General features: G+C 58.0%; 100 protein-coding genes and 1 riboswitch (2 of these 101 cut by a window edge). Of the genes, 54 read left to right on the top strand and 46 right to left on the bottom strand.

Translation table 11 applies throughout. The features are described 5' to 3' along the window. The 9 genes from ACZZ0G_RS24495 to gspG all read right to left on the bottom strand — a co-directional run. Positions 1-439 carry the 5' portion of a substrate-binding domain-containing protein gene (locus ACZZ0G_RS24495; protein ID WP_463557860.1) on the bottom strand. The gene continues 674 nt to the left of window position 1, outside the view, so 439 of the gene's 1,113 nt are visible here — the first part of the coding sequence; the start codon lies at positions 437-439; its stop codon lies beyond the left edge, outside the window. Positions 440-535: 96 nt separating this feature from the next. Then, complete coding sequence (locus ACZZ0G_RS24490) at positions 536-1,645, bottom strand: substrate-binding domain-containing protein (RefSeq protein ID WP_463557859.1); 1,110 nt, start codon at positions 1,643-1,645, stop codon at positions 536-538. Between the two features lie 487 nt (positions 1,646-2,132). Further along, positions 2,133-3,344 (bottom strand): type II secretion system inner membrane protein GspF, encoded by a 1,212-nt coding sequence (gene gspF / locus ACZZ0G_RS24485; RefSeq protein ID WP_463557858.1) that lies wholly within the window; start codon positions 3,342-3,344, stop codon positions 2,133-2,135. Next, positions 3,344-4,750, bottom strand: coding sequence for a type II secretion system ATPase GspE (gspE, locus tag ACZZ0G_RS24480; RefSeq protein WP_463557857.1), 1,407 nt, complete (start codon positions 4,748-4,750; stop codon positions 3,344-3,346). Before gspE ends, gspF begins: the two co-directional genes overlap by 1 nt. Positions 4,751-4,901: 151 nt before the next feature. Further along, positions 4,902-7,271 carry a type II secretion system secretin GspD gene (gspD, locus tag ACZZ0G_RS24475; RefSeq protein ID WP_463557856.1) on the bottom strand — a complete coding sequence of 790 codons (2,370 nt, stop codon included), beginning with the start codon at positions 7,269-7,271 and terminating at the stop codon, positions 4,902-4,904. Beyond that, complete coding sequence (gene gspM, locus ACZZ0G_RS24470) at positions 7,268-7,813, bottom strand: type II secretion system protein GspM (protein ID WP_463557855.1); 546 nt, start codon at positions 7,811-7,813, stop codon at positions 7,268-7,270. Before gspM ends, gspD begins: the two co-directional genes overlap by 4 nt. Continuing rightward, positions 7,806-8,984, bottom strand: a complete 1,179-nt coding sequence (gene gspL, locus ACZZ0G_RS24465) for a type II secretion system protein GspL (RefSeq protein ID WP_463557854.1) — start codon at positions 8,982-8,984, stop codon at positions 7,806-7,808. The genes gspM and gspL overlap by 8 nt, the downstream gene beginning before the upstream one ends. Beyond that, entirely contained in the window at positions 8,981-9,940 is a 960-nt protein-coding gene (gspK, locus tag ACZZ0G_RS24460; RefSeq protein WP_463557853.1) for a type II secretion system minor pseudopilin GspK, read from the bottom strand. Before gspK ends, gspL begins: the two co-directional genes overlap by 4 nt. Positions 9,941-9,948: 8 nt before the next feature. After that, entirely contained in the window at positions 9,949-10,407 is a 459-nt protein-coding gene (gspG, locus tag ACZZ0G_RS24455; protein ID WP_038368790.1) for a type II secretion system major pseudopilin GspG, read from the bottom strand. Positions 10,408-10,554: 147 nt separating this feature from the next. Between gspG and gspI the strand changes: the two genes are divergently transcribed. After that, complete coding sequence (gene gspI / locus ACZZ0G_RS24450) at positions 10,555-10,941, top strand: type II secretion system minor pseudopilin GspI (RefSeq protein WP_463557852.1); 387 nt, start codon at positions 10,555-10,557, stop codon at positions 10,939-10,941. Positions 10,942-11,676: 735 nt separating this feature from the next. Here the strand turns inward: gspI and ACZZ0G_RS24445 are convergent. The 3 genes from ACZZ0G_RS24445 to ACZZ0G_RS24435 all read right to left on the bottom strand — a co-directional run bounded on the left by ACZZ0G_RS24445 (position 11,677) and on the right by ACZZ0G_RS24435 (position 14,960). Continuing rightward, on the bottom strand, positions 11,677-12,891 hold the full coding sequence (locus ACZZ0G_RS24445; protein ID WP_463557851.1) for an MFS transporter: 1,215 nt from the start codon (positions 12,889-12,891) through the stop codon (positions 11,677-11,679). 19 nt (positions 12,892-12,910) lie between these two features. Continuing rightward, positions 12,911-13,798, bottom strand: a complete 888-nt coding sequence (locus ACZZ0G_RS24440; RefSeq protein ID WP_463557850.1) for a diiron oxygenase — start codon at positions 13,796-13,798, stop codon at positions 12,911-12,913. A 64-nt stretch (positions 13,799-13,862) separates the two neighbouring features. Beyond that, positions 13,863-14,960 carry a SagB/ThcOx family dehydrogenase gene (locus ACZZ0G_RS24435; RefSeq protein WP_463557849.1) on the bottom strand — a complete coding sequence of 366 codons (1,098 nt, stop codon included), beginning with the start codon at positions 14,958-14,960 and terminating at the stop codon, positions 13,863-13,865. A gap of 750 nt (positions 14,961-15,710) precedes the next feature. Between ACZZ0G_RS24435 and ACZZ0G_RS24430 the strand changes: the two genes are divergently transcribed. Continuing rightward, a complete protein-coding gene (locus tag ACZZ0G_RS24430; RefSeq protein WP_463557848.1) occupies positions 15,711-16,820 on the top strand; it encodes a hypothetical protein in 1,110 nt (369 codons plus the stop codon). Between the two features lie 3 nt (positions 16,821-16,823). Beyond that, the gene (locus ACZZ0G_RS24425) at positions 16,824-17,393 is read left to right on the top strand and encodes a LemA family protein (RefSeq protein ID WP_463557847.1); all 570 of its coding nucleotides are present in this window, start codon (positions 16,824-16,826) and stop codon (positions 17,391-17,393) included. Between the two features lie 270 nt (positions 17,394-17,663). Here ACZZ0G_RS24425 and ACZZ0G_RS24420 read toward each other — a convergent pair whose 3' ends face one another. From ACZZ0G_RS24420 to ACZZ0G_RS24400, 5 genes are all read right to left on the bottom strand, one after another. Continuing rightward, positions 17,664-18,023: a DUF6124 family protein gene (locus ACZZ0G_RS24420; protein WP_463557846.1), complete on the bottom strand. Its 360-nt coding sequence runs from the start codon at positions 18,021-18,023 to the stop codon at positions 17,664-17,666. A 470-nt stretch (positions 18,024-18,493) separates the two neighbouring features. After that, entirely contained in the window at positions 18,494-18,781 is a 288-nt protein-coding gene (locus ACZZ0G_RS24415) for a hypothetical protein (protein ID WP_463557845.1), read from the bottom strand. Positions 18,782-18,841: 60 nt separating this feature from the next. After that, positions 18,842-19,549 carry a hypothetical protein gene (locus tag ACZZ0G_RS24410; RefSeq protein WP_463557844.1) on the bottom strand — a complete coding sequence of 236 codons (708 nt, stop codon included), beginning with the start codon at positions 19,547-19,549 and terminating at the stop codon, positions 18,842-18,844. Positions 19,550-19,691: 142 nt separating this feature from the next. Beyond that, positions 19,692-20,108: a hypothetical protein gene (locus ACZZ0G_RS24405; RefSeq protein ID WP_463557843.1), complete on the bottom strand. Its 417-nt coding sequence runs from the start codon at positions 20,106-20,108 to the stop codon at positions 19,692-19,694. Beyond that, positions 20,108-22,762: a lysozyme family protein gene (locus tag ACZZ0G_RS24400; protein ID WP_463557842.1), complete on the bottom strand. Its 2,655-nt coding sequence runs from the start codon at positions 22,760-22,762 to the stop codon at positions 20,108-20,110. The genes ACZZ0G_RS24405 and ACZZ0G_RS24400 overlap by 1 nt, the downstream gene beginning before the upstream one ends. Before the next feature lie 245 nt (positions 22,763-23,007). Here ACZZ0G_RS24400 and ACZZ0G_RS24395 point away from each other — a divergent pair, with 245 nt between their 5' ends. Next, a complete protein-coding gene (locus tag ACZZ0G_RS24395) occupies positions 23,008-23,289 on the top strand; it encodes a hypothetical protein (RefSeq protein ID WP_463557841.1) in 282 nt (93 codons plus the stop codon). Between the two features lie 265 nt (positions 23,290-23,554). Here ACZZ0G_RS24395 and ACZZ0G_RS24390 read toward each other — a convergent pair whose 3' ends face one another. Next, positions 23,555-23,914, bottom strand: a complete 360-nt coding sequence (locus ACZZ0G_RS24390; protein ID WP_463557840.1) for a DUF6124 family protein — start codon at positions 23,912-23,914, stop codon at positions 23,555-23,557. A 682-nt stretch (positions 23,915-24,596) separates the two neighbouring features. On the opposite strand from ACZZ0G_RS24390, the gene ACZZ0G_RS24385 reads away from it, so the two are divergent. From ACZZ0G_RS24385 to ACZZ0G_RS24370, 4 genes are read left to right on the top strand one after another with little or no spacing between them, the layout of a single operon-like run. Next, a complete protein-coding gene (locus ACZZ0G_RS24385) occupies positions 24,597-25,094 on the top strand; it encodes a PAAR domain-containing protein (RefSeq protein ID WP_034155639.1) in 498 nt (165 codons plus the stop codon). 2 nt (positions 25,095-25,096) lie between these two features. After that, entirely contained in the window at positions 25,097-25,234 is a 138-nt protein-coding gene (locus tag ACZZ0G_RS24380) for a hypothetical protein (protein ID WP_463557839.1), read from the top strand. Beyond that, positions 25,227-25,850, top strand: a complete 624-nt coding sequence (locus ACZZ0G_RS24375) for a lysozyme family protein (RefSeq protein WP_463557838.1) — start codon at positions 25,227-25,229, stop codon at positions 25,848-25,850. Before ACZZ0G_RS24380 ends, ACZZ0G_RS24375 begins: the two co-directional genes overlap by 8 nt. Further along, the gene (locus ACZZ0G_RS24370; RefSeq protein ID WP_463557837.1) at positions 25,847-26,188 is read left to right on the top strand and encodes a hypothetical protein; all 342 of its coding nucleotides are present in this window, start codon (positions 25,847-25,849) and stop codon (positions 26,186-26,188) included. Before ACZZ0G_RS24375 ends, ACZZ0G_RS24370 begins: the two co-directional genes overlap by 4 nt. Positions 26,189-26,439: 251 nt before the next feature. On the opposite strand, the gene ACZZ0G_RS24365 is transcribed toward ACZZ0G_RS24370, so the two are convergent. Next, positions 26,440-26,799, bottom strand: coding sequence for a DUF6124 family protein (locus ACZZ0G_RS24365; RefSeq protein WP_463557836.1), 360 nt, complete (start codon positions 26,797-26,799; stop codon positions 26,440-26,442). A 571-nt stretch (positions 26,800-27,370) separates the two neighbouring features. On the opposite strand from ACZZ0G_RS24365, the gene ACZZ0G_RS24360 reads away from it, so the two are divergent. Continuing rightward, the gene (locus ACZZ0G_RS24360; protein ID WP_463557835.1) at positions 27,371-28,966 is read left to right on the top strand and encodes a DUF6119 family protein; all 1,596 of its coding nucleotides are present in this window, start codon (positions 27,371-27,373) and stop codon (positions 28,964-28,966) included. 201 nt (positions 28,967-29,167) lie between these two features. On the opposite strand, the gene ACZZ0G_RS24355 is transcribed toward ACZZ0G_RS24360, so the two are convergent. Next, complete coding sequence (locus tag ACZZ0G_RS24355) at positions 29,168-32,119, bottom strand: KAP family NTPase (protein ID WP_463557834.1); 2,952 nt, start codon at positions 32,117-32,119, stop codon at positions 29,168-29,170. A 474-nt stretch (positions 32,120-32,593) separates the two neighbouring features. Next, positions 32,594-33,025: a type II secretion system protein N gene (locus ACZZ0G_RS24350; protein ID WP_463557833.1), complete on the bottom strand. Its 432-nt coding sequence runs from the start codon at positions 33,023-33,025 to the stop codon at positions 32,594-32,596. Positions 33,026-33,145: 120 nt separating this feature from the next. Here ACZZ0G_RS24350 and gspH point away from each other — a divergent pair, with 120 nt between their 5' ends. Both gspH and ACZZ0G_RS24340 read left to right on the top strand, forming a co-directional pair. Then, positions 33,146-33,592, top strand: coding sequence for a type II secretion system minor pseudopilin GspH (gspH, locus tag ACZZ0G_RS24345; RefSeq protein ID WP_038369315.1), 447 nt, complete (start codon positions 33,146-33,148; stop codon positions 33,590-33,592). Beyond that, positions 33,589-34,197: a prepilin-type N-terminal cleavage/methylation domain-containing protein gene (locus ACZZ0G_RS24340; RefSeq protein ID WP_463557832.1), complete on the top strand. Its 609-nt coding sequence runs from the start codon at positions 33,589-33,591 to the stop codon at positions 34,195-34,197. Before gspH ends, ACZZ0G_RS24340 begins: the two co-directional genes overlap by 4 nt. A 207-nt stretch (positions 34,198-34,404) precedes the next feature. Here the strand turns inward: ACZZ0G_RS24340 and ACZZ0G_RS24335 are convergent, their stop codons facing one another. The 3 genes from ACZZ0G_RS24335 to ACZZ0G_RS24325 are packed head-to-tail and all read right to left on the bottom strand — an operon-like array spanning position 34,405 to position 36,588. Further along, entirely contained in the window at positions 34,405-35,343 is a 939-nt protein-coding gene (locus tag ACZZ0G_RS24335; protein WP_463557831.1) for a FecR family protein, read from the bottom strand. Between the two features lie 31 nt (positions 35,344-35,374). Next, on the bottom strand, positions 35,375-35,926 hold the full coding sequence (locus ACZZ0G_RS24330; protein ID WP_463557830.1) for an RNA polymerase sigma factor: 552 nt from the start codon (positions 35,924-35,926) through the stop codon (positions 35,375-35,377). Then, the gene (locus ACZZ0G_RS24325; RefSeq protein ID WP_463557829.1) at positions 35,923-36,588 is read right to left on the bottom strand and encodes a secretin and TonB N-terminal domain-containing protein; all 666 of its coding nucleotides are present in this window, start codon (positions 36,586-36,588) and stop codon (positions 35,923-35,925) included. The genes ACZZ0G_RS24330 and ACZZ0G_RS24325 overlap by 4 nt, the downstream gene beginning before the upstream one ends. A gap of 207 nt (positions 36,589-36,795) precedes the next feature. On the opposite strand from ACZZ0G_RS24325, the gene ACZZ0G_RS24320 reads away from it, so the two are divergent. After that, complete coding sequence (locus ACZZ0G_RS24320; protein ID WP_134173621.1) at positions 36,796-37,110, top strand: hypothetical protein; 315 nt, start codon at positions 36,796-36,798, stop codon at positions 37,108-37,110. Positions 37,111-37,374: 264 nt separating this feature from the next. On the opposite strand, the gene ACZZ0G_RS24315 is transcribed toward ACZZ0G_RS24320, so the two are convergent. After that, positions 37,375-37,815, bottom strand: a complete 441-nt coding sequence (locus ACZZ0G_RS24315) for a carboxymuconolactone decarboxylase family protein (RefSeq protein ID WP_463557828.1) — start codon at positions 37,813-37,815, stop codon at positions 37,375-37,377. Positions 37,816-38,125: 310 nt separating this feature from the next. On the opposite strand from ACZZ0G_RS24315, the gene pdxR reads away from it, so the two are divergent. The 4 genes from pdxR (at position 38,126) to ACZZ0G_RS24295 (ending at position 41,551) form a co-directional block, all read left to right on the top strand. Next, positions 38,126-39,559, top strand: coding sequence for a MocR-like pyridoxine biosynthesis transcription factor PdxR (gene pdxR, locus ACZZ0G_RS24310; protein ID WP_463557827.1), 1,434 nt, complete (start codon positions 38,126-38,128; stop codon positions 39,557-39,559). A gap of 123 nt (positions 39,560-39,682) precedes the next feature. Then, the gene (locus ACZZ0G_RS24305; protein WP_016984406.1) at positions 39,683-39,976 is read left to right on the top strand and encodes a putative quinol monooxygenase; all 294 of its coding nucleotides are present in this window, start codon (positions 39,683-39,685) and stop codon (positions 39,974-39,976) included. Positions 39,977-40,215: 239 nt separating this feature from the next. After that, positions 40,216-40,620, top strand: coding sequence for a cupin domain-containing protein (locus tag ACZZ0G_RS24300; protein WP_463557826.1), 405 nt, complete (start codon positions 40,216-40,218; stop codon positions 40,618-40,620). Positions 40,621-40,837: 217 nt separating this feature from the next. Next, on the top strand, positions 40,838-41,551 hold the full coding sequence (locus ACZZ0G_RS24295; RefSeq protein WP_463557825.1) for an ATPase: 714 nt from the start codon (positions 40,838-40,840) through the stop codon (positions 41,549-41,551). 165 nt (positions 41,552-41,716) lie between these two features. Here ACZZ0G_RS24295 and ACZZ0G_RS24290 read toward each other — a convergent pair whose 3' ends face one another. Continuing rightward, entirely contained in the window at positions 41,717-46,612 is a 4,896-nt protein-coding gene (locus ACZZ0G_RS24290; RefSeq protein ID WP_463557824.1) for an NAD-glutamate dehydrogenase, read from the bottom strand. 844 nt (positions 46,613-47,456) lie between these two features. On the opposite strand from ACZZ0G_RS24290, the gene ACZZ0G_RS24285 reads away from it, so the two are divergent. The 13 genes from ACZZ0G_RS24285 to ACZZ0G_RS24225 all read left to right on the top strand — a co-directional run bounded on the left by ACZZ0G_RS24285 (position 47,457) and on the right by ACZZ0G_RS24225 (position 67,270). Beyond that, entirely contained in the window at positions 47,457-48,650 is a 1,194-nt protein-coding gene (locus tag ACZZ0G_RS24285; RefSeq protein ID WP_463557823.1) for a colicin-like pore-forming protein, read from the top strand. Positions 48,651-49,392: 742 nt separating this feature from the next. Further along, positions 49,393-49,746 (top strand): hypothetical protein, encoded by a 354-nt coding sequence (locus ACZZ0G_RS24280; RefSeq protein ID WP_463558887.1) that lies wholly within the window; start codon positions 49,393-49,395, stop codon positions 49,744-49,746. A gap of 271 nt (positions 49,747-50,017) precedes the next feature. Next, entirely contained in the window at positions 50,018-50,977 is a 960-nt protein-coding gene (locus tag ACZZ0G_RS24275; RefSeq protein ID WP_007913915.1) for an AAA family ATPase, read from the top strand. Between the two features lie 5 nt (positions 50,978-50,982). Beyond that, entirely contained in the window at positions 50,983-51,927 is a 945-nt protein-coding gene (locus ACZZ0G_RS24270) for a DUF58 domain-containing protein (protein WP_463557822.1), read from the top strand. Then, positions 51,924-52,421 carry a DUF4381 domain-containing protein gene (locus tag ACZZ0G_RS24265; RefSeq protein WP_095050116.1) on the top strand — a complete coding sequence of 166 codons (498 nt, stop codon included), beginning with the start codon at positions 51,924-51,926 and terminating at the stop codon, positions 52,419-52,421. The genes ACZZ0G_RS24270 and ACZZ0G_RS24265 overlap by 4 nt, the downstream gene beginning before the upstream one ends. After that, positions 52,414-53,493, top strand: a complete 1,080-nt coding sequence (locus tag ACZZ0G_RS24260) for a vWA domain-containing protein (RefSeq protein WP_463557821.1) — start codon at positions 52,414-52,416, stop codon at positions 53,491-53,493. The genes ACZZ0G_RS24265 and ACZZ0G_RS24260 overlap by 8 nt, the downstream gene beginning before the upstream one ends. After that, a complete protein-coding gene (locus ACZZ0G_RS24255) occupies positions 53,490-55,226 on the top strand; it encodes a vWA domain-containing protein (RefSeq protein ID WP_463557820.1) in 1,737 nt (578 codons plus the stop codon). The genes ACZZ0G_RS24260 and ACZZ0G_RS24255 overlap by 4 nt, the downstream gene beginning before the upstream one ends. Continuing rightward, a complete protein-coding gene (locus ACZZ0G_RS24250; protein WP_463557819.1) occupies positions 55,223-56,860 on the top strand; it encodes a BatD family protein in 1,638 nt (545 codons plus the stop codon). Before ACZZ0G_RS24255 ends, ACZZ0G_RS24250 begins: the two co-directional genes overlap by 4 nt. A gap of 140 nt (positions 56,861-57,000) precedes the next feature. After that, entirely contained in the window at positions 57,001-60,597 is a 3,597-nt protein-coding gene (locus tag ACZZ0G_RS24245) for a toxin VasX (protein WP_463557818.1), read from the top strand. Beyond that, positions 60,587-61,717 carry a hypothetical protein gene (locus ACZZ0G_RS24240; protein ID WP_463557817.1) on the top strand — a complete coding sequence of 377 codons (1,131 nt, stop codon included), beginning with the start codon at positions 60,587-60,589 and terminating at the stop codon, positions 61,715-61,717. Before ACZZ0G_RS24245 ends, ACZZ0G_RS24240 begins: the two co-directional genes overlap by 11 nt. Positions 61,718-61,794: 77 nt before the next feature. Further along, on the top strand, positions 61,795-63,039 hold the full coding sequence (locus tag ACZZ0G_RS24235) for an exonuclease SbcCD subunit D C-terminal domain-containing protein (RefSeq protein WP_463557816.1): 1,245 nt from the start codon (positions 61,795-61,797) through the stop codon (positions 63,037-63,039). Continuing rightward, positions 63,036-66,677 carry an SbcC/MukB-like Walker B domain-containing protein gene (locus ACZZ0G_RS24230; RefSeq protein WP_463557815.1) on the top strand — a complete coding sequence of 1,214 codons (3,642 nt, stop codon included), beginning with the start codon at positions 63,036-63,038 and terminating at the stop codon, positions 66,675-66,677. The genes ACZZ0G_RS24235 and ACZZ0G_RS24230 overlap by 4 nt, the downstream gene beginning before the upstream one ends. Beyond that, a complete protein-coding gene (locus ACZZ0G_RS24225) occupies positions 66,674-67,270 on the top strand; it encodes a glutathione S-transferase (RefSeq protein ID WP_463557814.1) in 597 nt (198 codons plus the stop codon). Before ACZZ0G_RS24230 ends, ACZZ0G_RS24225 begins: the two co-directional genes overlap by 4 nt. A 138-nt stretch (positions 67,271-67,408) precedes the next feature. On the opposite strand, the gene ACZZ0G_RS24220 is transcribed toward ACZZ0G_RS24225, so the two are convergent. From ACZZ0G_RS24220 to ACZZ0G_RS24185, 8 genes are all read right to left on the bottom strand, one after another. After that, positions 67,409-67,666 (bottom strand): hypothetical protein, encoded by a 258-nt coding sequence (locus tag ACZZ0G_RS24220; RefSeq protein WP_463557813.1) that lies wholly within the window; start codon positions 67,664-67,666, stop codon positions 67,409-67,411. Beyond that, complete coding sequence (locus ACZZ0G_RS24215) at positions 67,663-67,875, bottom strand: hypothetical protein (protein WP_463396636.1); 213 nt, start codon at positions 67,873-67,875, stop codon at positions 67,663-67,665. Before ACZZ0G_RS24215 ends, ACZZ0G_RS24220 begins: the two co-directional genes overlap by 4 nt. Before the next feature lie 353 nt (positions 67,876-68,228). Then, the gene (locus ACZZ0G_RS24210; protein ID WP_007917967.1) at positions 68,229-68,408 is read right to left on the bottom strand and encodes a hypothetical protein; all 180 of its coding nucleotides are present in this window, start codon (positions 68,406-68,408) and stop codon (positions 68,229-68,231) included. Positions 68,409-68,564: 156 nt separating this feature from the next. Beyond that, the gene (locus ACZZ0G_RS24205; RefSeq protein ID WP_463557812.1) at positions 68,565-69,740 is read right to left on the bottom strand and encodes a lactonase family protein; all 1,176 of its coding nucleotides are present in this window, start codon (positions 69,738-69,740) and stop codon (positions 68,565-68,567) included. Then, positions 69,727-70,038: a DUF5629 family protein gene (locus tag ACZZ0G_RS24200; RefSeq protein ID WP_008088034.1), complete on the bottom strand. Its 312-nt coding sequence runs from the start codon at positions 70,036-70,038 to the stop codon at positions 69,727-69,729. The genes ACZZ0G_RS24205 and ACZZ0G_RS24200 overlap by 14 nt, the downstream gene beginning before the upstream one ends. Positions 70,039-70,217: 179 nt before the next feature. Beyond that, entirely contained in the window at positions 70,218-71,798 is a 1,581-nt protein-coding gene (locus ACZZ0G_RS24195; protein ID WP_463557811.1) for an aldehyde dehydrogenase (NADP(+)), read from the bottom strand. 9 nt (positions 71,799-71,807) lie between these two features. After that, on the bottom strand, positions 71,808-72,800 hold the full coding sequence (araD1, locus tag ACZZ0G_RS24190) for an AraD1 family protein (protein WP_463557810.1): 993 nt from the start codon (positions 72,798-72,800) through the stop codon (positions 71,808-71,810). A 146-nt stretch (positions 72,801-72,946) separates the two neighbouring features. Then, positions 72,947-74,269, bottom strand: a complete 1,323-nt coding sequence (locus ACZZ0G_RS24185) for an MFS transporter (protein ID WP_093437814.1) — start codon at positions 74,267-74,269, stop codon at positions 72,947-72,949. Between the two features lie 193 nt (positions 74,270-74,462). Between ACZZ0G_RS24185 and ACZZ0G_RS24180 the strand changes: the two genes are divergently transcribed. Both ACZZ0G_RS24180 and ACZZ0G_RS24175 read left to right on the top strand, forming a co-directional pair. Beyond that, positions 74,463-76,199, top strand: a complete 1,737-nt coding sequence (locus tag ACZZ0G_RS24180; protein WP_463557809.1) for an IlvD/Edd family dehydratase — start codon at positions 74,463-74,465, stop codon at positions 76,197-76,199. Positions 76,200-76,386: 187 nt separating this feature from the next. Further along, positions 76,387-77,106: a FadR/GntR family transcriptional regulator gene (locus ACZZ0G_RS24175; protein WP_463557808.1), complete on the top strand. Its 720-nt coding sequence runs from the start codon at positions 76,387-76,389 to the stop codon at positions 77,104-77,106. A gap of 262 nt (positions 77,107-77,368) precedes the next feature. Here the strand turns inward: ACZZ0G_RS24175 and ACZZ0G_RS24170 are convergent, their stop codons facing one another. After that, positions 77,369-79,753: an efflux RND transporter permease subunit gene (locus tag ACZZ0G_RS24170; RefSeq protein WP_463557807.1), complete on the bottom strand. Its 2,385-nt coding sequence runs from the start codon at positions 79,751-79,753 to the stop codon at positions 77,369-77,371. Beyond that, entirely contained in the window at positions 79,750-80,793 is a 1,044-nt protein-coding gene (locus tag ACZZ0G_RS24165) for a WD40/YVTN/BNR-like repeat-containing protein (RefSeq protein WP_463557806.1), read from the bottom strand. Before ACZZ0G_RS24165 ends, ACZZ0G_RS24170 begins: the two co-directional genes overlap by 4 nt. Before the next feature lie 450 nt (positions 80,794-81,243). Here ACZZ0G_RS24165 and ACZZ0G_RS24160 point away from each other — a divergent pair, with 450 nt between their 5' ends. From ACZZ0G_RS24160 to ACZZ0G_RS24130, 7 genes are all read left to right on the top strand, one after another. Beyond that, entirely contained in the window at positions 81,244-81,834 is a 591-nt protein-coding gene (locus ACZZ0G_RS24160) for an amino acid synthesis family protein (RefSeq protein WP_007917992.1), read from the top strand. Positions 81,835-81,865: 31 nt separating this feature from the next. Continuing rightward, positions 81,866-82,699 carry an alpha/beta fold hydrolase gene (locus ACZZ0G_RS24155; RefSeq protein WP_463557805.1) on the top strand — a complete coding sequence of 278 codons (834 nt, stop codon included), beginning with the start codon at positions 81,866-81,868 and terminating at the stop codon, positions 82,697-82,699. After that, entirely contained in the window at positions 82,696-84,177 is a 1,482-nt protein-coding gene (locus ACZZ0G_RS24150) for an aldehyde dehydrogenase (RefSeq protein WP_105705041.1), read from the top strand. The genes ACZZ0G_RS24155 and ACZZ0G_RS24150 overlap by 4 nt, the downstream gene beginning before the upstream one ends. Before the next feature lie 12 nt (positions 84,178-84,189). After that, a complete protein-coding gene (locus tag ACZZ0G_RS24145) occupies positions 84,190-84,675 on the top strand; it encodes a flavin reductase family protein (protein WP_016984497.1) in 486 nt (161 codons plus the stop codon). A gap of 131 nt (positions 84,676-84,806) precedes the next feature. Next, on the top strand, positions 84,807-85,211 hold the full coding sequence (locus ACZZ0G_RS24140) for a carboxymuconolactone decarboxylase family protein (protein ID WP_463557804.1): 405 nt from the start codon (positions 84,807-84,809) through the stop codon (positions 85,209-85,211). 42 nt (positions 85,212-85,253) lie between these two features. Next, positions 85,254-86,006 (top strand): GntR family transcriptional regulator, encoded by a 753-nt coding sequence (locus tag ACZZ0G_RS24135; protein ID WP_463557803.1) that lies wholly within the window; start codon positions 85,254-85,256, stop codon positions 86,004-86,006. A gap of 1 nt (position 86,007) precedes the next feature. After that, positions 86,008-86,571, top strand: a complete 564-nt coding sequence (locus ACZZ0G_RS24130) for an NUDIX hydrolase (protein ID WP_463557802.1) — start codon at positions 86,008-86,010, stop codon at positions 86,569-86,571. 143 nt (positions 86,572-86,714) lie between these two features. Here the strand turns inward: ACZZ0G_RS24130 and ACZZ0G_RS24125 are convergent, their stop codons facing one another. Next, positions 86,715-87,011: a DUF1330 domain-containing protein gene (locus tag ACZZ0G_RS24125; protein ID WP_463557801.1), complete on the bottom strand. Its 297-nt coding sequence runs from the start codon at positions 87,009-87,011 to the stop codon at positions 86,715-86,717. A gap of 68 nt (positions 87,012-87,079) precedes the next feature. On the opposite strand from ACZZ0G_RS24125, the gene ribBA reads away from it, so the two are divergent. The 5 genes from ribBA to ACZZ0G_RS24100 all read left to right on the top strand — a co-directional run bounded on the left by ribBA (position 87,080) and on the right by ACZZ0G_RS24100 (position 92,563). Beyond that, positions 87,080-88,189 (top strand): bifunctional 3,4-dihydroxy-2-butanone-4-phosphate synthase/GTP cyclohydrolase II, encoded by a 1,110-nt coding sequence (gene ribBA / locus ACZZ0G_RS24120; RefSeq protein WP_463557800.1) that lies wholly within the window; start codon positions 87,080-87,082, stop codon positions 88,187-88,189. A gap of 417 nt (positions 88,190-88,606) precedes the next feature. Beyond that, complete coding sequence (locus tag ACZZ0G_RS24115) at positions 88,607-89,632, top strand: ABC transporter substrate-binding protein (protein ID WP_463557799.1); 1,026 nt, start codon at positions 88,607-88,609, stop codon at positions 89,630-89,632. Beyond that, positions 89,629-90,576 (top strand): ABC transporter permease, encoded by a 948-nt coding sequence (locus ACZZ0G_RS24110; RefSeq protein WP_463558886.1) that lies wholly within the window; start codon positions 89,629-89,631, stop codon positions 90,574-90,576. The genes ACZZ0G_RS24115 and ACZZ0G_RS24110 overlap by 4 nt, the downstream gene beginning before the upstream one ends. Positions 90,577-90,582: 6 nt before the next feature. Beyond that, positions 90,583-91,392, top strand: coding sequence for an ABC transporter permease (locus ACZZ0G_RS24105; protein ID WP_007918021.1), 810 nt, complete (start codon positions 90,583-90,585; stop codon positions 91,390-91,392). Positions 91,393-91,408: 16 nt separating this feature from the next. Continuing rightward, complete coding sequence (locus tag ACZZ0G_RS24100; protein WP_463557798.1) at positions 91,409-92,563, top strand: ABC transporter ATP-binding protein; 1,155 nt, start codon at positions 91,409-91,411, stop codon at positions 92,561-92,563. 317 nt (positions 92,564-92,880) lie between these two features. On the opposite strand, the gene map is transcribed toward ACZZ0G_RS24100, so the two are convergent. Both map and ACZZ0G_RS24090 read right to left on the bottom strand, forming a co-directional pair. Beyond that, positions 92,881-93,672 carry a type I methionyl aminopeptidase gene (map, locus tag ACZZ0G_RS24095; protein ID WP_463557797.1) on the bottom strand — a complete coding sequence of 264 codons (792 nt, stop codon included), beginning with the start codon at positions 93,670-93,672 and terminating at the stop codon, positions 92,881-92,883. Next, entirely contained in the window at positions 93,669-93,896 is a 228-nt protein-coding gene (locus tag ACZZ0G_RS24090) for a ParD-like family protein (protein ID WP_007918027.1), read from the bottom strand. The genes map and ACZZ0G_RS24090 overlap by 4 nt, the downstream gene beginning before the upstream one ends. Before the next feature lie 399 nt (positions 93,897-94,295). Here ACZZ0G_RS24090 and ACZZ0G_RS24085 point away from each other — a divergent pair, with 399 nt between their 5' ends. The 4 genes from ACZZ0G_RS24085 (at position 94,296) to ACZZ0G_RS24070 (ending at position 98,402) form a co-directional block, all read left to right on the top strand. After that, entirely contained in the window at positions 94,296-95,231 is a 936-nt protein-coding gene (locus ACZZ0G_RS24085) for a Ppx/GppA phosphatase family protein (protein WP_463557796.1), read from the top strand. A 42-nt stretch (positions 95,232-95,273) separates the two neighbouring features. Beyond that, a riboswitch (cobalamin riboswitch) is annotated at positions 95,274-95,468 on the top strand. Positions 95,469-95,614: 146 nt separating this feature from the next. Further along, positions 95,615-96,628 carry an ABC transporter substrate-binding protein gene (locus tag ACZZ0G_RS24080; protein WP_463557795.1) on the top strand — a complete coding sequence of 338 codons (1,014 nt, stop codon included), beginning with the start codon at positions 95,615-95,617 and terminating at the stop codon, positions 96,626-96,628. Between the two features lie 8 nt (positions 96,629-96,636). Beyond that, on the top strand, positions 96,637-97,641 hold the full coding sequence (locus ACZZ0G_RS24075; protein WP_463558885.1) for a FecCD family ABC transporter permease: 1,005 nt from the start codon (positions 96,637-96,639) through the stop codon (positions 97,639-97,641). After that, positions 97,638-98,402 (top strand): ABC transporter ATP-binding protein, encoded by a 765-nt coding sequence (locus ACZZ0G_RS24070; protein ID WP_463557794.1) that lies wholly within the window; start codon positions 97,638-97,640, stop codon positions 98,400-98,402. Before ACZZ0G_RS24075 ends, ACZZ0G_RS24070 begins: the two co-directional genes overlap by 4 nt. Here the strand turns inward: ACZZ0G_RS24070 and ACZZ0G_RS24065 are convergent. Both ACZZ0G_RS24065 and metE read right to left on the bottom strand, forming a co-directional pair. Next, positions 98,341-98,892, bottom strand: coding sequence for a GNAT family N-acetyltransferase (locus tag ACZZ0G_RS24065; protein ID WP_463557793.1), 552 nt, complete (start codon positions 98,890-98,892; stop codon positions 98,341-98,343). The two genes, ACZZ0G_RS24070 and ACZZ0G_RS24065, sit on opposite strands and share 62 nt — an antisense overlap. A gap of 194 nt (positions 98,893-99,086) precedes the next feature. Further along, a complete protein-coding gene (gene metE / locus ACZZ0G_RS24060) occupies positions 99,087-101,375 on the bottom strand; it encodes a 5-methyltetrahydropteroyltriglutamate--homocysteine S-methyltransferase (RefSeq protein WP_463557792.1) in 2,289 nt (762 codons plus the stop codon). Positions 101,376-101,786: 411 nt separating this feature from the next. Between metE and ACZZ0G_RS24055 the strand changes: the two genes are divergently transcribed. The 4 genes from ACZZ0G_RS24055 to yecR all read left to right on the top strand — a co-directional run bounded on the left by ACZZ0G_RS24055 (position 101,787) and on the right by yecR (position 106,112). Next, the gene (locus tag ACZZ0G_RS24055) at positions 101,787-103,163 is read left to right on the top strand and encodes a pyridoxal-phosphate dependent enzyme (protein WP_127926881.1); all 1,377 of its coding nucleotides are present in this window, start codon (positions 101,787-101,789) and stop codon (positions 103,161-103,163) included. Next, positions 103,160-104,332 (top strand): cystathionine gamma-synthase, encoded by a 1,173-nt coding sequence (locus tag ACZZ0G_RS24050; protein ID WP_463396660.1) that lies wholly within the window; start codon positions 103,160-103,162, stop codon positions 104,330-104,332. The genes ACZZ0G_RS24055 and ACZZ0G_RS24050 overlap by 4 nt, the downstream gene beginning before the upstream one ends. A gap of 552 nt (positions 104,333-104,884) precedes the next feature. Next, the gene (locus ACZZ0G_RS24045) at positions 104,885-105,610 is read left to right on the top strand and encodes a hypothetical protein (protein ID WP_463557791.1); all 726 of its coding nucleotides are present in this window, start codon (positions 104,885-104,887) and stop codon (positions 105,608-105,610) included. Between the two features lie 193 nt (positions 105,611-105,803). Then, the gene (yecR, locus tag ACZZ0G_RS24040) at positions 105,804-106,112 is read left to right on the top strand and encodes a YecR family lipoprotein (RefSeq protein ID WP_242206137.1); all 309 of its coding nucleotides are present in this window, start codon (positions 105,804-105,806) and stop codon (positions 106,110-106,112) included. A gap of 99 nt (positions 106,113-106,211) precedes the next feature. Here yecR and ACZZ0G_RS24035 read toward each other — a convergent pair whose 3' ends face one another. Further along, positions 106,212-107,828 (bottom strand): ATP-binding response regulator, encoded by a 1,617-nt coding sequence (locus tag ACZZ0G_RS24035; protein ID WP_463557790.1) that lies wholly within the window; start codon positions 107,826-107,828, stop codon positions 106,212-106,214. Between the two features lie 114 nt (positions 107,829-107,942). On the opposite strand from ACZZ0G_RS24035, the gene ACZZ0G_RS24030 reads away from it, so the two are divergent. Beyond that, a complete protein-coding gene (locus ACZZ0G_RS24030) occupies positions 107,943-108,548 on the top strand; it encodes a LuxR C-terminal-related transcriptional regulator (protein WP_463557789.1) in 606 nt (201 codons plus the stop codon). Here the strand turns inward: ACZZ0G_RS24030 and ACZZ0G_RS24025 are convergent. From ACZZ0G_RS24025 to ACZZ0G_RS24010, 4 genes are all read right to left on the bottom strand, one after another. Continuing rightward, positions 108,486-108,923, bottom strand: coding sequence for a fe2+ zn2+ uptake regulation protein (locus tag ACZZ0G_RS24025; RefSeq protein ID WP_463557788.1), 438 nt, complete (start codon positions 108,921-108,923; stop codon positions 108,486-108,488). The two genes, ACZZ0G_RS24030 and ACZZ0G_RS24025, sit on opposite strands and share 63 nt — an antisense overlap. Positions 108,924-109,050: 127 nt before the next feature. Beyond that, entirely contained in the window at positions 109,051-111,267 is a 2,217-nt protein-coding gene (locus ACZZ0G_RS24020) for a TonB-dependent receptor (RefSeq protein ID WP_463557787.1), read from the bottom strand. A gap of 110 nt (positions 111,268-111,377) precedes the next feature. Next, positions 111,378-111,815: a transcriptional regulator gene (locus tag ACZZ0G_RS24015; RefSeq protein WP_463557786.1), complete on the bottom strand. Its 438-nt coding sequence runs from the start codon at positions 111,813-111,815 to the stop codon at positions 111,378-111,380. Then, a complete protein-coding gene (locus ACZZ0G_RS24010; RefSeq protein WP_463557785.1) occupies positions 111,805-112,695 on the bottom strand; it encodes an HpcH/HpaI aldolase/citrate lyase family protein in 891 nt (296 codons plus the stop codon). The genes ACZZ0G_RS24015 and ACZZ0G_RS24010 overlap by 11 nt, the downstream gene beginning before the upstream one ends. A 613-nt stretch (positions 112,696-113,308) precedes the next feature. Between ACZZ0G_RS24010 and ACZZ0G_RS24005 the strand changes: the two genes are divergently transcribed. Beyond that, complete coding sequence (locus ACZZ0G_RS24005; RefSeq protein WP_463557784.1) at positions 113,309-114,703, top strand: Y4yA family PLP-dependent enzyme; 1,395 nt, start codon at positions 113,309-113,311, stop codon at positions 114,701-114,703. Positions 114,704-114,717: 14 nt separating this feature from the next. Then, a protein-coding gene (locus ACZZ0G_RS24000) for a PLP-dependent cysteine synthase family protein (protein ID WP_463557783.1) crosses the window boundary here: on the top strand, positions 114,718-115,343 show its 5' portion. Its footprint extends 418 nt past the window's final position; only the first 626 of its 1,044 coding nucleotides appear in the window; its start codon is at positions 114,718-114,720; its stop codon lies beyond the right edge, outside the window.

The following is a 115,343-nucleotide window of genomic DNA, read 5'->3' as shown; positions in this document are numbered from 1 at the left end:
GATAGCCCCACGTTGTGACCTCACCCGACAGCGCACTGCACAACTGGCTGCTCGTCAGATTGAGATTGCTGATACCGCTTTTCTTATAGGACACGACGATGGCGGTGCTGACGGATGGCAGCTGAATCAGCGGACCATAACTGGCGTAAAAAGCGCTGTTGTATTGGCTGATTTCGCTTGCCGTCAGGATCGAATCGCTGCCAGTGAAATGCACGGTGCCTGTAGTGCCGAACGGCGCAGCATTGTTGCTTAAAAACGCCGCTTTGCCTGCCCCGCTGCCAACAGCGGCGTAGCTGAAACTGGCCGGCAGAATGCTGTCGGCCGAACCCTTGTACAGCGCGGCAGGCAAGGTCGCCCCGCCACCGGTCACCGCCAACGCGTGGCCCGACATCAACGCCGCCGCAGACAGCAGCGCAACCCTTCCAATTCGTTTGAACATGTCCAATCTCCTTATCGAATTCCCCGTAAACCGGGAGGCAAAAAAAATGGCAACCCCGAAGGGCTGCCATTCGTGTTGCGGTGTGAATCGGGCGCCTTACAAAGGACGACCGATGGTGTTGCAGACGCTGGTGTTGTTGATGTTCAGGTTGTAACCGGTGGCGTTGGAAACGAAAGTTTCATACACCTTGGTTTTCCAGGCCGATGGCACGGTGACGAAACCGTGGTTTTTGATCGCCAGGTCGTTGTTGGTGGTGTTGTAGTGAGTGGTCAGGAAGGCCTTCACGTCGTTGGCCACGGCTGCATCCTTGTAGCACTGACCGACGATGAGGTTGGTGTAGGCAGCCAGTTTGTAACCGATGGCCGGGTTAGCCACCACTGGCGACCAGCGAGTCGGGTCAGCAGCCAAAGCAGCGGTCGCCGGTGGAGTCACCGAAGCCAGTGCCAGGGCAACGTTGGCCGAAGTCGGCTGTACGTTGTTGATGCGCGAAACCAAGGCGTTGCTGGTGGCGTCTACGCCGTCCGGACCGACATAACCGAGCGAACCATCAACGGCGGCAACAGTAGGCGCAACATCAGCGGTGCTGGCAACGCCGACCCAGTTCGCAGGCAAGGTCGAACCGGCAGGACGTGCGTTGACGAACGTCGAGTTGGTGGTGAACTTGGTTGGGCACACAGCGTTCAGGTGACGGGTGAGGATTTCCGAAGTGCCGCTGGAAACGTTGCGATAAACGATGCGGATCGGCGTGGTGTCAGCCGTGCCCAGCAGGCCGCCCCAAGTGGTCACGGTGCCCGAGAAGGCGTTGCACAGTTGCGCGCTGGTCAGGTTCAGAGCGGTCTGGCCGGATTTTTTGTAAGGGATGGCAACCGAAGTGGCCACCGAAGGCAACTGGATCAGCGGGCCGTACGAAGCACCGAAAGCGCTGTTGTAGGTGCTGATGTCCGAAGCGCTGAGTACCGAGTCGCTACCGGCAAAGTGCACGGTGCCGGTGGCGCCGAAGCCAGTGGCAACGTTGGTCAGGAAAGCCGTCTTGCCGGCGCCGCTACCCACAGCCGCGTAGCTGAAGTTGGCTGGCAGGATGCTGTCGGCAGAACCTTTGTACAGAGCGGCAGGCAGAGTTGCACCACCACCGGTAACGGCCATGGCTTGAGCGGAAGCCAGAGCGGCGACGGTCAGGGATGCTGCGATCAGAGTGCGCTTGAACATGAAGAATCTCCTTTTCAACTAGGTTGTGAACACAGGTTTTCGGGTGACTTGCATGACACTGGGAGGACTCACCGGGGCCCTCGCTAGCGTTGGCCTTGGTTAAGTCGCACTGAGAAATTCGCAGTTTCCGGTGACAGATAAAGGAAAAAACCTCGGGAGCTGCGCGGTGTTTCTGAAGGGATTTTCTCGGGTGTTTGTCGGGTGTAGCGCAGGGTCTGGATCGGGGGTTTGGCGGAATCGGGCTGAAGGCGTTGGCGGGTGGTTGCAGATGACAGAAAGGAGAACCCGAGGATGGTTCTTTTGAGGGTCGGGTGATGCCAGTGGTTTGGAAAAAAATCTGGATTATTTATTGCCCCGACTGATCTCTTCGCGAGCAAGCTCGCTCCCACAGGGATTGATGTTGTTAATGCAATTTACTTCACACCACACAACCCTGTGGGAGCGAGCTTGCTCGCGAAGGGGCCCGATCAGACACCCTCAAAACCGGCTACTGGACCAATTGGTTGATCTCAATGATCGGCAACAGCACCGCCATCACAATCACCAGCACCACCCCGCCCATGACTACAATCATCAGCGGTTCAAGCAGCGCGGTCATGCCCATCGCTCGCCGTTCGATATCACGCGACAAGGTCTGCGCAGCGCGCTCAAGCATCGGCGGCAGCGACCCGGTTTTCTCGCCACTGGCAATCAAGTGAATCAGCACTGGCGGAAACACATTCTCCACGCGCAACGCTGCCGCCAGATTCACGCCCTCACGCACCTTGGCCGTGGCCTCAGTGACACTCAAACTCAAGCGGTCGTTGGACAAGGTCTGCCGCGCCGCCTCCAGCGCGCGCAACAACGGCACCCCGGCGCCGCCGAGAATCGCCAGCGTCGAAGCAAAACGAGCGGTGTTCAGGCCGAGGATGAATCGCCCGAACAACGGCAACTTCAGCACCCGATGATGCCAACTCAAACGTGCCGCCGGATTGCGCAGGTACAGACGCCAGCTCCAGAACGCGCCAGCCATGATCGCTGCGCACAACCAGCCCCACGCCCTTATGAAATCACTGGCGTTGAGCATCGCCAGGGTCAACCCCGGCAAATCCTGCCGCGCCTGGGAAAACGCGCTGACCACCTGCGGCACCACATAACTGAGCAGGAAAATCACGATGCCGATCGACACCAGCCCGACCACGCCCGGATAGATAAACGCGGTGAGAATCTTGCCGCGCAGGTTGTTGCGTTCTTCGATGTAGTCGGCGAGGCGTTCCATGACCTGCGCCAGATCGCCAGACTCTTCACCCGCCGCAATCAACGCGCGATAGATCTCGGGAAAGTCTCGCGGTCGTGCGGCGAGGGATTCCGCCAGACGCATGCCGCTGCGCACATCCGCACGCACGGCACTGAGGGTGTGGGCGATGTGCTTTTTCTCGGCCTGCTCAACCGTGGCACTCAACGCGGCTTCCAACGGCAGGCTGGCCCCGAGCAGGCTCGCCAATTGCCGCGTGGCCCAAGCCAGATCGTTGTCCGAGAGTTTGGCGCTGAACAGTCCACCGCCACCGTGACTGGCGACATTGCTTTCCTTGTGCACCGACAACGCGGTCAAACCGCGCCCGCTTAATGTTGTGAACGCGGCGCTTTGGCTGTCCGCCTCAAGGTGCCCGGATTCAATCTTGCCGGTCGCGTCGGCAGCTTCAAAACGATAGCGATTCATCAGGCGTCCCGTGTCACACGCAAGATTTCTTCAGGCGCGGTGGCTCCGCTGCGGATCCAGCGCTCACCGTCCTCGCGCAAGCTGAACATCCCGGCTTTGGCGGCGGATGCGCGCAAGGCCTGCTCCCCTGCCCCTTGGTGAATCAGGGTGCGGATGTCGTCGTCGATACAGAACAATTCATGGATGCCGGTGCGGCCGCTGTAACCGGTTTGATTGCAGTTTGCACAACCGACCGGGCGCCAGGTGCCGGGCGCGGTGGGGTCTTCTTCCTTGCATTGATTGCACAGCCGCCGCACTAGTCGCTGCGCCAAAACCCCGAGCATCGACGAGGCCAGCAGAAACGGCTCGACGCCCATGTCGATCAAGCGGTTGACCGCCGACACCGCGTCGTTGGTGTGCAGCGTCGCCAGCACCAGATGCCCGGTCAGCGAGGCCTGCACGGCGATTTGTGCGGTTTCGAGATCGCGGATTTCGCCGATCATGATGATGTCCGGGTCTTGCCGCAGGATCGCCCGTAGCGCCAAGGCAAAGGTCATGTCGATCTTGGCGTTGACCTGAATCTGACTGATCCCCGGCAAGTCGTATTCCACCGGATCTTCAACGGTGAGAATGTTGCTGGTACTCGCATCCAGCCGCGCCAGCGCCGCGTACAGGCTGGTGGTTTTGCCGCTGCCAGTCGGGCCGGTGACCAGGACAATGCCGTGGGGTTGGCGGATCAGCTGATCGAGTTTGGCCAACACCTGCGCGTCCATGCCCAGCGTTTCCAGATGCAGACGCCCGGCCTGTTTGTCGAGCAAGCGCATCACCACGCGTTCACCGTGTCCGGTCGGTACCGTTGAAACACGAATGTCGATCGGCCGCCCGGCCACGCGCAGGGCGATGCGACCGTCCTGCGGCAGGCGTTTTTCGGCGATGTCGAGTTGCGCCATGATCTTGATCCGCGACACCAGCGCACCGTGCAGAGCCTTGCGCGGTGAGACCACATCCCGCAGCGTACCGTCGACGCGGTAGCGCACCACTGAATGGGTTTCGAACGGTTCGATGTGGATGTCGCTGGCCTCGTCGCGCGCGGCTTGCGTGAGCAAGGCGTTGATCATGCGGATCACCGGCGCGCCGTCCTGAGTGTCGAGCAGGTCGGTGATTTCCGGCATGTCTTGCATCAGGCGATCGAGGTCGACTTCGTTTTCTGCTGCGCCGACCACTGCCGCTGCGCTGCCGGTGTCGGCGTAAGCGCTGGCGAGCAAGCCATCCAGCTCATCATCGCGCACGCGCTGTATCGTGGTCGCGCCGAACTGCCGCCGCGCCTCGCTGATCGACCAGCCCGGCGTCGACGGGCACACCGTCAGCACGCCATCGCACAACAGAATGCGCTGCGCCTTTGCCCAAGCGTAAGGCAGCGCACTCACTTCAAGCCCTCCCCAATCCCTGTAGGAGCTGCCGAAGGCTGCGATCTTTTGATCTTTGGTCGTTGGGATCCGTCGAAGAGCAGGATCAAAAGATCGCAGCCTTCGGCAGCTCCTACACGTCGGTTTTCCAGATCAAGGAGCGATGTCGGCGTCATTGGATCGGCACCGCTTTGATGGTTGCGCGTGGGCCGGAGCTCGGTAACACCGCCGGCACACCCTGCGCCGCCGTCGGCAACTGTGGCGCCTGCATGTCCGGCATCGCCCAGCTGCGTTCCGGCTGCAAACCGCCCTGCGCGCGGCGCATAAAGTCGTAGCGATTAAGCGTGATGCTGCGCCCCGCTTCGCTGTCACGGATGATGTACGGGCGCAGGAACACCATCAGGTTGGTCTTGGTAATCGCCCGGCGTTCGTTGCGAAACAGCGCGCCGATTCCTGGAATCGTCGATAACCACGGCACCGCGTCGTTGCTCTGGCTGTAACCGTCCTGCAGCAACCCGCCGAGCACCATGATCTGCCCGTCGTCGAGAAGAATGCTGGTGTCGATCGCGCGTTTGTTGGTGACGATCCCCGCAGAATTGGCACTGGCCGAAGCCCGCTCATCAATGCTGCTGACTTCCTGATAGATATCGAGCTTGACCGTACCGCCCTCGGAAATCTGCGGGCGCACATTGAGCTTCAAGCCGACCTCTTCACGGGTCACGGTCTGGAACGGGTTATTGCTGGTGCCGCCGCCCCCAGTGACATAGCTGCCGCTGACAAACGGAATAGTCTGGCCCACAAAAATACTCGCCGCCTCGTTGTCGAGGGTCAGCAGGTTCGGCGTCGACAACACGTTGGTGCCGCCCTTGCTCTTCAACGCCCGAGCCAGCACTTTCAGATCAAGAATCTTGCCGATCCCGGGAATGTCGACAGTGCCGTTGACGTAGCCCAGGTTCAAACCTTGCGGCAGCACGTCGATGCTGGTCTTGCCGTTGGTGTTGAGTCCCGAACCGCCCAAATTGGCGCCGCCGATCACGCCTTTGCCGCCGAGATTGCCGGTCTGCCATTGCACGCCGAACTCGCTGGCATCGTCCTCGCCGACTTCGACGATCAGGCTTTCGATCACCACTTGCGCGCGGCGCTGGTCGAGCAGATCGATGACTTCGCGCAAGTTGCGATATAACGGTTCCGGCGCGGAAATCAGCAAAGTGTTGGTGGTGGCGTCGGCCTGAATGGTCACGCCGCCGGCACTGAAGGCGACGTTCTGCTCACTGCTTTGTGTGCCGCCACTAGCGGTTGCGCTGCCACTGCTGCCCTGCGCATAACTGCCGCCCGCGCTGCCGCTGCTATTAGTCGATGTGGTGCCACTGGTTTGCGTACCGCTCTGGCCGTTCTGCCCAGCGCCACCAGTGCTTGCACCCATCGCACTGAGCACCGAACGCGCACTGTCGCTGGTGCCGCTGTCACTCTCACCGGTGAGCAAACCGCGCAAGGCCTGCGCCAGTTTCGCCGCTTGCGCGTTACGCAGATAAACCACATGCAGATTGCTCGGATTGCTCTGCGCGTTATCCAGTTTGTAAATCAGATTACGCGCCAACTCCGTGCGCTCCGGACTGCCAGCGCGAATGATGATGGTGTTGGAACGCGGATCACCAATTACCGCAATTTTCTGCGTCGGATCATTGCCCGGCGCATCGAGCAGATCAGCCACCATTGGCGCGATGTCAGCGGCGATGCCGTTCTGAATCTGCACCACATCGGTATCAATCGCGCTCGGCGAATCAATGCTCGCAATCAACTGCGCAACACGGGTCAGGTTCTCCGCGTAATCGGTGATAACGATGGTGTTGTTGCCCGGATAGGCGTTGATCGGATTGTTCGGCGACACGATCGGCCGCAGCACCGGAATCAGGTTCACCGCATTCTCGTATTGCAGACGAAACGTGCGCGTGAGCATGCCGTTGCCGGCCGGTTTGTCGGCGCTGTAAATCGGCCCGCCGAGCAACTTCGCATCCGCCTCCGGCACCACCTGCGCCACACCGCCAACATCGACCACACTGAAACCCTGCATGCGCAACGCCGCCAACAACATGTCGTAAGCCCGCCGCGCCGGCACCTGACCTTCCGAGACCAGCGTCAACGTGCCCTTCACCCGAGGGTCGACCAAAAACTGCTGCCCGGTGGAACGCGCCAACGCCCGCACCACCGCTTGAATATCGGCGTCGACAAAATTCAGCGTCACCGGCTGATCACCCAAAGGATTGCTCGGCAAGGCAATGCCCGACGCCGCCGCACCACTGCGCGCACTCTTGCTGATGTTGTGCAATTGCTTCGGCGCCGGTCGCGCCTGCGCTTGTGCGCGCTCGCGGTCGAGCACCGCGTCGCCGCTACGCTGGGTGTTGGCCAGCGGCCGGCCCAGTTCACTGTCGACCAGCAACGGCGGCTGATTCTGCGGCGTGGTGCTGGTGTTACTGCACGCGCTCAACGCCATCAGCAACATCGGCAACGCCAGACGTGCCGGTTTGGATCCTGACCCCTTCATGAAGCTTCCTTAGCGCCCAGCGCCTGATCCATGCGAACGGTGCCTGACAAAGTGCCGGCAGTGACTTCGGTCGAGGGGTTGTCTGCGCGTTGCAAACGGGCCTCGACCACTTGCAGAGAGAGTTGTGCCGGGTTGCTCAGCAGCCAGTCGAGCACGGCGTCGGCCGGTGCTGCGTCGAAGGTCAACTGCCAGGCGCCCTGTGCCTCCTGTAATTGGTAATGACCCGCCAAGCCACCGGCCTGAAGGGTTTGCTCCAGCGACTGCGCCACGCTCTGCCCGTCCGGTCGCACGCTGACTTCACGCAACAGCACTTCCAGCGCTTCGGTCTGGGCGCGCAGCTTTGGCGTTTCGGTTTGCCAATAGGCGATTTTCTTCAGCGGCGGCTGGATCAGCGCCACCCACAACAGCAGGCCGATCAGCGCTATGGCCATGCCGCCTACCATGCGTTTTTCACGCAGGGCCAACGGCTGCCAACGCGCCTGCAACTGGGCGTTAAAGCGTTGCCACTTGGCGCGGTACAGCGCGAGCGAGGCCTTATTCATCTTCTTCTGCTCCGCCGCTGTCATCGCTGTCGCTTGGGCTGGCTTCAGTGGCCGGACGCAACGTCCATCCCTCGTCGTCTGCCGTCACGCTGATACCGGCCTGGGCCAAGGTGCTTTGCCACTCCTGATCATTGCCGCCGCGACGGGCTTCACTCAGCAGACTCAGTTGCAAGGTGCCGTCGACAAACGCCAGCCGCTCGACACTGCCGGCCATCGACGGCATGCCGCTGCCCGCCTGCAACACCAGCCGATTGAACGTCTGCGCCGGATCATCCGCCGCGCCCTTCTGCCGCGCCGCCAGTTGCTGACGGGCCTGTTGCAACGGGTTGAGAATCACCGGCAACTCGGGGAATGCCTGCTTTACCCGCAGGTTCATTTGCATTTTCAACCGTTGGCCCTGCCCGGCTTCGCGAGCGGCATACAGATTCAAACCGATCACCCACACCGCCACGGCCAACGCCGACAAGCCAATGGCTCGACCCCAACCGCGATGCTCGATTTTTTGTTGCTGGACTGCGCCATGCAATCCCCAACCCGGTAGCGGCCCAGTCCAACGCTGCGCATCCGCCATCGGCAGTTCAGCACCCGGCGGCGGTTGCTCACCGACCCAGTGCAAAGTGACGCCCGGTTCCCAAACCACACCGTCGAGTCCGTCATCGAACAACGGCTGCACCCGCGCCGCTTGCACGCTATCGCGCAGCAACAAATGCCCGTCCTGCACGCACGCGACGGTGCCGGGCAGCACCGGCAACCGATACGGCGCTGGGTAGAGACCGCGCAGGTTCAGCCCAGCGCTTTTGAGCAACTGGCCAAAATGCAACAAGTGCTGCCGAGGCGCCCAGGCGATCTGCACCTGCCCGGCCTCGTCCCGCGAACTGTGCGCGATGTGCATCTCACTGCTGTCGCCCAGCATCAACGCCTGCGCCGCACATTGCACCGCCGCAACAATCTTGTTGGCGGGCAGCGGCGGCAAATCTAGACTCGCCAACAGGCTGTCAGCCGGGTGCAGAAAACACACCAGCGGCGGCAGTTTCGACTGCTGACTCAACTGGCTCAGACTGTGGCGTTCTTCGCGCGTGACCTGGCCCTGACGATCCAGCCACGCGCAGTGCAATTCACTCTGCAGATCCAGTTCCGCCAAGGGCGGCAACGCCACTTTCAACTGGCTCATACGCCCACCCGCGACCAGATCACCTGCGGCAAGCGGTCCTGGCTGCGATGCAGCAACGCCTCAAGACTGACCCGCCGCTGATCACGCCGCGCCTCGCCGCGCAGGCGAAACCAATCACTGGTGATGCCGACCTTGACGCTGGTCAGCTCTAGTTGCGGCATGCGCAAACGGTTAACGAAATCGCCACGGTTGATAAACCAGCGCCCGGCATCGCGCTCGGCGATCAGCGCATTCGCGCGCTCCAGCGACAGCCCCGGCACATACGCGGCCAAGACCGGCGCGGTGGCAGTGTTGCCATTGAGCCAAGTGGTCGCGGGAATCACCGTCAGGTACGGCGCCAGTTTGCCGATCACCGCCTCATTCACACCGTCGACACTGCGCAAATCATCGATGCTGCGCAGCATCGGCAACGTCGGCTTCTGCGGTTTGTGTGAAGCGTTGGGCGAGGTGGCGCGACCACTGTCGAAACCACTTTTCGGCGCCTCGGCAATCTGCGCATTCAGCAGTCGCGGGTAGGACGCGATCACCCGCTGACTGATGCGCTGACTCAACCCGGCACTGACCCCGATCAACTCGCACAAGCGCTGAAACGCCGCGACCTGCGCCTCATCGACCCGCTCGTTGGCCACCAGATTGCGCAGGTTGAACTTGCCCTGCTCATCCTCCAGTCGCCCCTCAAAACCTTGCGCGGAGAGCCGCTGCGCCCACGGCTGATCGAGCCGGGTCAGCGGATCGCGCTGACGTGCATCCCAGAGCAATTGACGGCTGATCTCCAACCCGCCCAGCACCAGCCAACGCCCCTGCACGCGCTGCTGATCCGCCTCCAGCGCCCGGGTCGACACGCTCTGGCGCGTCAACATGCCCGCCGCAATCACCGCCACCACAGCCGCAATCAACAACGCGCTGATAATCGCCATGCCCTGTTGCTTCGCCCCCTCAGGCGAGCGGCTGTTCATGGCCGGCCTTACAACTGCCAGGAACCGATATCGGCATTTACGCCGTCGCCGTCAGGCTGACCGTCGGCACCGAGGGAAAAGATGTCGATCTCACCATTGGCGCCGGGGTTGAGGTACTGATAAGGACGCCCCCACGGATCGTTCGGCAAGCGCTCCAGGTACGAGCGCCAATTGCTGTTCTTCGCATCCGCCGGCCGCTCCACCAACACCTTCAGCCCTTGGTTCATGCTCGGATAAGTGCCGTGATCGAGGCGATACAACTTCAACGCCTGCATCAACCCACCAATATCCTGCTTCGCCGCCGTCGCCCGCGCCTGATCCGGCCGGTCGAGCACCTTGGGCACCACCATCGCCGCGAGAATCCCCAGAATCACCACGACCACCATGATCTCGATCAGGGTAAAACCCTGCTGCCCACGCGGCGTGCGCATCGGTTGCTGAAGCGATTTGAAAGGTGCGATATCCATCTCGACATTCCCTGGCTTGATTCGATTCGACGCGCAGTGTTGCAAGAAGATATGTCAGTGATGTTGAAAATCCTCGGGTGTTTTCGTCGTCAAGCTTTCAAGGACGCGGGTTAGCGTCGAGGGCTGGGTTTTGGTTTTGGGCCACTTATGCGTGCGCGTTCGCGGGAAGAAGGTTTCACGTTGATTGAGGTGCTGGTGGCGCTGGCGATTATTGCCGTGGCGATGTCGGCGGCTGTGCGCGTGGCGGGGTTGATGACGCAGAGTAGCGGGGTTTTGCGGGATCGGTCGGTGGCGATGATTGCGGCGCAGAGTCGAATGGCAGAGTTGCGGTTGGAAGGCAAGTTGCCGATGGGTATAAAAGCTCAGGATTGTGATCAGGGGCGGTTGTTGTTGCGGTGTGAGCAAGTGATTGGTGCGGCGGAGAATGGGCGGTTGCTCAAGGTTGGGATTCGGGTGTTTGACCGGAGTCAGGATGCGCCGCCGTTGGCCAGGCTTGAGACCTTGTTGTCACGAACGGAAAGCCCCTCACCCTAGCCCTCTCCCGGAGGTAGAGGGGACCGATTCGGGGATGTTCTGAAGCTTCACCGACTTGAACGTCTTTCATTGAATCCACAATTGCCAAGCTCGCAAACCCAAATCGAAGAGCCTTCACCAAAGCCATAATCACCCAGATCTTCCAGGTCAATGTACCCCGCAACACACCTCGGTCGGCCCCCTCTCCCTCCGGGAGAGGGCTGGGGTGAGGGCCGCTTCTAATCACGAATTCCCCAGAATCACCAAAGCCATAATCACCAAGATCTTTCAGGTCAATGTACCCCGCAAGACACCTCGGTCAGCCCCCTCGCCCTCCGGGAGAGGGCTGGGGTGAGGGCCGCTAACTACTTGCGAATTCCCCAGAATCACCAAAGCCATAATCACCAAGATCTTCCAGGTCAATGTGCCCTGCAAGACACCTCGGTCGGCCCCCTCTCCCTCCGGGAGAGGGCTGGGGTGAGGGCCGCTAACTACTTGCGAATTCCCCAGAATCACCAAAGCCATAATCACCAAGATCTTCCAGGTCAATGTGCCCCGCAAGACACCTCGGTCGGCCCCCTCTCCCTCCGGGAGAGGGCTGGGGTGAGGGCCGCTAACTACTTGCGAATTCCCCAGAATCACCAAAGCCATAATCGCCAAGATCTTCCAGGTCAATGTACCCCGCAACACACCTCGGTCGGCCCCCTCTCCCTCCGGGAGAGGGCTGGGGTGAGGGCCAGGGTTTCCAGCTAGCGGTCACTTGGCAGCAACGCTCTCAAGCGCCGTGCCCTCAGCGACGCCCCATTTGTTGAAACCATAGCCAAGTACCGTTGCGATCAAAATGAAGACGGACAGGCTCGCCAGCGGAGGAAAGGGTGCGACGGCGAGCAGCACGCTGACGACGCCAGCCGTCACGAACATGAGGGTGCCGCCCGCCGCCGACGAGGCCCCCGCTTTCTCGCTGAACATCTCCATGGCCCTGGAGGCGGCTGCGGGTCTGACCAGTGTCGTTCCTAGCGTACAGATGATCATCGGGATGGCCACTGTGGCGATGGAGAGTTGGAACTGAATCAACCCCACCATGATCAGGCCGGACAGCCCGGAGATAGCCAATCCCACCTTGATTTGAGTGTCGATCGTCAGTGTTCTGGATAACCGGGTAGCCAATAACCCGCCCACCACATAGGCGCCTCCGTAGGCCAGTAGCACAAATGAGTACGTCAACGAGGACACCCGGAGCGTTTCGAGAAAGATGATGGGAGAAATAGCAATGAATCCAAAATGACAGGAAAAGGCCATAGCCGATGTCATCCACGAATACACGAAAGGTTTAAAGCTGAAGATATCCGCATAACGCTTGAGAATTTCCAGCTTTTGCGATCGCGACGTGAGCGACTGATCCGGTAATTTGGGAAAAAACCACAGTGTTTGCCCCAGCAAGATCACAGCCAGGACAGCAAACACGTAGAAACTCCCCTGCCAATTCAGGGCGTACTGCAGATACGTCCCAAACAACGGCGAGAAGGAAATACAAATTCCGCTTAACGACAGCATGTAAATGCGAATCCGCTGTCGATCTTCAGCCGTGAAGACATCCTGAACAATCGCTTGCGCCAACACAAAGCATCCGCATCCTGCGCCCTGCACGACTCGCGCCAAGGCAAACTGCACTTGCGTGCTCGACAGCAGGCAGCCAGTAATACCCAGGAGCGATACCACTAAGCCGAGTTTGAGCATGATAGGTCGGCCATACTTGTCGGACAGCGGCCCTACAACGATTTGCGAGATCGAGAACCCCACCGCAAATGTCGCCACAAAGTATGTGACTTCATTGACCTTCATTCCAAACGCATCCGCCAGAGCCGGATAAGACGGCAGTAATACATCGAGCGGGAATACGCCAAGTGCAACCATGACCGACAGCAGGAAAAGTGCAGAGGCCTTTGAAGGCGATTTGAGTTTAACGTTCACCGTAGTCTCCCTTTGGCTGTCATTCGATAAGCCCTGCCTCGGCAAAGCGCTTCACGTTCATCGGTTCTTTGAAAAAACCACTGCGTTTCATCGCCGTTATCGTTGCGGTACATCCAGCTCTGGCCCTGGCACGATGAGGCGCGTTGCCTTGCTGCCTTTCATGGATAACCTGCGCACTGGCGGCATCAACGCCCACCAGCTTCAAGTTTTCGTACAACCACGTTTCATGCAGCCTGAAAAATTCGAAGATGGCTTTAACGATAAAGTCCGCCATGAATGTTTTCTGAGCGTCCGAAGCACCCTGCCAAACAATGGTAAAAAGATGTGAAAAATAAAGTGAGTGTTTGAGTTCATCCTCAAGATGATCACGCAGCATTCGGTAGACGGGCGTATAAACCGTTGACTTGGAGATCTTCAGGAATTCTTTGGTAATCACAGTTTCAGAAACAAACCCAACAACAAACCAGGCTAATTCGGTATGGGCAGGCTCTACCGAGTTAACAAGCGCCCGGATGTTCTGCACGCGTTCCGAGGCAATTTCCCGATTGGCAATTCCGTAAATAGCGCTGACTTGATTGGCGACATCTGCCGACATCACTGCATGGTAGGCCTCATCGGCATATAACTTGAGTCCTGTGAGTTTCAACGCTGGAGACAAACCCAAACCGATTCGATCATGAGCAATGGTTGTGATCGAGCGATTGACAATGCGGGTCTCTAACTCAGTGGTGTAGTCGAGGAACATCACCAGATATCTTGCCAATATCGCCTGCCGGACTGCGTCTCCATGGCAATGAACAGCCTCGTCAGCCAACCAGGGAGTTGCCGTCGGCACAAACCAGTCTTTGTGCTGTTCGCCGCCCTGCGCCCAACCCGACAGGTCATAGGCGTTAGGCCGCGTGCGCACGGTGGCGGCCTCGTTTCAGTCCGAGAAGACCATCAACGCATCGTTGTCGATTGAGCACTCTTGCTTAATCATTTTCTCGTGCGCCTCCGCTGGCATGCAGCGCTTCCAAAGCCACCGGCATGTCCCTGCCGGTGCTAACCCCGGCACCGACAAACAACAAAGGAGCTGACTGATGGGAATCGCCCAGAAACGGCTCCAGACAAGCCTCATCAATAGCGGCAGAGACCCACGTCCCAAGGCCCAGTGCAGTTGAAACAAGCTGCACGGTCTGGGAAATATGACCGGCGTCCAGCAGCGCGACACGGTAGGCCCTTGAGTGCGGATACTTCCACCATAGCCGGTCAAACTGGCACGTCAGAAAAATACCGAACGGAATATCTTCCGCGAAAAATTGGCCGTTGAGTGCATGACCCAAACTGAAATCGTCATCGGTTTTTATGGATTCCAACTGGTGTTCGACAGGATTGTAGTAATAAAACCCACGCGGGATCTGCGCGACATTGTTGATGTAAACATATCCCTCAATGGCATTGAGTCCGCCACCTGATGGGCTACTTCTGCGATGGCGAAGTTCATCGGGACACAGCAGACTGGTCGCAAGACTGCGGGAAGGAAGATACGCCAGCGAATAATAAAGGATCGACTCTATCTGTTGCTTCGTGAGCGCCACAGGAAGGAACTCCCTGACGCTGCGCCGCTTTAACAAAGTACTTTGCAAGTCAAAATTCTGAGTAGTGACCGGTTGTGTTAGAGCTATACATTGCCCTTTATCTTTATCCTGACTCTCATGCCTTAACCTCGGCACAGGAACAGTAAAGGCTTCGTCACATGCCGATTGGTAGGCTATCGCCCATTCATCGACACTTTCTGGTCGCGACGCATAGTCGATCTTGCTGGTACCAACGTGAAAGATGCGGGAAAGATCATCCCAGCCCCAGTCCATTGCGGGAAATCCGCTCTCTGACACTACTCCGGCGGCCAGCAATTCCTGGTCGATCGAATCTTGTGTATCCGGCTCTTCGTCCGGGTTTTGGCTGAGATGCAGTAAACGACAAAGATACTGAGGAGAGATGGAATATTGCTTGTGTGCCTGGTAGTCCCATAGCACCAATTGCTTATTCTTGATCAGAAAAAAAATATTATCACTAATAAAGGATGGCACTTCTCTCGTCCTTGAGACTGGCAAAAACAAAAAGCCCGGAAGAACTTCTTCCGGGCCCTGACATCACTTGACGGTGGTTTTAACCGGACCTGCTGCTTGAGTCCAGTTAGCCAGGGTTTTCGATTCGAGATTAATAACGGTCATGACATTCTCCTTATCTTCAATGAAGCCGAACCATTCGGCGAAGTGAGATTTAAACAAATAAAAACAACTGTCAAGAATGAAAACCAAAAAAACTTTATGTGCTTAACTTGGTGCGCAACTGTTATACAACCGCACCGTGATAGTGCCGCGAAAGTCTCCGATTCCGGCCAGTTCACCATTGTCTGACAATTTAAGTGCGCCATTGCAGCGCACACTTGCAAAGCATATGAATTGCCCTGAATTTCACAAACGCCGCTCAGCCTGAACTGACACCAACCAAATGACAGAAAGGCGTGCGGTTGGATTGCGTCCTTATCATCGGTCGGCGAGGTAACTGCCATGACAACGCTCGGCGCAGGGACGGGGAAAACAGGCTATTGCCTGTCGAATGCTCGACCATTTCCAGAAGCGCGTATCCGCCACAAGCGGTCAGCGCATGAGAATGGTATCGTCCACTCCTTTTCAATATTTCTGACAGATTATGAATAGAGCCAAATCCTCAATCCGGACCATTGTTTCCGCACCAGGCATCCCTGAATCCGATGTGAGACGCCATCGCTATGCTTTTGTGAGTCTTCGACCTTGCTCTCGCTGAAGGATGTCTACATGCCCAACGCATCGCAGAACGCGCGACTCACTGAGTTGCTGACGATGAGCGAAGCCAGTATTGACAGGGCTGAAACCAACGCCGACCTCCTGAACGTGATCCATGAGTTCGCCTTGTACAACGGCCCGCTCGAATTCGATCGCACACGCGCATGGTGGTGTTTCGGCACCGGCCTGTTATTGCTTGCGATCGCTGTGGTCCTTTATTGGATTGGGAACATCCATAGCGTCGCTCTGTTCTTTTACCGGTTGGAAATTGATCCCGACTCGTTCGGCATGAGTACTGGTTTTCTCGGCATCGTGATTGCCGTTTGGAGTCTGGCATGGATGAAATCCAAATCTGATCGGTTGCCGTCGCTCAGTAAAAGAATTGCTCGACTGTCATCCTACTTCCACAACGGACTGACTTTCCTGAGAGAAGACTCGGCCGCAACCCTCAAGGGGCTGGACACGGAATTTGGTGATTACCGCCGGGGCGACTACAGCCGCAAGTTGGTCGAGTCGATACAGGGTGAATTTACCGGCACGTTGCGCAGCCTCCCTTTCACGTACCGCCAGTTGCACTATGTCAACCGACGCGAGGTGCATACCACGGTTACCGACGAAAAGGGCAATACCAAAACCGAGACTCGAGTGGTTTATGACCACTACGATCGCTACAGTTTGGTCATCGACTTTCCATGGGTCACCGGAATATCGGTCAGATCGGATCACCACTCACAGAACGACTATTCGCACCCCATGGACACGGCTTCTCCGGATTTCAATAAAGCGTTCCGTTTGACCGGTCGCAGCGAGATGCTTTGTGCGAAATTCATCAAGCCTTCGACGGTGCTCCACTTGCTGAAGCTGTTCGACATCCTTGATCGTCCAAACCTGGAGTTCTCCGACAGTGGAGAGCTCTGCCTCAGTTTTGAAAGCAGCGACCTGTTCGCGTACGGAGCTCAGTATTCGCTGGCTTCGCCCAACAATTTTTACGAAGAAATTTCTGCCGGTATCGAACTGCCGCGTCTGATGTCAGCGCTCCAATGGAGCCATGCACTCAGTGAGCTGCACGATGACAACTTTACCTTTACCGCCACGCCCCCAAAACAACGCCAAGAGAAGTAAGCCATGGACATTGCACTCATCCTCTCCGCTGTTATCGCTGTCGTCATAATCGTAGCGGGCTTCAGCATCTACAACGGCATTATCGGGGGACACAACCGAGTACAACGTGCCTGGTCGGACGTCCTCGTTTACGAACGCCAGAAGACCAAAGTTCTCGACCAGCTGCAAAAAGTTCTCGCAGATTTCATGGTCTACGAGTCCAGCCTCCTGGAAAAGATCACCGGCCTGCGCAGCGCGGTCAACGCCCTGCCTGCGGGCGCCAATGGCGATGCCCTCACGACCGTTGAAACCGCCACCCGGGAGCTGATGGGTGGCTTGCGCATCGCTTTTGAAGCGTACCCTGACCTGAAAGCATCAGAAGCGGCAAACAACATGATGCGTGAAATTGCCGAACAACAAGAGAACGTCGGCGCAGCCATCACCATCTACAACCGCAACGTCGAACTGTTCAACAACGCCATCGAGATGTTCCCCGGCTCGGTCGTCAATGGCTTGTTCAACAAGAAAACTCGCGTTACGCCATTCACCGATACCGAAGCTTCACAGAGTTTCTCTTACACCCCGAATATCTAACCTGCGTTAAGCATCGAACCATCACCCGTGAGGGTGGTGGTCGATCACCTGCCTTCTTGAATAGATTCGCCGCTGATTTTTCCAGGCGCAATGCCGAAAGCAACAACAAACCAAATGAAAACGCCGCAGGAAAGTAACCGACCCGCTCCCACACGTTTCAGCGTCGTACACAACATCTGCAATCAGCACAAAACCCTGTGGGAGCGAGCCTGCTCGCGAAGACGCCAGAACGGATACCCGGTCAATCACCAGGTGATCCCGGCACCCGCATCACTCCGGCAATTGCAAATTATCCAGCGCCCGATTCACCGCCAACTCTCCGAGCATGATCAACTGCGCAATCCCCGCCAGCGCATGGCGCTGCGATGCCGGCAACAGGCTGGAGACGTTCTGGGCGATGGTTTTGGCCGAAGCGAGTGTTGCACTGGCATCGACCAGCAGTTCTTCGGTTTTATTGTCCGCCGTCACGGCGTACATCCCACGGTTTTTACGTGGGGGCGGCGCGGAACCGGGTGGACAGAGGTAATGGTCGAGCGCGCGGTCGGCGGCTTCGTGGAGTTTTTTGGAATCGATGGATTTGTAGGGAGACGTGCAGTTAGATTCGGGCGGATTGGGTGTTGGTTTGATCATGGTAAAGCTCCTTGATGACTGGAGCCGCCACCGTTCGCGGTCAAACAAACAGGGTGGCAGCTGTACGCGGGTTGACCGACCGGACATCAAGGAATCCGGCACACCCGAAGGTGTCCCACGCACAGCCACCGCGACATGATTTCAGACAATGCCTGAACACGTGCAGAACGCTGGCGCGCCTTGATATTGGGCGGACGGTCAAATCCGATCACTGATTCGTCAGCGACCGGACCACAATAGAATCCGCCCCCAAGGCGCACAAGCCGGCGAATTCTGGCGTAGCTGTAGGCAAAGGCGCAAGGATAGGTAGCCTGCGAGAGTGTTTGGAGATGTCTTTTTAAACGTTGGTGTTTATCGGAATCCTCATTGCGTCTCGGATCCCACGACAGAACCGTCCCCTGCCCCAACAGACGAAAGAAAATGGCCGAGATTGCCAGTCGTAACTGACAACCTCGGCCATATAAACAGTTCTATTTCTTCCAGCACATATCGACGTCATCCTGAGTACTCAGGTCTGTATCAATACCCAACCGGTACCAGCAATAATCAATAATCCACCCCCGCTCCTCCGCCGTCAGGCGCTCTACCTTCCTTATCTCTCCATCATTGGCGTGGATGTTGTAGAACTTCATCTGAAACGTGGGGTGCTTCTTGATGAAGACGATCGTCTCGATGTCTCCGTCCTCAAGAGCTTCGTAGTAACCGACGTAAAGCATGGTGCCAATGGCGACGATCGCTGCGATTAAAAGCTTATTCATTACTATCACACCAGCTAATTCTAAAATCTTCTACCGCCACTGTGCACATTTAGCTATAGCCTATTTCGCTGGCCTATCCTTTGCTGCAACGAGAACATCAAAAGCTTTCTCATACATACTAAGTGGAGTTTTCCCAAATGTAACAGAGGAAGGTGAAAGTATTTGGAAAATGCTAACAAATTTATCTGGATCGTCATTTGCCGCTAACAACGCGCTCGCCTGTGAATCGTATAATTCCGCGAGCTGAGAGTAGTACCTTATGAACGAAACACCCGTTTGGAAAAGAAGAATTGAAATAGCTATAGCACCAAACGTAAATGCCATAGAAGATATTGCATCCGTCCAGCCCGCCTGCCTATCTTGTACTAATGCCTGCTTAGCATAAGCCGTTTGCGCACGTTCATAAAAAGAAACCAATCGCTCTAACTCACGCATGTAAGCAGAACGTTCATCGAAAGTAAAATTTTTGCTGCTGACTTCTTCCCCATCCATACCCCTACCCATTTCCACGAGACTATCGGGATAAATTTTTTCGAGAAGATCGCTAGACTTCCGTAAGAAAATCCCAGGATCGCGAATTGCATTGGAAGATATTTTTTCGCCGAGCAGTCGATAGGAGAAGTCACCGAGTTGACTTGACGTGTAAACCGCCCCAACAGAAAAACTGATTAAACATATTAGGCCAACAGCGATATAAAACCTCGAACTCCTTGCACGCCGAGCCCTTCGCCTTAAGTCTTCAATTGCCGCACTATAATTCAAAGCCAATACCTATTCCAGAAATATATTTACACACCGACAAACACCCAAAAACAAACTCCAAAGAGAATGATTTATCTTAAAAAACAAATCATCCCCTATATTTATTTCTCCATAATCAGTGGCTGATTATACTGCGGTTTTTTTCAGTTCATGGCGCTATCGTTTCACAAACAAGATCCTGAGGCGCGCCATCCTTAAATGGAACAGTACATTTTTTTAAAAACTCAGGTGCTGGCTCAAGTGGCATTATCTCAAACAAGAACGTCAGCTTCTCTTCTTGAAATTCTCCTTTTTTCAATTCGACTTGGGTGTATCCGTCGAGAAAGCTTTTGCCGTCAATGGAGCATAGCTCTTTTTCCTTAACTATTTTCCCATTCCCCCCGGGCAAGAGCGATTGCACCCGTATGCACGGGGAATCGAATGTCCTCAAATACCTGACGATATATTTACCTATTTTCCCTGCATCTGCTTGGTAGACCCGTTTGTAGTCAAACTCAGCCGCTGTCGCAGATGAAAGACAGGCCAGTCCAAAAACCGTGTACGCTGCCAGACGTAAAATACGCATTAATTACTCTCCAAGTAACTTTTTCTTTCGGCGAACCTATTTGGTGGCACACCTACCCAATTACTATGCTTCGACATTTCTACTTTTATTTTCGCCAGATCATTATCAGTAAAAGGCCTTTGAATGAATTTTCTGGATTCAACGTGATAGTCTCCTCGATATCGAAGATCTACAATGACGTCTTGAATTTTTTTATTAACACCTTCCCATTGCAAGGCACCATATTTCTCTACGTTGCTGGTTGTGCCCGAAATCCTAAAAATATCTTTTTTCATGAATTCATAAACAGATATGAATAACATATATTGTTGCTTTCTTGTTATTACATGTTTTCTGATTTCTTGGCTCGCATTATCTAAATATGTTTTTGCGGCTTGACCATGCAAGCCTTTCGCCCCAACCAACCACGACAAGAGAGGTTCTTTTACTCCGGCATTAATTAAGTCCGCCCTTGGATCAGCCTGTTGACCCAAGTCGTATCCTCGACCAATCGTCACGCCTGACACACCTTCTGGCCAGTGCACGACTCGGCTAAAATATCGATGAGCAGGATGTCCAGCATCTTCAAAGTCGTTCCCCTCGACATTGAATGTTAGTTGTCCGTAAGGCACCTTCAGCCATTTCAAATCATTATCATCGGTCGGAAATGTAAAGTTCCCGAGCAATCCCATTAGATGAAAGTGCCATGCTTTCCCATCAGTCGATAAGCCAGCGTTTTTCCACCACGACAACTTTTCGATTCTTTTTTTCTCATTCACCCAGTTTTGATTCGGCTGTGATGGCGAATGGTTGAGCAGAGGGTCAAGCTCGTCCCATTTTTCAGCGTTCCAAAACCACTCACTTTCATAACGTGTCATGAGTTGTGATATTGATTGAGCATGCCAGAGTTTAGCTAATGCAGAGTGAATCTCTTCTACACTAAATTTATTATCCTTGTTAGTATCTACGATATCGTAAAGCCTTTGCTTGACTGGGCCGTTATCTGCTTGGCTAATTTTGGCACGATAGTTTTCTCGTTCTTCGTTACTGAGTAAGCCTCGTGTATCCAGAAGATGGGCAAGATGCTCAACCGGCTTCCCGCTCTCCTCGATGAATTCAAAACCCTCCCACTCCCAAGGACTATGACGAGTAGTAATCAAGTCCTGCTCACCAAGCCAGCCATTGATCGGATGACCTTCTGCGTCTTCGAGTAAGTTGTCCAAGCGCCACCAGCGAATAGTTTGGGCCGGCGTGCTCGCGGGAAAGGTTTTAGTATCTGACAACTTATAGGTTGCAGGCAGATCCTCAAGAACCCGCTGAGGAATTATAAGATCGGCTCCAACAACTGCCCCTTCCTGACATATATCAGGTGGGTTTCGGGCATTAATACCGTCGTTATGCTTAATCAGCCGACTCGCACCCATGTGGATTTTTAGTAGTGTTTTTTGTGTCTCAGCCAAAGCTTTTGCATGATTTCGACTTTTAGCGATAAACGTTGGTACGTCATCACAGCTAAAAATCTCTAAATGCAGGAGCGACTTTGATTCACTGTCAGTGACGTTTTGATAAGGTCCTAAATGTCCGACTACTTCCCCCGCCTTGACTTTGTAAGGTTCTGGCAAAAGATGAAAAGAATCAGTAACCGGCTTGCTTGGCTGTGCTTGCAAGGCACTAATGGCTACGTAACCATGAATATTTTTGGCACTGTCAGCTGTAAGCGGGAAGGTATCTACGCCCTCGGTGAGACTGCTGATTTTCCGAAGATCTCCGCTGCCGTCTTCCAGAGTGAGCTTCACCCCTAAAGGCAAGACGCCTGTTATCGAGTTTTTTTGTTTCCCCTTTGAGGTTTTATAGACGTTCAACCCTTTCCCAGGCAGCAACCCCGTATTCAAATCATTGGACCGTACGGACACTAAATAGGTGTCGGGACCAGCAGCCTCAAGCTCTCCGGTGTAAACCCATGCCTCACTAATCGTTTGGGGAATGGAGTTCCCTTCAAGCACGGCGCTCAGCTTCTTCCATTTTTCATTGGGGGCGGCCGCTGACTCCGCGGTTCTGATTTTTGCACCTTTGGGCAATATGGCATTTTTGACGCTGTGGGCAGCAGTTCCGGGGGCTCCAGCCCTAGTGTTCAACCCGAGGAAATTATCGGCAGATTTCTCTGCTTTTGGGCTATAGGTCAACGGCCCAAAAAGAGCTGGAGGCAGAGGCGCATCGTGTTTCTGGTAGCCAGCCCAGTCAAGCAAGTGCATGTAGAGGCTGTAAAAAATCAGCTCTCCAACTGGTGGTGCGTTCTCATCTTGATCACTATTTTGGCTCGGTATCTCGAGTCGGTGCCGGATAAGTACGAGTCCTGTGGAATACGGGGCTTGTACAACACGCATATGCTCACCGAAATACTCTGTGACGGGGGCAGTCTCGTCGACTCGATATGCGATTACCTCTCCGTCTGCGATGCAGCGCACTGAGGATTGATCGAGGACATCTCCCGTTCCTCCATCAAAATGAATTCCACCATGCCATGAACCATTAGTACCCATCGGGTAGAACCCGCCGTGGGCCTTCGCCAATGCTTCATAGTATTGCTTGGGATCCTGTGCCTCGACGTGCTGGTTACCTGCTCGCTTTAGCTTGAACGGATATGCCCAGTGTTCGACCTTGCTTTGCTTTTCCATAACTTACTCTTGCTTTCCATTTCCTTTGGTCCGCTCGGTTTTGTATCAAGCTGTTTTGACCGTGACATTTGTGAGGGGCGCCGATAGTAAAGGCATTGGGAAACCCTGAATACCCCTCGTCAAACCATGCTCCCCCGACTTAATCGTATAGGATTCTCTTTCGCTGGCGATGCGCGGGGATTATGAGAAGCCAGGCAGAAGAAATCACCATCGTCGAGCTAAAAAGCGGCTATAGGAACGATCAAATGAAGGCTTCGACCCTCGCATTTTTCGCACTTTATTGCATGGGTATCAGCGCAACGTTTGCCGATGCCTCACAGGCGCTAAACGACCAGCGAGGGCCAGCAGGCATCGTCGTCGGTGAGCGTTTGGTTGCGGTCAAGTCCAAGCTAGTCAAACAAGGATGGAAACCGACGCTGATGCATAGCAACGACGGCTATGAATACAGCGGCGTGGAGAAGGAGCTGGCTACACACAAGTTCTTCGAACTGGATACCTGCTCGTTTGATAGCTCGCGCTGCATCTAGTACTACGCGAAGAAAGGAACTTGCCTACGCGTCGATATCATTGGAGAGCAATTCAATGACATGACGGTGACGCGATGGACCCGCGAATGTCCCGAGGCGCCCCAATAACCACCCGAAGACGACGCGGTAATAATCAACTGCTCCCACAGGTTTCAGCGTCGTACACAACATCTGCAGTCAGCATAAAACCCTGTGGGAGCGAGCTTGCTCGCGAAAGCGCCAGAATGAACACCCGATCAATCACCAGGTGATCCCGGCACCCGCATCACTCCGGCAATTGCAAATTATCCAACGCCCGATTCACCGCCAACTCCCCGAGCATGATCAGTTGCGCAATCCCCGCCAGCGCGTGGCGCTGCGATGCCGGCAACAGGCTGGAGACGTTCTGGGCGATGGTTTTGGCCGAAACGAGTGTTGCACTGGCATCGACCAGCAGTTCTTCGGTTTTGTTGTCCGCCGTCACGGCGTACATCCCACGGTTTTTACGTGGGGGCGGCGTGGAACCGGGTGGACAGAGGTAATGGTCGAGCGCGCGGTCGGCGGCTTCGTGGAGTTTTTTTGAGTCGATGGATTCGTAGGGGGAAACCGAGGCGGTTTCGGGCGGGTTGGGTGTTGGTTTGATCATGGTAAAGCTCCTATTAGAGTGGAGCCGCCATAACTGTCGCTAAACAGAAAGGTGGCGGCTGTACGCAGGTTAGCGAACCGGTTATAGGCACCCGGCAGACCCAAGGGTCTCCCGCATACAGCCACCATAGCGGAGTCGCAGACATTGAATCTGCGACAAAGCATGGAACGCTGATGCACCTAATACAAAAAGTCGAGTCGCTAAACCCGATCGCTGAATCATCAGCGACCGCACCACAATAGAACTCGCCCCCAAGGCGCACAAGCCGGCGGATTCTGGCGTAGCTGTAGGCAAAGGCGCAAGGATATGTAGCCTGAGAGAGTGTCTGGAGATGTCTTTTTAAACATTGGCGTTTATCGAGCCTTATCGCATCCCAATTTTTAAAATCGATCCTGTCACGTGTTGCCAGAGATCACCCGAGCCTGCCACCCCCGCATTGCGACTGCACCCAACAGTCAATCATTAATTTGTAAGTAATTATTGAGCGCTAAGCCTGCCTCGGGCATGCTGCGCGCAGCACATTTACATGGACAGTAAAACTTTATGCACCCCTCCCAGGACATGCCCATTCTTCTCGCGTACACGCTGGACATCCCCGCATTATTTTGGCAGTCGATATCCCCCGCCCCTTATCGACTCCATTCAGGTCAAGAAAAACTGAAACTTTGAAAAGGAACATTTCATGAGTGGCAAACCTGCTGCGCGAGTGACAGATCCAACCAATTGCCCGCTCCCCGGGCATGGCACAAACCCTATTGTCAGCGGCTCGCCCAATGTAAATTTCGACGGCCTTGCCGCCGCTCGAATGACCGACAAATCCGCCTGCGGTAGCCCAATCACGGGCGCCGTCAGCGCTACGGTTTTCATCAATGGGCTGAACGCTGCGACCAAAGACAGTACCGGTGGCCACGGCAACGTGGTTATCGGCGGATCCGGCACGGTCATTATCGGCGACACCGTCGTATCAGCGCCTTTCAGCGGTCTGACGTCGATGCCCGTGCACTTCAGCGACAAGTTCAGGCTTATTGATGACGAGTCAGGAGAGCCGCTAGCTAATCTTGATTACGCCATTCAGCGAGCTGACGGCAGCATTGAGCACGGTGTCAGCGATTCAATGGGGTATACGCACGTAATTAGCTCGCACCTCGCCGAAACGATCCAACTGTTTTTGGAGGATTGAAAATGGATGTAGATAAAACTCAAGAAAACTACCGTGTACAAGGCTCCATGGCCAAAAATATAAACTTCTTTATTTCCACTCTCCAAAACCGCCGCCAGCCGAGCGTCAAAGAAAATAACGGAAGTTTTCTTCATGGCTGAAGTCATTAGCAAAAACGGCCGAAAAATGTCATCTGTAGCTACCAGAACGGTGACGCCTGTCAAAGACTCCAGCCCTAAAGCTGTATCCGTAGACGCAAAGCAACAAAAGAGGCGTGCCGAGAATGCGGAGTTCTTAAAGAATAAAAATGTGAAGGCCTTTCTGGATACGTTGGCAAAAGTCGAGGGTGGCGATTATCACGCGAAATTCGGATATGGTTGGGCAGCTGGCTGGAAATCTGGGAAGTGGACATTCAGTGATGAGTCGACTCACCCAGGACCAGGTTATGGCGGTTCAACTACAGCTTCTGGAAGGTACCAAATCACGAAAGCCACCTGGTCGGAACTCTCCATCAAAGCAATGGGGCTATCTGACTTCAGCCCCGGAACGCAGGACTTGATTGCCGTTGAACTCCTGCGCAACGTGAGTGCCATCGAACCGCTGATCGGTGGCGACTTAAAAACTGCAGTTGGGAAAGCATCAAAAAAATGGGAAGCGTTGCCGATGGGGCCGGGGTTGGCAAATCGACCAATCAATGGAAAGCCTTCCGGCCAACCTTATACTGAGTACGACGAAGTAGAAAAAATATATAAAGGCTTTGGTGGTACTGTTAAATGAAACTAAAAATATTAGCCATCAGCCTTTTATGTTGCGTCAGTTTATTTTCTAGCGCAGCAGACGTTCCTATCAAAGAGGGAATGCCATTTTCGAAAGCCCGAAAAGCGTTGATTAAAAATGGCTGGAAACCGAATCCGTCCTACTCAGGTGAGTTCGGGGTTGAAAACGTCATCCAAAGAGAAGGCTTCAATGAAATCGAGTCTTGCACGGAGGGCGTCCGTTTCTGCAGCTTCAACTACATCAAGAACGGAGCTTGTTTAGGTGTAGGAACTATCGGCGAAGAAGTCAAAGACATGAAAGTTTATTCCTGGAACTTCAAATGCCCTGAAAAGGATTGAAACCAGAAATCGACAACAAAGTGATAACAAAGGGGACTGATTTATTTTATGGAAATAAATCAGTCCCTTTTTTTTGCTCGATAACACATCAAAACGGCACAGGACAGTAGCCGACCGCTCCCACAGGTTCAAGCACCGAACACGATATCCGTGACCAACACAAAACCCTGTGGGAGCCAGCCTGCTGGCGATAGCGGAATATCAGGCAACAGAAACAGCGCATGTGCCATCGCTGCCAGCCCTACTCCGCATCACCCCGGCAATTGCAGATTATCCAACGCCCGATTCACCGCCAACTCTCCGAGCATGATCAGCTGCGCAATCCCCGCCAGCGCCTGGCGCTGCGATGCCGGCAACAGACTGGCAACGTTCTGCGCGAGGGTTTTGGCCGAAGCGAGTGTTTCACTGGCATCGACCAGCAATTCTTCGGTTTTGTTGTCCGCCGTCACGGCGTACATCCCACGGTTTTTACGTGGGGGCGGCGTGGAACCGGGCGGACAGAGGTAATGGTCGAGCGCGCGGTCGGCGGCTTCGTGGAGTTTTTTGGAATCGATGGATTCGTAGGGGGAAACCGAGGCGGTTTCTGGCGGGTTGGGTGTTGGTTTGATCATGAGTGAATCTCCAAATCATAGAAAAGGAGCCATCATCTTTCGCTACCAAACGAAGGGGTGGTGGCCATACGAAGGTTGGTAGACCGGTGACTTGGAGAACCGGCGCGCCCGAAGACGCCCTGCGCATGGCCACCATAAATACACAGCCCCAAAAAAGGCCTGTATCGGGTGACGCTATGCGCCAAGTCTAGCCGGGCTACCAAACCCGATCGCTGATTCGTCAGCGACCGGACCACAATAGAACCCGCCCCCAAGGCGCACAAGCCGGCGGATTCTGGCGTAGCTGTAGGCAAAGGCGCAAGGATGTGTAGCCTGGGAGAGTGTTTGGAGATGTCTTTTTAAACGTTGGTGTTTATCGAGGCATCACTGCGTCACATCCCTACATCTACAAGTGAAGTTCAGGCAACACTGGGTCAATGGCGGAAAAAAATGCCATCCATGTCTATCCTAAAGCGATGCGATTTTGCAACCAATCGACAAAGTCGACCAAACTGTCCCGGATCGAGTTGCGCGAGTTTTTGCGGGATGGGATTTTGACTGTGCTCGCGCCCAGCGCCCAAAGGGACTTGCCATGAATAACACCTACAATATCTATAAGGTCAAGCACTCCAAGCTCGCTCAGCTAATAGAAAAAATAGCCGGCGTTGGGCTTCACCAGCAGAAAACCCACATCTCAAATGGCTATTCGATGACTTTCTATTTCTCCGAGAAGGTAAAGGGGAATGACATTTGGTGGTGGGATACTTACAAAGATTTTTTCAATGACGATGTCGTGAAACCGACCAATACCTTCCATTTTGGGATGTTGCTGAGTCACCACATTGAAAAACCAGAACAAATCTACGCGGTGAGCCTAGGAAAAGCTCATTTTTATCTTTCCAAGTTAATTCAGTACGATTTCGGAATCGATCTGGCCGTGCGCATGGCGGATGAAAACACTATCTTGCTTAAAAAAAGTCGCTATTTTACGGGGACTAAAAGACAGGACGTATCCTCCTACCAACGTTTCCAACCCAATGGCTATGAGCCCGGCGAGTCGGTCGATCATCTAAAGCTCAGAGCATCGGATAGAGAATTGTGGGGTGAGCGCAACATCATTTTTGCTGACTCTATCCAGATGGATATGGATCGCAATCCACTTGATCTTTCAGAAATATTTGATCGTATAGAGGCCGGTCTGAAAGGTGAAGAAATTATCCGCCTTCCAAAGCTGGAAGCTGTTGCCGATGAGTTGCGTGACGAACTTGATGAACTACTGTTCACGTCCCTAAAAAATCGACAGGGCGATGTTCAAATTGACGAGTTCCAAGTATATGGAGTCGCTATTTGTTTTAGCTTCCATGATTACGACTATCGTCTCTCCGCTAAGAAATCCGGCGATGCAGGAGTGCACCGCAAACATATCGGCAACTCTTTGACAGTTGATAAAATCAGCGACTTCCTCAGTGAACATGAGGACATTGACGATATTAACTCTGTAAGCGTCCAGTTTAAGAGCGGTGATCACGGGGTATTCACACAGGATCTAAAAGAAATACTTGACCTACCGATTGCTTACGACGGCTATCACTATTTTTTAAGGAATGGTGATTGGTATAAATTCAACCAGACGTTCATGGATTATTTAAAGCACTCGTTAGATACAATCGAGACCATTTTAATGGAACCACTCGATGAGGCAGACTACATACATTGGCGCGATGAAAAGCAACGTAAGATTGATGCCGATGAGCCTGTCGATGACAAGCTTATCTATCGCGAATCTTACTTCAATAAAAAACAATGTGCAGAGCAAGGATATACGCTTCTAGATCGACAACTCACACAACTACAGTCGTTGGAGAGAGGTAAGAAGAAATACCGTATAGAGGTAGCCGACCTTTTTAAGGATAGGGAGATCATATCAGTCAAGATATCGGAAACTAGCCCCGAGCTAATTTACAATATTGAACAGTCACGCGACGCCGTTGAGCTCATCAAGCGAGGTGCAATTGATTTTGATCAAGAGTTCGACGCAGCAGCAATCTGGTTTGTGTTTGAAAACGAGATCCAGCGAATTACTGAGTTCAATTCAATACAATTTCTGCTCGCCGTCGAGTCGTGGCAAAAAATGGTTAGAAGCTTCGGCCTCACACCGAGAATCTATATCTCTAAGCATAATAAGTGAGCTTACCTATTTTCTTGATAAACCCACTGCGCATGAAAACGTTAAAATCTGGAAGGCTATGCGCTTATTGTTCCACTACACCATTCTTCAAAAATAAATCAAAGGGGACTGATTTATTTCTCAGGAAATAGATCCGTTCCTGAAGGATCTAAATATCCACCTCAGACAAGTCAATAAAACTGCATTAAACATTTGACTGATTTATTTGCCCACATCGTCGATCACAGGCTCTTCGGCAAACTCGTCCAATACAGAAAAAACTCCATCCAAGTCCTCTTTATAGGAGGCAGTGTAGGCAGATGTGAATACAGATCGACTTTCGACCTCTTTAACTTTTTTACGGATTAGATCTCGATACTGGAGCCAGTATTGGCGCATTTCTTTCGGATCAAACCCAGCTAAGAGTCCTCCTTTCGTAGCAACATAACCCGCTTCTTCCGAACCAGTGAAGAAAGAATTACTCAAATTAGCCAAGCAGTGACCGACAAAATGAAAAATATTATCTTCGTCAACATCTGGATTGAAGCAAAATTCAAATACGTATTTATTCATCAAACTTGCAATGCCCGCAGCATCCTTTTTGCCAACCATATCGTAATAACCGCACCCTACCCCCTTCCCGTGCGGAAGCTCTGAATTAATAAGCTGGTAGATTACAAACGACTTCAAATCGCAACGCTCCGACAAAATCCTTCTACTGAGTGATTCTTCATCTGTGGAAGTAGCCACATCACCAATAGATTGAGCTTCACCGAGAAAATCCTCAGAGGGAGTAATGTCGACTGCTTTGAAAAAATTCTCTTTTGCATCAATGTAATTGGATTTAAATAGAGCAAAAACTTCTTGAGAGAGTTTTCTCATACCCATTAGTGCAAGTTTCTCCACCGAACCGTTTGTAGGCGCATTTGGATCCTGATTTATTATTAGAGCTGAGTGAAGATTATATACCTGCCCCTGCCGATCAGCGCAGCACTGAAGCCTGAACAACATCAAATCATTCCATCCTAAAACCCCACGACTGCCCCCAACAAGTTGCTGTAACAAGCCCTTACCCACGTAAGTGTGCTCGCCAAAAATTCGCCATGCAATTTCAACGATGTTTTCCGGTGAATTGTCTATCCTCTTTCCAACTGCCTGCCCCCAACCCGCACGGTCTAAAAGCCTAATTAAAGAGTAAATAGATCTTTGCCGTAGACCTATACCTTTGTATCCGACTGTAGAGTATCTAGGTAAGTAGCCGACAAGAGTATTAAATGCATCCTCTGCGACAGCCGGTGTGACGTCATAAGCTCTATTTACAAATATTCGCCAGAACTGATCATGTGAGTGCTGCCCCTGCTCTAGCTGAAAGTGCTGGGACGTAAGAACTGAATCTATTGCTTCACCCTTGCGAACCTGCTCAACCGCATTATGATACAGAACATATGTTTTCTGAGGTTCTGGCGTGGCGAATCTCACGATGAGCTTCAGGTAGTTCTCTAGATTTCTGAAAGATTCATGATTGAAGCATGCACGCGTCGCCAACACCGCCTCTTCTACCTCTCTACTGGCGGGGAGATTTAGTGTCTCAACATCAAAAAGTTGTTTTAATAAAAACTTAGCTGGTTCCGGTTGTCCATCCAGCTCTTTTGAAAACTCAGCTGAGTTACTGTAGTCAGACTGCCCATAGAGACGACAAAGCGAGAAAGACCCGGACCGCCCCCCCGTTTCCTCAGCGTAAATACGCCTGAACAACCCAGGGTAACTCAAATGTAAAAGTATAAGATTAATAAGATCACGTTTATTAAAGTCTGTCCGAGCTAAATCACTGCGTTCGAGCTGCATGAGTAGCATGGCGTTAACGACACGTTTTATTTTCCGAAGATTTCCAACAAGAGGAAGATAGCTCGCGGCAAGACTACCATTAAGGATGCTTGCCAACTCAATCAATATTGCCCCCAACTTCACCATCGTATCAGAAGGAATCGAACCCAGTTGATTAGCCTCACGCTGCCAGTCCCTTAGTAAGAAGTCCCGAATACCGGAACTATCGACAAACAAACTAATCTTCACCGTTACGAATTTCTCTAGAAACTCGCGAGCTCTTGAATCCTCTTCATGATTACCGGCAAGTATCTCCGTATCGTAACAAAGCACGTAAGTCGCCTGCGACAACTTGAAGGTACGTCGCGTTGCAAATAGAACCGAATTTATGGTTTTTGCATCTAGACGATCAAGATCATCAATGACAATTATCACCCGACGATCAATACGTCTGAGAACCTCATCAACATCATCCAGGAGCTCATCGACGGTTTCCTGAGACGGTTCCAGCGACAACTTAAAACCGAGAAAGGAAATATCTGCTTTGCCCTTTATTAGTCGCGAGTACCGGGAAGCGGCAGGTCGAAATTCAGGGGCGAATACCTCACGCTGGATTGCAGCTGATAAATCCCTTATCAAGCGTTCTGCAAGATCTGGCTCTGAGGCATAACGAAGAGGTTCAAAACGAACAACAATTGCCCTGTCTTCAGCATTTTCCCAATGCCGCTCTGCGAGGTTTAGAAAGCTTGTCTTACCGACTCCCCATGGGCCGTCGACTCCGAAAACAAGTCCGGCGTGGGCACCACTTGCGAGCACCGTTTCAGCGAACGACTTGGCCTGAGTTTCGCTTAAAAGCACGTCCTCGCTTTTGTCAAATATTTCCTCATCAGCAATAAAATAAAGTTGCGGAATCGTTTTCTTAGTTCTAGGCCAGTACTGCTGCACCAAGGGCGACATCAGCACCGTACAGAGTAGAATAAGCAATGCTGGTGTCCAATATGGATCCACAGCGTTTAATATCATATGAAACTTTACCAGCAATGGGGAAATGAGTTCGTTGACCCAGATGCCGACACCAACTGCAATCAACAAATCGACTCGAAAGCTACGAACTATTTTTGCAGACTCGAGAAATGCCCCTCGTGTTAAAGCGTATGCAAAACAAAGAACTAGCACGATTAAAACAATATGCAACTGTACAACAAAGGCGACATCCTGCAACAGCGGAGCAAAGTTTTCACCAAGATAGGAAGCAACTCTCCATACTTCCGCACCAATAAACCCTACAACGAGCGCTCTGACAAAGACCAGAAATTCAGGCATTTTCATCATTGGCTTTACATTTGCCATTTACTCCCCCTATTGCACGACCAAAGCTCTATTTCTTGAGAAAACAATTAGCTAACAGAACTGATTATTTCTAAACTCTACCCTGTCAACAACAACAACAACAACAACAACAACAACAACAACAACAACAACAACAACAACAACAACACATCTGCACACTGCCCCCATCAGAAAACTGGAGCTCAAAAACACGACCAACAACATAATCCATAAGCAACAAACTCAACCCCAAACATAAGTCACAAAAAAACCCTACGCAAGAGATATATAGCTCGTCCCCAGTACGACTCGTTGACGAAAGGTTAGTTGATATTCGAGTGTCTGCCACAGACCGAAAACTGGCCGTATGTGAAGGGCAGGTTTTTACCGAAGGCAACTACGAACATCCCTGGCTTATTCGTTCTCTTCTTTTGCAAAAACGCTTTGAGCTGACATCCGATCAAAAGAAAAAAACAACCAGCTTCAACCTGCAGATCACGGCCTAGTCAGCCTCGGCAAAACCACCCCTTCCGCCAACCTCTCCACCCCCAACCGCACCCTCTCCCCACCCTGCTCAATCACCACCCCATCCCCCTCTACCGCCACCAACTTCACCCCAGGCCCAACCTTCTCCCCCTGCAAAAAACTCCTCGGCGGCCCATCGTTCAGACTCAGTATCGCCACCGCCCCCCGACTCCCCGCCATCACCCCGCTCACCTTGATGTCAATCGGCGCCGTTTGATTGGAAAACCACTGCAACGCCGGGCTATCACTTCGCGCCGCGAGCAATTGTGGGGCCGCTGCCGGGGTGTGGGATTCGGCGGTGGTCAGCAGCAGCGACGACCATGTCGCCACGCCGACCAGTGCCGCGAGCAGCGCGAGGGCCTGGACCATTTGGGGTGGGGAAACGCGTGCGGTGAAGGTCATGGGTTGAATCTCCTTTTTATCCCTGCTGTCAGCCTACGCGGCAATTCTCTCCGTTTTATTTCACACGCCTTACATGTTGGCCGTGCACGATGGCGCAGGACGCAAAGGAGCGCGCGCGCGATGAACAGGCAAGAGGGTTTTACGCTGATCGAGTTGATGGTGGTGTTGGTGATCATCGGCATCGCCAGTGCGGCGATCAGCCTGAGTATCAAGCCCGATCCGCTGCAGTTGCTGCGCAAGGATGCCGAGCGTGTGGCGCAGTTGCTGCAGGTGGCGCAGGCGGAGGCTCGTGCGGATGGGCGACCGATTGTGTGGGTGAGTGATGCCAAGGGGTTTCGGTTTAGTCGGCGCAGTGACAGTGGCAAGGGATTTGATCATTTCGCGCAGGATCCGCAGTTGCGGCCGCGTGCCTGGCAGAGTCCGAAGATGGAGGTGCGGGTGGAGCCGAAACAGAAGGTTGTGCTGAACGCTGAGTGGATCAATCCGCCGCTGCAACTGACGTTGTCGGATGGGTTGAATCGCTTGAGTGTGCTGCGTGATGGCAGCGGAAGGATCAGCCTGCAATGAAGCGCCAGCAAGGGTTTACGTTGATTGAGGTGATGGTCGCGATTTTGTTGATGGCGGTGGTGAGTCTGATTGCCTGGCGGGGGCTGGACAGTGTGACGCGGGCGGACAGTCATTTGCAGTCGAGCAGTGAGCAGAGTGACGGTTTGTTGCGGGCGTTGAATCAGTTGCAGCGGGATGTGGAGATGCGCGCGGGGATTGAGTTGACCGAGCCGAAGAAGGTTGGCGTGGATGATGAGCCGCCGAGCGCCCCGCCCGCTCTGACTGTGCGCAGTAGCGACAGTAAGGGTTTTCGGCTGGACATCATTCGCACGGCGGCGGATCAGCCGGGGGCGTTGCAGCGGGTGCGGTGGTGGGTCAAGGGTGACACGTTGTATCGGGCGGTGGCTGAGGCGCGGAGTCGATATCCGTTGCCGGCGCCTGGGAATGGGGTGGCTGTTTTGAGTGATGTGAGTGATGTGCAGGTGCGGGTTTGGGAGGTGGATAAGGGGTGGCGGCAGTTGAGCGGGAATCGGCGGGAGGATCCGTTGGGGTTGGAGATTCGGTTGAGTCGGGGGACGGCGCAGGGTGTGGAGAAGTATCGGCAGGTGATTGGGCCGTTGGAGTGACATATATCCCTTCTGATCGGATATTCCTGTAGGAGCTGCCGAAGGCTGCGATCTTTTGACTTTGATTTTGAAGATCAAAAGATCGCAGCCTTCGGCAGCTCCTACATTTGGATTGGGGGTAGTCAGTTGGGGGGTGGTTGGCTGTGAGGCCGCAATCGCTGGCAAGCCAGCTCCCACAGGGGGTGGTGATGTGTTGGCGGGTGTGGGTTAGCTGAGGACGACGACGCCGCCGGGTAGTTCGGTGCATTTGACGCCGTAGGCATCGCGAATCAGCAGTGCGACGCCGGCGAGTTGGTCGAGGCTGAAGCGGGCCTGGACGCGGCGTTGGCCGAGCTCACGGTTGAGCAGCAGCAACATGCCGGGGCGGTAGCGGTTGATTTCGTCGATCATCTGGCTGAGGGTGGCGCCGTTGAAGACCAGCACTTGTTGGCGCCAGTTCATCACGGCGGCCGTGTCGACGCTTTGTACGCTGCCGACTTGCCGCGCGTCGTAGGTCACTTGCTGGCCCGGTTCAAGGCGCAGGCTGCGGCCTTCTACGTCGACTTCAACTGCGCCGTCGAGGCAGGTCACACAAACTTGCTGATCGGTGTTGCGCAGGTTGAAACGTGCCTGACTGGCGCGCAACCACCCTCCTCCAGCCTGCATCGCCAGCGGCAAGCGTGCGGTCTGCACTTCGACTTCGCCGCTGACCAGTTCAAAGCCTTGCACACCGTTATCGATGGAGCGCTGATTGATCCGCGTCTGAGTATTCAGCTCCAGGCTCACACCCTGCGCCGGTTCGAAGCGGCGCTGTTGGCCGACTTCAGTAATGTAGTCAGCACCCAGCCCTTCAAAGCCACCCGGAATCGTCCCGCGCACCAAGAAAAAAGCCGCCGATGCGGCAATCGCCCCACCGAGAAAAGCACGTCGACCAAACCCGCGCGGCGCCTGCATTTGCTCCACGGCCGGTTGCAGTTGCTGCCACAACCGCTTGGCCTCGTCGAACGCGCGGGCATGCTCGGCGCTCTGCGCGCACCATTCGCGCAGGGCGCGGGCGTCGGCCACGGTGGCGCGGCCGGAGGTCAGCAGGACCAGCCAGTCGCGGGCTTCACTGTGCAGATTGTCGGCCACCGATGGCTCGGCAGGTGTCAGTCGAAAGATGTTCAAACGCGCAGATTCTCAACGAATTGATCGGGCACTATTCAGAAGACGGTTTTCCGGCCCCGCGACCGAACCGCTGAAACACTTTTCTTTCCAGTTTCGCGGCGCAGAAGCTCAACGCGGCTTTGATTTCCTTCTCGACCATGCGCGTGGAGATGCCAAAACGCTGCGAGATTTCCAGATGCGGCGCCTCTTCCAGGCGCGCCGCGATGAAGATTCGGCGACGGCGGGCGGGCAGTTCGTAGAGGGCGCTGAGCAGCGACTGGATTTCCTTTTGCCCACCGACCACGCGCGCTGGATCAAGGGCTTCGTCGCCGATTTGCAGCAGCTCTTCGACTTCCTCGCCAGTGAGCAGGCGCGCGTCGGCCTGACGGCGGTCGGCGGCGATGTTCAGGGCCATGCGATAGAGGTAGGCATTGGGCCGCAAGACGTTCGGCGGCGTCTCCATGCGGTCGACGCGCAGGTAGGTTTCGTGCAGCACGTCGTTGGCCAGATCTTCCGAACCGAGACGCCGGCGCAGGCGCACCCGAAAGTCCTCGTAGGACGTCAGGAACAGTTGGACCATCGAACCTTGTCCGGTGTCTTTCATCCCCCGGAAACTCCTTCCCATTTGGTGCATTCCATGCGTTTCCCTGACGACTCCGGTAACAACAGCAACGTGACCGGCTGACGCAAGGCACTGGGCGTCGGCCGGTCGATCTTGAGGTTGCGAAAACTTTCCACCAGCGCGTTGTCGCGCCGTACATCTCCGGTCGAAGTGACCAACCGGTTGTGCTGCACCACGCCATCGCGGCCGACCCAGACTTGCAACACCGCGCGATAACTGCCCGGACGGGTCAGCGGCGAGAGGCACAGGTTGCGCTCGATCGCCGCTTGCACCGCCGTGGCGTAACTGCGGTTGACGGCGACGCTTTCCGGCGTCTGTTTTTGTGCCGGCGCCGGCACGTCTTCGACTTGCGCCACTTGCAAGGTAAACGCATCGTCACGGGCATACCGCGCCATCAAGCCACTGCCGCCGAGCAAGCGACGCAAGGCATCGGCAGCGGTGTATTCACCGTCCACCGCCAGCGAGCGACGACCGCGACTCAACTGGCTGTCGACCAGCACCGCAACGCCAGTGGCATGGCTGTACTGATCCAGCGCGTGCGCCAGATCCTGTGCCGGAATGTGCAGCGTCATGCGCAAGTCCGCCGGCACCGCGTCGGCCATGGCGTGGCCCGCCGCACAGCCAAGCAGCCACCCCAGACACATCCGGCGCACAAGCCTCGTTGAACGCTGAAAACCGTCCGTGGAATTGCCTCGCTGCACGGCTGACGAATCCTTGGAAATCGTCATCCTGAGGGCTGTTTATGAATCTGGTGTGACGGGCGGTGCAAAAAAACCATCACGGGAATTGCGCACGGCTTGCACTAGACTCAAGCCATAGCGCGGCCCCGTCGGGCCGGCCAGGAGGCGAGCATGAACACACTGTGGCGATTGAGCCTTGGCGGGCTGTTGTTGATGGCGCTGTCGAGCGCTTATGCGGAGCAGCCGTTGGGATGTGTCGAGGTAACGGTCGGCGGTTACAAGGCGCCGAATTACGACTGTTTGAGCCAGCAGATGGGCAACAACCCGGAAGGCGCTGCGGCGGCGCAGAAGAATCAAGAGGCGCTGAACGTGCCGGTGAACAAGCGGCCACCGAATCAGGTTGGGTTGGCGACACCAGCGGCGACCAGTACGCGGATGGGCAATACCTTTGGCACTTCCGTGAAACCGCAGCGCCCACCGCAATGATTTTGATCTTGATCGTTCCCACGCGCAGCAAAGGAATGCAGCCCGGGACGCTCCGCGTCCCATCCGGAGCCGAACGCGGAGCGTCCGTTGAGGCATTCCCACGCAGAGCGTGGGAACGATCCTGTGGTGTTCAGTCGCTTACCGATCGTTCCTACGCTCCGCGTGGGAATGCAGCCCGGGACGCTCTGCGTCCCATCCAGAGCCGAACGCGAAGCGTCCGTTGAGGCATTCCCACGCGGAGCGTGGGAACGATCAATGCGCGGCTCAATCGCTAGGGGTTTGGCGGAAGCTCACCGCGAGGCGGTTCCAGCTGTTGATGGTGGTCACGGCCATCGTCAGGTCGACCAGTTCGCCTTCGCTGAATTGCTCGCGCGCCTGCTGATACACCTCATCCGGCACTCGGCTCTCCGCCAACAACGTCACCGCCTCAGCCCAGGCCAGCGCCGCACGCTCACGCGGATTGAAGAAGTTGCTGTCGCGCCACACCGCAATCGCATACAGCCGCCGATCACTCTCCCCGGCCCGCCGCGCGTCCACCGAGTGCATGTCGGTGCAGAACGCGCAGCCATTGAGCTGCGAGGCACGGATGCGGATCAGTTGCAGCAGCTGCTGCTCGATACTGAGGTTGGCGGTCAGCGCCTCCATGGCAATCATCGCTTTCATCGCCTTGGGCGAAGCGTTGTAGTAATCCAGGCGCGGGGACATGGCGGTTCTCGGTGGACGGAATAATGAGTTCACCGTAAACGCCGAGAGCGATGCATTACAGCCCCAATTTGGCGAATTGTGGGTACACCACTGAATCGCGGATCCACACGATACCTGTGGGAGCGAGCTTGCTCGCGAAAGCGCCAATCCAGACACCCAATTCGGCGACTGACACACCGCATTCGCGAGCAAGCTCGCTCCCACAGGGGATCTAGGCCAATTTCGGGTTTTTCGGATAGGCAACTATTGTGGATCACCCAACAGCGGTAATCTGGCGGGCACGCCAAATAGCCTCAGGAGCCTCGTCGGTATGGAACTTCACGTCGTGATCAACGGCCGCAAGGATCTTGCCGGTCAGTTGTATCAGCAACTGCGCGGGGCCATCGAATCCGGACGCTTGGCCGCTGGCACGCAACTACCGCCCAGCCGTCTGCTCGCCGAGCAACTGGGTATCTCGCGCAAGACCATCTCCGATACCTACGCGCAACTGACCTACGAAAACTTCCTCACCGGGGTGATCGGCAAAGGCACCTACGTCAACGCGCGTCCGGCGCAGATCCAGCGCAAGCAAAGCCACAGCGAACTGGCCAGCGCCGAGGTGATCGAGAGCTGGCGCAATCTGCCGGTGTTTCTGCGTCACCCGACACTTGAAGGTTCGCTGCGCTACGACTTCATCGGTGGCGCGACCAGCAAAGGCCAGTTTCCGCAGGATGACTGGCGCCGTTGCGTCGCCCATGCGATGCGCCAGATGAGCCAGTCGAAAGGCTTCTACAGCGTGGCCGAAGGCCTGCCGGCGCTGCGCAATGCGATTGCCCGGCACATCGCGTTTTCCCGAGGGATCAACTGTCAGGATGAAGACATCGTCGTGTGCAATGGCGCACAGCAGGCGCTGGATCTGATCACCCGTGTGTTGATCCGCCCGGGCAGTCTGGTGGCGATGGAAGACCCCGGTTATCCGCCGGCTCGCTTGCTGTTCGGCACCCATGGCGCCACGGTGGTCGGAGTGCCGGTGGACGCTGAAGGGATCGTCGTCGAGCAGATTCCCGACGGCACGCGACTGATTTATGTAACGCCATCGCATCAGTTTCCACTGGGCATGCCAATGAGTCAGGCGCGCCGTGAAGCCTTGCTGGCTCGCGCCCATGAATTGGGCGCGATCATCATCGAGGACGACTATGACAGTGAGTTTCGCTACGAAGGCCGGCCGACCGATTCGCTGTTCAACCTCGACCAGCGCGGCATCGTTGCCTACGTCGGCACGTTCTCGAAAACCCTGCTGCCGGAGTTGCGCCTGGGTTATGCGATCCTGCCGCCGGCGATTCTCGAAGCGGTGATCCGCGCCAAGCAGCTTACCGATCTGCACGCCTCGACCCTGCCGCAGTGGGCGCTAGCCAAGTTCATCGCCGAGGGTTGCCTGCTCAAGCATATCCGCCGCTGCCACGCCATTTATGCCCAGCGCCGTGAACGGATTCTGGCGCGCATGGCGGATGATCTGGCGCCATGGCTGGAGGCGGTACCGGCCAGCGCCGGATTTCATATGGCGGTGTTCTGCAAAGTGCCGATCGACTTGCCGCTGGTAATCGAACTGGCAAAAAAAGTCGAAGTCGGGCTGTACTCGATCAACGGTTTCTATCATCAACAACCGGCGAAAAACGGCCTGTACTTCGGCTTCGGCGCCATCGAAACACTGGACATTGATATCGCTCTGGATCGTCTGCGCGACATCCTCGAACAGATGTCATGAGCCTTTGGTATAACGCATTTACTGCCGATTGGTTATTGGTGATTCACGACGGCAGGCCTATCCTGCACAGGCGTTATCCCTCAATGAGCAGGATTCGTCCGGCCTGATTCAGGAGTGTGAGCAATGTCCAACGAAGTGATCAATACGGTCCAGGTGCAGGCTGCCGCCGGCCGCTCGGATGAACTGGGCAGGCAACTGCAGAAGATCGTCGAAACCCTGCGTGAAACGCCGGGCTGCGATTCCTATCTGGTCGACCGCTGCCCCGAGGACAGCCACCGCTGGACGGTCAGTGCCCGCTGGCAGTCGGAAGCAGCGATGCAGGCGCATTTCAACCGGCCCGAGGCGCAGGGGTTTATTGACTTGATCGATAGCCGGTTGGCCAATAGCGTCGATTTCAATAGTTTTCCCATCGTCTGATCTGACGCCTTCGCGAGCAGGCTCGCTCCCACAGGGTTATTGGTTGTTCACAAGATAAGTGAATGACCGCAGAACCTGTGGGAGCGAGCTTGCTCGCGAAGGCGTACTCCGCCACACCGATAGCCTTTCTGACCCCCCGCCAATTGGTCACCTGATCTTCCCGAATATTGGCCGTTTGAATGCTCCGCCCCCCGGACTACCGTGATCAGCAACACCTCCATCATCACAGGTAACCCGCCATGAAAATCCTGCCCTTCTTCGCCGCCGCCCTCACCCTGAGCCTCTGCACCTCGGCCGCTTTCGCCCACGACCCATCGGAAAAAGTCACCGTGCTGCAAGACCAGATGCTGAAAAACGCCCCCGGCAAAAAAGCCATGATGATCGAGGTCGACTACAAACCCGGTCAGTCCTCCATCGCCCATAAACACGACGGTACCGCCATGGCCTATGTGCTGGAAGGCGAAGTGATTTCCCAAGTGAAAGGCGAACAGGCGATCACCTACAAGAAGGGCCAGTTTTGGTACGAGCCGGCCGGCTCCGAGCATCTGGTGTCGAAAAATGCCAGCCAGACCAAGCCTGCCAAGTTGCTGGTATTCATGGTTTTGGCCCCGGATGAGCAAGTGCTGATCCCGTTGAAAAACTGATGGCTGTTTAACCAGCCATAAATAAACGGGCGCAAATCGAAGATTGGCGCCCGTTTATTTCCCCGGGTAATTAACTGTTATGGGTTAAAGCGAATAAAACTATTATTCGGCTTTTATTACAGCAAATTGTCAGCTTGGCGGGTTTAGTCTGAATTAACTGTCGTCTGCGACGGCATTTCAAACTTTCCGACTGATGTTGTTTCACGGGAGAAACACCATGAAACTTGCGCTCACCAGTGTCTTGGCGATATCGGTTTTAGCTCTGTCAGCCTGTTCAGTCCCCACCGCGCCCCAAGCAGTTTCCTCACTGGACACAATGCTCCCCCATCCCACCGGCCGCAGCAGCGCCACCCAGGTAAAAAGCGGTCCCGGCGTGTCGCTCGGCGTGGTTTACAGCCCAAGTACGCAGACCAACCGCGAATACTTGCGCGACTATCAGGCCAACGCCGGCACCGGTTTCGGCCAGAGCCTGCTGATGCAACCGATCCACGACGCCTACGTCGCCAGTTCGAAACCGGACATGGCCGTGGAATGGGTCAATGCCTCACTGCAACGCCAGTTCGGCTCGGTAACGGTCTACCCAGACATGCAAAGCCTGCGTGTGGCCAGACCGGATGTGACCGCGATCGTCGACACCCACAGCCAGTTGATCACCTCGCGCAGCTCCGATATCAAGGCGGATGTCAGTGCCGATTTTTATGATGCGCAGTTGAACTATATCGGTACGGCGAAAGGTTCGGAGGCGCGAGAACTGACGCCGGTGTGGGCGGACTTCAAGCGTTCGGAAGAAATTGTTGCGGATATTAATCAGCAGCACGATGTGCAAGTTCGGGCGCTGCAGAAGTTTGACCAGTCGCTCAACAATTTAGTGGCCAGACCTGCGGATAAAGTGTCGATGCTCGATAGTAAACAGTCATCTAAGTTGTATTGATATCAAGGGACTCTTCGCGAGCAAGCTCGCTCCCACAGGGGGAATGCATTTCAAGTGTGGGAGCGAGCTTGCTCGCGAAGGGGCCAGACCAGACAACACAAAATCCTCAGACAGAAAAAAGCCCCGGTATCTCACGACACCGGGGCTTTCTCATTCAACCACTACTTACGCCAGTTCAAGCTCGGCATTAGCAGCCACCGCAGGCACTACCGCTTGCCCACTCAACGCCAGGTCCAGCAGTTCACGGTTGGCCACTGCATACATGGCGTAGTCCGTGCCGCTTGCCGCACGGATTTCCACCAGCATGGCGCGCCAGCGCGAGATCATGCTGTCGTGCTGTTCCATCCACAGCGCCAGACGTGCTTCCACATCCAGAGTGCCGTCGCCCTGTTGCAGGACGGAGATGGTGATCGCACGTTGTTGCCAGTCGACGTCATCACGGAACGCTTCACGGGCCAGGGCTTGCCAGTTGTTTTCAACCGGCAGTGCGCTGATCTGTTGCAGGTACCAGGTGATGTCCAGCGCACTGCCCACGGCGAAGTAAGCCTTGGCCACTTCAGCAGGGTTCTGGCCAGTTACGTCGGAGGCTTCGATGATCGGCAGCAGCGTGTACAGGTGCGAGGTGCCCGCCACCATACGCGCCAGCAGTTCCGGCACACCGGCTTCGACGTACGCCTGATAACGCGCCTGCCAGTTTTCACGGATTTCGCCGCTCAGCAGTTCGTCGAGTTTCAGGCCCAGCTCTTTCAGGTGTGGACCGAAGTGCGCGGTATCACGGGCAGCGTTCTGCTCGTTGCGACGGGCACGCAGGAACCAGCGCGTAGCGCGACGGCCCAGGCGCATCAGCTCATCCATCAGCTCCAGCTGTACGTCGGCGCTGACTTGGTAGTCCAGCGCTTCGATCTGGCGGAACCAGTGCGGGAGGTGGAAGATGTCGCGCACGATCACATAAGCGCCGGCCACGTTCGCCGGGCTCATGCCGGTCGACTCTTTGAGTCGTTGAACGAAGGTGATGCCCATGTGGTTGACCAGGTCGTTGGCGATCTGGGTGCTGACGATCTCGCGCTTCAGACGGTGACGACGCATGGCTTCGGAGAACTTGCTGACCAGGGACGGCGGGAACGCCGTTTCCATGTCGCGGGTCAGGTAGTCGTCGTCAGGCACCAAGGAGCCCAACAGCTGCTCTTTGAGGTCGATTTTGCTGTAGGAGATCAGTACCGACAGCTCAGGACGGGTCAGACCGTGGCCTTCGGCAATGCGCTCAGCCAGTTGCTCTTCGGTCGGCAGGAACTCGATGGCACGGTCCAGCTTGCCACGGCCTTCCAGATCGCCCATCAGACGCTTGTATTCGGCGATGCGCGCATAAGCACGACGCGCCGCCAGGGACAGGGCCTGAGTCTGCTTGTAGTTGTTGCCCAGCACCAGATTGCCGACTTCGTCGGTCATGCTCGCCAGCAACTGGTTGCGTTGCTTGTCGGTCATGTCACCGGCCTGAACCACTTCGTTCAGCAGGATCTTGATGTTCACTTCGTGGTCGGAGCAGTCGACGCCACCGGCGTTGTCGATGAAGTCGGTGTTGGAACCGCCGCCATTCAGACCGAATTCGACACGACCCAGTTGGGTCATGCCGAGGTTACCGCCCTCGCCCACGACTTTGCAGCGCAGTTCGTTGCCGTTCACGCGCAGTGCATCGTTGGCCTTGTCGCCGACATCGGCGTGGCTTTCAGTGCTGGCCTTGACGTAAGTACCGATACCGCCGTTCCACAGCAGATCCACCGGTGCCTTGAGCAAGGCGTTCAGCAGTTCGGTCGGGGTCAGCTTGTCGGCCTTGATGTCGAAGCGTTCCTGCATCTGCGGGGAGATCGCGATGCTCTTCGCGCTGCGCGAGAAGATACCGCCACCTTCGGACATGATGCTGGTGTCGTAGTCGGTCCAGGCCGAACGCGGCAGGTCGAACATGCGCTGACGCTCGACGAAGCTGGTCGCCGGGTTCGGGTTCGGGTCGATGAAGATGTGCATGTGGTTGAACGCCGCAACCAGTTGCAGCTTGTCGGACATCAACAGGCCGTTACCGAACACGTCACCGGCCATGTCGCCGACGCCGACAACAGTGATGCTGTCTTCCTGAACATTGATGCCGCGCTCGCGGAAGTGACGTTGTACGCCGACCCACGCGCCCTTTGCGGTAATGCCCATTTTCTTGTGGTCGTAACCGGCCGAACCACCGGACGCAAACGCGTCACCCAGCCAGAAGCCGTAGTCGATGGCGATGCCGTTGGCGATGTCGGAGAAGGTTGCAGTGCCCTTGTCCGCTGCCACTACCAGGTACGGGTCATCGTCGTCGTGGCGAACCACGTTCAATGGCGGCACCAGCGCGCCGTCTTTCAGGTTGTCGGTGATGTCCAACAGGCCGGAAATGAAGATGCGGTAGCAGGCGATGCCCTCGGCCGCGATCTCGTCACGGCTGCCGCCCAGTGGCAGGCGACGCGGCAGGAAGCCGCCCTTCGCACCCACTGGCACGATGACCGAGTTCTTCACTTGCTGAGCTTTAACCAGGCCGAGGACTTCGGTACGGAAGTCTTCTTCACGGTCGGACCAGCGCAGACCACCACGGGCGACGTTACCGAAGCGCAGGTGCACGCCTTCAACGCGTGGCGAGTAGACGAAGATTTCGAACTTCGGCACTGGCTTCGGCAGTTCAGGGATCGCGTGCGGGTTGAACTTGAAGCTGAAGTACGACTTGTTCTGGCCGTTGGCGTCAGTCTGATAGAAGTTGGTCCGCAGGGTGGCTTTGATCAGATCGAGGTAACGACGCAGGATGCGGTCTTCGTTGAGCACCTGAACGTCGTCCAGTGCGGTCAGAATCGCTTGTTCCAGACGCTGTTGCTTGTCTTCCAGATCGTCGTCGCTGAGCTTGCGCGCCAGATAGAAGCGGGTCTTGAACAACCGGGTCAGCTCGCGAGCGATGTCGGTGTGGTTGTTCAGGGTGCTGGCGATGTAACCCAGATCGAAGCCCAGACGAATCTGCTTCAGGTAACGTGCGTAAGCACGCAGCAGCGCAACGTCGCGCCAAGGCAGACCGGCAGTCAGCACCAGACGGTTGAACGCATCGTTCTCGGCTTCGCCACGCACGATGTGGACAAAGGCGTCCTGCAGGGTGTCGTTGAGTTGCTGGATGTCGAGGTCGAGGCCTTCAGCGGCGGTGAACGCGAAGTCATGAATCCAGAACTCGCGGCCATTGGTGTGACGCAGACGGTACGGGAATTCACCCAGTACGCGCAGGCCGAGGTTTTCCAGAATCGGTAGCACATCGGACAGCGCCAGCGGCGTGTCGGCGTGATACAGCTTGCAATGCAGTTCGCGTTGGCCGGAGACCTGGCCCAGCGGCTGATAGAAGCTCATCACCAGCGGATTTTTTTCGTTGAGGCTCAGCAGGTGCTGCATGTCGACCACGGCCGAATGCGCAGCGAAGCGCTCGCGGTAACCGGCCGGGAAGCCTTTCGGGAAATCGGCCAGCACGTTGGTGCCGTGGGCTTCGCCAAAGCTTTCGACGGTCAGTGCGGCGTAATCGTCCTGCCAGCTGCGGCAGGCTTGCACGACTTCTTTTTCCAGCAGCACCGGGTCGATGTCGAGACGGTTTTTCGGGTCGACACGCAGGATCAACTGCACGCGCGCCAGTACCGACTCGGAGAAGAACGTCCAGAACTCGCAGTCGGAAGCCTTCAGGCGCTCCATCAGCACTTGCTGGATCTTCTGGCGCACTTCGGTGGAATAGATGTCGCGCGGCACGTAGGCCAGGCAGTAGCAGAAACGGCCGTACGGGTCTTTGCGCAGGAACACGCGGATCTTGTTGCGTTCCTGGATCTGTACGATCGACATCACGGTGGTGAACAGTTCGTCGACCGGGGTCTGGAACAGGTCATCACGCGGCAGTACTTCAAGCACCTGCGCCAGTTCCTTGCCCAAGTGAGCCTTGGACTGGAAGCCGGAGCGACGCTCGATTTCTTCGACCTTGCGGCGGATGAACGGGATGACCCGCACGCTCTCGCCATACACCGACGAGGTGTACAGGCCCATGAAACGGTGTTCCTTGATGACTTTGCCGTCAGCGTCGATTTCTCGGATCGACACGTAGTCCGGGTACGCCGGACGGTGAACACGGCTCGGGTGCGCAGCCTTGGCGAACGACAGCAGGGTCGGTTCGCGCAGGTAGGCAACGGCGTAATCTTCGATGCGCAGGTCTTCGTAAGTCAGGCCGGTGCGCAGCAGTTTGGTCAGGCCGAGGAAGGAGTTCTGGTCGTACTCGATGTGGCCGCCATCGGCCTGATCGGTCACCACGAATTCTTCGTAGCCGAGGAAGGTGAAGTGGTTGCCCACCAGCCATTCCAGGAAGCTCTTGATCTCGTTCTTTTCGTCGGTATCGACGGCGAACGCGCTGTTGTCGAGTTTGGTGAGGATTTCCTGAACCTTGGCTTTCATCGGCTCGAAATCGGCGACCGCGACGCGGACTTCACCGAGAACCTGTTCCAGCTCTTTGCTCAGCACATTCAGTTCGGCCGCGTTGGCGCAACGGTCGATTTCCAGGTACATCAGCGATTCGTGCAGCACGCCTTCGCCGGTGCTGCCCTTCGGCAGGATTTCGAGCAACTCGCCCTTACTGCCACGACGCACGCTGAGCACGGTGGTTTGCAGGGTGTGGATGCTGTAGCCGCGACGGTTCAGTTCGGTGCGGACCGAGTCGACCAGAAATGGCAGGTCATGGTGCAGGACTTCGACCGCGGTGTGGGTCGACTGCCAGCCATGACGCTCGTAATCAGGGTTGTAGACGCGCACTTGCGGTTGCGCGTGATCGAAGCGCTCAAGCAGGCGCCACGCAGAAAGAGTACAGCCAGCGAGGTCGGAGAGGCGACGTTGAGTCAGCTCGTCCAGGGAAATGATGCCGAAGAATTGTTCAGCGAACAGCGCCACTTGTGGCAGTGCCTGTTCACTGATGTGCTGCGCCAGTGCCGCTTGCAGTTGGTGCTGGAAGTCGGCTTTGCTGGCTGCGGTGAAGAACGCCATCTGTGGTACTCCGCTTAAGCTTGTTATTGATGGAAAGCGTCGCGTGCAACACCCCTTTCGGGGCTGTGTCGCCCTGTTCCTGATTCTCGGGCAGAGGAAACAGGGGGACAGGTGGGTGAAGCTGGACGGGACACTGAGGTCACATTCACCTTCCATAGAATGAGCATCTGCAAAAGCGACTGCCGAAGGTGTCGACAATGCCTTTACGGGTGCTCATCCGTTGCGCAGCTTAAAGGGTGCGACAATGTGTCTGCTTGCGGTGCTGCGACATATTCGGTCATTGGCACGTAAACCGAGGGTTTGGCAACGGTAAACACTAGCACTCGTGGCGCAAAACGCTGGGTTCCATCCCCGTATTTACGGGACATCCGTGCCAGGCGCAGACTTTTTGCCTCTACATATCCAGAAACGAAAACGCCCAAGGCCGTTCTATCGACCTTGAGCGTGGCATCGGGTTCCAGCGCGGGCGGTTGACGTGGATCAGTCCGGCAACTTTGCTCACGCTTCGAATGTGCTGACGGTGGCGCAGTCGTAACACATCATTTGCAGGGTCATTTTGTCCAGTCGGCGTAGAAGCGGCTGGATAAAAAATCCTACAACTGTGTCAGATATTTCACTTCCAATAATCAGAAAATAACGCAGGAGTTTTCCTGCCCTGGCTCTTTGAAACGGTCAAGAACAACAAAAAACAACCAACAAAAAGCACTCACACAAACTTACAACCCGACAAGAATTGTCTCACACAATTAAAAGACCAGACCCTACAGAATATTTCTGCCAACAGCGCTATTAATATGAGACCGGACCACGGAACAGGTTCTTTATAAGGAAAAGGAATCAGCGCATGCGACAACTGGAACTTCCGACAACCGTATTTTATGGCGACGGCACATGGGAAATAATCAATCTGAACCCAGGCTCAATTCGCGGTGACATTCTAAATAATTACCCGCTTGGTAATCCTATGCATGGCTTTACACTGGCCATCGAAAGCGATTACCTCGCGCAAAAACAAAACCTTGAACACAACTTGCAAGTTGAGCTCAACGTGACAGACAGCCGACAACCACCATTGGCTGACGTAACACCGCAAACATGGCTGGAGAGAGCGACCAATACAGTCAACGAGTTACTCTTTCAGAAAAACACGGCACTCCAGCAAAAGCTGAGAGACGTGCAGACCTCTCGGCAGCATGCAAAATTGCAGGCCACCTATGATGCGATGCTTCTGAATGAACAGATCACCAGTCTTCAATCGCGGCAATCACAACTGTATGCCGAGATAGCACGGCAACAGGCCGAGGCACTTGCACAACAACAAGCCACCGAAGCAGCGCGACGCGCTGAGGAGGCTCGCAGGCATGCGGCTGAACAAGCTCGTTTGGCAGCGCAGGCAGAAGCCAAACGTCTGGAGGACGAAAAAAAGCGGATTGAGGCCGAAGCAGAAGCCAAACGCATTGATGAATACAAACGCGCGGTGGCTTTCGTCGCCGACGCGAATAAACACATCTTCGACAAATATGGCGCCAATCTGCACCAGGTGGTCATGGATCTGCAGAAGGACATCAAGGGAAAGAAGATCAGAAGCTATGCGGAAGCGATGCAGACTTTCGAGACAGTGCGGACCAATCCCAACGCGCGACTCAGTCCGCAGGATACACGCGCGGTTGTGGACGCGCTCAATGCGCTGGATAAAGCGACCTATATGGACAGTGTCAATAAGCTTGCCAAAGGGTTTGGCGTGACCGGAAAAATCGTTCAGGCCCATTCGGTGATCGAAAAGACGGTCATTGGCTTTCGGGACGGTAGCTGGAAGCCTTTGATGCTGGAGCTTGAAAGTATTGCTGCCGGCATGGGGGCAGGTGCACTTGTGGCGACTGTTGTCGCGTCTCTCCCTGTGGCTGCTGCCACCAGCGCACCTGTCATCGTAGCTGCTGGCTTGGTGATTGCAGTGGCAGCATTTTTCCTGGACTCCACTAACGTGGAAAAAATCAACGCTATTATCCTCGGACAAATAGACACCACGTTACCCAGGTAACGAAAAAAAGTTGTATCAAGGTTGGGTCGACCACACCGACTCAACCTTGGCTATCTAACTTATTACAGCCGCGGTGGGCCGGGATCCCTTTATGACTGAAAAAAAATTCAACCCAACTTCGTTCCTGTCGGCATTCGGGATTTTTTGCATTCCAATTTTCCTAATAAGTCTGTTACTTCCCGCGCAACCTCAAACCAGCCTGGATATTGCCATCAATGCATTCATAGATAACCAGCTATTTGGCATGATCGGGTTCTGGTCATCTCTTTTCCCCTTCAGCTCAAAGGCAGCCGCAAATTATGTCGCCATATTCGGGCCATTGTTAGCCATCCGCTCAACCTATCAAACCTTCACAACAGAGTTCGACCCCACACAATTTGACAAAATGACACTCAAGCGATACCTAGCCATTCTCACTGGAGGCACACTTCTTTTCATACTTTATGTATGGGGTTTTTATCTGACTTCAAAAGACCTGGCCACAGCGACGGGCAAGTACGGAAGACTCTTCGGGCTCAATGCAGTTTTCTTCTCTATTTATTATTCAGCCATGTCGTTTTTTCTATACTTCATGGTTCCTTTCATGCTGCATCGCTGCTTTTTCTATATTCCCTGCCGTTTTGTAAAAAAATGGTGGAGCAAAAAACAGAAATCCCGCAGCCAGGGCAGCAAAATATTCATTCGGCTGGCAAAATCAATTCTTTGGCGCATCCGTCGCGCCCGTCTAACCAGGAATTCCCCCATGCACATGACCACCGCCCTACTCATCGTCAACCCATGCGATGACGAAGAAGACAACATGGCCATGCTCTGCTGCCATAGCGACAAGGGCGATATGTTTTTGATGAGCCGCTATCCGGATGAGGATGAGCTGGAGATCACCCTGGATGGCGAGCCTTCGACGCTCGACGGCGTAAAAGTCACCCTGACCTCGACTCTGCTGAAGATCGAGATTGCGGCGGCGGATGCTGATGCTTTGAATGGGGATGATGTGCTGGAGATCAGCTTTAACCCGGATATGGTGGATATGGATGAGGTGGTCGAGACCTTGACGAATATCCTTGATGGGACTGGCACCTTCATTAACGAAGTTTGATGGTGTCTGGGCTGGCCCCTTCGCGGGCAGGCTCGCTCCCACATTGACGGATGTACGCCGCTCAAAATTTGGGAGCGAGCCTGCTCGCGAAGGGGTCCAAAGAACACTGCCCCTCTGCGGCACTACAAAAATCCAACAATTCCCCCAATCATTTCCCGCACTTTGCGCAAAATGCCGTTAGTCGCCACCCCCCGCGATGGATTAAAGTAACGCCCCCAGCCCCGGCGTTATCCGAACGCCGGTGGCCACCCCTTTCCAGGAACAGTCACCGATGGAACATCGTGAAGCGCTGCTGGCGCTGCGAACCTTTCTTTCAACGCAGATTCTCGGCCAGGAAAAACTCATCGAGCGTTTGCTCATCGCCCTGCTCGCCGACGGCCACATGCTGGTCGAGGGTGCGCCGGGTCTGGCCAAGACCAAAGCGATCAAAGAACTCGCCGAGGGCATCGAAGCCCAGTTCCATCGCATCCAGTTCACCCCTGACCTGCTGCCGGCCGACATCACCGGCACCGAGATCTATCGCCCGGAAACCGGCAGTTTCGTGTTCCAGCAAGGACCGATCTTCCACAACCTGGTGCTGGCGGACGAAATCAACCGCGCCCCGGCCAAGGTGCAATCGGCACTGCTCGAAGCCATGGCTGAGCGTCAGGTCAGTGTCGGCCGCAGCACCTATGAACTGTCGCCACTGTTTCTGGTGATGGCCACGCAGAACCCGATCGAGCAGGAAGGCACCTATCCGCTGCCGGAAGCGCAACTCGACCGTTTCCTGATGCACGTGAAAATCGGTTTCCCGGACGCTGCCGTCGAACGCCGCATCCTCCAGCAGGCTCGTGGCGAAGCGCTGAACGGTGAGACCAAGCCCGAGCGCCGCGTCAGCCAGCAGGCGATCTTCGCCGCGCGCAAGGAAATCCTCGGCCTGTATATGGCCGACGCTGTGGAGGAATACCTGGTGCAACTGGTCATGGCCACGCGCAACCCGGCCAAGTTCGACCCGGAAATGGCCGAGTGGATCGCCTATGGCGCCAGCCCGCGTGGCTCGATCGCCCTTGACCGCTGCGCCCGCGCCCACGCCTGGCTGGCCGGTCGAGATTTTGTCAGCCCGGAAGACATTCAAGCGGTGCTGTTCGACGTGTTGCGTCACCGCATCATTTTGTCGTTTGAAGCCGAAGCCGCCGGCATCGATCAGGATCGGGTGGTGCAGCGGATTCTCGACGTCGTAGCCGTCGCTTGACCCCCATGAACGCCCCCCTCTCTTCCGAACCGGGTATTCGCGTCAGCCTCGCCGAGCTGATCGAGATGCGCCACCGCGTGCGTGAAGTGCAGCTGTTTTCCACGCCGAGTCAGCGCAGCCCGCTGATCGGCCTGCATCATTCGAAATTCCGTGGCCGTGGCGTCGACTTCGATCAGGTGCGGGTCTATCAGGCCGGCGACGATGTGCGCACTATCGACTGGCGCGTGACCGCGCGTACGCAGGAGCCGCACACCAAGCTGTTCCATGAAGAACGCGAGCGGCCGATTTTCATCATGGTCGAGCAAAGCACGCGGCTGTTTTTCGGCTCCGGGCTGATGTTCAAATCGGTGCTGGCGGCGCAAGCGGCAGCGTTGATCGGCTGGGCCGCGCTCGGCCATAACGACCGGGTTGGCGGACTGGTGTTCGGCGACAACGAGCACTACGAAATCAAACCGCGGCGCAGCAAACAGAGCCTGCTGCAATTGCTCAACCGTCTGGTCAAGGTCAATCAGTCGCTGCACAGCGAACGTGAGCCGGATCGCGATGCGTTTGGCGTGGCGTTGCGCCGGGCCCGTGAAGTGCTGCGCCCGGGCAGTCTGGTGATCGTTATTTGCGATGAGCGCGCGTTGTCCGACAGCGCCGAGCAGCAACTGAGCCTGCTCTCGCGTCATTGCGATCTGCTGATGTTGCCGCTGTCCGATCCGCTGGATCACGCCCTGCCTGCCGCCGGACTGTTGCGATTCGCCCAACGCGGTGCGCAACTGGAACTCGACACGTTGAACTTCGAGCTGCGCCAGACCTATCGCGCCCAGGCCGAAGCACGCATCGCGCGCTGGGAATTGCTCGCGCAGAAGCTGCGGGTGCTGTTGATGCCGCTGAGCACGCAAAGTGAAATGGTCGAGCAGATGCGCGAATTCCTTAATCCGCAGCGTCCGGGGAAAGGTCGATGAACGGCCTCGAACAACTGCAACCGTTGATCTCACCGCCACCGATTGCTTTCTGGCCACCGGCGCCGGGCTGGTGGTTGCTGCTTTTGTTGCTGCCGCTGCTGGGTTTCGCCGTGTGGCGCCTGCGCCGTTTCATTCCGATGAAGAAACGCCCGATTGTGCGTGCAGAACAGCCGCTCGACCCGGTGCGCATCGCCGCCCTCGCTGAACTCGCACAAATGCCCAAACCTTACGACGGCGCCCCGGCCGGTGCCTGGCTGCAACAACTCAACGGCCTGCTCAAACGCCTGTGCCGCAACCACTATCCGTACAGCCAGAGCCACACACTCAATGGCCGCAAATGGCTGGCCTTCCTCGACAATCGTTGCCCGGCGGCCGGTCTGACCCGCTGGATGGTGCTGGTCGAAGGCGCCTACAAACCGGAATGCAAACTCGATGACAAAGCCATCGCCGGCCTGACCCAAGCGGTCGACACGTGGATTCGCAAACATGTTTGAGTTCGCCTGGCCGTGGATCTTTGTGCTGGTGCCGCTGCCGTGGCTGATGCGCCTTGTGCTGCCAGTGGCCGACAGCGGCGAGCCGGCGCTGAAAGTCAGCTTCCTCGCCGATCTGGAAGGCCTCGCCCGTCGTCGCGCCCGCGCCAATCTGCCGGCGTGGCGGCAACAGGCACCGTTCATGCTGTTGTGGCTGTTGCTGCTGACCGCTGCCGCCCGCCCGCAATGGCTCGGCGAACCGCTGCCGATCGCCGCCAGCGGGCGTGATCTGCTGGTCGCGGTGGACGTGTCCGGCTCGATGGATTTCCCCGATATGCAGTGGCAGGACGAAGAAGTCAGTCGCCTGTCGCTGGTGCAGCATCTGCTCGGTGATTTCCTCGAAAGCCGCGATGGTGATCGTGTCGGCCTGATCCTGTTCGGCAGTCAGGCGTATCTGCAAGCGCCATTGACCTTTGACCGCCGCACTGTGCGTGTCTGGCTGGATGAAGCACGGATTGGCATTGCCGGCAAGAACACCGCCATTGGCGACGCCATCGGTCTCGGCCTGAAACGCCTGCGCATGCGCCCGGCGCAAAGTCGCGTGCTGATTCTGGTCACCGACGGCGCCAACAACGGTGGCGAAATCGATCCGCTGACCGCAGCGAAACTGGCCGCCAGCGAAGGCGTAAAGATCTACCCGATCGGCATCGGCGCCAATCCTGAGGACAGCGGCTCGACCGGTTTGCTTGGGGTCAATCCGAGCCTCGACCTCGACGAGCCGGCACTCAAAGCCATCGCCGAAGTCACCGGCGGGCAATATTTCCGCGCCCACGATGGCAAAGAACTGCAAGCGATCAAGGACACCCTCGATCAACTCGAACCGGTGACTCAACAACCGACCCAGGCCCGTCCGGCGCAAGCCTTGTATCACTGGCCGTTGGCGCTGGCCCTATGGTTGAGCCTGTTGCTGGTCGCCCGTGAATTATGGCCGGACAACCCGCTGCAACGGCTGTTCACCAAGGAGCTGTATCTGCAAAGTCCGTTGCCTGACTGGCGCGAGCGCCTCAAGCGCCTGCGTCTGCGGAGGCGCCGATGATCGCGCTCTGGCCGCACTGGTTCCGTCCGTGGTGGTTGCTTTTGCTGCCGGTGCTGGGCTGGCTGATCAGGCAGCTCTGGCACCGGCAGAAACGCGCCGGGCGCTGGCAGATGATTTTGCCGCCGGCGTTTCATGCCACCCTGCTCAGCGGCGGCAATGGCCGTGACAGCAAATTGCCGTGGATCGCCCTCGGCCTGGCGTGGTTGCTGACCATTCTGGCGCTGCTCGGACCAAGCTGGGAGCGCGTCGAACAGACCAGTCAGAAACCCGCCGATCCGCTGGTGGTGGTGCTGGAACTGACCCCGGAAATGCTCGCCACCGACTCGCCACCCACGCGCTTGGAGCAGGCGCGGCGCAAGCTGTTCGATCTGTTGCAGGCGCGCAGCGATGCGCAGACCGCCATCGTCGTTTACGCCGGCAGCGCGCACACTCTCGTACCGCTGTCGGATGACCTGGCGACCAGCCGCAATTTGCTCGATGCGCTCAAGCCTTCGCTGATGCCGGAAAGCGGCCATCGCGCCGATCTGGCAGTGAGTAAAGCGCTGGCCCTGCTGAAACAGGGCGCGCTCGGTCAGGGGCGGATTCTGCTGATCGGCTCATCGCTGGATGACCAGGAACGCCAAGGCATTCGCCGCGCACTCAGCGGACAGTCGGCACAACTGTTGATGCTCGGCGTCGGCACCGCCGAGGGTGCACCGATTGCTCAAGAGGACGGCAGTTTCCTCAAGGACGACCAGGGCGCGATCCGCGTGCCGCAACTCGACAGTCCGGGCCTCGCAACGTTCCTCAATAGCGTCGGCGGCGAATACCACCCTGCCCGCCTCGACGAAGCGGATCTGGGCGCACTCGGCCTGCTCAGCGGTCCACGCAGCCTGCGCGACGACGGCCAGACCGTGCGCCTGGATACCTGGGCCGATCAGGGTTACTGGTTGCTGTTGCCGCTGTTGCTGCTCGCCGCTTGCGCCGGACGACGTGGCTGGTTGTTCTGCCTGCCGTTGCTGTTTTGCTTGCCGCAGCCGAGCTACGCTTTCGACTTCGAAGACCTGTGGCTGCGCCCCGATCAACAAGGCTTGCATCTGCTAAAACAGAAGCGTCCGGCCGAAGCAGCGGCGCATTTTGACGATCATCAATGGCAAGGGGTGGCGTTGTACGAGGCCGGCGACTACAGTGGCGCCGCTCAGCGTTTCGCCGAAGGCAGCGATGCCCGCGCCCACTACAATCGTGGCAACGCGCTGGCAAAAAGTGGTGAGCTGGAAGCGGCAATCGACGCCTATGAACAGGCCCTGGAACTGCAACCGGATCTGCGTCCAGCGCAGACCAACAAGGCGCTGGTGGAAAATCTGCTCAAGCAGAAAACCCCACCGCCGCCCGCCGAAGCGCAAAGCAAACCGAACGAACAAAGTCTGCCCGGCGATGAATCACCGCCCGCGACTGCACCGCCACCGGCGGTAAAAAGTGAAACCCAGAGCGAGGCGCAACCCGCCGAGACGGCCAGCGAACCGCCACCGACCACCCCGCCGCAGCCTGGCCCCAACGAGGTGCCGGGCAGCGACGAAGAAGAACAAACGGACACCGTGCCAACGCTGCGCCCGAGCGAGGACAACCTCGAAGGCGAGCAACGTCAGGCGCTGGAACAATGGCTGGGCAAGATCCCGGACGACCCGGGCGAACTGCTGCGCCGCAAATTCTGGTACGAACAGCAACAACATCAGGATCAGGAAAACACTCGATGACCCGCTTCACCGCTCTCTTGCTGCCCCTGCTGCTCTGCACGGCCACCGCCCAGGCGGCCGAGTTGACGGCCAGCGTGGATCGCAGTCGCCTGAACTCCGGCGAGACGGTCGAACTCACCCTCGAAACCAGCGACGTCACCCAGTTCGGCAAACCCGATCTGACCGCACTGGAAGCGTTGTTCGAAGTGCGCGGCACGCGGCAGGTCAACCAGCTCAACACCCTCAATGGCGACAACCGCGCGACCACGCGCTGGATCATCACCCTGCTGCCGAAAGAGAACGGCAGCGTGGTGATCCCGCCGCTGCAACTGGGCGATGCGCAGAGCCAGCCGATCACCGTGCAAGTGGTCGAAAGCGATACCCGCGAGAACAAGAACAGCCTTGATCCGGTGTTCATCGAGGCCAGCCTCGATCAGTCCAGCGTCTATGTACAGGCACAGGCGATCCTGACTTTACGCATCTACCACTCGGTGTCGCTGTACGACGACAGCAGCCTGACGCCGCTGCAAATTGCCGATGCGCGCATCGAGCAACTGGGCGACACGCGCACCTACGAAAAAGACCTCAACGGTGTGCGCCACGGCGTGATCGAGATGCGCTATGCGATCTACCCGCAGCACAGCGGTTTGCTGACCATTGCCCCGCAAACGTTCAGCGCGACGCTGGTCGATACACAGCCGACTCAGGACGCCAATGCGCAGGGGCCGAAGCCGGGCAAACTGATGCGCGTCAGTTCTTCTGAAATCCCGCTGACCGTCAAACCCAAACCCTTGACCTACCCGGTCGACGCGCCTTGGTTGCCCGCGCGCAGCCTGAGTCTGAGTGAAAGCTGGAACCCGGAACCGGAACACACTCAGGTCGGCGATTCCCTGACCCGCAGCCTGACGTTGAAAGTCGAAGGTCTGGCTGCCTCGCAACTGCCAGCGCTGCCCGCCACCGACGTCAACGGCCTGCGCCGCTACCCCGATCAACCGGTGCTGAGCAACCAGAGCACTGACCGAGGCATTGTCGGCAGCCGTGAAGAACGCGAAGCGCTGGTGCCAAGTCGCAGCGGCGCCATCGATTTACCGACGGTGGACGTGGTCTGGTGGAACACCTTCGAAGACCATCTGGAACACAGCAGCCTGCCCGCGCGCACCCTGCAAGTGGCCAACAACCCGAGCCTGCAAGTCGACACCCCGGCCGGCAATCTGCAAGTGAGCGCCGTCGATAACGATGTGTTGTGGTGGTGGAAACTCAGCACCCTGATTCTGGCCTGCACCACCCTCCTCGGCTTCGGCCTGTGGTGGCGCGCACGCTGGCAACCGGCGGTGCATCGCGCCGCACAAACCGGCCCGAGCCCGCGCACACTGATGGATGACATCAAGCGAGCGAGCCAGGCCAATGACCCGCAAGCGACGCGGCAGGCATTGGATGCGTGGGCGCGGCAGCAGCCGGAAACGCTGGCGGACATGGCGGCGCGGTTTGTGCCGTTGTCGGATGCCCTCGACGGACTCAACGGCGCGCTCTACAGCGAAACCGGTCAGCATTGGCAGGGTGAGGATTTGTGGCGGGCGATCCGCACCATTCCGGCGGCGGAACGGGTGCAGGATCCGGTGGGCGAAAGCGGATTGCCGCCCTTGTACCCTAAGTAATCTCTGTAGGATTCTGGATTTTAGGGCGTACGCCTTTTCCTGACTGATCGCATCCTACGCAAAACTTAGAAACGTCTGACTGCTGTAGATTCTGGATACATTCACAGTTCCCTGTCTCGAAAAGAGACAGGAAAACATGAATGTCCAGAACCCATCCCGCCAACCTCGCAGCTGCCGCCGCGTCCAAAACCCCCATCGGTTCTCCTGGCGCTTGCCCGCTGCGGCAAACCCATGTGCAACTGTTGCCGTTGGCCTATGGCCTGGTGGAAAGAGCTTACGACCCGGTTGCCGAGTTGCAGTTGCCGTATGTCCTGACCGCGCGGCCAATGGGCATTCGCCGGTTGCGCGATGGCTGGCTGTACATCATCGACAGCCTCGGTGGCGAGTTGTACGAATATCGCGTACTCGACGGCATCGTCACCGCGCTGCTGCACCAAGGTAAAACCGTCACGGAAGATCAGCGTGCAGCGATCGAAGAGCGTCCAGCGTTGATCTTTTCGCGCAAGAGCACGCTGTACGTGACGTTTGCCGAGGTGCAACTGAGCGCTGCCAAGTGCCAGCAGGTGCTGGACAGCATGGCAGAGCGCGAGCACTTCATGCAGGCGGTCGATCTGGGGCCGGTCAATTGCCTGGTTGGCGGCGAGCACTTGTTGACCGTCGAGCAGACCCGACAATGGCTGGCGGAGGTGGCGGTGGAGGCTGAACCGGTTGCCGAGACCGATGCGGTGCGGATGCCGGCGGTGCAGGTCAGCGATGCGCCGGAGCACGAACGCGAACCGTATCTGTGGGAACAGCCGCGACGCTTTCGCGAGGCGCACATCGGCGAGTTTCTCGGTCGGGTGCGCGGGCCTTATCAGGACGACACGCTGTTTCTGCTGGTCAATGATGACTTGGGGGTGATGCGTGATCTGGCCGAGTATCAGGATGTCGTGGTCGGCTGGGTCGAAGAGTGGAGCAACAGCGGCAACAATGAACGTGATTATCTGCTGGCCAGTTACATCGAGTCCCTGAGCCAGCTCGGCAGCGAAGATTTCGATAATTTGGCCAAGGCCAGTGACGATCCGCAGGCAAAGGCGTTTTATGCCGAGCTGGAGCAACTGCCCGAGCCGGATCGGGAAAATACCCGCAAGGCGTTGCTTGAGTATTTGAACAAGGGCGGCACGGTTGAACCTGCTTCTGCGGAAGTATCGCCAGAGCTTTCGCAACTTCGCGAAAAAGCCCTTGATGATGCGTTGGCGTTAAATCGATTCGATGGTTTAGCGCCGGACGCCAAGGCTTATGGTCGCGCTACCGCCGAGGCGGATCGACGTTTTTATACGCGCGAGTATTTTGCCGAAGTCGCCCCGCGAGACTTTGTCGAACGGCACCTTTCGACACTGGTCGACCTCGGCAAGGATCAGGATCGGCGCATGCGCGACGTGCTCGACGGGCCGATCCTCAGCGGCAAACGCGGCATCAACGACCTGATCGACCGCCCGGCGATGGACGAAGTCCTCAACCGTCACCGCGACAACCTCGGCCGCTGGAACCGCCTGCTCGAACGCATCACCGCCGACCGCACGCAACTGCTGGTCGCCGGGCGCTTCCATCGTTCGGCCTGGTATTACGACGCGCAAGTGGCGGTGCAAATCGGCCAAGCCCTCAGCACCGAATACGCCTGCCTCAAGGACCTGTGCCGCAGCGACGCGGCCAGCGAACAGATGCTCGGTTTTCTCGAACAGCACCCGGAAATGACCCGCACGTTGTTCTACACCTTGCCGCTGCGCCTGCAAACCCTGCAAGCCGGGCAATATTCAACGCTGTTCAACGCCGGCATGGCGATGTTCAACAACCTGCCAGAATGGCTGGCCAAACTGCGCAAAGTCGAGCATCCGCAGTTGCCGGCCCTCGACGAACTGCCCGAACACACTCGCGTCGTCGCGGCAGCCGTGCAGGACACCTACAGCCCGGCACTGAACCTGGGCTTGAACCGCGTACTGGAAGGCTTCGACCTGTCGGGCGAGAAAATCCCCGAGCTGGAAGAACTGTTTCAGCGCCTGCCCAAAGCTTTGCGCCTGCGCCTCTTCGACGCGGCCAGAACCAGCGGCGTGACCTTCACCGTCGCCAGCCCGGCGGAACAGACCGCGTTGCAAGGCGCGATCAAGGAATTGCTCAGAGAACGCGAATACCTGAAAACCCTCAATCGCGAACGCAACCAGCTCACCCACAACAAAAATCGCCAGGGCCACAAAACGGCGCGGGCGGTGGAATTACAGGAAGAAATCGTGCGGGTGCGGGCGCAATTGGCGCTGTTCGAAGGACGTTTGGCAGCGGCGTTGAGCCCGATCGAAGAACTGCCGGATCGCTCGGCGCGCTTGTATGGCGCAACGCCTGCAAGAGCGGGGGTGACGGTGGTGTTTCCGCCGGCGCAGCAGGGGGAGTTGAGGAGTTTGTTGGGGAATATTCGGTTGGGCGTGACTGGGGTGTCGACGGGGAGTTTGGTGAGGACGGAAGGGATGGGGTTGGTGGTGGTTTTGGTGCAGGTGGTGAATTTGGTGGGGGTTTTTAAGGAAACGCTCAGGCAGTCAAAGAACAAACGAACTATCGGCCCGATTTTGTCTGCGGTAGCTACGACTGGAGGTGCTGGATTCACTGCAGCGCAGAGTCTCGCTGATACGGCTTTGAAAGCTCGTAGTACTGCGCTTATTGCTGCGCTTCAACCCCATGCTATGCAGCATGTAAATGTGCAGTTGGGTAAGTTGCATGTTGGGTTAGGCATGTTCACTTATGGTCTTGGTTTGTTGTCCTCAGCAATCAGTCTCAAAAAACAAATTGAAAGTTGGCAGCAGGCAATTCGCACTGGCAACTATTCGGAGCAAGGTGCAGCCGCGTTGGCGACACTAGGTGCTGGTGGAATGACGGCCGCTAATGCTTACGGTTTAAGCAACACCTTACACGCGGGTTATACCGTATTTTCCGCACCAAATAGGGCAGCAAGAACAGCTGCATGGGCCGCCGCCGGCACACGTCTTTCCACCGTGTTTTTTCGCTTCAATCTGGCCGGTGCCTTGTTCACAGTGCTGGAACTCAGTGGCACCTGGCTTTTCAACCGCTACAACCTTAGCGTCCACGACAAGTGGCTGAAAATCACGCCTTGGAGCCGGGACACAGGGATGCGCGGGGATCATTCACTGGAGGACTATCAAAGTTATCTGGCTTTTCTGATACATGCGCCTTATGCGCAACTTGGCCTAAATCCGCACGATTCTTGGTTGAAAAACCTGCTGTTCAAAGCCAAAGCCAGCGATATCCATCTGGTGCTGCCAAGACTGACGTTAAGTGATCTCCAGCCTCCCTTTGGAGGCAAATCGAAGTATCGATTAGGCATCGGCGCGCACCGTATTTCCATTCCCTTGCATAGTCGAGGAGCACCGCGAGAGCGAAAGGATGTGATCAGCGATGAGATTTTAAGCAGCCTGCGCCTCGTCAAGTCATCGCCCGAGGGGTTGGTGCTCTGTCTTCAGTACCCGGTGGATCCAGATTCTGAGTTCATCCCTGCGAAAGAAACGCTGGAACTGGCAGTTTGTATTCAAAAACTGAACGACAAAGGCGAGTGGGCCGCGCGGACACGCGTCATACATCTAGATCCAAGGGATGAAGGGCATTTCGATGTAGTCACACCTCAAATCGTCAAGGAAAACCCGCCCATGTTACTGGTTGAAGCCCAGTTTTTGGAGCAGTCCGACCATGCCGAATAAATCCTGTCCGCCCGCATCCGCACTGCATTTTAAGCAATCTAAAAAAGCTGGAGATATCGAACCGTTTCCGAGCGGAAAAATTACCTATCTCGCGCCCTTACCGTTTCCAACATCTCTGCCGCCCTACAGCCCATATATTGGTGAATTGAATGACGTTTTTATGGACTTCGGGGCGGGGGGACCCCAAGTTTTTATGTGGCAGATGACTTTAGGTGGTCCATTAACAATGACCTTTATGTGGTCCGTCTTGCTGCCTATATTTAGTTTTTGTTTTGGTCTCGTGTTGGGGTACGACTGGCTGTATTCCTGGGAGTTTGCGGAGCAATTATTTTTTCCGTCATCAAAACTAGGATTGCTGACCGCATTTGCCATGCTGTCCATAGGACTCGCTGTCTGGCACCACAACCACAAAAAACGCGCCACCCTCATCCCAACCCGCTTCAACCGCCAACGCCGCGAAGTCTGCTTTATGCCCGCAGGCGAAACCGAGCCCGTCTTCGTCCCCTGGGAATCCCTCTCCGCCTGGATCATCGAAGCCCAAGGCGCGACCCAATACGGCATCCACCGCCAATACGGCATGGGCATCGGTTTCTACCAAGGCGAAACCCTCACCAGCCTAGAATTCCAATGCGCCGGCCTGCCACTCGCGATCAGCCACTGGGAGGCGATTCGCGGCTACATGGAATACGAGGTCAACGACCTCAAATCCATTCAGGACCTGCAAGACCTCCAAGGCCCGGACGACCCAGCCCACGAAGGCCTGCACACCTTTCGCAACGCCCGCGCGCGCATGCACCAGCAAATCCGCGAAGGCACACGAACAAGGCTGTCGGGCTTTTTCTGGTACCTCTACCACGTCATGACCTTGTGGACGATTCCCAACCACCTCGTCGAATGGGAAGTGCGCCGCCTCGAAAGAATCGGCAAACAGGCGCTGCCCGACGTCATGCGCGAATGGTCGGAACCGCTGCCGCAAGACCAATGGGCTAAACCTAGCGAAGAACTACTGCGGTTAAGTGAACAAGTGCGGCAAATGCAAAAGCGCCAGCCGTACCGCCCGATCACGGAAATTTTTGCCGAAGTGGGCGCAGTTGGGCACGCGGCACAGCAAGGGGGGTGATTTGCCAGTAAACTCCCTTTCTTTTCGCCGCCCTTTCTACCCTGCGGCTCTTTTCTGATCGACATGCGGAGTCCACCTTGCGTCTGTTCCACACCTCCGACTGGCACCTTGGGCAAAACCTGCATGGCCAGGAGCGCGATTTCGAGCACGCCTGTTTTCTAGAATGGCTGCTGCGCCAACTGCAACTGGCGCAGCCGGATGTGCTGCTGATTGCCGGGGACATCTTCGACACGGTCAATCCGCCGGTCAAAGCTCAGGAACGCCTCTACGATTTCATCGTCAGCGCCCACGAACAGCAGCCGCTGCTGACCATCGTGATGATCGCCGGCAACCACGATTCCGGCTCGCGGATCGAACTGCCTGCGCCGCTGATGCGCCGTTTGCGCACCCATGCGCTGGGACGGGTGTTGTGGCTGGATGACGGCCAACTCGATGCCGAGCGTTTGTTGCTGCCGCTGCCGAATGCCCAAGGGGAAATTGCGGCGTGGTGCCTGGCGTTGCCGTTTCTGCGCCCGGCGGAAGTCACCGGCGCGCATCTGGGCGACAACTATTTGCGTGGCATCGGTCAGGTGCACGAATGGCTGATCGAAGCCGCCAATGCCAAGCGCCAACCCGGTCAGGCGCTTATCGCCATCAGTCACGCGCACATGGCCGGCGGCTCGGTGTCGGAAGACTCCGAGCGCAGCCTGATCATTGGCAACGCCGAAGCCCTGCCCGCCAGTCTGTTCGGGCCGAGCATCAGCTATGTCGCCCTCGGCCATTTGCACAAGCCGCAGAAGGTCAATGGTGAAGAGCGCATTCGCTACAGCGGTTCGCCGATTCCGTTGTCGTTCTCGGAGATTGGCTATCAGCACCAGATTCTCGACGTCACCCTCGACGGCGAAACCCTGGTCAGCGTCGAGCCGAAACTGATCCCGCGCTCGGTCAATCTGCAACGCATCGGCCCGGCACCGTTGGCGGAGATTCTGCTGCAGCTGGCCGATCTGCCGAACATCGATCTGCTCGCTGAAACCCAGCGGCAACCGTGGCTGGAAGTGCGCGTAATCCTCGACGAGCCACAGCCGGATCTGCGCCATCAAGTCGAAAGCGCCCTGCAAGGCAAAGCCGTGCGCCTTGTGCGCATCGCCGCTGAATACGCCGGCAAGCGTGGCGCTGACGGCGAGGAGGATGGCACCGCGCTGATCGAACTCGACCAGCTCACCCCGCAAGAACTGTTCAGCCGCGCCTGGCTCGATAACTACGGCAGCGAGGTCGATGAGCAGACGCTGAAGGACTTCGCTGAACTGCTGCAGGACGTACAACTGGAGGGCGAGCAGCCATGAAAATTCTCGCCATTCGTTTGAAGAACCTCGCCTCGCTGGCGGGCCCGTTCGAAATCGATTTCACCGCTGAACCGCTGGCCAGTGCCGGTTTGTTCGCGATTACCGGCCCGACCGGCGCCGGTAAAAGCACCCTGCTTGACGCGTTGTGTCTGGCGCTGTTCGGCACTGTGCCGCGTCTGAACAACACCAGCCGCGATGCGAAAGTCCCTGACGCCGACGGCGAAATTGCCACTGGCGACCCGCGCACCCTGCTGCGGCGTGGCACCGGCGAAGGTTATGCCGAAGTGGATTTCGTCGGCGTCGATGGCCGTCGCTATCGGGCGCGCTGGGAAGCCAACCGCGCCCGCGAGAAGGCCGGCGGCAAGTTGCAGGCCAGTCGTCAGAGCCTGCGCGATATCGACCAGGATCAACTGCTCGCCAGCCAGAAAGGCGAATACAAAACTCAACTGGAAGCCGCGCTCGGCCTGAACTTCGAACAATTCACCCGCGCCGTGTTGCTGGCGCAGAGCGAGTTCAGCGCATTCCTGAAAGCCGACGACAACGACCGCAGCGAACTGCTGGAAAAACTCACCGACACGGCGCTGTATACCCGCCTCGGCCGCCGCGCCTTCGACAAGACCAAGGAGGCCCGCGAAGCGCACAAGCTGTTGCAGGATCAAGCCACCGGCGTCACGCCACTGGCGCCCGAAGCCCGGGCTGAACTGGACGAGCGCTTCAACGCCGCGCAACAGCAGTTGAAATTGCAGCAGGCGCAGCTCAAACAGCTTGAACAGCAACACGGCTGGCTCAAGGATTTGCGTGTGTTGCAGGATGCGCAGCAAGCCGCCGCCGAGCAACTGCACAGTGCCCAGCAGCAATCGGAGGGTCTGGCCGGCGAGCGGCTGAAACTGACGCGCCTGGAGCAGCTCGGCCCGCAGCGGCATCAGTTCGCCCGCAAAACGCAACTCGATGCGCTGCTGACGCCGTTGGCCGCGCAAATAGCCGCGCACACGCAGCAGTACGCCGAACTGACTGAGCGGCAGACGCAACTGGAACAAAATCTCGACGCGGCGAAAGTTGCGCTGAGCGAAGCGCAACAACGGCAAAGCGAAAACGCGCCGCTGTTGCGTCAGGCTTTTGAAGAACAAAGCACCCTCGCCCGCCTGGCCAAGGATGTCGCGCAAAGTGCCGAAGCCAGGCTCAATGTGCAGCAGGCTTGCAGCGAAGGCCAGAACGCCATTCAAGCCTTGCAGGAAAAACAGACCCAGGTCGCCGAACGCCTGCAACGCATTGCCGCCGAACTTGAGCAAAGCGCGCATCTGGCACCGTTGAGTGATGCATGGAATGCCTACCGCGATCGCCTGCAACAGCTGATGCTGATCGGCAATCGCTTGAACAAGGGTCAGGCGGAACTGGCGGGCCTCGAACAGAACGCTACGCGCAGCGCCGCAGAACTGACCACGCAGAAGCAGCAACTGGAAGTGCTGTTCAAAGAGGCCGGCGCCGAACCTGATGCGGTCGCCGAGCAGATCGGCATTCTCGGCACACTGCTGCAGGACAACCGCAAACAACTGCGCGCCTTCGAAGACCTGTCGCGCCTGTGGGCCACGCAACAGGATCTGGACCAGCACAGCGCCGAGTTGCAACAGCGTCAGCTCAGCGCCCAGCAGGAACGCGAACGTCTGACTCAGGACGGCGTGAAAAGCAAAGCCGATCTGGCTGTCGCCGAGCAAACCCTCAACGTCACCCGCGAACTGCTTGAGCGCCAGCGTCTGGCGCGCAGTGCCAGCGTCGAAGAGTTGCGTGCGCAGTTGCAGGACGATCAGCCGTGCCCGGTCTGTGGCAGCAGCGAACATCCATATCATCAACCGGAAGCACTGCTGCAAAGCCTCGGTCGCCACGATGAAAGCGAGCAGGCCAACGCCCAGCAGGTGGTTGATCAGCTCAAGGAAAAGCTCACAGAACTGCGCGCTGAAGTGGTTGGTGTCATCGCTCAACAGAAAGAACTGCTGCAACAGCAAGAACAACTGGCCGCCCGGCAGCAAGCATTGGCGCCAAGCCTCGACGCGCATCCGCTGGCCGCGCAGTTGTTCAATCAGGACGCCGACAAGCGCGATGCCTGGCTGTCCCGCCAGAACGATCAACTGAAGCAGAGCATCACCCAGGACGAACAACGCCAGAGCGCCCTGCTCACCCTGCAACAGGATGCCGCGCGTCTGACCCAGCAATTGCGTCAGGCCGAAACCGCGCATCAGCAGGCCGCGCAACACCTGAGCAATCAGCAGCGCGAGTTGAGCAGCGACCGCCAGCGTCTCGATGAAGAGCTGGCGGCGTTCGGCAATCTGCTGCCGGCCGATACCCTTGAAGCCCTGCGCCAGGAGCCGGCGGCAACGTTCATGCAGCTTGACCGGCAGATCACCGAGCGCTTGGCGCAAGTCGACCAGCAGAAGGAAGAGCAGGCCGAGCAGCAACAGCGGCAACAGACGCTGGAAAAAGAACAGGATCGCCAGCAAACCCGTACGCAGCAGTCGCTCAGCGCCGAACAGCAATTCACTGCGCTGACCGGGCAACAGCAAGCCTGCCAGCAGAAACTCGCACAATTGCTTGGCGAAAACAGCAGCGCCGAGCACTGGCAGCAGCAACTCGAGCAAGCGGTCGAACAGGCGCGCAACGCCGAAACCGGCACTGCGCAGGAACTGCAAAACGTGCGCACGCAGCTCGTGCAGATCGCCGCCGAACTCAAGGCGCAGCAAGAGCGTTTGCAGGCGCTGGAAATCGAAGAACAGGATCTTGCCGGCAAAATTGCCGACTGGCGCGCCCGCCATCCGGAGCTGGATGACGGTGGCCTCGAAGATCTGTTGCGGGTCGATGACGGGCAAGTTGCCGAGCTGCGCCAGCGCTTGCAGCACAACGAAAAAGCCATCGAACAAGCCAAGGTGTTGTTGCAGGAGCGTGATCGCCTGTTGCTCGATCATCAGGCGCAGCACAACGGCAATCTAGATGCCGAGCAACTGACCAGCGCCCTCGCCGACCTGCAAAACCAGTTCACCGTCAGCGAACAGCAATGCGCCGAATTGCGTGCCGAACAGGTCGAGGACCAACGTCGGCAAAACGCCAATCAGGCACTGGCGCAGCAGATCGCCTCGGCGTATGCCGAATATCAACGCTGGGCGCGACTCAGTGCCTTGATCGGCTCAGCCACCGGCGACACCTTCCGCAAGATCGCCCAGGCCTACAACCTCGACTTGCTGGTGCATCACGCCAACGTGCAACTGCGCCAACTGGTCAAACGCTATCGCCTGAAGCGCGGCGGCAGCATGCTCGGCTTGCTGGTGATGGACACCGAAATGGGTGACGAACTGCGCTCGGTGCATTCGTTGTCGGGCGGCGAGACGTTCCTGGTGTCTCTGGCCCTCGCACTGGGCTTGGCGTCGATGGCGTCGAGCACGTTGAAAATCGAATCGCTGTTTATCGATGAAGGCTTCGGCAGCCTCGACCCGGAATCCCTGCAACTGGCGATGGATGCGCTCGACGGCTTGCAGGCACAGGGCCGTAAGGTCGCTGTAATTTCCCACGTGCAGGAAATGCATGAACGGATTCCGGTGCAGATTCAGGTACAGCGTCAAGGCAACGGTTTGAGCACACTGGAGGTGAAATGAACACACTGTATTCCTTCCGCCGCTGCCCGTACGCGATGCGCGCGCGGATGGCACTCCGTTATGCGGGCGTGCCAGTGGAGATCGTTGAGGTCAGCCTCAAGGCCAAGCCTGCCGAGATGCTGGCGATCTCACCCAAGGGCACGGTGCCGGTGCTGGATGCCGGTGGGCGGGTGATTGACGAGAGTCTGGAGATCATGCGCTGGGCGTTGGCGCAGAATGATCCGGATGATTGGTTGCTCAAAGATGACCCAGGTGCGCAAGTCATCATGGACATGCTGATCAAGACCAACGATGAGGTTTTCAAAACATCGCTGAACCACTACAAATACGCCGAGCGCTATCCCGAAGAGCCGATGGAGGTCTACCGGATGCAATGCTCAATGATTGCGCATCATCTGGATCTGACGCTGGGTGAATACGACTACCTGTTGGCTGACCATCCTTGCCTGGCCGATATCGCCCTGCTGCCGTTCGTACGGCAGTTTGCGCATGTTGATCGTGAGTGGTTTGCGCAGACGCCGTATCCGCGATTGCAGGCCTGGTTGCAGCGCTTCCTCGAATCCGAGCTCTTTACCGCAGTCATGAAAAAGTAACCCTTACCTTCCTGCTCTGATCGTTCCCCACGCTCTGCGTGGGAATGCCTCAAGGGACGCTCTGCGTTCCAATCGGACGCGGAGCGTCCGGGGCTGCATTCCCACGCGGAGCGTGGGAACGATCAAGAAGTAAGCGCTTTACGCCAACGCGTTGCACATGCCGAGCGCCATGCAATCCACTTCGAACGGGCCAAGAAAGTCCGCCGAGACTTTTACCGGCGGATTGCCGGTCATCAGCCCCAGGGTATTCGCCCGTTCGATGTTGTGCGCGATGCTGTGATTGGCCTCTATGGCCCGGGCCAATGCGCCTACCGAGCCTTGGCCTATTCCCAGTAATGAAGCGCCGTTGGTCATGATCGCCAGACTGGCAATGACCCAAAGTCTGTAGCCTTTCATGCTCCGCCGACTCCCGCGAGTTCGGCCCGGTCGACCATCACGCTTTGCGAGCGGACTTCGAACTGGATGCCAGGATGGGCGACTTCAATCGGTGCGTCGAAGCTGTGTTCCATCTGCGAGGCGATGCTGACGACCAACACCACAGCCAGGTAAAGACCAATGGCCAGGTAGGCGCCGCGTTTGGCTGAATGAATGATTGCGCTGGCCATGGTGTTCACCCGTGGGCATGTTTCGATGCCCACAGAATCGATCAAAAAAGCCGTGGCAACCACTCAGGGTTTGCCATAGTAAACATCAGCTTCGTTGATTATTTAGCCAGTCTATTTGCGGGTTTGAAGAAAGCTATCGTGAGGTGAAAAACACACGGACAGGAGCTGTCGAAGGCTGCGATCTGATCGTTCCCATGCTCCGCGTGGGAATGCCTCTTGGGACGCTCTGCGTCCAGTGACGCGGAGCGTCACGGGCTGCGTTCCCACGCGGAGCGTGGGAACGATCCCAAGGGCAAGATCAAAAGATCGCAGCCTTCGGCAGCTCCTACAGGGAGTTGTGCAGAATGGGCATTTCAGTGTTGAGCTTTGTGATCCAGGGCGGCATAGAAGTTGGCGCTCTGTTGCAGGTATTTTTGGGTATAGCTCTGGGTGTGGGATTTTTTGCTGTTGATTTCAACGTTGGCACTGGCTGGCAGCACAACGGTGGCGGAGATGGCGGAAGCGGCAATCACGGAGAAGAGATTGAAGTTCATGGTGGTAACCCTCGTGTTCGGTTGGCTTGTTTGCCCGGTTGGGCCGTGAAGCAAACTTAACGCTCGAGGGTCGATCGCTTGAAATGCTTTGTAGCATTACCGGATATCAGCGCGATTAATACAAAGAGACAGGCCCCGTAAACCGGGGCCTGTGGCTTATTGTCGCACTAGAAACTTGAGGTCGCTCGGTGCGTCCATCGGCAGTTTCTGCACGGTTTTGCCGAGCAGGCCGGTTTTGCCATCGCGCTCGACGACGACAATCTCGTTGCTCTTCTGGTTGGCGATCAACAGGAATTTTCCGCTTGGATCGAGGCTGAATTCGCGCGGATGATCGCCTTCCACCGAACGCTTTTGCAGCTCTTTGAGCTGGCCGCTCGCCGGATCAATCGCAAACACCATCAGTTGATTGGCAGTGCCACGGTTGCTGACGTAGAGGAACTTGCCATCCGCCGAGGCGTGCAACGCGGCCCCGGCCTTGTCCGAGGTCGGCTGACCGGCGGCCAGATCGACCAGTTGCGTCTGGGTCAGCACGCCGTCGTTGTAGTCGAACACCGCGACCTGCGCGCTCATTTCCATGGTCAGCCAGGCGTGTTTGCCGTCAGCGCTGAACAGCAGATGACGCGGGCCGCTGCCGGCTGGCAACGCCACGGAAGCGGTTTTCGCCGGGGTCAGCGGCAAGTCCGGATTGGCTTTCGGGTCGAATTGGTAGATGAAGACTTTGTCCGCGCCCAGGTCGTTGGAGAACACATAGCGACCGTCCGGCGAAGAGACCGTCGAGTGTACGTGATTCGAGGCCTGGCGCTCAGGATTGACCCGGCTGGCCGGGTGCGCGCTCATCTGCACAACGGGCTTGAGTTTGCCGTCGGCACCGACCGGCAATACTGCCAGCGTTCCACCCGGATCTTCCATCACCGAATAGTTGCTGACGAACAAGTGGCTGGCGTCAGCGCTGAGGCTCGAATGGGTCGGCTCGTTGCCCAGGCTCTGCACCTGATTGATCAGGGTCAACGTGTGGGTTTTCGGATCGATCGAATAACTGCTGACACGGCCGACCGGGTCTTTCTGGCCGGGGCCGTTTTCATTGACCACGAACAGACGATGCTGATCCTTGGACAGGGTCAGCCACGACGGATTTTCACTCTTGACCACTTGCAGCGGCTTGGCGGCGATCTGGCCGGTAGCGCTGTCGAAGTTCATGCGATAGAGACCCTGGCTGGTGTTGGCGGTGTAGGAACCGACCAGCAATTGGAAGCTTTCTGCAGATGCAGTGGACAGGCCCATCGCACTGACGCTGCCGGCCATCAGCAGCGGCCAGAATTTACGCATTTTCATCAGTGTCATCCTCGTCATCGCTGCTGCTGACTACATCGCCATGACAAACCAAGCGGTGTTCGCCGATCGCTTTGGTTTCATTGAAATAGCCGACAATCAACCAGCTCTGCAAAGAGTCGTCGAAGGTTGCCGCGGCAACCTGAGCCGGAGTGAACTCCCAATGCTTGGCCGCTCGGCCGTCGATGCACTCGATGTGCAGGTTGTCGTCTTCGTCGAGGGCGAATTCGAAGGCATGCAGGCCGTCGATTTCGACCATGCCGCAGTGTTCGAGGGCGTTGAGAAGGGTTTGGGCAGTCATGGCAAACAGTCTTTCTAGGGGGGAAAGGGCCAATGATAGCTCAATGTGATCCAGAGGCCTTATGGGAACCCTTGTGGGAGCGAGCCTGCTCGCGAATGCGGTGTGTCAGGCCATGAAAGGCTGACTGAAAGAATGCATTCGCGAGCAAGCTCGCTCCCACAGGAGGTATTGGCTGTCAGTTACAACGCGTCGCGCGAGGGCTTGCCATCAACCAGGCGCTGGATGCGTAGCGGATTGGCGTTTTTCAGCGGCTCCGGCAGCAAGCTGTCCGGGTAGTTCTGGAAGCATACCGGGCGCAGGAAGCGATCGATGGCCAGCGTCCCCACCGAGGTGCCACGAGCATCGGACGTCGCCGGATACGGCCCGCCGTGCACCATCGAATCACACACTTCGACACCGGTCGGATAGCCGTTAAGCAAGATCCGCCCGACCTTCTGTTCCAGCAACGGCGTCAGCTCAGGGAAACGCTCGAAGTCCGCCTGCTCGCCAATGATCGTCGCGGTGAGTTGCCCGTGCAGACCGTTCAACGCGGCGCTGAGTTGCGCCTTGTCCGCCACTTCGACGATCACCGTGGTCGGGCCGAACACTTCTTCCTGCAACACTTCATCGCCATCGATCAACAGACTGGCGTCAGCCTTGAACAACTGCGGCTGCGCCTGATTGCCCTGCTGCGGATTACCCGCCAGATGCTCAATGCCGGAATGCGCCAACAGCTTCTGCAAGCCTTTGCCGTAGCTGCCGAGGGTGCCGGCGTTGAGCATGGTTTGCGCGGGTTGATCGCCGATTAATCCGGCGACCTGCTGCACGAACGCGCTGAACTGCGGCGAACGGATGCCGATCACCAGACCGGGATTGGTACAGAACTGGCCGCAACCTTGCACCACCGAAGCGGTCAGGTCGCGAGCAACCGTTTCCGCACGAGCCGCCAAAGCCTGAGGCAAAACGATCACCGGGTTGATGCTCGACATCTCGGCGAACACCGGGATCGGTTGCGGGCGTGCAGCGGCCATGTCGCACAGTGCCCGACCGCCCTTGAGCGAACCGGTGAAACCTACGGCCTGAATGGCCGGGTGTTTGACCAGCCACTCACCGACGCCACCGCCGTAGATCATGTTGAACACGCCGGCCGGCATCGCGGTTTTTTCGGCGGCACGGATCACTGCATCGGCGACCATTTCAGCCGTGGCCATGTGACCGCTGTGAGCCTTGAACACCACCGGGCAACCGGCGGCCAGCGCCGAAGCGGTGTCGCCGCCAGCGGTGGAAAAGGCCAGTGGGAAGTTGCTCGCACCGAACACGGCCACAGGACCGAGACCAATGCGGTATTGACGCAAATCCGGGCGCGGCAACGGCTGGCGATCCGGCAGTGGTAAATCAATGCGTGCCCCGTAGAAATCGCCACGGCGCAACACTTTGGCGAACAACCTCATTTGCCCGCTGGTACGCCCGCGTTCGCCTTGAATCCGTCCGGCAGGCAGCGCGGTTTCGCGGCAGACCACGGCAACGAAATCATCACCGAGGGCATCGAGTTCATCGGCTATCGCGTCGAGAAACTGTGCGCGGCGTTCGGCGCTGAGGCTGCGATACGCCGGGTACGCGGCAGCGGCGGCTTTGGCGGCGGCGTCGACTTCTTCAACCGTGGCCTGAATGAAATCGTGCGGCAACTGTTCGCCCGTCGTGGCATCAACGGATTGCAGTTTGACGTTGCCAGCGGCGCTGCGCTGACCGCCGATGTAGTTGTGACCGAGAATCTGAGTCATGGGATCTCCTTAAAGGGTGCCGATGCTGTCCGGTTCAAAAGCCGCTGCGATCGGCACGATGCCGTTGACCAGCGGTGCGCCGAATTCGGCCTGGCTGATTTCGAACAGATCGCCCGGTTGCGTGCGAATGCCATCGGCGAACGACAGGGTCGCGGTGCCGAAGAAGTGAATGTGCACGTCGCCCGGACGCAGGAACTGGCGGTATTTGAAGTGGTGGTATTCGAGGTTGGCGAGACTGTGGCACATGTTCGCCTCGCCACTGAGAAACTCGTTCTGCCAGAGCACTTCGCCGTCACGCAGGATTCGGCTGGTGCCGGCAAGGTGTTGAGGCAATTCACCGGTGCGAAGTTCCGGGCCATAACTGCAATTGCGCAATTTCGAGTGCGCGAGGTACAGGTAGTTCTTGCGCTCCATCACGTGATCGGAGAACTCGTTGCCCACCGCGAAACCGAGGCGATAAGGCTTGCCGTCGTTGCCGATCACGTAGAGGCCGGCCATCTCCGGTTCTTCGCCGGCATCTTCGGCAAACGGCGGCACCGGGAAAGGTTGGCCGGGGCGAACGACGATGCTGCCATCGCCTTTGTAGAACCATTCCGGTTGCACACCGGCCTGCCCCGCCGCCGGTTTGCCGCCCTCCACGCCCCATTTGAAAATGCGCATGGTGTCGGTCATCGTCGCTTCGTCGCCGGCCTGCTGGTGCATTTTGTCGCGCGCCGAAGCGCTGCCCAAGTGGGTCAGACCGGTGCCGCTGACCAGCATGTGTGCCGGGTCCGGGTGGTCGAGTGGCGGCAGGATGCGCAGTTGCGCGAGCAGTTCGGCGTAATCGTGGCTGATGCCGAGGCCGAGGGTTTGCACTTGCTGTTCCAGGGTGCTGCCGGCCTCGATCGCGGCCAGGGCCAGATCGCGCACGCTGCGCGCGTCCTGCACTTCGCGCACCAGCCCGTTGTCGACCACGCCGACGCGGCGCTCGCCGTTGCTTAATTCGAATTGAACCAGATGCATGATTTCTCCTATTCCCTCAAAAACACCGCCTATCCCCTGTGGGAGCGAGCTTGCTCGCGAAGGCGGTGTGTCAGTCGCCAACAATGTTGAATGTGATGGCCTCTTCGCGAGCAAGCTCGCTCCCACATGGGGTCAGTGTTAGTCAGTCAGGTGCGGGTTGCGCCTCTGGCGCTGGCGGCGAACTGGTCAACCGGCAGCACGTGTTTGCGCTCCAGCACGCGGTAGACGATTCCGGTCAGAATCAAGCCGAACACCATCACCCCGGAAAGGAAGTACAGACCTGAAGCCAGATTGCCGGTGTATTCCTTCAACGCCCCGATCACAAACGGCCCGATGTACCCGCCGAGATTGCCCACCGAGTTGATCAGCGCAATCCCCGCCGCCGCACTCGCGCCGGCAAAGAACCGTCCCGGCAAGGTCCAGAACACCGCCGTGCAGGAAAACAGCGCAAACGCCACCAGACACAGCGCCGCCAGTTGCGCGACCGGCAACGACAGCCATGCGCTCAGGAACAGGCCAATCGCGCCCAGCACATACAAAACGGCGAGATGCCCGTAGCGATCATTCAAGCGATCGGAGCTGCGCGGCACGATCAACAGACCGATGATCCCAAAGATGTACGGCACCGACGACACGAAACCGGTGACCAGATCGCTGCCGCCAAACTGTTTGATCAGCGTCGGTAACCATAGACCGAGGCCATAAATGCTCAACGTCACCGGCAGATAGAACAGCGCCAGCAGCAACACGCGTTTGTCTTTCAGCGCGTGCAGCGGATTGCCGTGACGGGTCTGGCCGTATTCCTGCAGATCCTTTTTCAGCTCGCCGGTCAGCCAGTCTTTTTCCGCCTGATCCATCCATTTCACTTGCTGCGGGCCGTCCGGCAACCAGCGCAATACCGGCCAGGTCAGCAGGATCGCCGGGGTGCCGATCACGATAAACAGCCACTGCCAGCCGTGCAGACCGAGAACGCCGTCCATGCCGAGCAAACCGCCGGACACCGGGCCGGTGATCATCATCGCGATAGGCTGGGAAAGAATGAACAACCCGAGGATCTTGCCGCGATGGCGCACTGGAAACCATTGGGTGATGTAGTAGAGAACGCCGGGGAAGAACCCCGCCTCGGCCGCGCCGAGCAGAAAGCGCATCACGTAGAAACTGTGCGGGCCTTGCACGAAGGCCATGCCGATGGTGATGGCGCCCCAGGTGATCATGATCCGCGCGAACCAGCGCCGCGCGCCGAAGCGTTCGAGCATCAGGTTGCTGGGGATTTCGAGGAGGAAGTAACCAATGAAGAACAGCCCGGCGCCGAGGCCGTAAGCCGCATCGCCGATGCCGATGTCGGCGCCCATGTGCAGCTTGGCGAAGCCGACGGCGGAGCGATCCACATAGGCGATCAGGTACAGCAGGATCAGGAAGGGAATCAGTTTCAACGTAATGCGCCGTATCAGCCGCAGTTCCTGGCTCATGAGATCGGTCTCCGATTGTTGTTTTTATAGAACCTCGGGGGACGCCTCTCGCGGCAAACCGTCAGGGCCATCCCTCCGTCGAAAACGACTATATAGTAATACTAATTCACCAACAACACTTCCAAACCTAGGATTTTGCGCTTAGATTAAGCCGTAGCTGGAACACTATAGTCATACAATAAGAGAATCGATCATGTCTGAGAAGAAACCCACCCTGCGCTCCGCCCAATGGTTTGGCACGGCCGACAAGAACGGCTTCATGTACCGCAGCTGGATGAAGAATCAGGGCATCGCCGACCACCAGTTCCACGGCAAGCCGATCATCGGCATCTGCAACACCTGGTCGGAACTGACCCCGTGCAACGCGCACTTCCGCCAGATTGCGGAGCACGTCAAACGCGGGGTGATCGAGGCTGGCGGTTTTCCAGTGGAATTCCCGGTGTTCTCCAATGGCGAATCGAACCTGCGCCCGACCGCCATGCTCACCCGCAACCTGGCGAGCATGGACGTTGAAGAAGCGATTCGCGGCAACCCGATCGACGGCGTCGTGCTGCTGACCGGTTGCGACAAAACCACCCCGGCGCTGCTGATGGGCGCAGCCAGTTGTGACGTGCCGGCCATCGTCGTCACCGGCGGGCCGATGCTCAACGGCAAGCACAAAGGCAAGGACATCGGTTCCGGCACCGTGGTCTGGCAGCTCAGCGAGCAGGTCAAGGCTGGCACCATCACCATCGACGATTTCCTTGCAGCCGAGGGCGGCATGTCGCGCTCGGCGGGCACCTGCAACACCATGGGCACCGCATCGACGATGGCCTGCATGGCTGAAGCGCTCGGCACTTCCCTGCCGCACAACGCGGCGATTCCGGCGGTGGACGCGCGGCGTTATGTGTTGGCGCACATGTCCGGTATGCGTGCGGTGGAGATGGTTCGCGAAGACCTTCGTCTGTCGAAGATCCTCACCAAAGAAGCTTTCGAAAACGCTATCCGTGTCAACGCTGCCATCGGTGGTTCGACCAACGCGGTCATTCACTTGAAAGCCATCGCCGGGCGCATCGGCGTCGAGCTGGATCTGGATGACTGGACCCGTATCGGTCGTGGCATGCCAACCATTGTCGACCTGCAACCGTCGGGACGTTTCCTGATGGAAGAGTTTTATTACGCCGGCGGTTTGCCAGCGGTGCTGCGCCGTCTCGGTGAGGCCAATCTGATTCCAAACCCGAATGCGCTGACAGTGAACGGCAAGTCCATCGGCGAGAACACCAAGGACGCGCCGATCTATGGCGAAGACGAGGTGATCCGCACGCTCGACAATCCGATTCGTGCTGACGGTGGCATCTGCGTATTGCGCGGCAATCTGGCGCCACTCGGTGCGGTGCTCAAACCGTCCGCCGCCACACCGGAGCTGATGCAGCATCGTGGGCGTGCGGTGGTGTTCGAGAACTTCGACATGTACAAGGCGCGGATCAACGATCCGGAGCTGGATGTCGATAAGGATTCGATTCTGGTAATGAAAAACTGCGGGCCGAAGGGTTATCCGGGCATGGCCGAAGTCGGCAACATGGGCTTGCCGGCCAAGCTGTTGGCCCAGGGTGTGACCGACATGGTGCGGATTTCCGATGCGCGGATGAGCGGCACCGCGTACGGCACCGTGGTTTTGCACGTGGCACCTGAAGCGGCGGCTGGCGGGCCTTTGGCGACGGTGCAGGAAGGCGACTGGATCGAGCTGGATTGCGCCACCGGGCGTCTGCACCTGGATATTCCGGATGCTGAGCTGGCGGCGCGCATGGCCGATCTGCAGCCGCCGCAGCAGTTGTTGGTGGGCGGCTATCGCCAGCTGTACATCGACCATGTGCTGCAGGCGGATCAGGGTTGCGACTTTGACTTCCTGGTCGGCTGCCGAGGCGCTGAAGTGCCGCGCCATTCCCACTAACAGCGCAATTCTCCTGTGGGAGCGAGCCTGCTCGCGAAGAGGGAGTGTCAGTCGACATCTATTTGACTGATATGCCGCCTTCGCGAGCAGGCTCGCTCCCACATTTGGCTTGTGTGTCTGCCTCAAGATTGTCTGGTGCCTGCTATGATGCGCGGCATCTCCATCGCTCAGGATCGCGCCGTTCCCCATGGATTACCGCAAACCCTCCGACCGTAAAAGCATGCACTCGCGCATCGTCCAGGAACTGGGCATGCAGATCGTCTCCGGACGCTTCAAGCCCGACGACAAACTGCCCGCCGAAGCCCTGCTCTGCGAGGAGTATGCGGTCAGCCGGCCGGTGTTGCGCGAAGCCACGCGAGTGTTGGTGGCCAAGGGTCTGGTGTATTCCAAGCCACGCGTGGGTACGGTGGTCAAGGCTCGGCGCGAATGGCACATGCTCGACCCGGACGTACTGCACTGGCTGATGCAAAGCAGCCCGCAGAATGAGTTTTTCAATGTGCTGACCAGTGTGCGCAGCATTATCGAACCCGCCGCTGCCGCCCTCGCCGCTCAACATGCGACCGAAACTGAAATTGCGTCTATCGGTGAGGCTTACCAACGGATGGAAGCCGCGCCGACACCAGAAGCATTGCTGCAACCGGATCTGGACTTTCATAGCCGGATTGCCGATGCGACGCACAATGATTTGCTGGCGAATCTGTGCAACATGTTGTCGGTGGCGATTGCCGAGGCGTTGAAGCATTCGAATCAGCGGCCGAATCTGCATGAATTGGCGCTGCCTCGGCATAAGGCGATTTTGACGGCGATTGAGAATCGTGATGCCCTGGGGGCTCGGCATGCGACGTTGGTGCAGTTGGATGATGCGCGTAGTGCGTTGAGTGTTGTGCTTGGCGCTGAACTTACTTAACGCTTGAGATCTTCTGCCCTCACCCTAGCCCTCTCCCAGAGGTAGAGGGGACTGACCGAGTTGTGCTTCGTCATACATCGACCTGAAAAACCGAGTCGATTATGGATTCACAGCAAACCGTTCAAGTCGGCGTAAATCTCCAATCTCCCCCAATCAGTCCCCTCTCCCTCTGGGAGAGGGCTAGGGTGAGGGGCTCTTGATCCCAGCCCACAAAAAAAGCCGCAACCCTAAGGTTGCGGCTTTGTCGTTTCAGGCTTTCAGATCAGTGGGCAAACAACGAATTACCCTTCTGCCCCGCCAGCTTCTCCGGTTTGATCAGGAACTTCGCCAGTGCCGGCAACAGCCACAGCGCACCGAACATGTTCCACAGCAGCATGAAGGTCAGCATCAGGCCCATGTCGGCCTGGAACTTGATCGCCGAGAAGATCCAGGTGCACACGCCAATCGCCAGGCACAGGCCGGTGAACAGCACCGCTTTACCGGTGGATTTCAGCGTCTGGTAATAGGCTTCCTGCAACGGCAGCCCGGCACGCAGGAAACTTTCCAGACGGCTGTAGATGTAGATGCCGTAGTCGACACCAATCCCCACACCCAGCGCCACCACCGGCAAGGTCGCAACCTTCACGCCGATGCCCATGAACGCCATCAGCGCGTTGCCGAGTACCGAGGTCAGCACCAGCGGCAGGACGATGCACAAGGTCGCCGCCCACGAACGGAAGGTGATCATGCACATCACCGCCACGCAGATGTACACCAGAATCAGGATGGTCAGCTCGGCCTGCTTGATGACTTCGTTGGTGGCCGCTTCGATCCCGGCGTTACCGGCGGCGAGGATGAATTCCAGGCCGTCCTTGTTATTCTCCTTGGCGAATTCCTGCACGGCAGCCACTGCACGATCCAGGGTTTCAGCCTTGTGATCGTTGAGGAACACCAGCACCGGCGCCAGCGAGCAACTGTTGTTGTACAGACCGTCGGCGCGGGCAATCGAGTTGTTCAGTACGTCCGGGTTGCGCGACAGGGTTTCCCATTTCAGGTTGCCCTCGTTCATGCCCTTGATCATCTGCTTGGACACGGTCACCAACGAGATCGCCGACTGCACGCCCTCGGTGTTCTGCATCTTCCACATCAACTGATCGATCGGCGCCATGGCTTCATAACGCGAGCAGCCTTCGGCTTTGGTCTTGACCATCACCACCAGTACGTCAGAGCTGGTGGAGTAATTGCTGATAATGAAGTTGTTGTCCTTGTTGTAGCGCGAGTCCGGACGCAGTTCCGGTGCGCCCTGGTCGAGGTCACCGATTTTCAGGTTCTGGCTGTACCAGAGGCCGCCACCGAAGGCGATCAGCGCCAGCAGCACCGAGATGCGCGCGACTTTCGGATTGGCGAAATTCGACAGCAAGCGCCAGAACGGATGCTCGCGGTTTGCGTCCTTCTTGCTCTTGGCGATCGCCCGCTTGCTAATGCCGACATAGGAAATCGCCACCGGCAGCAGGATCAGGTTGGTGAACACGATCACCGCCACGCCGATCGACGCGCCGATGGCCAGTTCACGGATTACGCCGATATCGATGATCAACAGGGTGATGAAGCCCACCGCGTCCGCGAGAATCGCGATCATCCCCGGCAGGAACAGTTGCCGGAAGGTGCGCCGCGCTGCGGTCAGCGCGTTGTCGGCCTCGCTGGATTGCAGGGCGATGCCGTTGATCTTCTGCACGCCGTGGGAAATACCGATGGCGAAAATCAGGAACGGCACCAGCATCGAATATGGATCGAGCCCGAAGCCGAAAAAGTGCATCAAGCCAAGCTGCCAGACCACCGCCACCAGCGTCGTACTCAACACGGCAATGGTGCTGCGCACGCAGTTGGTGAACCACAACAGAAGGATCAGGGTGATGACGAAAGCGATGCCGAAGAACAGCACCACCATCACCAGACCGTCGATCAGGTCGCCGACCTTTTTGGCGAAGCCGACGATGTGAATCTTGACGTTGGGGTTCTGCGCTTCGAACTTGTTGCGGATCTTGTCTTCGAGTTCATGGGAGAACTTGCGATAGTCCAGCGCGAGCAACTTGCCCTGGTCTTCCGGGTCCGGGTAGGACTCCAGCAGCGGGATGTCGACGATGCTCGACTTGAAGTCGTTGGCCACCAGACGCCCGACCTGGCCGGACTTGAGTACGTTGTTGCGCAGCAGATCGAGGCTGTCCTGCGAGCCGTTGTAGCTCTGCGGGATCACTTCACCGCCAGCGAAACCCTCTTCGGTGACTTCGGTCCAGCGTACGCTCGGGCTCCACAGCGATTTCAGCCCGGAGCGGTCAACGCCGGAGATGTAGAACACCTCGTCGTTGATCTGCCGCAGGGTCTCCATGTACTCCTTGGAGAAGATGTCGCCGTCCTTCGCCTCCACGGAAATGCGCACGGTGTTACCGAGGTTCGCCAGATCGTTGCGGTGCTCCATCATCTTCTCGATGAACGGATGCTTGAGCGGGATCATTTTTTCGAAACTGGTCGACGGCCGGATCAGCGTGGCCTGCCAGAACAGGAAAATGCTCACCACCAGACAGATCAGAATCACGGCCGGGCGGTTGTTGAAGATCAGGCGTTCAAGAAACGTCGCCTTGTCCTGCTGAGGAGTGATCAAGGAAGTCATAGCCCCGCCTTCTTGTTATTAACTTCGGCGCCGTTTGGCTGAGTGGTATGAACGCCACCCTGCCCGGTCAGAATCAGGTTGCCGTCGCCGGCAGCGGTGACGGAAGACAGCGAGATGCGGTCCGGACGGTTGAACACGCTGAAGGTCTCGCCGTTGTCGCTGCTGCTGATCACCGAACCGCCGTTGCCGACGATGACGATCGAGCCGTCTTCGAGCAGTGTGGCGCCGGACAGACCGAACTCCAGTGCACCGCGCGCGGCTTTCAGTTCGACTTGCTCCCAGGTGCTACCGAAGTCGGTGGAGCGGTAGAGGTTGCCGCGCAAGCCGTAGGCCAGCAGGGTCTGCGGTTGAGCCGTGCCGATCACGCCGAACAGCGAGCCTTCGTACGGGCCTTCGAGCTTTTCCCAGGTCTGGCCGTCGTCGGCGGAGCGGAACATGCTGCCAGACTCGCCGACGATGAACAGCCCGGCGTCCTTCACCGACGCGATGGCGTTGAGGTGGAACTGGTCTTCGTTGTCGAGGCGGTCGCTGACGTCTTCCCAGTTTTTGCCGCCGTCGGTGGTTTCCAGTAACGCGCCGTATGCGCCCACAGCGAGGCCGCTGTTGACGTCCTTGAACCAGACGTCGAGCAGCGGCGATTCACGTTTGAGGTCTTCGAATTGTTTGGTCCAGGTCAGACCGCCGTCTGCGCTGGCGAGGATTTGCGCATCGTGCCCGACGGCCCAGCCGTGCTGGTCGTCGACAAAATACACAGCGGTCAGCAATTGCCGGCTCGGCACCTTGGCTTGAATCCAGGTTTTGCCCTGGTCATCGGAATAGAGAATGTGCCCGCGATCCCCGACCGCGACCAGACGCGCGCCGGCGTGGACGACGTCGAGAATCAGGCTTTTCGCGGCTTTGGCGGATTCAGTGGCATAGACCACGTCGGCTGGCGCCTCGGCGGCCATCACAGGCGCCGATAACGTGGCAAAGCCCAGCAGAGAGAGAGCTGTGGCCAGCAACGCGGTGTTGCGTAACGCCGGCGGGCGGCAACGACTCATAGACCTTCCCCTATTTATTATTGTTAGGCCATTGGGCCTTCAAGGGCGCCGCAAGTGTGCTCCGCTGATGGCTGCTCAGGAGCATAGTCCTGAAACCCGCAATCCAGAGCCACTTCGGAAGCTGGCTCATCCTATCGGGCTTTGGAAACGTCTGACAATCGGCGCCACGTTATCTTTTGTTAACCGAAAGCGGCCCTCTGTAACGAAGAAATTCCCCTGTGGGAGCGAGCTTGCTCGCGAAAGCGCCGGGTCAGGCAATGAACATGTCGACTGAAAGGGCCTCTTCGCGAGCAAGCTCGCTCCCACAGGGGTTGGTGGTGGCTGCGGGAGTTGAATACATGACCATTCGCCGGGGTGATGCGGCAAAAGTCATCGAGGGGACTTGCACGATCGGTATTATGGTATACCATCAGACGCACAGACACTCTCAATCCCTCAACGGAGCAGCTCATGAGTTTCGAAATTCGCAAGATCGTCAGCTATGTCGAAGAAACCTTCATCGAAGGCGGCAAAGCCACTGACAAGCCAGTGACCATGGTCGGTCTCGCCGTGGTGATGAAAAACCCTTGGGTGGGCAACGGTTTCGTTGAAGACCTCAAGCCGCAGATCCGCGCCAATTGCTCCGACCTCGGTGCACTGATGGTTGAGCGTCTGGTCGGCATCATCGGCGGCGCGGAAAAGATCGAGGCCTACGGCAAAGCCGCTGTGGTCGGCGCTGATGGCGAGATCGAACACGCCTCCGCGGTGATCCACACCCTGCGCTTCGGCAACCACTACCGCGAAGCGGTCAACGCCAAGAGCTACCTGAGCTTCACCAACAAGCGCGGCGGCCCGGGCACTTCGATTCAGATCCCGATGATGCACAAGGACGACGAAGGTCAGCGTTCGCACTACATCACTCTGGAAATGCAGATCGAAGACGCGCCACGTGCCGACGAAATCGTCGTCGTGCTGGGTTGCGCCGACGGTGGTCGCCTGCACCCGCGCATTGGCAACCGCTACATCGATCTGGAAGAACTGGCCGCCGAAAAAGCCCAGTAATCACAATAAAAAGGCACTGCAGGAGCGCTCCATGATTCGGCTCACCGCTGAACTCACCCCGGCTGGCACCAGTTACCTGGCGACCGGCCAAGGCCAGCCCGTGGTTTTGATCCACGGCGTGGGCCTGAACAAAGAAATGTGGGGCGGGCAGATTGTCGGTCTGTCCAGCCAATACCGGGTGATCGCCTACGACATGCTCGGCCATGGCGCCAGCCCGCGACCGGCCAGCGGCACCGCCCTGCTCGGTTACGCCGATCAGTTGCTGGAGCTGCTCGATCACCTGAATCTGCCGCAGGCAGCGGTGATCGGTTTCTCCATGGGCGGTCTGGTTGCGCGGGCCTTTGCCCTGCATTATCCGGAGCGCTTGCAAAGCCTGGTGGTGTTGAACAGCGTGTTCAACCGCAGCGAAAAACAGCGAGCCGGCGTCATCGCTCGCACCGCGCAAGCAGCCGAGCACGGCCCGGACGCCAACGCCGAAGCGGCACTCTCACGCTGGTTCAGCCGCGAATATCAGGCGGCCAACCCGGCGCAGATCGCGGCGATTCGCCAGACCCTAGCCGGCAATGATCCGCAAGGCTACCTGACCACCTACGAATTGTTTGCCACCCAAGACATGTACCGTGTTGACGATCTGGGCAGCATTCAGGCGCCGACGCTGATCGCTACTGGCGAACTCGACCCGGGTTCGACCCCGGAAATGGCCGAGCAACTGGCCCGACGCATCCCCGGTGCGAAGGTTGCCGTGCTGCCCGAGCAACGGCATATGATGCCCGTAGAGTCGCCGCGTCTGGTCAATCAGACGCTGCTGGAATTTCTCCAATTCGCACACTCCCGACAAAACCATATAAAGGGGATCGTTGCATGACACTCGCACGCTTCCAGATGTGCATCGGCGGAGAATGGGTCGATGCCCTCTCCGGCAAGACCTTCGAAAGCCTTAACCCGGCCACGGCACAAGCCTGGGCCGAGCTGCCTGACGCCGATGAAGCGGACGTCGAACGCGCCGTGCAATCGGCACAGACTGCTTTCGACAGCCCGGCCTGGCGTGGCCTGACCGCCACCGCTCGCGGCAAATTGCTGCGCCGTCTCGGTGATTTGATCGCCGAAAATAAAGAACAACTGGCGCAGCTGGAAAGCCGCGACAACGGCAAGCTGATCCGCGAGACCCGTGGCCAAGTCAGTTATCTGCCGGAGTTTTTCCACTACACCGCCGGCCTTGCCGACAAGCTTGAAGGCGGCACGTTGCCGCTGGATAAGCCGGATTTGTTCGCTTACACCGTGCACGAAGCGATGGGCGTGGTCGCTGCGATCATTCCGTGGAACAGCCCGCTGTACCTGACCGCAATCAAACTTGCCCCGGCCCTCGCCGCCGGCAACACGATTGTGATCAAGCCGTCCGAGCACGCCTCGGCAACCATTCTTGAGCTGGCACGTCTGGCCCTCGAAGCCGGGATTCCGCCGGGCGTGGTTAACGTCGTCACCGGTTACGGCCCGAGCACCGGCGCCGCCCTCACCCGCCACCCGCTGATCCGCAAGATTGCCTTCACTGGCGGCGCGGCGACGGCGCGGCATGTGGTGCGCAGCAGTGCCGAGAACTTCGCCAAGTTGTCGCTGGAGCTGGGCGGCAAGTCGCCGAACATCATCTTCGCCGACGCCGATCTGGACAGCGCGATCAACGGCGCGATTGCCGGGATCTACGCGGCGTCCGGTCAGAGCTGCGTGTCCGGTTCGCGTCTTTTGGTGCAGGACGAAATCTACGACGAGTTCGTCAGCCGGCTGGTCGAGCGCGCCCAGCGCATCCGCATCGGCAACCCGCAAGAAGACAACAGTGAAATGGGCCCGATGGCCACCGCGCAACAACTGGCGGTGGTCGAAGGTCTGGTCGCCGATGCCATCGCCGAGGGCGCGCGTTTGCGCACTGGCGGCAAGCGCCCGACCGATCTCGGCGAGGGCTGGTTCTACGAGCCGACGCTGTTCGAATGCGACCGCAATTCGATGAAGATCATGCAGGAAGAAGTCTTCGGCCCGGTGGCTTCGGTGATTCGCTTTAAAGATGAAGCCGAAGCGCTGGCGATCGCCAACGACTCGCAGTTCGGACTCGCGGCGGGCATCTGGACGCGTGATTTGGGCCGGGCTCATCGCCTCGCTCGTGATGTGCGCTCGGGGATCATCTGGGTCAACACTTACCGCGCGGTGTCGGCCATGGCGCCGATCGGCGGCTTCAAGAACAGTGGCTATGGACGCGAAAGCGGCATCGATTCGGTGCTGGCCTACACCGAACTGAAAACGGTGTGGATCAACCTGTCTCAGGCACCGATGCCTGATCCGTTTGTGATGCGCTAGGAGTCCTGCGAAATGATCGAACCCGGCATTTACAAAGACGTCATGAGCTCGTTCCCGTCCGGCGTTACGGTGGTTACTACCGTTGACCCCGAAGGCGGGATCGTCGGCATCACCGCCAGCGCCTTCAGTGCGCTGTCTATTGACCCGGCGCTGGTGCTGTTCTGCCCCAACTACGCTTCCGACACTTACCCGGTGTTGCGTGACAGCAAGAAATTCGCGATCCATTTGCTGTCCGCTGATCAGACCGCCGAGGCCTATGCGTTTGCCGGTAAAGGCAAGGACAAGGCCAAGGACATCGAGTGGCATTTGAGCGAACTCGGTAACCCGATCCTCGCCAAAGCCACGGCGATCATCGAGTGCGAGTTGTGGCGTGAATACGATGGTGGTGATCACGCGATTATCGTTGGCGCGGTGAAGAACCTGATCCTGCCCGCGCAACCGGTGACGCCGATGATTTACCACAAAGGCAAGCTTGGGCCGTTGCCGACATTGGCCTGACGGATTCACACACGTCTCTGTAGGAGCTGCCGAAGGCTGCGATCTTTTGACTTTGATTTTCAAGAGCAAGATCAAAAGATCGCAGCCTTCGGCAGCTCCTACACAAGGGATCGGTGTCGTGAGGAGGAATGATGAATAACGAAAAATACGAAAAAGGCCTGAAGATCCGCACTCAGGTACTGGGCGAAGCCTACGTCCAGCGTTCTATCGAGAACGCCGACGACTTCACCCGCCCCCTGCAGGAAATGGTCACCGAATACTGCTGGGGCCATGTCTGGGGTCGCGAAGGCTTGTCGCTCAAGGAGCGCAGCATGATCAACCTGGCGATGATCTCGGCGCTCAACCGCCCGCACGAACTCAAGCTGCATGTGCGTGGCGCCTTGCGTAACGGCTTGAGTCGTGAGCAAATACGCGAAATTCTGCTTCAGGTCGGCATTTATTGCGGCGTTCCGGCAGCCGTGGACAGTTTCCGGCTGGCCCGTGAAGCCTTTGCCGAAGCCGACGCCGAAGCCTCAGTTAACCCCTCGGCTGTTTAGATGCCCGTCTGGCATGGACAGCCAACCGAAAGAGCGGACCCCATGAAACGCCAGCCACTCGACGACAGCTTCAAGGTCAATCGCAACCCCGTTACCCTGCGCGAAATCGTGCTGGATAAACTGCGTAGCGCGATCATGAATTTCCAGCTCATGCCCGGTGATCGCCTGGTCGAGCGCGATCTGTGCGATCGCCTGGGCGTCAGCCGCACCTCCGTGCGTGAAGCCTTGCGTCACCTCGAATCCGAAGGCCTGGTGGAATTCGCCGATGCCAAGGGCCCGCGTGTCGCCATCATCACGTTGGCCGATGCCGTCGATATCTACGAACTGCGCTGCGTGCTCGAAGGCTTGATCGTGCAGCTGTTCACCTTGCGCGCCAAAGCCAAGGACATCAAAGCCCTGGAAAAAGCCCTCGACGACAACCGCAAAGCGCTCAAGGACGGCGAACTGCAACAAGTTATCGACTCGGTGCAGGGTTTCTACGACGTGCTGCTCGAAGGCTCGGGCAACCATGTCGCGGCCACACAGTTGCGTCAGTTGCAGGCGCGCATCAGCTACCTGCGTGCGACTTCGGTATCGCAGGAAAACCGTCGCGGTGCGAGTAATCAGGAAATGGAAAAAATGGTCGCGGCAATCAAGAGCGGCGACCCGCTGGTGGCGCATCAGGCCTGTGTCGATCACGTTCGCGCAGCGGCTGCCGTGGCCCTCGACTATCTCAAGCGCAAACAGGAAGAAACAGGCGCGACGCCTGCGATCACCCTGCCCATCGCGCTGAAAGAACCGCGCATAGGTCAATGACATGTTCAGCCCGAGCTTTTGCCCGAAATGCGGTGGCCCTGACCTCGGTCAGCAGATACCGGCGGGCGATACGCACGAGCGCCTGATGTGCCGCGGCTGCGGCTACATCCACTACGTCAATCCGAAGATCATTGCCGGCTGCATCATTGAGCAGGACGGCAAATACCTCTTGTGCCAACGGGCGATCCCACCGCGCCCGGGCACCTGGACGCTGCCGGCCGGGTTCATGGAAAGCGGCGAGACCACCGAGCAAGCTGCCATTCGCGAAGTCTGGGAGGAAAGCGGCGTGCGTGCGGAAATCGTCTCGCCGTACTCGATTTTCAGCGTGCCGAAGATCAGCGAGGTGTACATCATCTTCCGTGCGACCGCGCTGGAGATCACCGGGCAATACGGGCCGGAAACCCTCGATTACAAGTTCTTTGCGCCTGAAGACATTCCGTGGGAACAGATCTATTACCCGGCGATCCGGCAGATTCTCGAGCGCTATATCGAAGAGCGCCAGGCTGGGGTGTATGGGATTTACATGGGTAATGACGATAGCGGCAAGATTCACTTTATTCGCTGATCACGCAGCCCGCTCTTCTGATCGTTCCCACGCTCCGCGTGGGAATGCAGCCCGGGACGCTCCGCGTCCCTTTCAAAGCCGAACGCGGAGCGTCCGAAGAGGCATTCCCACGCGGAGCGTGGGAACGATCAATACCGTGGGCTTCAGAGTGGGGCGATGCCTTCGACGATGATGATCTCCGCCCTCGCCCATTCTTCGCGATAACTTCTCGCTTCCTGGTACGCCGCCGAGTGGTAGCACGCCACAGCTTTTTCGTAACTCTCGAATTCGATCACCACACTGCGCTGCGGCGTCTTGCGCCCTTCCATCGCCTCACTGCGCCCGCCTCTTGCCAGAAACTTCGCGCCAAACTCAGCGAACGCCGCGGGCGCGCGCTGGGTGTATTGGCTGTAGTGATCGGCATCGGCTATATCCACGTGAGCAATCCAGTACGCCTTCATAGTGACCTCTTTGTTGATTTTGTATTATGGTATACCAATATATTTCCAACGAACCCTGAGAGTCCAGCATGGCCTTCAACAGCATCGAAGAAATCATCGAAGATTATCGCCTCGGCAAAATGGTCCTGCTGGTCGATGACGAAGACCGCGAGAACGAAGGCGACCTGCTGCTGGCCGCCGACCGTTGCACGCCGGAGGCGATCAGCTTCATGGCCCGCGAAGCGCGCGGGCTGATCTGCCTGACCCTGACCGACGAACATTGCCAGCGTCTGGGCCTGGAGCAAATGGTGCCGTCCAATGGCAGCGTGTTCAGCACCGCGTTTACCGTGTCGATCGAAGCGGCGGTTGGCGTGACCACCGGCATCTCGGCGGCGGATCGTGCCTGCACGGTTGCCGCTGCCGTCGCGCCGAATGCCCGCGCTGAAGACCTGGTGCAGCCGGGCCATATCTTCCCGCTGCGCGCCAAGGAAGGTGGCGTGCTGACCCGCGCCGGGCATACCGAAGCGGGTTGCGATCTGGCTCGTTTGGCTGGTTTTACCCCGGCCTCGGTAATTGTCGAGGTGATGAACGACGACGGCACCATGGCTCGCCGTCCGGATCTGGAAGTGTTTGCGCGCAAGCACGAGATCAAGATCGGCACCATTGCCGACCTGATCCACTATCGCCTGAGCACCGAACACACCATCGAGCGCATTGGCGAACGCGAGCTGCCGACGGTGCATGGCACGTTCCGTTTGATCACCTTTGAGGACCGCATCGAAGGTGGCGTGCACATGGCGATGGTCATGGGCGATCTGCGCCGTGAAGAGCCGACGCTAGTGCGCGTGCACGTGATCGATCCGTTGCGTGATCTGGTCGGTGCCGAGTACAGCGGGCCGACGAACTGGACGCTGTGGGCGGCGTTGCAACGGGTCGCGGCTGAGGGGCATGGGGTTGTTGTGGTGCTGGCCAATCATGAGTCTTCGCAGGCGTTGCTGGAGCGGGTGCCGCAACTGACCCAGCCGCCACGGCAGTTCAGCCGTTCGCAATCGCGGATTTATTCGGAGGTGGGGACTGGGGCGCAGATTTTGCAGAATCTGGGGGTGGGCAAGCTCCGGCATCTCGGGCCGCCGCTGAAATATGCCGGGTTGACCGGGTATGACCTGGAGGTGGTCGAGAGTATTCCGTTTACCGAGTGAAGCTGCCCTCACCCCAGCCCTCTCCCCGAGGGAGAGGGAGCCGACCGAGGTGTTTAGTCGCTATACGCCGACCTGAGATACCGAGCCGAACTCAGGTTTTGAACAGCACGAAGATCAGCTCGCGTTCCAATGCCGAGTCGAGCTCGATTTTGAACGGTATGAAGATCTGCTCCCTTTCCCCCTCTCCCATTGGGAGAGGGCTGGGGTGAGGGGCTGGATCTAAAATTTCTACACATCTCTCAGTGAAAAAATCACCCACCGCCAGATAACCGGTAAGGCAAAGTGCTTGCACAAAGTTTGGAATACCATAATATGATATTCCATAGACCGGACACTCCAACGAACGTCCGGCTACTGCTCCCGATAGGCGGGCAACAACGCAAGCCCGCTCAAAAACACAACAATGAGGGCGTGAACATGGTGTTGAACAAAGCTGCAACCGCGATCTTTTTTGCGGGACTGCTCAGCGTCACCGGCCAGGCTGCAATGGCTGCCGAAAGCGTGAACTTCGTCAGCTGGGGCGGAAGCACCCAGGATGCGCAGAAACAGGCCTGGGCCGATCCGTTCAGCAAGGCCAGCGGCATTACCGTCGTGCAGGACGGCCCGACCGACTACGGCAAACTCAAAGCCATGGTCGAGAGCGGCAACGTGCAGTGGGACGTGGTCGATGTCGAAGCCGATTTCGCCCTGCGCGCCGCCGCTGAAGGCCTGCTCGAGCCCCTCGATTTCAAAGTCATTCAACGCGACAAGATCGACCCGCGTTTCGTCAGCGATTATGGCGTCGGCTCATTCTTTTTCTCCTTCGTCCTCGGTTACAACGAGGGCAAACTCGGCGCCAACAAGCCGCAGGACTGGAGCGCCCTGTTCGACACCAAAACCTACCCCGGCAAACGCGCCCTGTATAAATGGCCAAGCCCCGGCGTGCTCGAACTGGCGCTGCTGGCCGATGGCGTAGCGGCCGACAAGCTCTACCCGCTGGATCTGGATCGCGCCTTCAAGAAACTCGACACCATCAAGAAAGACATCGTCTGGTGGGGCGGCGGCGCGCAGTCGCAGCAACTGCTGGCGTCCGGTGAAGCGAGCATGGGCCAGTTCTGGAACGGTCGCATTCACGCCCTGCAAGAAGACGGCGCACCGGTCGGCGTGAGCTGGAAACAGAACCTGGTCATGGCCGACATTCTGGTGATTCCAAAAGGCTCGAAAAACAAGGACGCGGCGATGAAGTTTCTGGCCAGCGCCAGCAGCGCCAAAGGCCAGGCCGACTTTTCCAACCTGACCGCCTACGCCCCGGTCAACCTCGACAGTGTGGAGCGTCTGGATTCGACGCTGGCCCCCAACCTGCCGACTGCCTACGCTAAGGATCAGATCACTCTTGATTTCGCGTACTGGGCCAAAAACGGCCAGTCCATCGCGACACGGTGGAACGAATGGCTGGTCAAATGAAAATGGCGGCCACCGCGTCCCGTCCCTCCACTGCCACCGGGAGCGCCAATGGCGCTGCCGGTTCGGCCCACGGAACACCGGCGGTTGCGATGCAGCAAGCCCCGACCCTCAGACAACGCTGGCGCGGCGCCGGCAACCTCGCGCCAGCGCTGCTGTTCATCGGCCTGTTCTTTCTCGCGCCGTTGATTGGCCTGCTGTTGCGCGGCGTGCTCGAACCGACGCCGGGCCTTGGCAACTATGAACAACTGTTCGCCAACTCGGCGTACGCTCGAGTGTTGCTCAACACCTTTTCGGTGGCCGGGCTGGTAACACTGTTCAGCCTGCTGCTGGGCTTTCCACTGGCCTGGGCGATCACTCTGGTGCCGCGCGGCTGGGGGCGCTGGATCCTCAACATCGTGCTGCTGTCGATGTGGACCAGCCTACTCGCCCGCACCTATTCGTGGCTGGTGCTGCTGCAGGCTTCGGGCGTGATCAACAAGGCCTTGATGGCGATGGGCATCATCGATCAGCCGCTGGAAATGGTCCATAACCTGACCGGCGTGGTGATCGGCATGAGCTACATCATGATTCCGTTCATCGTCCTGCCGTTGCAGGCGACCATGCAGGCCATCGACCCGATGATCCTGCAGGCCGGTTCGATCTGCGGCGCCAGTCCGTGGACCAACTTCTTCCGGGTGTTCCTGCCGCTGTGCCGGCCGGGTCTGGCCTCCGGCGGTTTGATGGTTTTCGTGATGTCGCTCGGTTACTACGTCACCCCGGCGCTGCTCGGCGGGGCGCAGAACATGATGCTGCCGGAGTTCATCATTCAGCAGGTGCAATCGTTCCTCAACTGGGGCCTGGCCAGTGCCGGCGCCGCGTTGCTGATCGCGATCACTTTGGTACTGTTCTACTTCTACCTGAAGCTTCAGCCGGAATCCCCGGTTGGCGCCAGTAACGCGAGGTAAGCCGACATGCTCCTGACCCCTAATGCGATGAGCCGGCGCATGCGCTTCGGTCTCTACGCCACCACCGGGCTGATCGGTCTGTTCCTGCTGTTGCCGATCGTGTTCATCGTGCTGCTGTCGTTCGGCTCTTCGCAGTGGCTGGTATTTCCGCCACCGGGCTGGACGCTGAAATGGTACGGCCAGTTCTTCTCCAACCCCGACTGGATGAACGCTGCCGCAGCGAGCCTCAAAGTTGCTGTCCTCACGACGATTTGCGCTGTGGCCCTCGGTTTGCCGACTGCGTTTGCGCTGGTGCGTGGACGTTTCCCAGGCCGGGAAATGCTCTACGGTCTGTTCACCCTGCCGATGATCGTGCCGCTGGTGATCATCGCCGTAGCGGTGTACGCGCTGTTCCTCAAGCTCGGTTACACCGGGACGATGTTCGCCTTCGTCGTCAGCCATGTGATCGTCGCGCTGCCGTTCACCATCATTTCGATCATCAACTCGCTGAAGCTGTTTGATCAGTCGATTGAAGACGCGGCGGTGATTTGCGGTGCGTCACGCCTGCAAGCGGTGTTCAAGGTGACATTCCCGGCGATCCGTCCGGGCATGGTCGCCGGCGCCCTCTTCGCCTTCCTCGTTTCGTGGGACGAAGTGGTGCTCAGCGTGATGATGGCCAGCCCGACCCTGCAAACCCTTCCCGTAAAAATGTGGACCACCTTGCGCCAGGACCTGACGCCAGTGATCGCCGTCGCTTCGACGCTGCTGATCGGCTTGTCTGTTTTGGTCATGGTCATCGCCGCCGCACTGCGCCGGCGCAACGAAATCAGCGCTTGAGCGCCAGGAGTACGACATGAGTGCCGTGATCAAAGACGCTTCCCAGCAGAATGACAAACCCCTGGTCAGCCTGCGCAACCTGAACAAACACTACGGCGACTTTGCCGCCGTCGACAACATCTCGCTGGACATCAAGGACGGTGAATTCCTCACGTTCCTTGGTTCCAGCGGCTCGGGCAAAAGCACCACGCTGTCGATGCTCGCCGGGTTTGAAACGCCGAGCAGCGGCGAGATCCTCGTCAACGGTGAATCGCTGGTGAATGTGCCGCCGCACAAGCGTGACATCGGCATGGTGTTCCAGCGCTATTCGCTGTTCCCGCATCTGTCGGTGCGCGACAACATCGCCTTTCCCTTGGCGATTCGCAAACTGGCGGCGGCCGAACGTGAGAAGCGTGTCGATGCGATGCTGAAGCTGGTGCAGCTTGAGCAATTCGCCCATCGCCGCCCTTCGCAACTGTCTGGCGGTCAGCAACAACGTGTCGCCATCGCCCGCGCCTTGGTCTACGAGCCGCGCATTCTGCTGATGGACGAACCGCTCGGTGCGCTGGATAAAAAGCTCCGCGAAGACTTGCAGGATGAACTGCGCCAACTGCATCGCCGACTGGGCATCACCATTGTTTACGTGACTCACGACCAGGAAGAAGCCATGCGTTTGTCGCAGCGCATCGCGATTTTCAGTCACGGCAAGATTGTGGGTTTGGGCAGTGGTTATGACCTTTATCAGAATCCGCCGAATGCGTTTGTGGCGTCGTTTCTGGGCAATTCGAACTTCCTCAAGCTCAAGGCGCAGGGCAATGCGGCGGCTTCGTTTGAAGGACAGTCGCTGTCGATTCGACTGACGGCCGGGTTGCATACGGATCAGGATGTATTGCTGATGGTGCGGCCGGAAAAGGCACTGGCGTTGAGCGTGGCGCAAGCGATCAGCGAACCGTTGCCGTCGGGGTGGAATGAGGTTTCAGCGAAGGTTGTGGAAGTGCTGTTTCTGGGTGAGAGCCAGACTTGCAGCGTGGTCACTTCGGGCGGGACTTCGATGACGGTGAAAGCGTTGTCCGCCGCCGGCATGCCGCTCAAGGCCGGGGATCCGGTGCAGGTGCGCTGGGCTACGGCTGATGCTTGCGTGTATACCGAATGGACTGAAAGCGATCTGAACAAGGCTGCTGGTTCTCACTGATAGGGTTTTGTCTGTGAGATTTACCCCCTCACCCCAGCCCTCTCCCCCAGTGGGGGCGAGGGGGAAAGGGAGCCGATCTTCATGCTGTTCAAAACCCCAGTTCGACTCGGTATCCCAAGTCGGCGTAACTCGTCAGGACAACTCGGTCAGTCCCCTCTCCCTCCGGGAGAGGGCTAGGGTGAGGGAGCCAATCTCCGTGCCGTTCAAAACTTGAGTTCGACTCGGTATCCGAAGTCGGCGTACCTCAAAAGAACACCACGGTCAGTCCCCTCTCCCTCTGGGAGAGGGCTAGGGTGAGGGAAACAGACGACGCGGTATCAAGTAATCGGCCGGTAGCCATCGATTTCGTCCGGCCACGCCGTAAGGATTTCAAACCCGGTCTCCGTCACCGCCACCATATGCTCCCATTGCGCCGACAACGAGCCATCTTTGGTCAGCACCGTCCAGCCATCCGGCATGTTCTTCACATGACGCTTACCGGCATTAAGCATCGGCTCCACGGTAAAAATCATCCCGGCCTTGAGCTTCATGCCCTGATTCGGGAAGCCGTAATGCAGAATCTGCGGCTCATCGTGATAGACCTTGCCGATCCCGTGCCCGCAGTACTCGCGCACTACGCTGAAACCTTCTTTCTCCGCCAGCGTCTGGATCGCGTGGCCGATGTCGCCCAACGTCGCGCCCGGTTTCACCACACGAATACCCGCGCACATGGCGTCATAGGTGGTCTTGATCAGGTGCTGCGCCTCAGGCGTCGCCTCACCGACCACGTACATGCGGCTGGTATCACCGAACCAGCCATCCTTGATCACCGCGATGTCGAGGTTGACGATGTCGCCATCCTTCAACGGCGTGCCTGAGGGAATCCCGTGGCAGACCACGTCGTTGACGGACGCGCAGACGGTTTTCGGAAAACCGTGATAGCCGACGTTGGCCGGCACGGCTTTCTGCACGTTGACGATGTAGTCATTACACAGTTGATCGAGCTGATCCGTAGTGACGCCAGCCTTGACGTGCGGCACCAGCATCGCCAGCACTTCAGCGGCGAGTTTGCCGGCAGCGCGCGATTGGGCGATCTCGGCCGGGGTGTTGATCTTGATCTGGTTTCTCATGCGCTGACGGCTTCCTGAGTCAGTTGTTGCAGATCCAGCCCGCCGTTCTGTTCGGCGCGGATCAGCAAGCGGCAAATGGCGCTGTGGTCGAGGTTGGGGTGCAGTTCGGCGAGCATGCCGATGCGCATCCAGTGCTCGGCCTGCGCGTTGATCGAGCGGCTGAGGGCGTTGCTGGAGATACGCAGGTTCTCGTGCATGTCCTCTGAAATCTTTACGATGCCCATATATGAATCCGATACGATGTGTATATGGATCGTATATTAGCCAAGACTCCACCAAAATTGCAAACACACACGCTGATCGTTCCCACGCTCCGCGTGGAAATGCAGCCCGTGACGCTCCGCGTCGCTGGACGCGGAGCGTCCCTAGAGGCATTACCACGCGGAGCGTGGGAACGATCAGCTACTAAATCGCAGGCAAAAAAAAGCTGCCAAAAATGGCAGCAAAAACTTTAAGAACACGCGATGTATTGGCCTCAGCATAGGCGCCGAATAATGACAGTGTCATGACAGCCTCACATTCATTGAACCGCCCCTGCCCCGTCATCAGGATGTCATCAAGATCACGGCAGAATCCTCGCAAACCGTCTTGAGCCTTCGGGCGGATGCTGTGCAAGGATTCCCATGAAACAAGACGCCTCGCTGTTTGCCGCCATCGACCTGGGTTCGAATGCCTTCCGGCTGATGATCGGCCAGTCGGTGCGCAGTCGAAAGGGCTTGCAGATTCAGGAGGTGAAAACCCTGCGTGAGCCGGTGCGGCTTGCCGAAGGCTTTGACGGTGGTGCGCTGGATGCGTTGGCACTGGATCGCGGTTGGCAGGCATTGGCGCGGTTCGGCAAAAAACTGCGCGGTTTCGAGGCGGGTCGGGTGCGCGCGGTGGCAACCAGCGCAGTGCGCGAGGCTGATAACGCGCAGCTGTTTCTGGCCAGTGCCGAACGGCATCTGGGCTTTCCCATCGACGTGATTTGCGGCCATGAAGAGGCGCGACTGGTCTACGCCGGCGTGACCCACGCCTTGCCGAGCGCCGCAGACCTGCGCCTGGTGGTCGACATCGGTGGCGGTTCCACTGAGCTGATTCTCGGCCAGGGTTCACAACCGTTGCTGACCGAGAGTATCGCCATCGGCAGCGGCACCTTGAGCACGCGCTTCTTTCGCGGCGGCGATGTGTCCGCCGGCGCGCTGCAGGAAGCCGAGCGCTTTGCCATACTGCAGTTTGAAAAGGTTGCCCGACGCTACCGTGCTCAGGGCTGGCAGCAAACCATCGGTTCTTCCGGCACTGCGCGCATGCTGGCCAAAGTGCTCAAGGCCAATCGCCTCAACGACTACGATCAGGACGGCATCACCTACGGCGGGCTACTACGCCTGTCGTTGCTTCTGCTGAAGGTGAACAACGTCCAGCAACTGAAACTGGCCGGCCTGCAACCACACCGCCAGAGCATTCTGCCCGGCGGTCTGGTGTTGATGCTCGCGGCATTCAAAGTGTTCGGCATTGCGCAAATGCTGCCGTCGGAACCAGGCCTGCGTTTAGGCGTGTTGCACAGTTTGATGAGCCAACACTAATCCTCGCCACGACAGATTCGTCTCCCCTTCAGCGGCGCGATCGACTACCATGCCGCCGCCGGTTTCCACACGGGATTAATAGGGAATCCGAAATGCTTGCACAGCATCAATCGGAACTGCCCCCGCAACTGTAGGTGCCGAGCCTGCTCCACGACTGCCACTGGGATGACTCCCGGGAAGGCCGGAGCCAGGCGATGACGCATCAGTCAGGAGACCTGCCGGCACAGTGACTGACTAACCGGCGGGGTGTCCGGGAAGGACATCGTGCCGCGCGTCTTTTGATTAAATGCCGGCCTTGCGCAGGTTTCCATGATCGCGTTCGACGGTGTGTTTCCAATCCGTACCCTCCCCGCTCCCCGTACGGATCCATTGGAGACTGCCCCATGCTGCTGCCTCGCGTTGCCACCCTCATCACCGGTCTGAGTCTTTGCACGCTGGCCCATGCGGCACCCACTCAATACCCGCTGACCATCGAAAACTGTGGCAGCCACCTGACCTTTCAGCACGCGCCTGCGCGCACCGTGACCATCGGCCAGGCCGGCACGGAAATGCTCTACGCCATGGGTCTGAGCGACAAAGTCGTCGGCACCTCACTGTGGTTCAACAACGTGCTGGCCAAATACAAGGCGCAGAACGACCAGATCGAGCGTCTGGCCGATAACGAACCGAGCTTTGAATCGGTGATCGGCAAGCGTCCGGAACTGGTCGCCGTGGAGCTGGAATGGATGGTCGGCCCACAAGGTGCGGTGGGCACCCGCGAGCAGTTTCATGAACTGAAGATTCCGACGTACCTGCTGCCCTCCGATTGCGAAGCCAAGGACAACCTTGTCGGCGCCGATGGCACGCGACTGGCGCCGTTTCGCATCGAGACGATTTACAAAAGCGTGAGCCAACTGGCGCAGATCTTTGATGTGCAGGAGCGTGGCCAGCAGCTCAATGACGAGCTCAAGGCCAGCCTCGCCAAATCGATTGCCACCGCCCACGGCAAACAACTCAAGGACGCCAGCGCGCTGGTCTGGTTCTCCAGCGCACAAATGGACATCGAGCCGTTCGTGGCCGGGCACAAAGGCATTCCCGATTTCATGCTCAGCACCCTCGGCGTGCGCAACGTGGTGGAATCCGATGAGGAGTGGCCAACGGTCGGCTGGGAAACCATCGCCAAGGCCAATCCAACCTTTCTCGTCATCGCGCGCATGGATCGTCGCCGCTTCCCTGCTGACGACTATGAAAAGAAACTCGCCTTCCTGCGCAGCGATCCGGTAACGCGCAACATGGACGCGGTGAAACATAACCGCATCATCATTCTCGACGCCATGGCCATGCAGGCCAGCCTGCGCATGTTCGAGGGTATCGAGCAATTGGCCACGGCCATCAACGGCTATGACCTGTCGCAATGAGTGCCAGCCTGCTCCGTACGTTGCTGGCCTTGGCGATGCTGTTGATTGCAGTGGTCGCTGGCGTGGCCATCGGCGAAACCTCGATTGAGCCGGGCGTGGTCGTGCAAGTGCTGGCGAACAAATTGTGGGGCGCCGGGTACGCGCTCGACCCGATCGACGAAGGCATCGTCTGGAACTACCGCTTGACCCGCGCACTGGTCGCGGCCGCATGCGGCGCCGGTCTGGCGACGTGCGGGGTGATCTTGCAGTCGCTGCTGCGAAATCCGTTGGCCGATCCGTATCTGCTGGGGATTTCTGCCGGCGCCTCGACCGGAGCGGTGATGGTGGCGCTGCTCGGGGTTGGCGCCGGAATGATCTCGTTATCAGTCGGAGCCTTTGCCGGGGCAGTGACCGCATTTGTGCTGGTGATTCTGTTGGCGCGGGTCAGCGGCTCGGCGAGCGGCACCGGGCAAATCATTCTCGCGGGGATCGCCGGCTCGCAGTTGTTCAACGCGCTGACGGCGTTTCTGATCACCCGCTCGGCCAGCTCCGAGCAGGCACGCGGGATCATGTTCTGGCTGCTGGGCAATCTCGGTGGCGTGCGCTGGCCATCGGTGTGGCTCGCGGTGCCGGTGGCGTTGTTGGGGTTGGTCGTGTGCTTGTGGCATCGGCGGGCGCTGGATGCGTTTACCTTTGGCGCGGATTCGGCGGCATCCCTCGGTATTCCGGTGCGACGCGTACAGATTCTGCTGATTGGCTGCGCGGCGCTGGTGACGGCAGTAATGGTGTCGATTGTCGGCTCGATCGGTTTTGTCGGTCTGGTGATCCCCCACGCCGCGCGGCTGTTGCTTGGCACCGGTCACGCGCGGTTGCTGCCGGCCAGTGCCTTGGGCGGTGCGGTGTTTTTGATTGCCGCTGATGTGTTGTCGCGAACCTTGATCAAGGGTCAGGTGATTCCGGTCGGGGTGATTACCGCGCTGGTTGGCGCGCCGGTATTTGCCTTGATTCTGGTTGGCCGCAGGTCCGCACGATGAACAGTGTGTTGAGTTGTTCTGGCCTGACGTTCAAGGTGCGCGGCGCCGAGTTGCTTAACGGTGTCAGCCTTGAGGTGCAGCGCGGCGAAACGCTGGGGATCGTCGGGCCGAATGGCTCGGGGAAATCCACGCTGCTCAAACTGCTGGCCGGGTTGCGCGAACCGAGCGCTGGCGAGGTCCTGCTCGAAGGCCAGCGCTTGGGCAAAATGGCCCGGCGCAGCATTGCGCAAAAGCTTGCGGTGGTCGAACAACAGGCCGACACCGACGACGGCATTCGCGTGTTCGACGCCGTTGCGTTGGGGCGCACGCCCTGGCTGTCGGCGCTGCAGCCGTGGTCGGCGGCGGACGACGCGATTGTTCAGCAGGCGCTGACCGACGTTGACGCGATGCACCTGCGCACCCGACTCTGGCGCAGTCTGTCCGGTGGCGAACGACAGCGGGTTCATATCGCTCGCGCCTTGGCGCAGCGACCGCAGATTCTGTTGCTGGACGAGCCGGCCAACCACCTCGATATTCAGCATCAACTGACCATTCTCAATGTGGTGCAGGCGCTGCCGGTAACCACGCTGATCGCGCTGCATGATCTTAATCAGGCGTTGAAATGCGATCGTCTGGCGGTGCTGGAGCACGGGCGGCTGGTGGCGTTGGGCAAGCCGCTGGAGGTGCTGACACCGCAGCGGTTACAGGAGACGTTCGGGGTCAGGGCGCACTATCTGACGGACCCGTTCGATGGGGCGCAGATTCTTCGATTCCACTCATGACGCTGTGCATGTGAGTGGTCTGCCATATCGGGTCAGCGTCGACGTCAATAATCTCGAAACCCTGCCGCTGCCAGAACGCGATGGCGCCCGGTAAAAACGGATGGGTGTGCAGGTAGATCAGTTCTACTTCATTGGCGAGCGCCAGATCTTTGAGTGATCGATACAGTGCGCCGGCCAGGCCGGAGCGGCGCTGCGATGGCAGGACAAACAGACGGACGATTTCCACCACTTCAAGGTCCGGATAGGGCAAGTGCGGGAAGCGCCGGTCGTAAGGGAGATAGCCGATGGACGCGACGATTTGCCCTTCGTGGCGAGCGATCAGAAAGCGCCCTGCCCCACGCAGATACACCTCGGCAAAACGCGCCAGATCGTCGGGCATGCCGGTCGCGCTGAGCTTGGGGAAAAGCTCGGCACGGGCCTTAAGAACAAAATTCAGAACTTCAGGAATATCTGCGTCGGACACGGCCTGGATAACGGGTTGATCACTCATGTAGCGGCAAACACCTGAACTGCGGCTGGGCACAGTAGCAACAACAGGTCCCGCGAAGCCATCCAGAATCTTATGACTTGCACAAAACCCTGTGGGAGCGAGCCTGCTCGCGCATCCAACAATGATGTTGACTGACAGGATGCTTTCGCGAGCAAGCTCGCTCCCACAGGATCGGGTGTCATACCGTTTGAGCGTTACGCCAATTCTTTGCGCAGCTGGCGGGCAGCGGTAACCATGTGCACCAGCGCCGCTTCCGTCTCCGGCCAGCCACGGGTTTTCAAACCGCAATCCGGGTTGACCCACAGCCGCTCAGCCGGAATCCGCTTGGCCGCCTTGCGCAGCAGATCAGCCATTTCCGAAGCATCCGGAATGCGCGGTGAGTGAATGTCGTAGACACCCGGGCCGATGTCGTTCGGGTAAGCGAAGGCTTCGAAGGCCTCCAGCAATTCCATGTCCGAACGCGAAGTCTCGATGGTGATCACGTCGGCATCCATCGCCGCAATCGACTCGATCACATCGTTGAATTCGCTGTAGCACATGTGCGTGTGAATCTGCGTTTCGTCTCGCACACCGGAGGCACACAGGCGGAACACCTCGGTCGCCCAATCCAGATAATGTTGCCACTGCGCCTGACGCAACGGCAGACCTTCACGGAACGCCGCTTCGTCGATCTGCACGATCCTGATGCCGGCAGCTTCCAGATCCACCACTTCATCGCGGATCGCCAGCGCCAGTTGCCGCGCCTGCACTTCACGGCTGACGTCTTCACGGGGGAACGACCACATCAGCATGGTCACCGGCCCGGTCAGCATGCCTTTCATGACCTTGTCGGTCAGGCCTTGCGCGTAGCGGATCCACTCGACGGTCATGGCTTTCGGGCGGCTGAGGTCGCCGAAGATCACCGCCGGTTTCACGCAACGCGAACCGTAGCTCTGCACCCAGCCGAAACGGGTGAACACATAGCCGTCGAGTTGCTCGGCAAAATACTCGACCATGTCGTTGCGCTCGGCCTCACCGTGTACCAGCACATCAAGGCCCAAACGCTCCTGGATTTCCACCGCGTGGCGAATTTCGCTGTGCATGGCTTCGGTGTATTCGGCTTCGGTCAGCTTGCCCTGTTTGAACGACTGGCGAGCGAGGCGGATCGACGCGGTTTGCGGGAACGAACCGATGGTTGTGGTCGGGAACAGCGGTAGATCGAGACCGGCGCGCTGCTTGGCAATACGCTGGGCGAACAGCGATTGACGCTGACTGTCCTTGGCTGTAATCGCGGCGACACGAGCCTGAACGGCCGGTTTGTGAATACGCGGCGACGCAGCGCGGGCCGCCTGCACCGAACGGCTCTCAGTCAGTGCACGCAGCACTTTCGGCGCTTCCGGTGCGTTGACCGCTTGCGCCAGAACCGCGACTTCTTCGCACTTCTGCACGGCGAAGGCCAGCCAGCTTTTCAGTTCGGCGTCGAGTTTGTCTTCACGGCCCAGATCCACCGGACTGTGCAGCAGCGAACAGGACGGCGCGACCCACAAACGATCACCCAGACGCTCATGGGCATGCTGCAACGTCGCCAAGGCACTTTCCAGATCGCAACGCCAGACGTTACGGCCATTGACCACGCCCAGGGACAACACTTTATAGGCCGGCAGACGATCAAGAATGGTCGGGTACTGCTCCGGTGCGCGCACCAGATCGATGTGCAGGCCATCGACGGGAAGGTTCGCCGCCAGTCCAAGGTTTTCTTCCAGGCCACCAAAGTACGTGGCCAGCAGTTTCTTCAGCGGATCACGCTGGATCTGGTTGTAGGCACGCTCGAAAGCGTTCTTCCATTCCTGTGGCAGATCAAGCACCAGAATCGGCTCGTCGATCTGCACCCATTCCACGCCTTGAGCGGCGAGGCGCGCAAAGATCTGGCCGTACAGCGGCAGCAGACGATCAAGCAATTCCAGCTTGTCGAACTCGGCGCCTTTTGCCTTGCCCAGCCACAGATAAGTCAGCGGGCCGATGATCACCGGTTTGACGTTATGGCCCAGTGCGCGAGCTTCTTCGACTTCTTCAAAGAGTTGATCCCAGCCCAACTGAAACTGCTGATCAGCACTGAATTCCGGGACCAGATAGTGGTAGTTGGTGTCGAACCACTTGGTCATTTCCTGGGCGTGCGCACCGCCGCAGCAACTGTCGCTGACGCCACGGGCCATGGCGAACAGGGTTTGCAGATTGGCTTTGCCATCGTGCGGGCGGAAGCGCTCAGGGATCACACCGAACATCAGCGAATGCGTCAGGACCTGGTCGTACCAGGCGAAGTCGCCGACCGGCAGCAGTTCGATACCGGCGTTTTTCTGCAGGTCCCAGTGGGCCTTGCGCAGCTCACGGCCAACATCACGCAGGCCGGCCTCGTTCAGTTCTCCTTTCCAGAACGCCTCTTGCGCTTTCTTCAGTTCGCGGTCGCGACCGATGCGCGGAAATCCAAGGGAATGGGCCAGTGCCATAACAAACAACTCCAATGTCTTGTTGATGGGGGCCATTGTCGGCATCGGAGCCTAGTGAGACAAACTCATTTTAATCTTGATCAACACGAGCTTTCCTCATGATCAAATCATCGCTGAAAACGCCTCTGACTTGCGCATTGGCAAAACACCAAGCCGTTTTCGCAGCAGGAAATTTCTTCACAGATCAAGCGATTGGTGATCGTAACGACGCCCTTTGAAAACTCGATGACGCCTCTGTGTAAACGCACTCAAACCCGCCCCGGCAGGTCTTTGATTTCGATCTATCGTTAGATCGAAATGGCTGAATTGGCGACCGACTAAAGGTTGCGACAGCTGATGTCTGAGCCTATGTTGCACGCGAGTCTTTTCCCCGCGATTGGAACGCGATCAACACCACCTAGAGGTGAAGAAATGTCAAAGGAATCACGCCCTGCCGTACTTGGGCTGATCGGCAATACTCCGCTGGTACAAGTCACCCGCTTCGACACCGGGCCTTGCACACTGTTTCTCAAACTCGAATCGCAGAACCCCGGTGGTTCGATCAAAGACCGCATCGGTCTGGCGATGATCGACGCCGCCGAACGCGATGGACGCCTGCAACCCGGTGGCACCATTGTTGAAGCCACCGCCGGCAACACTGGTCTGGGTCTGGCACTGGTTGGTCGCGCCAAAGGTTATCGCGTGGTGCTTGTCGTACCGGACAAAATGTCCACCGAGAAAGTCCTGCATTTGAAGGCCATGGGCGCCGAGGTGCATATCACCCGCTCCGATGTCGGCAAGGGCCATCCCGAGTATTACCAGGACGTCGCCGCCCGTTTGGCGAAAGACATTCCCGGCGCATTCTTCGCCGACCAGTTCAACAACCCGGCCAACCCGCTCGCCCACGAATGCAGCACCGCGCCGGAGATCTGGGCGCAGACCGAGCATGATCTGGATGCCATCGTCGTGGGTGTCGGTTCCGCAGGAACGCTGACCGGCCTGAGCCGCTTCTTCAAACGCGTGCAGCCGGATCTGGAAATGGTCCTCGCTGACCCGGTCGGCTCGGTGATGGCGCAATACAGCCGCGACGGCTCGCTGCCGACGCCCGGCTCATGGGCGGTGGAAGGCATCGGCGAAGATTTCATTCCGTCGATTACCGACCTCTCCAGCGTACGTCACGCCTACTCGATCAGCGATGAAGAAAGCTTCGATCACGCGCGTCAGTTGCTCAAGGCCGAAGGCATTCTCGGTGGTTCGTCGACCGGCACCCTGCTCGCTGCGGCGCTGCGTTATTGCCGCGAACAGACCGAGCCGAAACGCGTTGTCAGCTTCGTCTGCGACACCGGCACGCGCTACCTGTCGAAGGTCTACAACGACCAATGGATGACCGATCAAGGCCTGTTGCAGCGCAAAGGCTACGGCGATCTGCGTGACCTGATCGCCCGACGTTTCGAGGACGGCCGCGTGATCAGTGTCGGCCCTGACGACACCCTGCTCACCGCGTTCCAGCGCATGCGCCTGGCGGATGTCTCGCAATTGCCGGTGCTGGTGGAAGGCAAGCAACTGGTTGGTGTGATCGACGAATCGGACATCCTGCTGCCGGTGCACGAGGACGCCGCGCGCTTCAGCCAGTCAGTCTCCAGCGTGATGACCGACAAGCTGCAAACCCTTGCGCCCGGCGCCAGCCTTTCTGAACTGGAAGCGGTGCTCAGCCGTGGCCTCGTCGCCATCATTGCCGATGCATCGGGCTTCCATGGCCTGATCACTCGCACCGACATGCTCAACCAATTACGGAGATCCCTCGCATGAGTCAGCACGACGATAAATCCCAAAGTTTCGCGACCCGGGTGATCCACGCCGGGCAGGAACCGGACCCGACCACCGGCGCGCTGATGCCGCCGATCTATGCCAACTCCACCTACCTTCAAGACAGCCCCGGCGTGCACAAGGGTTTCGATTACGGGCGCTCGCACAACCCGACGCGTTTTGCCCTGGAACGTTGCGTGGCGGATCTTGAGGGTGGTACCCGCGCGTTCGCGTTTGCTTCCGGACTGGCGGCGATTTCGACGGTACTGGAATTGCTCGATGCCGGCTCGCACATTGTCTCTGGCAACGACTTGTACGGCGGCACCTTCCGCCTGTTCGACAAGGTCCGTCAGCGCAGTGCCGGGCATCGTTTCAGCTTCGTTGATCTGGCCGATCTGTCGGCGTTCGAAGCGTCGCTGCAGGACGACACGCGCATGGTCATGGTCGAGACGCCAACCAACCCGCTGCTGAGTCTGTCGGATCTGGCCGCCATCGCCCGTATCTGTCGCGCTCGCGGGATCATCTGCGTGGCCGACAACACCTTTGCCAGCCCGTATATCCAGCGGCCGCTGGAGCTGGGTTTCGACATCGTGCTGCACTCGACCACCAAATATCTGAACGGTCACTCCGACGTGATTGGCGGCATCGCCGTGGTTGGGCAGAACGCTGAACTGGCGGAAAAACTGGGTTTCCTGCAGAACGCTGTGGGCGCGATTGCCGGGCCGTTCGACGCGTTTCTGACCCTGCGCGGGGTGAAGACTTTGGCGCTGCGTATGGAGCGTCATTGCAGCAACGCGCTGGATCTGGCGCAGTGGCTGGAGCAGCAACCGCAGGTCAAACGTGTCTACTACCCGGGGCTGGCATCGCATCCGCAGCATGAGTTGGCCAAGCGCCAGATGCGCGGTTTCGGCGGGATGATTTCCGTGGACCTGAACAGTGATCTGGATGGCGCTCGACGTTTCCTCGAAAACGTGAAGATCTTCGCACTGGCGGAAAGTCTCGGCGGCGTGGAAAGCCTGATCGAGCATCCGGCGATCATGACTCACGCGACCATTCCGGCGGATACCCGCGCGAAACTGGGCATCGGCGATGGTCTGGTGCGGCTGTCGGTGGGCGTTGAAGACGTCGAAGACCTGCGCGCCGACCTGGCGCAGGCGCTGCAAGCGATCTGACCTTGCAGGAACGACAAAGCCCGCACGAAGCGGGCTTTGGTGTTCGAGCAGGCGGCCAGTGCTGGTCTCTGGCTTACAAGGTTTATCGGGCTTCCCACAGTACCGGGTCAAATTGAAAGTTAGTGCCTCGGCTGCTTCACACGGCATAAGGGCTGGATCTCAGCGCGGAGATCTTTCTAACCGTGTACCTTTCGGAGCGCGCCCCACGCCCCCTTGCTATCCGATTGCGCATCAGTCTGCGTCTTCGCCTACCTCTTTGAGCCTAGCAAAGGCTCGTGGAATTGAATCAGAGTTTTTAGACTGATTTGAGCTTTGCTCAAAACGGGCAGGAAGATAAGCGCCTAAAGGCCGTCGATCCCCCCGTCGTACCGCCTCGCTATCGCGATCTATACTCAATCAGTTCGATCATGATTCTGTCGACACCCGCGCGCCCGACGGCGTGCCCGTGCCTTTCGCCCACCAGACTGACCCAGGCCAATGAGTCATAGCGCCAGCGAAAATGCGGCGGACGATGCCTTATCACTTTGTGGCTGCCGGGTCATGGAGAAAACTATGAAACACAAGCTGTTGTCAGGCGTGCTTCTGACGGTCGTGGCGACCGTGGTAGTGCCCAATGTCTGGGCGGCGCAGCCGCAGGCTTTGGCGTCCGATGGATCGGATCATGTGGGTGCCGGGGCAGCGGCTTCGGATGGCGCCGATCACGTTGGTGCAGGCGCGGTCGCTTCTGACGGCGCCGATCATGTTGGCGCTGGCGCGGTCGCTTCTGACGGCGCCGATCATGTCGGTGCTGGCGCGGTGGCTTCTGACGGCGCCGATCATGTCGGTGCTGGCGCGGTCGCTTCTGACGGCGCCGATCATGTCGGTGCTGGCGCGGTCGCTTCTGACGGCGCCGATCATGTCGGTGCTGGCGCGGTCGCTTCTGACGGCGCCGATCATGTCGGTGCTGGCGCGGTCGCTTCTGACGGCGCCGATCATGTCGGTGCTGGCGCGGTCGCTTCTGACGGCGCCGATCATGTCGGTGCTGGCGCGGTCGCTTCTGACGGCGCCGATCATGTCGGTGCTGGCGCGGTCGCTTCTGACGGCGCCGATCATGTCGGTGCTGGCGCGGTCGCTTCTGACGGCGCCGATCATGTTGGCGCGGGTGCATTGGCTGCAGATGGCGCCGATCGCACTGGCGTCAACCGGGTTGCCTATTCTCGTGTTGGTGTCGGCTCTGATCGTGTTGCCTCGGCACTGATGACAGGCAGTTATTCCGACCAGTTCAACAGCCCTCAGTAATCCTCCCTTGGCTCAACGGGCGGCTCCAGCGAGCCGCCCGTTGAGCACCGCACTAGCACATTTGTGCTAATCGACCGCCCTCTCACCTGACGTTATATTCCCCCGCAACCCCCGATGTTCCCCAACGTTGCCTGTTCGCAATGCTCGGGATCGTTGTGCCTGGAAATCAGAACAACACCAAGGAAGAAACACCATGAAATCCCTGATCGCAACACTCACTCTCAGCGCCCTGTTCCTGACCGGCTGCGCCACCCCCAAACAATGGGAAGCCACTGGCGGCAGCAAAAACGATGGCATCGTTCAGGTCTCCTATGACCTGGGCCAGTTCGAAAGCGGCCAGACCAGCGCCGAACAAGGCCTGACCGTCGCCGCGCAACGCTGCAAGACCTGGGGCTACAAAAACGCCGAGGTCACCGGCTCCGAGAAAAACAACTGTCGCACCATGGGCCAATACAACTGTCTGCAAACCACCATCACCCAGGATTACCTGTGCAAGCGCTAGACGCTTGACCCTGTAGGAGCTGTCGAGTGCAACGAGGCTGCGATCTTTTGATTTTGATCCTGAAAATGAAGATCAAAAGATCGCCGTGTGCCGCAGCTACTACAGGGTTTGGGTTTCACAGTCGCGCAGCGCTCGTAGGGTTGCGCGCAGTTCGGCCGGGCGTACCGGTTTGGACAGAATGGCAATGTCACGGTCTTGCAGGGCCGCCTGGATTTTTTCGACGTCGTGCCCGGTGATGATCATCGCCGGAACCGCCCAGCCTCTCCGCTGGCGCACATCGTCAATGCATTCGATGCCAGTGGCGTGGGTGCCGAGGTCATAGTCGGCGACGATTATGTCGCAGTCGGTCATCAAATCCTGCCCGCTCAGTTCCGCTTGAACCACGCAGCCCCAACGCTCCAGTAGCGCCGACGTCGCGAGCAATACGTTGCGATCATCCTCCACCAGACATACCTTCAACCCGGTCAGCAAACCGACCTGACGTGCGTCATCACGATTGACCGTTACTTGCGGCGGCGCGGTGATCGGCAAGCCGTACAAAGTCACCGCCGTTCCCCGCCCGAGCCGCGAGCGCAAGGCAACGCCGACTCCGATCAATTCACCCAACCGCTTGACGATCGACAACCCCAATCCCACGCCTTCGACATCTTTGTCGCGCAGTTGCCGCACTCGATAAAACTCCTCGAACACCTTGCCCAGATGCTCTTCGGCAATGCCGTTGCCCTGGTCGCAGATCACGATGGCCAGCCCCGCTGCGCGCCGGCGCACGCCGATCAGCACCGGCCGATGCGCGCCATATTTGAAACAGTTGGAAAGCACGTTCTGCACCATGGTCGCCAGCAACGCCGGATCGGTTTGCACCCAATATTCACAAGGGCGCAAACGCAACTCCACGCCGGCCCAACGCGCCGCTTCGGCGTTCTGACGAATCAGCTCCGCGAGCCACTCACCTAAATCAACGGTTTGCAGTTTGGGCAGAACCCGGCCGTTATCGAGGGTGTACAGATCGAGAATCGAGCGGAACAACTGCGAGACGTTGAGCAGCGATCGGTCGATGTTATCGACCAGACGCCGCTCCTCATCACCCAAGCGTGACTCACGCAGACACGCAGTAAACAGGCCGATGGAATGAATCGGCTGGCGCAGATCATGACTGGCCTGGGCGAGAAACCGCGACTTTTCCAGATTCGCCGCGACCGCTTCTTCGGAAGCCTTGCGCGTACGTTCCAGCAACAAGTGCGCATAGAACGGGATCACCGTGCTGGTGATCATCAGCATCAACACCATAAACGGCTGTGCCTGCCACACCGGCGTCAGACGATAAACAGCCAGCAACGCCAGCAAGGCCAGCACCGTGGCAATCGCCAGATAGCGCGAGCCGTAGCGCATGCCGTTGCCAAGGTTGACCCAGATAATCACCGCATAAAGTGGCAACGCCGCTTCGCCACCGACCACCAGCCCGAAGCAGGTGCCGGTGTAATCGTGGACCATGGCGAAAATCCGCCGCGCCGGGTAATGCCCCGGCCAGCGTGCAATGGCTTGGCGCAGTGCAATCGAGGCCAGCAAAAACACGCTGATGTAGGTGATTACCGGCAGATAGGTATCGAAGCGCTGGCCCGGCAAAAACCCCAGTATGAGCATATAAACCACTGCGATACTGGCGATGATAATGCGCAGATTGGCTTGGTCGAGTTCGGTGTTTTTCTCGAACTTCATGGTAAACGTCCTTGTGCGGCATTCGTCAAAATCAGAAGGAACCTACAGGCAACAGGCGCGCCCGGTGCTAATGTGCAGGCCTTGAGCAACGCCTGACCCAGGGAGGGTCACGCCATGACATGCCGAATTATCATAGCCGACGATCACCCGCTGTTTCGCGAAGCGATGCTGCGCACAGTCCAGCGTTTGCTGCCCGCAGCCGTAATCGACGAAGCCGGCGATCTCGACGCCGTACTCGCGCTGCTGCCTTTGGGTGATGAGCCAGACACCTTGATTCTCGACCTGCGTTTCCCCGGACTCACTTGTGTCAGCCAGCTCGCCGACCTGCGCCGGCGCCTGCCGCGCACCACGTTGATTGTGGTGTCGATGGTTGATGATCAGTCGCTGATCAGCGAAGTCATGGCCGTCGGGATCGACGGTTTCATCGGCAAGAACATCGCCCCGGATGAAATCGGCCAGGCGATTCTGGCGATTCGCCAAGGTGAAGTGCTGGTGAAATTTGCGCCGTCGGGCCTGCTGCCGCTGGAAACCGGCGCCGCCCTCACACCTCGTCAGCAGGATGTGTTGCGCTTGATCGCTCAAGGCAAGACCAACAAGGAAATCGCCCGCGAACTGGATATCTCACCGTTCACGGTGCGCATTCATGTCTCTTCTTTATTACGCACGCTGAACGTGCCCTCGCGGGCAGCCGCCGCCGTGAAATACACGGGCACTTTGTAAATGATCGGTGTGTTGCTGCAGCAATTCCATGGCTTCAGAGGAAAATCGGTAGGTCTTGTCACTCCCGAGCACGATCAGCCTCTCTTCCCCCAGACGCTTGAGCACTTCACGCACGCTGACAAACGACAGCTCGGGCGATGACGATTCGACAAACGTATGCACGCCATTCACCCCGATCCCGTGGCCGTCGCGGCTGGCGACTGCCAGCGCATTGATCACCTTGAAACGGATCAGGCTGGTGCGCAGCCCGAAGTGGCGCAGCAATTCGCGAATATGCTCATTGGCGCTGCGATCGAATTCGAAGGCCAATGGGTTGGTCGCTGTCCGAAACGCTGAAGGTGCGTTTAAAGCGCCAACGCCTGGGTGGTTAAACATGGCGAATACTCCCTTTCTGAAATGTTCAGGCGGGTTGCAGCTGCTTCCCGCCTCCGACCACGTGTCGAACAGGCAACGTGATCGTGACTATAGACAAGGTGACGACAGCGCCGCCCTTCCCGCCCCGTCAGAAATCGACCGTGGCCGACAGCTGCAAGGTCCGCGGGTAACCCGGAGAGAACGCGCCGTAGGACGCCACGCCCGACCAGTACTCACGATCGAACACGTTCTGCACGGTGGCGCGGAACGTCGTTGGCCGGCCTTCGATTTTTGTCGCATAACGCGCGCCGGCGTCGAAGCGGGTCCAGGCATCCAGTTCCTGGGTGTTGGCCTGGTTGACGTACTGGCTGTCGGTGTAGATCGCCCCACCGGTGAGGGTGAAACCCTCCAGCCATGGCGTATCCCACTCGGCCCAGAGATTGGCCTGCACGTCCGGCACGCCGACCGGTTTGTTGCCACGGTTGGCCTTCGTCGCCGAATCGGTCAGTTCGCCGTCAAGCACAGTGACGCCGCCCATCAGGCGAGTGCCCGGCGCCACTTCACCGAACATGCTCAGTTCAACACCACGGTTACGTTGTTCGGCCTGCACCGAGAACACGTTGTCGGCACCGACTTCGCCGCTCGGCTTCTCGATCTGGAACAAGGCCAAGGTTGTCATGAACGTGCCGTGTTCATACTTGACGCCGATCTCGTGCTGTTTGGACTCGTACGGTGCAAAGGTTTCGCCGGCGTTGGACGCCGTGCCCGGTGCAATGTCGCCCTTGCTCAGGCCTTCGACATAATTGTAGTAGAGCGAAACGTCTTCCCAAGGCTTGACCACCACGCCAACCAGCGGGCTCGTGGCGTTGTCCTTGTATTTCGAGCTGACCGCACCGGCCGCGTTGTAGTTACGCGATTCGATGTCCTGACGACGTACGCCGAGGGTCAACTGGAAGCGGTCATCGAGCATCGACATCGTGTCGGTCAACGCCACGCCGGAAAGCTCCGATTCGGAAACGCGCAACACCTTTGGCGAATTGATGTACTGCTGCGGCCTGTCGATCGGGTGATAGATATTCGACAGGATGGCCGTGCCGTTGTTGATGCCGCGTGACAGCTCATCCTGATACCGGGTCGCCATCACCGTGGTGGTGTGAGTGATCGGGCCTGTGGCAAACACACCACGCATACCGACGTCGGCCGTCGAGCGATCTACGTTGAATTTGTAGTAACCGGGAATGTTGCTGGTGTCGCCGGCATCATTCAGGATTCTCGGCACTTGGTCGGACAGGCGTTTGACGTCGGACTTGCCGCCACCGGCATGGGCGAACACGGTGACGTTATCCGTCAGGTCATATTCGCCACCGAGCAAGGCCGATTGCTCTTTGGTGTCCGACCAGCCCCAGTCCTGCGAGTGGTTGGTGCGGCCGTTCGGCGCAGACGGCACATCAACGCCCGGCGCAATGGTGAAGGGCCGCGAAGCGCCCTCCCAGCTTTCTTTCTGGCTGATGTAATCGAGGTTCAAGCGCAGACGCTCGCCGCGATAATCCAGAGCGATCGCGCCGATACCGAGATCGCGATGCTGATCATCGACAGCGGTATCGCCACCCTGCAGATTGCCGTTGAAACGCACGCCGAACTGGTTCTCCGAACCGAAGCGCCGACTCAGATCCAGATGCCCACCGACCTGCGAGTCCGAGGCATAGGTGCCGGTGAATCGGGTCAGGTCTTCATCCAGCGGCCGCTTGGGCACGATGTTGATCACACCGCCGACGCCGCTGTTGGGTGATATGCCGTACATCAGCGCGCCCGGCCCCTTGAGCACTTCGACGCGCTCGGCGTAGTCGGTGAACACCCGATAATTCGGCGCGACACCGTAGACGCCGTCGAATGCCAGCTCACCAAGGTTGCCTTCGCCAATCGGGAAGCCACGGATGAAAAACGAGTCGACGATACCGCCGGTCTGACCGGTCGAGCGCACCGAAGGATCGCGCTCCAAGGCGTCGGCGACGGTCACGGTTTGCAGATCAGCGAGGGTTTTGGCGGTGTAGCTGGTGACGCTGAACGGCGTGTCCATCACATCCTTGTTGCCCATCATGCCCAACCGGGCACCGCGCGCCACCTGGCCACCGGCGAGGGTTTCCGGCAACGCCGTCGCGCTGTTGTAACGGGCGTTGACGTTGGTGGTGTCGAGGGTCAGCGCGTCCGGCGCGGCGTTCGAAATCGGGTCGGCGGTCACGCCTGGTTGCTCGGGGCTGGCGGCCCAAGCGTTGGCGCTTCCTGCGACCAAAACGAAATTCAGCATGGCGGTACGCACGGCGAGTGTTAACACCCGCTCACCGCAAGGACGACTGACAACAGGCATGACGTGAGGATCCTTTTCATCGAGGGAAAATGGTAATCACTCCTATTGCCAGTCGATCTGCGAAAAAGTATCACCCGCAGTAAAGTTTTTTTGCCGTGGCTCGATGAGGCTCAGGCGTAGAGGCGCTCCAGCGGAATCGCGACCACCGGCAACGCTGGGTCAAACGCGTGCCGGGTGGTCTTGTAAGGGAAAATCTCGCCGCGAGCGATGGTGGTGAAAATCCGCGCCACCTCGAACGCCTGCCCGGTTTGCCAGTGCCGCACGCAGACTCGCGGATCGGTGTAATCGAGCTGGATGCACGGCACCCGTTTCAAGCCCAGCTGCAACGCGGCGTTGAACCGGTGATTGCCGTCCATGACGATGCCACGCGAACGCTCGACGATGATCGGCTCCAGCCAATGCCCGGCACGGACAATCGACTCGCGCAGCATCGTCACGTTGGCCGGGTCGACCTGCTCCGACTGCAACACTTCGCACAGCGGTCGCAGCGCAATCTGATAACCGTGTTCCATGGTGATCTCCTGATTCGCCGGGGATTCAGCAGGCATCGGCGTGGTCAACCGACGCGTGCTGGCTGGCCACATCCAGCAGTCGCTGAGCGTGTTCGATCAGCGGCAAGTCGACCATCTCGCCGTCCACTTGCACCGCGTGACTGCCCGTCGCCACCGCTCGCATCACGCGATCGGCCCAGGCCAACTGGCGTGAGTCCGGCAGGAAGGCGCGTTGCACCGTGGCCAGTTGACCGGGATGGATGCACAGCTTGGCGCCGAAGCCCAGCGAACGGGCGTAATGCGAGTCCTTGCCGACCACCGCCAAATCGCTGATGGCCGGCGTCACACCATCGATCGGCGACGGCAGATCCGCCGTGCGCGAAGCCAGCACGATGCGGTTGCGGGCGAACAGAAACGCCTCCGGGGTCTGGCTGCAGTTGATGTCCAGCGAGAAATCCAGCGAGCCGAACGCCAGCCGCGTCAGCCCCGCAATCGCGGCGATTGACTCAACCTGCTGCAGGCCTTTGGCGGTCTCGATGATCGCAACGATCTTCAGTGCCGGCTGCCACGCCAGCAGGCCCTCGACCACCCGCGTCAGGGCTTCGGGACATTCGGCCTTGGGCAGGAAAATCCCGTCGCAGCGCTCGGGGTAACGCATGTCGCCGAGCCAGCTCAGGTCCTGGTCAAACAACGCGCTGCTGACGCTGTTGAGGCGAATGTAACGCTCACAAGCAACGTTCGGCGTTTTCTCCTGCCACGCCCGAATGGCGTCACGGGCGGCGGCCTTGCTGTCCGGATGAACGGCATCCTCAAGATCGAGAATAATCGCGTCCGGCCCTGCTTCGCAGGCTTTGGCGAATCGCTCGGGACGATTGCCCGGCACGAACAGGTAGCTGATCGCGAGTGGCGCTTTGCGGCTGAGTCGATCGGATTGCATGGCGTTGCTCCTTGGCGTGAACCAGTCGTGGTTTCTGAAAATTTTCAGGCCCCTTGAGCGGCGGTTTTACCTGCCGTTCCGGGACTTATCGCAACAGCCCTTAACGCCTTATTGTTCAAGGAATTAACGGACTTTTTTATCTCGGGGCGAACGAGTCCTTGAGCGTGTAAATACACGTTCATGGATTCGCCTTGAGCAGGTCTTTATTCAAAAATATTTGAAAACCTTACTTGATAATCGTTCCTGTTCGCAATATTGTTCACGCCGCCAAGAGGAACTATCCTCGCTTCAAAGCACGTTTTCGTTATTTCGGTAAGTACCTGTCGCTGATGTCACTTGAATATCAGGCACGGGTCATTACAGGGGATTGGCCAGTAACTATTGGCCAATTAGCACACTCGTACAAACCTTATGGAAAGGGGTTCTCATGCGGTTGTTTTGTGAACCATTTATTACGATCAGGGCTTCGGATCCAATAGCGGATTTCACTTGGCATCCGCCCCCGAGTTTTTAAAGCCTCGTATCTGACGAGCAAAAAAGACTCTATACACCGATAAAGATCGGTGATCGAACTATCAATGGCGACGTATTTTTTCGACGTCAGGGGTTAACTATGTCTACAGCAAATAAACCTGCCGCTGAACAACCATATAAAGTTCACCATCCGGAGATGTTAACACCGCTGATCGATCCGGTTATTTCCACACTTATCAACAAGTTCCCGAGCACACTTGTGAACTTGGCAGAACAATATGGTTCGCCGTTGAATGTGGTCTGGCCCCATGCATTTGAACTGAACACGCAAGCCTTGCTGACAGTACTGAAGCAGCACGACGTAGCGCATGCGCTCTTCTATGGCGCCAAGGCCAACAAGTCGCAGAGCATGCTCGGCGCTGCCGCAAATTCGGCAATCGGCGTCGATGTGTCGAGCATTCACGAACTGCATGCCGCCCTGCGCGCCGGCGTGTCGGGCACAAAAATCTGCGCCACAGGACCGGCTAAAACAGCCGTTTTTCATCAGGCATTGATCAGTGCCGGCTCATTGATTTGTGTCGATTCGCTGGAGGAATTCGATCACCTGCGCAGTGTGGTGACAGCACAGGCGTTGCGCGCGAAAGCCAGAGTCTTACTGCGTTACAGGCCGAATAGCAGCCAGAAAAGCCGATTCGGAATGGGCGCGGAAGATCTGCTCGAATGCCTGCAACGGCTGACCGGACAACTTGAGTGCTTTCACCTGGAAGGCTTTCATTTCCACCTCGGCGGCTACGGATTCGAATCTCGTGCGCAAGCGTTTCGCGAGGTCACCGGGTTCATCGAGGCTGCCAGGGAAACGGGCTTGAATCCGCAGATGATCGACATCGGTGGCGGCTTGCCGATTCGTTATGTCGAACCGCAGGCCTATGCTCGATTCCTGCAAAACGACAATAACCCCAGCCACTATTGCAACCAGAAAGTCCCAGCCTCTTATTACCCTTACGGCAGTGAGTTGACCGCGACACAATGGCTGACGTTATTACTCGAAGCCGAGCATTCTCACGGCTTGTCTATTGCCAATTACTTGAAGACCCAGCAAATAACACTAGCACTTGAGCCCGGCCGAAGTCTGGTCGACCAGGCAGCCATTTCAATATTTCGCGTCACGCGCAGCAAACAGTTGGCCGACAACAAAACCGTCATCTTCGTGGAGGGCAGCAGTTTCAGCGCCTGCGAAACCTGGTTTGCCTCGGAATACCTGATAGATCCGATACTTATCAGCAGCACACAACAGCCACACCCGCCGATTCAAGCATATATCGCCGGCCATAGTTGCCTGGACGATGACATCATCACCCATCGCCTGATCAACTTTGCGACGGCACCGCAAGCCGGTGATTTATTGATTTATATCAACACCGCCGGTTACCAGATGGACTTGCTGGAAAACGAGTTTCATCGCCATCCCCTGCCCCGGCGGTTGACGGCGACCTGTTGTACGGAAGGTAACTATGCGTTTTCACCTGACTACTAAAGGGAACAATTGCAATGATATTGACTAAAGTCTCTGACCTTATTGGCAATACGCCAATGTTGGGTATTGATGTTCCGGATACTGATGCCCGTTTGTTGTTGAAGATTGAAAAGAACAACCCCGGCGGCAGTATCAAAGATCGCATGGCGCGCAACATGGTGCTGGCCGCGCTCAAGTCCGGTCGCTTGAAACCCGGCGGCGTGGTGGTCGAGTCATCGTCCGGCAATACCGGGATTGGTCTGGCCATGGCAGCCGTCGAATTCGGTCTGCATTTCATCGCTGTGGTCGACCACCATGCGGCACAAGACAAGATCGCCGTGATGAAAGCCCTTGGGGCCGACATTCGTTTCGTCAAAGGCACCTATCGCGAAGATGAAGTCGCGGTGGTCGAGCGCCAGCAGATGGCCGCCGAACTGGCGAGCGAGATTCCCGGCGCGGTGTTCATGAACCAGTCCGACAACGCCGCCAATGCCGGCGGCTACAGCGATTTCGTCCGCGAAACCATCGTGCAGGCTGAAGGCGTTGTCGGCGCTTACGTCGGTTGTGTCGGCACCGGCGGTTCGATGACCGGCATCGCTCGCGGCTTGAAAGTGCACAACCCGGACACCGTCACCGTCGCGGTGGAACCGGCCGGCTCGAT

Source organism: Pseudomonas sp. AC169, assembly GCF_979258515.1.
The sequence above is the reverse complement of the archived record's forward strand: the minus strand, read 5'-3'. Positions and strand labels throughout refer to the sequence as shown.

What these genes read in the sequence shown, in the direction of transcription:
- ACZZ0G_RS24490 (WP_463557859.1), bottom strand. Translation starts at nt 1,645, where the DNA reads ATGTTCAAGCGCACTCTGATCGCAGCATCCCTGACCGTCGCCGCTCTG.
- gspF (WP_463557858.1), bottom strand. Translation starts at nt 3,344, where the DNA reads ATGAATCGCTATCGTTTTGAAGCTGCCGACGCGACCGGCAAGATTGAA.
- gspD (WP_463557856.1), bottom strand. Translation starts at nt 7,271, where the DNA reads ATGAAGGGGTCAGGATCCAAACCGGCACGTCTGGCGTTGCCGATGTTG.
- gspM (WP_463557855.1), bottom strand. Translation starts at nt 7,813, where the DNA reads ATGAATAAGGCCTCGCTCGCGCTGTACCGCGCCAAGTGGCAACGCTTT.
- gspL (WP_463557854.1), bottom strand. Translation starts at nt 8,984, where the DNA reads ATGAGCCAGTTGAAAGTGGCGTTGCCGCCCTTGGCGGAACTGGATCTG.
- gspK (WP_463557853.1), bottom strand. Translation starts at nt 9,940, where the DNA reads ATGAACAGCCGCTCGCCTGAGGGGGCGAAGCAACAGGGCATGGCGATT.
- gspG (WP_038368790.1), bottom strand. Translation starts at nt 10,407, where the DNA reads ATGGATATCGCACCTTTCAAATCGCTTCAGCAACCGATGCGCACGCCG.
- gspI (WP_463557852.1), top strand. Translation starts at nt 10,555, where the DNA reads ATGCGTGCGCGTTCGCGGGAAGAAGGTTTCACGTTGATTGAGGTGCTG.
- ACZZ0G_RS24430 (WP_463557848.1), top strand. Translation starts at nt 15,711, where the DNA reads ATGCCCAACGCATCGCAGAACGCGCGACTCACTGAGTTGCTGACGATG.
- ACZZ0G_RS24425 (WP_463557847.1), top strand. Translation starts at nt 16,824, where the DNA reads ATGGACATTGCACTCATCCTCTCCGCTGTTATCGCTGTCGTCATAATC.
- ACZZ0G_RS24420 (WP_463557846.1), bottom strand. Translation starts at nt 18,023, where the DNA reads ATGATCAAACCAACACCCAATCCGCCCGAATCTAACTGCACGTCTCCC.
- ACZZ0G_RS24415 (WP_463557845.1), bottom strand. Translation starts at nt 18,781, where the DNA reads ATGAATAAGCTTTTAATCGCAGCGATCGTCGCCATTGGCACCATGCTT.
- ACZZ0G_RS24405 (WP_463557843.1), bottom strand. Translation starts at nt 20,108, where the DNA reads ATGCGTATTTTACGTCTGGCAGCGTACACGGTTTTTGGACTGGCCTGT.
- ACZZ0G_RS24400 (WP_463557842.1), bottom strand. Translation starts at nt 22,762, where the DNA reads ATGGAAAAGCAAAGCAAGGTCGAACACTGGGCATATCCGTTCAAGCTA.
- ACZZ0G_RS24395 (WP_463557841.1), top strand. Translation starts at nt 23,008, where the DNA reads ATGAAGGCTTCGACCCTCGCATTTTTCGCACTTTATTGCATGGGTATC.
- ACZZ0G_RS24390 (WP_463557840.1), bottom strand. Translation starts at nt 23,914, where the DNA reads ATGATCAAACCAACACCCAACCCGCCCGAAACCGCCTCGGTTTCCCCC.
- ACZZ0G_RS24385 (WP_034155639.1), top strand. Translation starts at nt 24,597, where the DNA reads ATGAGTGGCAAACCTGCTGCGCGAGTGACAGATCCAACCAATTGCCCG.
- ACZZ0G_RS24380 (WP_463557839.1), top strand. Translation starts at nt 25,097, where the DNA reads ATGGATGTAGATAAAACTCAAGAAAACTACCGTGTACAAGGCTCCATG.
- ACZZ0G_RS24375 (WP_463557838.1), top strand. Translation starts at nt 25,227, where the DNA reads ATGGCTGAAGTCATTAGCAAAAACGGCCGAAAAATGTCATCTGTAGCT.
- ACZZ0G_RS24370 (WP_463557837.1), top strand. Translation starts at nt 25,847, where the DNA reads ATGAAACTAAAAATATTAGCCATCAGCCTTTTATGTTGCGTCAGTTTA.
- ACZZ0G_RS24365 (WP_463557836.1), bottom strand. Translation starts at nt 26,799, where the DNA reads ATGATCAAACCAACACCCAACCCGCCAGAAACCGCCTCGGTTTCCCCC.
- ACZZ0G_RS24360 (WP_463557835.1), top strand. Translation starts at nt 27,371, where the DNA reads ATGAATAACACCTACAATATCTATAAGGTCAAGCACTCCAAGCTCGCT.
- ACZZ0G_RS24355 (WP_463557834.1), bottom strand. Translation starts at nt 32,119, where the DNA reads ATGGCAAATGTAAAGCCAATGATGAAAATGCCTGAATTTCTGGTCTTT.
- ACZZ0G_RS24350 (WP_463557833.1), bottom strand. Translation starts at nt 33,025, where the DNA reads ATGACCTTCACCGCACGCGTTTCCCCACCCCAAATGGTCCAGGCCCTC.
- gspH (WP_038369315.1), top strand. Translation starts at nt 33,146, where the DNA reads ATGAACAGGCAAGAGGGTTTTACGCTGATCGAGTTGATGGTGGTGTTG.
- ACZZ0G_RS24340 (WP_463557832.1), top strand. Translation starts at nt 33,589, where the DNA reads ATGAAGCGCCAGCAAGGGTTTACGTTGATTGAGGTGATGGTCGCGATT.
- ACZZ0G_RS24330 (WP_463557830.1), bottom strand. Translation starts at nt 35,926, where the DNA reads ATGAAAGACACCGGACAAGGTTCGATGGTCCAACTGTTCCTGACGTCC.
- ACZZ0G_RS24325 (WP_463557829.1), bottom strand. Translation starts at nt 36,588, where the DNA reads ATGTGTCTGGGGTGGCTGCTTGGCTGTGCGGCGGGCCACGCCATGGCC.
- ACZZ0G_RS24320 (WP_134173621.1), top strand. Translation starts at nt 36,796, where the DNA reads ATGAACACACTGTGGCGATTGAGCCTTGGCGGGCTGTTGTTGATGGCG.
- ACZZ0G_RS24315 (WP_463557828.1), bottom strand. Translation starts at nt 37,815, where the DNA reads ATGTCCCCGCGCCTGGATTACTACAACGCTTCGCCCAAGGCGATGAAA.
- pdxR (WP_463557827.1), top strand. Translation starts at nt 38,126, where the DNA reads ATGGAACTTCACGTCGTGATCAACGGCCGCAAGGATCTTGCCGGTCAG.
- ACZZ0G_RS24305 (WP_016984406.1), top strand. Translation starts at nt 39,683, where the DNA reads ATGTCCAACGAAGTGATCAATACGGTCCAGGTGCAGGCTGCCGCCGGC.
- ACZZ0G_RS24300 (WP_463557826.1), top strand. Translation starts at nt 40,216, where the DNA reads ATGAAAATCCTGCCCTTCTTCGCCGCCGCCCTCACCCTGAGCCTCTGC.
- ACZZ0G_RS24295 (WP_463557825.1), top strand. Translation starts at nt 40,838, where the DNA reads ATGAAACTTGCGCTCACCAGTGTCTTGGCGATATCGGTTTTAGCTCTG.
- ACZZ0G_RS24290 (WP_463557824.1), bottom strand. Translation starts at nt 46,612, where the DNA reads ATGGCGTTCTTCACCGCAGCCAGCAAAGCCGACTTCCAGCACCAACTG.
- ACZZ0G_RS24285 (WP_463557823.1), top strand. Translation starts at nt 47,457, where the DNA reads ATGCGACAACTGGAACTTCCGACAACCGTATTTTATGGCGACGGCACA.
- ACZZ0G_RS24280 (WP_463558887.1), top strand. Translation starts at nt 49,393, where the DNA reads ATGCACATGACCACCGCCCTACTCATCGTCAACCCATGCGATGACGAA.
- ACZZ0G_RS24275 (WP_007913915.1), top strand. Translation starts at nt 50,018, where the DNA reads ATGGAACATCGTGAAGCGCTGCTGGCGCTGCGAACCTTTCTTTCAACG.
- ACZZ0G_RS24270 (WP_463557822.1), top strand. Translation starts at nt 50,983, where the DNA reads ATGAACGCCCCCCTCTCTTCCGAACCGGGTATTCGCGTCAGCCTCGCC.
- ACZZ0G_RS24265 (WP_095050116.1), top strand. Translation starts at nt 51,924, where the DNA reads ATGAACGGCCTCGAACAACTGCAACCGTTGATCTCACCGCCACCGATT.
- ACZZ0G_RS24260 (WP_463557821.1), top strand. Translation starts at nt 52,414, where the DNA reads ATGTTTGAGTTCGCCTGGCCGTGGATCTTTGTGCTGGTGCCGCTGCCG.
- ACZZ0G_RS24255 (WP_463557820.1), top strand. Translation starts at nt 53,490, where the DNA reads ATGATCGCGCTCTGGCCGCACTGGTTCCGTCCGTGGTGGTTGCTTTTG.
- ACZZ0G_RS24250 (WP_463557819.1), top strand. Translation starts at nt 55,223, where the DNA reads ATGACCCGCTTCACCGCTCTCTTGCTGCCCCTGCTGCTCTGCACGGCC.
- ACZZ0G_RS24245 (WP_463557818.1), top strand. Translation starts at nt 57,001, where the DNA reads ATGTCCAGAACCCATCCCGCCAACCTCGCAGCTGCCGCCGCGTCCAAA.
- ACZZ0G_RS24240 (WP_463557817.1), top strand. Translation starts at nt 60,587, where the DNA reads ATGCCGAATAAATCCTGTCCGCCCGCATCCGCACTGCATTTTAAGCAA.
- ACZZ0G_RS24230 (WP_463557815.1), top strand. Translation starts at nt 63,036, where the DNA reads ATGAAAATTCTCGCCATTCGTTTGAAGAACCTCGCCTCGCTGGCGGGC.
- ACZZ0G_RS24225 (WP_463557814.1), top strand. Translation starts at nt 66,674, where the DNA reads ATGAACACACTGTATTCCTTCCGCCGCTGCCCGTACGCGATGCGCGCG.
- ACZZ0G_RS24220 (WP_463557813.1), bottom strand. Translation starts at nt 67,666, where the DNA reads ATGAAAGGCTACAGACTTTGGGTCATTGCCAGTCTGGCGATCATGACC.
- ACZZ0G_RS24215 (WP_463396636.1), bottom strand. Translation starts at nt 67,875, where the DNA reads ATGGCCAGCGCAATCATTCATTCAGCCAAACGCGGCGCCTACCTGGCC.
- ACZZ0G_RS24210 (WP_007917967.1), bottom strand. Translation starts at nt 68,408, where the DNA reads ATGAACTTCAATCTCTTCTCCGTGATTGCCGCTTCCGCCATCTCCGCC.
- ACZZ0G_RS24205 (WP_463557812.1), bottom strand. Translation starts at nt 69,740, where the DNA reads ATGAAAATGCGTAAATTCTGGCCGCTGCTGATGGCCGGCAGCGTCAGT.
- ACZZ0G_RS24200 (WP_008088034.1), bottom strand. Translation starts at nt 70,038, where the DNA reads ATGACTGCCCAAACCCTTCTCAACGCCCTCGAACACTGCGGCATGGTC.
- ACZZ0G_RS24195 (WP_463557811.1), bottom strand. Translation starts at nt 71,798, where the DNA reads ATGACTCAGATTCTCGGTCACAACTACATCGGCGGTCAGCGCAGCGCC.
- araD1 (WP_463557810.1), bottom strand. Translation starts at nt 72,800, where the DNA reads ATGCATCTGGTTCAATTCGAATTAAGCAACGGCGAGCGCCGCGTCGGC.
- ACZZ0G_RS24185 (WP_093437814.1), bottom strand. Translation starts at nt 74,269, where the DNA reads ATGAGCCAGGAACTGCGGCTGATACGGCGCATTACGTTGAAACTGATT.
- ACZZ0G_RS24180 (WP_463557809.1), top strand. Translation starts at nt 74,463, where the DNA reads ATGTCTGAGAAGAAACCCACCCTGCGCTCCGCCCAATGGTTTGGCACG.
- ACZZ0G_RS24175 (WP_463557808.1), top strand. Translation starts at nt 76,387, where the DNA reads ATGGATTACCGCAAACCCTCCGACCGTAAAAGCATGCACTCGCGCATC.
- ACZZ0G_RS24170 (WP_463557807.1), bottom strand. Translation starts at nt 79,753, where the DNA reads ATGACTTCCTTGATCACTCCTCAGCAGGACAAGGCGACGTTTCTTGAA.
- ACZZ0G_RS24165 (WP_463557806.1), bottom strand. Translation starts at nt 80,793, where the DNA reads ATGAGTCGTTGCCGCCCGCCGGCGTTACGCAACACCGCGTTGCTGGCC.
- ACZZ0G_RS24160 (WP_007917992.1), top strand. Translation starts at nt 81,244, where the DNA reads ATGAGTTTCGAAATTCGCAAGATCGTCAGCTATGTCGAAGAAACCTTC.
- ACZZ0G_RS24155 (WP_463557805.1), top strand. Translation starts at nt 81,866, where the DNA reads ATGATTCGGCTCACCGCTGAACTCACCCCGGCTGGCACCAGTTACCTG.
- ACZZ0G_RS24150 (WP_105705041.1), top strand. Translation starts at nt 82,696, where the DNA reads ATGACACTCGCACGCTTCCAGATGTGCATCGGCGGAGAATGGGTCGAT.
- ACZZ0G_RS24145 (WP_016984497.1), top strand. Translation starts at nt 84,190, where the DNA reads ATGATCGAACCCGGCATTTACAAAGACGTCATGAGCTCGTTCCCGTCC.
- ACZZ0G_RS24140 (WP_463557804.1), top strand. Translation starts at nt 84,807, where the DNA reads ATGAATAACGAAAAATACGAAAAAGGCCTGAAGATCCGCACTCAGGTA.
- ACZZ0G_RS24135 (WP_463557803.1), top strand. Translation starts at nt 85,254, where the DNA reads ATGAAACGCCAGCCACTCGACGACAGCTTCAAGGTCAATCGCAACCCC.
- ACZZ0G_RS24130 (WP_463557802.1), top strand. Translation starts at nt 86,008, where the DNA reads ATGTTCAGCCCGAGCTTTTGCCCGAAATGCGGTGGCCCTGACCTCGGT.
- ACZZ0G_RS24125 (WP_463557801.1), bottom strand. Translation starts at nt 87,011, where the DNA reads ATGAAGGCGTACTGGATTGCTCACGTGGATATAGCCGATGCCGATCAC.
- ribBA (WP_463557800.1), top strand. Translation starts at nt 87,080, where the DNA reads ATGGCCTTCAACAGCATCGAAGAAATCATCGAAGATTATCGCCTCGGC.
- ACZZ0G_RS24115 (WP_463557799.1), top strand. Translation starts at nt 88,607, where the DNA reads ATGGTGTTGAACAAAGCTGCAACCGCGATCTTTTTTGCGGGACTGCTC.
- ACZZ0G_RS24110 (WP_463558886.1), top strand. Translation starts at nt 89,629, where the DNA reads ATGAAAATGGCGGCCACCGCGTCCCGTCCCTCCACTGCCACCGGGAGC.
- ACZZ0G_RS24105 (WP_007918021.1), top strand. Translation starts at nt 90,583, where the DNA reads ATGCTCCTGACCCCTAATGCGATGAGCCGGCGCATGCGCTTCGGTCTC.
- ACZZ0G_RS24100 (WP_463557798.1), top strand. Translation starts at nt 91,409, where the DNA reads ATGAGTGCCGTGATCAAAGACGCTTCCCAGCAGAATGACAAACCCCTG.
- map (WP_463557797.1), bottom strand. Translation starts at nt 93,672, where the DNA reads ATGAGAAACCAGATCAAGATCAACACCCCGGCCGAGATCGCCCAATCG.
- ACZZ0G_RS24090 (WP_007918027.1), bottom strand. Translation starts at nt 93,896, where the DNA reads ATGGGCATCGTAAAGATTTCAGAGGACATGCACGAGAACCTGCGTATC.
- ACZZ0G_RS24085 (WP_463557796.1), top strand. Translation starts at nt 94,296, where the DNA reads ATGAAACAAGACGCCTCGCTGTTTGCCGCCATCGACCTGGGTTCGAAT.
- ACZZ0G_RS24080 (WP_463557795.1), top strand. Translation starts at nt 95,615, where the DNA reads ATGCTGCTGCCTCGCGTTGCCACCCTCATCACCGGTCTGAGTCTTTGC.
- ACZZ0G_RS24070 (WP_463557794.1), top strand. Translation starts at nt 97,638, where the DNA reads ATGAACAGTGTGTTGAGTTGTTCTGGCCTGACGTTCAAGGTGCGCGGC.
- ACZZ0G_RS24065 (WP_463557793.1), bottom strand. Translation starts at nt 98,892, where the DNA reads ATGAGTGATCAACCCGTTATCCAGGCCGTGTCCGACGCAGATATTCCT.
- metE (WP_463557792.1), bottom strand. Translation starts at nt 101,375, where the DNA reads ATGGCACTGGCCCATTCCCTTGGATTTCCGCGCATCGGTCGCGACCGC.
- ACZZ0G_RS24055 (WP_127926881.1), top strand. Translation starts at nt 101,787, where the DNA reads ATGTCAAAGGAATCACGCCCTGCCGTACTTGGGCTGATCGGCAATACT.
- ACZZ0G_RS24050 (WP_463396660.1), top strand. Translation starts at nt 103,160, where the DNA reads ATGAGTCAGCACGACGATAAATCCCAAAGTTTCGCGACCCGGGTGATC.
- ACZZ0G_RS24045 (WP_463557791.1), top strand. Translation starts at nt 104,885, where the DNA reads ATGAAACACAAGCTGTTGTCAGGCGTGCTTCTGACGGTCGTGGCGACC.
- yecR (WP_242206137.1), top strand. Translation starts at nt 105,804, where the DNA reads ATGAAATCCCTGATCGCAACACTCACTCTCAGCGCCCTGTTCCTGACC.
- ACZZ0G_RS24035 (WP_463557790.1), bottom strand. Translation starts at nt 107,828, where the DNA reads ATGAAGTTCGAGAAAAACACCGAACTCGACCAAGCCAATCTGCGCATT.
- ACZZ0G_RS24030 (WP_463557789.1), top strand. Translation starts at nt 107,943, where the DNA reads ATGACATGCCGAATTATCATAGCCGACGATCACCCGCTGTTTCGCGAA.
- ACZZ0G_RS24025 (WP_463557788.1), bottom strand. Translation starts at nt 108,923, where the DNA reads ATGTTTAACCACCCAGGCGTTGGCGCTTTAAACGCACCTTCAGCGTTT.
- ACZZ0G_RS24020 (WP_463557787.1), bottom strand. Translation starts at nt 111,267, where the DNA reads ATGCCTGTTGTCAGTCGTCCTTGCGGTGAGCGGGTGTTAACACTCGCC.
- ACZZ0G_RS24015 (WP_463557786.1), bottom strand. Translation starts at nt 111,815, where the DNA reads ATGCCTGCTGAATCCCCGGCGAATCAGGAGATCACCATGGAACACGGT.
- ACZZ0G_RS24010 (WP_463557785.1), bottom strand. Translation starts at nt 112,695, where the DNA reads ATGCAATCCGATCGACTCAGCCGCAAAGCGCCACTCGCGATCAGCTAC.
- ACZZ0G_RS24005 (WP_463557784.1), top strand. Translation starts at nt 113,309, where the DNA reads ATGTCTACAGCAAATAAACCTGCCGCTGAACAACCATATAAAGTTCAC.